At 44.9% G+C, this 115,343-nt stretch carries 113 protein-coding genes, 8 pseudogenes and 1 other annotated feature (1 of these 122 cut by a window edge); of the genes and pseudogenes, 106 read left to right on the forward strand and 15 right to left on the reverse strand.

What is annotated here, in order from left to right; translation table 11 throughout:
- The 6 genes and pseudogenes from C0Q44_RS26005 to C0Q44_RS26030 all read left to right on the forward strand — a co-directional run.
- Positions 1-469, forward strand: a pseudogene (locus tag C0Q44_RS26005) (NUDIX hydrolase) (it extends 334 nt beyond the left edge of the window).
- Between the two features lie 63 nt (positions 470-532).
- On the forward strand, positions 533-1,090 hold the full coding sequence (locus C0Q44_RS26010; protein ID WP_105410072.1) for a cysteine hydrolase family protein: 558 nt from the start codon (positions 533-535) through the stop codon (positions 1,088-1,090).
- 184 nt (positions 1,091-1,274) lie between these two features.
- The gene (locus C0Q44_RS26015; RefSeq protein ID WP_105410073.1) at positions 1,275-2,729 is read left to right on the forward strand and encodes a nicotinate phosphoribosyltransferase; all 1,455 of its coding nucleotides are present in this window, start codon (positions 1,275-1,277) and stop codon (positions 2,727-2,729) included.
- Between the two features lie 321 nt (positions 2,730-3,050).
- The gene (locus tag C0Q44_RS26020; RefSeq protein ID WP_105410074.1) at positions 3,051-3,698 is read left to right on the forward strand and encodes a hypothetical protein; all 648 of its coding nucleotides are present in this window, start codon (positions 3,051-3,053) and stop codon (positions 3,696-3,698) included.
- Positions 3,699-3,818: 120 nt separating this feature from the next.
- Complete coding sequence (locus C0Q44_RS26025) at positions 3,819-4,838, forward strand: oxidoreductase (RefSeq protein WP_105410075.1); 1,020 nt, start codon at positions 3,819-3,821, stop codon at positions 4,836-4,838.
- 74 nt (positions 4,839-4,912) lie between these two features.
- Entirely contained in the window at positions 4,913-5,467 is a 555-nt protein-coding gene (locus C0Q44_RS26030; protein WP_105410076.1) for a hypothetical protein, read from the forward strand.
- Positions 5,468-5,534: 67 nt separating this feature from the next.
- Here the strand turns inward: C0Q44_RS26030 and C0Q44_RS26035 are convergent.
- A pseudogene (locus C0Q44_RS26035) lies at positions 5,535-6,052 on the reverse strand (MogA/MoaB family molybdenum cofactor biosynthesis protein).
- Between the two features lie 162 nt (positions 6,053-6,214).
- Here C0Q44_RS26035 and C0Q44_RS26040 point away from each other — a divergent pair.
- The 5 genes and pseudogenes from C0Q44_RS26040 (at position 6,215) to C0Q44_RS26060 (ending at position 11,375) form a co-directional block, all read left to right on the forward strand.
- Positions 6,215-7,327, forward strand: coding sequence for a CobW family GTP-binding protein (locus C0Q44_RS26040; protein WP_105410077.1), 1,113 nt, complete (start codon positions 6,215-6,217; stop codon positions 7,325-7,327).
- Positions 7,328-7,394: 67 nt separating this feature from the next.
- Positions 7,395-7,733 (forward strand): four-helix bundle copper-binding protein, encoded by a 339-nt coding sequence (locus C0Q44_RS26045; protein WP_105410078.1) that lies wholly within the window; start codon positions 7,395-7,397, stop codon positions 7,731-7,733.
- A 251-nt stretch (positions 7,734-7,984) separates the two neighbouring features.
- Positions 7,985-8,278: a binding site (T-box leader), on the forward strand.
- A 65-nt stretch (positions 8,279-8,343) separates the two neighbouring features.
- Positions 8,344-10,073: pseudogene (gene argS / locus C0Q44_RS26050) on the forward strand (arginine--tRNA ligase).
- A gap of 133 nt (positions 10,074-10,206) precedes the next feature.
- Positions 10,207-10,752 carry a hypothetical protein gene (locus C0Q44_RS26055; RefSeq protein WP_105410203.1) on the forward strand — a complete coding sequence of 182 codons (546 nt, stop codon included), beginning with the start codon at positions 10,207-10,209 and terminating at the stop codon, positions 10,750-10,752.
- Entirely contained in the window at positions 10,749-11,375 is a 627-nt protein-coding gene (locus tag C0Q44_RS26060) for a YdcF family protein (RefSeq protein WP_105410079.1), read from the forward strand. Before C0Q44_RS26055 ends, C0Q44_RS26060 begins: the two co-directional genes overlap by 4 nt.
- A gap of 198 nt (positions 11,376-11,573) precedes the next feature.
- Here C0Q44_RS26060 and C0Q44_RS26065 read toward each other — a convergent pair whose 3' ends face one another.
- Complete coding sequence (locus C0Q44_RS26065) at positions 11,574-13,655, reverse strand: ABC transporter ATP-binding protein (RefSeq protein ID WP_105410080.1); 2,082 nt, start codon at positions 13,653-13,655, stop codon at positions 11,574-11,576.
- A 12-nt stretch (positions 13,656-13,667) separates the two neighbouring features.
- Positions 13,668-15,412: pseudogene (locus C0Q44_RS26070) on the reverse strand (ABC transporter ATP-binding protein).
- 483 nt (positions 15,413-15,895) lie between these two features.
- On the opposite strand from C0Q44_RS26070, the gene C0Q44_RS26075 reads away from it, so the two are divergent.
- Together C0Q44_RS26075 and C0Q44_RS26080 are read left to right on the forward strand one after the other, a co-directional pair.
- Positions 15,896-16,192 carry a HesB/YadR/YfhF family protein gene (locus C0Q44_RS26075; protein ID WP_105410081.1) on the forward strand — a complete coding sequence of 99 codons (297 nt, stop codon included), beginning with the start codon at positions 15,896-15,898 and terminating at the stop codon, positions 16,190-16,192.
- Positions 16,193-16,267: 75 nt separating this feature from the next.
- Positions 16,268-16,717 carry an NUDIX domain-containing protein gene (locus C0Q44_RS26080; RefSeq protein ID WP_105410082.1) on the forward strand — a complete coding sequence of 150 codons (450 nt, stop codon included), beginning with the start codon at positions 16,268-16,270 and terminating at the stop codon, positions 16,715-16,717.
- Positions 16,718-16,829: 112 nt separating this feature from the next.
- Here C0Q44_RS26080 and C0Q44_RS26085 read toward each other — a convergent pair whose 3' ends face one another.
- The 3 genes from C0Q44_RS26085 to C0Q44_RS26095 form a co-directional block, all read right to left on the reverse strand.
- A complete protein-coding gene (locus tag C0Q44_RS26085; protein ID WP_105410083.1) occupies positions 16,830-17,342 on the reverse strand; it encodes an ADP-heptose synthase in 513 nt (170 codons plus the stop codon).
- Positions 17,343-17,749: 407 nt separating this feature from the next.
- Positions 17,750-18,193, reverse strand: a complete 444-nt coding sequence (locus C0Q44_RS26090) for a DUF441 domain-containing protein (RefSeq protein ID WP_105410204.1) — start codon at positions 18,191-18,193, stop codon at positions 17,750-17,752.
- Between the two features lie 5 nt (positions 18,194-18,198).
- A complete protein-coding gene (locus C0Q44_RS26095; protein WP_105410084.1) occupies positions 18,199-19,197 on the reverse strand; it encodes a YpdA family putative bacillithiol disulfide reductase in 999 nt (332 codons plus the stop codon).
- A 178-nt stretch (positions 19,198-19,375) separates the two neighbouring features.
- Between C0Q44_RS26095 and C0Q44_RS26100 the strand changes: the two genes are divergently transcribed.
- The 6 genes from C0Q44_RS26100 (at position 19,376) to C0Q44_RS30405 (ending at position 22,989) form a co-directional block, all read left to right on the forward strand.
- Complete coding sequence (locus C0Q44_RS26100) at positions 19,376-19,969, forward strand: DUF2087 domain-containing protein (RefSeq protein ID WP_105410085.1); 594 nt, start codon at positions 19,376-19,378, stop codon at positions 19,967-19,969.
- Positions 19,970-20,450: 481 nt separating this feature from the next.
- Positions 20,451-21,560, forward strand: a complete 1,110-nt coding sequence (gene rsgA / locus C0Q44_RS26105) for a ribosome small subunit-dependent GTPase A (RefSeq protein WP_105410086.1) — start codon at positions 20,451-20,453, stop codon at positions 21,558-21,560.
- A 56-nt stretch (positions 21,561-21,616) separates the two neighbouring features.
- Positions 21,617-21,955, forward strand: coding sequence for a L,D-transpeptidase (locus C0Q44_RS26110; RefSeq protein ID WP_105410087.1), 339 nt, complete (start codon positions 21,617-21,619; stop codon positions 21,953-21,955).
- A gap of 172 nt (positions 21,956-22,127) precedes the next feature.
- Positions 22,128-22,556 (forward strand): GNAT family N-acetyltransferase, encoded by a 429-nt coding sequence (locus C0Q44_RS26115; protein WP_181151176.1) that lies wholly within the window; start codon positions 22,128-22,130, stop codon positions 22,554-22,556.
- 69 nt (positions 22,557-22,625) lie between these two features.
- Complete coding sequence (locus C0Q44_RS26120; protein WP_105410089.1) at positions 22,626-22,832, forward strand: hypothetical protein; 207 nt, start codon at positions 22,626-22,628, stop codon at positions 22,830-22,832.
- Between the two features lie 4 nt (positions 22,833-22,836).
- A complete protein-coding gene (locus C0Q44_RS30405; RefSeq protein ID WP_181151177.1) occupies positions 22,837-22,989 on the forward strand; it encodes a hypothetical protein in 153 nt (50 codons plus the stop codon).
- A gap of 130 nt (positions 22,990-23,119) precedes the next feature.
- Here the strand turns inward: C0Q44_RS30405 and C0Q44_RS31305 are convergent, their stop codons facing one another.
- Positions 23,120-23,359 carry a hypothetical protein gene (locus C0Q44_RS31305; RefSeq protein ID WP_105410090.1) on the reverse strand — a complete coding sequence of 80 codons (240 nt, stop codon included), beginning with the start codon at positions 23,357-23,359 and terminating at the stop codon, positions 23,120-23,122.
- A gap of 419 nt (positions 23,360-23,778) precedes the next feature.
- Here C0Q44_RS31305 and C0Q44_RS26130 point away from each other — a divergent pair.
- The 11 genes and pseudogenes from C0Q44_RS26130 (at position 23,779) to C0Q44_RS26180 (ending at position 38,573) form a co-directional block, all read left to right on the forward strand.
- Positions 23,779-24,098: pseudogene (locus C0Q44_RS26130) on the forward strand (hypothetical protein).
- Between the two features lie 52 nt (positions 24,099-24,150).
- A pseudogene (gene essC, locus C0Q44_RS26135) lies at positions 24,151-28,151 on the forward strand (type VII secretion protein EssC).
- Between the two features lie 16 nt (positions 28,152-28,167).
- Positions 28,168-28,998: a hypothetical protein gene (locus C0Q44_RS26140; RefSeq protein WP_105410091.1), complete on the forward strand. Its 831-nt coding sequence runs from the start codon at positions 28,168-28,170 to the stop codon at positions 28,996-28,998.
- Positions 28,999-29,004: 6 nt separating this feature from the next.
- Positions 29,005-29,553: a WXG100 family type VII secretion target gene (locus C0Q44_RS26145; RefSeq protein WP_105410092.1), complete on the forward strand. Its 549-nt coding sequence runs from the start codon at positions 29,005-29,007 to the stop codon at positions 29,551-29,553.
- 185 nt (positions 29,554-29,738) lie between these two features.
- Entirely contained in the window at positions 29,739-30,014 is a 276-nt protein-coding gene (locus tag C0Q44_RS26150; RefSeq protein WP_017689071.1) for a WXG100 family type VII secretion target, read from the forward strand.
- Between the two features lie 158 nt (positions 30,015-30,172).
- The gene (locus C0Q44_RS26155) at positions 30,173-32,251 is read left to right on the forward strand and encodes a protein kinase family protein (RefSeq protein WP_105410093.1); all 2,079 of its coding nucleotides are present in this window, start codon (positions 30,173-30,175) and stop codon (positions 32,249-32,251) included.
- A 255-nt stretch (positions 32,252-32,506) separates the two neighbouring features.
- The gene (locus C0Q44_RS26160) at positions 32,507-33,259 is read left to right on the forward strand and encodes a vWA domain-containing protein (protein ID WP_105410094.1); all 753 of its coding nucleotides are present in this window, start codon (positions 32,507-32,509) and stop codon (positions 33,257-33,259) included.
- A 10-nt stretch (positions 33,260-33,269) separates the two neighbouring features.
- Positions 33,270-34,112: a hypothetical protein gene (locus C0Q44_RS26165; protein ID WP_105410095.1), complete on the forward strand. Its 843-nt coding sequence runs from the start codon at positions 33,270-33,272 to the stop codon at positions 34,110-34,112.
- Positions 34,113-34,301: 189 nt separating this feature from the next.
- Positions 34,302-35,108 carry an SDR family oxidoreductase gene (locus C0Q44_RS26170; protein ID WP_105410096.1) on the forward strand — a complete coding sequence of 269 codons (807 nt, stop codon included), beginning with the start codon at positions 34,302-34,304 and terminating at the stop codon, positions 35,106-35,108.
- A 144-nt stretch (positions 35,109-35,252) separates the two neighbouring features.
- Positions 35,253-37,771 (forward strand): annotated as a pseudogene (gene hrpB, locus C0Q44_RS26175) (ATP-dependent helicase HrpB).
- A 199-nt stretch (positions 37,772-37,970) separates the two neighbouring features.
- Positions 37,971-38,573, forward strand: coding sequence for a general stress protein (locus C0Q44_RS26180; RefSeq protein ID WP_105410097.1), 603 nt, complete (start codon positions 37,971-37,973; stop codon positions 38,571-38,573).
- 177 nt (positions 38,574-38,750) lie between these two features.
- On the opposite strand, the gene C0Q44_RS26185 is transcribed toward C0Q44_RS26180, so the two are convergent.
- Entirely contained in the window at positions 38,751-39,152 is a 402-nt protein-coding gene (locus C0Q44_RS26185; protein ID WP_105410098.1) for a YidH family protein, read from the reverse strand.
- Positions 39,153-39,214: 62 nt separating this feature from the next.
- Between C0Q44_RS26185 and C0Q44_RS26190 the strand changes: the two genes are divergently transcribed.
- From C0Q44_RS26190 to C0Q44_RS26220, 7 genes are all read left to right on the forward strand, one after another.
- Positions 39,215-40,363 carry an acyltransferase gene (locus tag C0Q44_RS26190; RefSeq protein WP_105410099.1) on the forward strand — a complete coding sequence of 383 codons (1,149 nt, stop codon included), beginning with the start codon at positions 39,215-39,217 and terminating at the stop codon, positions 40,361-40,363.
- A gap of 348 nt (positions 40,364-40,711) precedes the next feature.
- Positions 40,712-41,086: a replication termination protein gene (locus C0Q44_RS26195; protein WP_105410100.1), complete on the forward strand. Its 375-nt coding sequence runs from the start codon at positions 40,712-40,714 to the stop codon at positions 41,084-41,086.
- 2 nt (positions 41,087-41,088) lie between these two features.
- Positions 41,089-42,096 (forward strand): Gfo/Idh/MocA family protein, encoded by a 1,008-nt coding sequence (locus C0Q44_RS26200; RefSeq protein WP_105410101.1) that lies wholly within the window; start codon positions 41,089-41,091, stop codon positions 42,094-42,096.
- Between the two features lie 269 nt (positions 42,097-42,365).
- On the forward strand, positions 42,366-42,806 hold the full coding sequence (locus C0Q44_RS26205; RefSeq protein ID WP_105410102.1) for a ribonuclease: 441 nt from the start codon (positions 42,366-42,368) through the stop codon (positions 42,804-42,806).
- A 14-nt stretch (positions 42,807-42,820) separates the two neighbouring features.
- Complete coding sequence (locus tag C0Q44_RS26210) at positions 42,821-43,096, forward strand: barstar family protein (protein ID WP_105410103.1); 276 nt, start codon at positions 42,821-42,823, stop codon at positions 43,094-43,096.
- Between the two features lie 255 nt (positions 43,097-43,351).
- Positions 43,352-44,641 carry an MFS transporter gene (locus tag C0Q44_RS26215; RefSeq protein ID WP_105410104.1) on the forward strand — a complete coding sequence of 430 codons (1,290 nt, stop codon included), beginning with the start codon at positions 43,352-43,354 and terminating at the stop codon, positions 44,639-44,641.
- 134 nt (positions 44,642-44,775) lie between these two features.
- On the forward strand, positions 44,776-45,468 hold the full coding sequence (locus C0Q44_RS26220; protein WP_105410105.1) for an ArsR/SmtB family transcription factor: 693 nt from the start codon (positions 44,776-44,778) through the stop codon (positions 45,466-45,468).
- A 190-nt stretch (positions 45,469-45,658) separates the two neighbouring features.
- Here C0Q44_RS26220 and C0Q44_RS26225 read toward each other — a convergent pair whose 3' ends face one another.
- Entirely contained in the window at positions 45,659-46,225 is a 567-nt protein-coding gene (locus C0Q44_RS26225; RefSeq protein WP_105410106.1) for a TraR/DksA C4-type zinc finger protein, read from the reverse strand.
- A 201-nt stretch (positions 46,226-46,426) separates the two neighbouring features.
- On the opposite strand from C0Q44_RS26225, the gene C0Q44_RS26230 reads away from it, so the two are divergent.
- The 9 genes and pseudogenes from C0Q44_RS26230 (at position 46,427) to C0Q44_RS26270 (ending at position 54,324) form a co-directional block, all read left to right on the forward strand.
- Positions 46,427-46,804, forward strand: a complete 378-nt coding sequence (locus C0Q44_RS26230; RefSeq protein ID WP_105410107.1) for a DivIVA domain-containing protein — start codon at positions 46,427-46,429, stop codon at positions 46,802-46,804.
- Between the two features lie 110 nt (positions 46,805-46,914).
- On the forward strand, positions 46,915-47,349 hold the full coding sequence (locus C0Q44_RS26235) for an Rrf2 family transcriptional regulator (RefSeq protein ID WP_105410108.1): 435 nt from the start codon (positions 46,915-46,917) through the stop codon (positions 47,347-47,349).
- A gap of 37 nt (positions 47,350-47,386) precedes the next feature.
- Positions 47,387-47,884, forward strand: coding sequence for a metallophosphoesterase family protein (locus C0Q44_RS26240; protein WP_105410109.1), 498 nt, complete (start codon positions 47,387-47,389; stop codon positions 47,882-47,884).
- Positions 47,885-48,193: 309 nt separating this feature from the next.
- On the forward strand, positions 48,194-49,108 hold the full coding sequence (locus C0Q44_RS26245; RefSeq protein WP_105410205.1) for a sugar phosphate isomerase/epimerase family protein: 915 nt from the start codon (positions 48,194-48,196) through the stop codon (positions 49,106-49,108).
- Positions 49,105-50,275, forward strand: a pseudogene (locus C0Q44_RS26250) (Gfo/Idh/MocA family protein). Before C0Q44_RS26245 ends, C0Q44_RS26250 begins: the two are co-directional and overlap by 4 nt.
- 91 nt (positions 50,276-50,366) lie before the next feature.
- A complete protein-coding gene (locus C0Q44_RS26255) occupies positions 50,367-51,464 on the forward strand; it encodes a Gfo/Idh/MocA family protein (protein WP_105410110.1) in 1,098 nt (365 codons plus the stop codon).
- Positions 51,465-52,094: 630 nt separating this feature from the next.
- Entirely contained in the window at positions 52,095-52,685 is a 591-nt protein-coding gene (locus C0Q44_RS26260; RefSeq protein WP_181151179.1) for a hypothetical protein, read from the forward strand.
- A 35-nt stretch (positions 52,686-52,720) separates the two neighbouring features.
- Positions 52,721-52,984 (forward strand): TIGR02391 family protein, encoded by a 264-nt coding sequence (locus C0Q44_RS31930; protein ID WP_374955159.1) that lies wholly within the window; start codon positions 52,721-52,723, stop codon positions 52,982-52,984.
- A gap of 350 nt (positions 52,985-53,334) precedes the next feature.
- Positions 53,335-54,324, forward strand: coding sequence for a hypothetical protein (locus C0Q44_RS26270; protein WP_105410113.1), 990 nt, complete (start codon positions 53,335-53,337; stop codon positions 54,322-54,324).
- Between the two features lie 242 nt (positions 54,325-54,566).
- On the opposite strand, the gene C0Q44_RS26280 is transcribed toward C0Q44_RS26270, so the two are convergent.
- The gene (locus C0Q44_RS26280; protein WP_105410115.1) at positions 54,567-54,854 is read right to left on the reverse strand and encodes a hypothetical protein; all 288 of its coding nucleotides are present in this window, start codon (positions 54,852-54,854) and stop codon (positions 54,567-54,569) included.
- Between the two features lie 132 nt (positions 54,855-54,986).
- Here C0Q44_RS26280 and C0Q44_RS26285 point away from each other — a divergent pair, with 132 nt between their 5' ends.
- The 21 genes from C0Q44_RS26285 to C0Q44_RS26375 all read left to right on the forward strand — a co-directional run bounded on the left by C0Q44_RS26285 (position 54,987) and on the right by C0Q44_RS26375 (position 69,282).
- Positions 54,987-55,229 (forward strand): helix-turn-helix domain-containing protein, encoded by a 243-nt coding sequence (locus C0Q44_RS26285; protein WP_105410116.1) that lies wholly within the window; start codon positions 54,987-54,989, stop codon positions 55,227-55,229.
- Between the two features lie 133 nt (positions 55,230-55,362).
- Complete coding sequence (locus C0Q44_RS26290) at positions 55,363-56,028, forward strand: hypothetical protein (protein WP_105410117.1); 666 nt, start codon at positions 55,363-55,365, stop codon at positions 56,026-56,028.
- Between the two features lie 126 nt (positions 56,029-56,154).
- Positions 56,155-57,000 carry a DUF2971 domain-containing protein gene (locus tag C0Q44_RS26295; RefSeq protein WP_105410118.1) on the forward strand — a complete coding sequence of 282 codons (846 nt, stop codon included), beginning with the start codon at positions 56,155-56,157 and terminating at the stop codon, positions 56,998-57,000.
- Positions 57,001-57,270: 270 nt separating this feature from the next.
- The gene (locus C0Q44_RS26300) at positions 57,271-57,717 is read left to right on the forward strand and encodes a GNAT family N-acetyltransferase (protein ID WP_105410119.1); all 447 of its coding nucleotides are present in this window, start codon (positions 57,271-57,273) and stop codon (positions 57,715-57,717) included.
- 248 nt (positions 57,718-57,965) lie between these two features.
- Positions 57,966-58,433, forward strand: coding sequence for a GNAT family N-acetyltransferase (locus C0Q44_RS26305; protein ID WP_105410120.1), 468 nt, complete (start codon positions 57,966-57,968; stop codon positions 58,431-58,433).
- Positions 58,434-58,829: 396 nt separating this feature from the next.
- Positions 58,830-59,552, forward strand: coding sequence for a GNAT family N-acetyltransferase (locus tag C0Q44_RS26310; protein ID WP_258166561.1), 723 nt, complete (start codon positions 58,830-58,832; stop codon positions 59,550-59,552).
- Positions 59,504-59,698, forward strand: a complete 195-nt coding sequence (locus C0Q44_RS31310; RefSeq protein WP_258166573.1) for a GNAT family N-acetyltransferase — start codon at positions 59,504-59,506, stop codon at positions 59,696-59,698. Before C0Q44_RS26310 ends, C0Q44_RS31310 begins: the two co-directional genes overlap by 49 nt.
- Before the next feature lie 444 nt (positions 59,699-60,142).
- Complete coding sequence (locus C0Q44_RS31315; RefSeq protein ID WP_258166562.1) at positions 60,143-60,271, forward strand: hypothetical protein; 129 nt, start codon at positions 60,143-60,145, stop codon at positions 60,269-60,271.
- Positions 60,272-60,676: 405 nt separating this feature from the next.
- Positions 60,677-61,330, forward strand: a complete 654-nt coding sequence (locus C0Q44_RS26315; RefSeq protein WP_105410121.1) for a lysozyme inhibitor LprI family protein — start codon at positions 60,677-60,679, stop codon at positions 61,328-61,330.
- A gap of 245 nt (positions 61,331-61,575) precedes the next feature.
- Positions 61,576-61,968, forward strand: coding sequence for a DUF6979 family protein (locus C0Q44_RS26320; protein WP_105410122.1), 393 nt, complete (start codon positions 61,576-61,578; stop codon positions 61,966-61,968).
- Positions 61,969-62,157: 189 nt separating this feature from the next.
- Positions 62,158-62,784 (forward strand): Type 1 glutamine amidotransferase-like domain-containing protein, encoded by a 627-nt coding sequence (locus C0Q44_RS26325; protein ID WP_105410123.1) that lies wholly within the window; start codon positions 62,158-62,160, stop codon positions 62,782-62,784.
- Positions 62,785-62,874: 90 nt separating this feature from the next.
- A complete protein-coding gene (locus C0Q44_RS26330; protein ID WP_105410124.1) occupies positions 62,875-63,078 on the forward strand; it encodes a DUF6547 family protein in 204 nt (67 codons plus the stop codon).
- 71 nt (positions 63,079-63,149) lie between these two features.
- Positions 63,150-63,905: a class I SAM-dependent methyltransferase gene (locus C0Q44_RS26335; protein WP_105410125.1), complete on the forward strand. Its 756-nt coding sequence runs from the start codon at positions 63,150-63,152 to the stop codon at positions 63,903-63,905.
- Between the two features lie 48 nt (positions 63,906-63,953).
- A complete protein-coding gene (locus C0Q44_RS26340) occupies positions 63,954-64,721 on the forward strand; it encodes a nucleotidyltransferase domain-containing protein (protein WP_105410126.1) in 768 nt (255 codons plus the stop codon).
- 468 nt (positions 64,722-65,189) lie between these two features.
- Positions 65,190-65,402: a helix-turn-helix domain-containing protein gene (locus C0Q44_RS26350; RefSeq protein ID WP_105410128.1), complete on the forward strand. Its 213-nt coding sequence runs from the start codon at positions 65,190-65,192 to the stop codon at positions 65,400-65,402.
- Between the two features lie 193 nt (positions 65,403-65,595).
- A complete protein-coding gene (locus tag C0Q44_RS26355; protein ID WP_105410129.1) occupies positions 65,596-65,823 on the forward strand; it encodes a hypothetical protein in 228 nt (75 codons plus the stop codon).
- A gap of 43 nt (positions 65,824-65,866) precedes the next feature.
- Positions 65,867-66,691 (forward strand): methyltransferase domain-containing protein, encoded by an 825-nt coding sequence (locus C0Q44_RS26360; RefSeq protein WP_105410130.1) that lies wholly within the window; start codon positions 65,867-65,869, stop codon positions 66,689-66,691.
- Positions 66,692-66,781: 90 nt separating this feature from the next.
- Complete coding sequence (locus C0Q44_RS26365; RefSeq protein ID WP_105410131.1) at positions 66,782-67,720, forward strand: hypothetical protein; 939 nt, start codon at positions 66,782-66,784, stop codon at positions 67,718-67,720.
- A 181-nt stretch (positions 67,721-67,901) separates the two neighbouring features.
- Positions 67,902-68,348, forward strand: coding sequence for a GNAT family N-acetyltransferase (locus tag C0Q44_RS26370; protein ID WP_105410132.1), 447 nt, complete (start codon positions 67,902-67,904; stop codon positions 68,346-68,348).
- Between the two features lie 45 nt (positions 68,349-68,393).
- Entirely contained in the window at positions 68,394-68,549 is a 156-nt protein-coding gene (locus C0Q44_RS30410) for a hypothetical protein (protein WP_181151180.1), read from the forward strand.
- Between the two features lie 208 nt (positions 68,550-68,757).
- Complete coding sequence (locus tag C0Q44_RS26375; protein WP_105410133.1) at positions 68,758-69,282, forward strand: GNAT family N-acetyltransferase; 525 nt, start codon at positions 68,758-68,760, stop codon at positions 69,280-69,282.
- Positions 69,283-69,414: 132 nt separating this feature from the next.
- On the opposite strand, the gene C0Q44_RS26380 is transcribed toward C0Q44_RS26375, so the two are convergent.
- From C0Q44_RS26380 to C0Q44_RS26390, 3 genes are read right to left on the reverse strand one after another with little or no spacing between them, the layout of a single operon-like run.
- Positions 69,415-70,380, reverse strand: a complete 966-nt coding sequence (locus C0Q44_RS26380; protein WP_105410134.1) for a sugar ABC transporter substrate-binding protein — start codon at positions 70,378-70,380, stop codon at positions 69,415-69,417.
- Complete coding sequence (locus tag C0Q44_RS26385; RefSeq protein ID WP_105410135.1) at positions 70,373-71,971, reverse strand: response regulator; 1,599 nt, start codon at positions 71,969-71,971, stop codon at positions 70,373-70,375. The genes C0Q44_RS26380 and C0Q44_RS26385 overlap by 8 nt, the downstream gene beginning before the upstream one ends.
- Entirely contained in the window at positions 71,968-73,779 is a 1,812-nt protein-coding gene (locus C0Q44_RS26390) for a cache domain-containing sensor histidine kinase (protein WP_105410136.1), read from the reverse strand. The genes C0Q44_RS26385 and C0Q44_RS26390 overlap by 4 nt, the downstream gene beginning before the upstream one ends.
- A gap of 247 nt (positions 73,780-74,026) precedes the next feature.
- Here C0Q44_RS26390 and C0Q44_RS26395 point away from each other — a divergent pair, with 247 nt between their 5' ends.
- From C0Q44_RS26395 to C0Q44_RS31935, 26 genes are all read left to right on the forward strand, one after another.
- Positions 74,027-75,049, forward strand: coding sequence for an ABC transporter substrate-binding protein (locus tag C0Q44_RS26395; protein ID WP_105410137.1), 1,023 nt, complete (start codon positions 74,027-74,029; stop codon positions 75,047-75,049).
- Between the two features lie 83 nt (positions 75,050-75,132).
- Positions 75,133-76,650 carry a sugar ABC transporter ATP-binding protein gene (locus tag C0Q44_RS26400; protein ID WP_105410138.1) on the forward strand — a complete coding sequence of 506 codons (1,518 nt, stop codon included), beginning with the start codon at positions 75,133-75,135 and terminating at the stop codon, positions 76,648-76,650.
- Between the two features lie 4 nt (positions 76,651-76,654).
- On the forward strand, positions 76,655-77,698 hold the full coding sequence (locus C0Q44_RS26405) for an ABC transporter permease (protein ID WP_105410139.1): 1,044 nt from the start codon (positions 76,655-76,657) through the stop codon (positions 77,696-77,698).
- A complete protein-coding gene (gene yjfF, locus C0Q44_RS26410; protein WP_105410140.1) occupies positions 77,688-78,662 on the forward strand; it encodes a galactofuranose ABC transporter, permease protein YjfF in 975 nt (324 codons plus the stop codon). Before C0Q44_RS26405 ends, yjfF begins: the two co-directional genes overlap by 11 nt.
- Positions 78,663-78,711: 49 nt before the next feature.
- Positions 78,712-79,749: an ABC transporter substrate-binding protein gene (locus C0Q44_RS26415; RefSeq protein WP_258166563.1), complete on the forward strand. Its 1,038-nt coding sequence runs from the start codon at positions 78,712-78,714 to the stop codon at positions 79,747-79,749.
- Positions 79,750-80,035: 286 nt separating this feature from the next.
- On the forward strand, positions 80,036-81,100 hold the full coding sequence (locus C0Q44_RS26420; RefSeq protein WP_105410142.1) for a polysaccharide deacetylase family protein: 1,065 nt from the start codon (positions 80,036-80,038) through the stop codon (positions 81,098-81,100).
- A gap of 192 nt (positions 81,101-81,292) precedes the next feature.
- Positions 81,293-81,691 carry a tunicamycin resistance protein gene (locus tag C0Q44_RS26425; RefSeq protein ID WP_105410143.1) on the forward strand — a complete coding sequence of 133 codons (399 nt, stop codon included), beginning with the start codon at positions 81,293-81,295 and terminating at the stop codon, positions 81,689-81,691.
- 205 nt (positions 81,692-81,896) lie between these two features.
- Positions 81,897-82,382 carry a GNAT family N-acetyltransferase gene (locus tag C0Q44_RS26430; RefSeq protein ID WP_258166564.1) on the forward strand — a complete coding sequence of 162 codons (486 nt, stop codon included), beginning with the start codon at positions 81,897-81,899 and terminating at the stop codon, positions 82,380-82,382.
- A gap of 12 nt (positions 82,383-82,394) precedes the next feature.
- A complete protein-coding gene (locus tag C0Q44_RS26435) occupies positions 82,395-82,925 on the forward strand; it encodes a P-loop nucleotide/nucleoside kinase family protein (RefSeq protein WP_105410145.1) in 531 nt (176 codons plus the stop codon).
- A gap of 49 nt (positions 82,926-82,974) precedes the next feature.
- Positions 82,975-83,442 carry a DUF2691 family protein gene (locus C0Q44_RS26440; RefSeq protein ID WP_105410146.1) on the forward strand — a complete coding sequence of 156 codons (468 nt, stop codon included), beginning with the start codon at positions 82,975-82,977 and terminating at the stop codon, positions 83,440-83,442.
- A gap of 277 nt (positions 83,443-83,719) precedes the next feature.
- The gene (locus C0Q44_RS26445; RefSeq protein ID WP_105410147.1) at positions 83,720-84,205 is read left to right on the forward strand and encodes a GNAT family N-acetyltransferase; all 486 of its coding nucleotides are present in this window, start codon (positions 83,720-83,722) and stop codon (positions 84,203-84,205) included.
- Positions 84,206-84,291: 86 nt separating this feature from the next.
- Complete coding sequence (locus tag C0Q44_RS26450; protein WP_219845202.1) at positions 84,292-84,759, forward strand: NUDIX hydrolase; 468 nt, start codon at positions 84,292-84,294, stop codon at positions 84,757-84,759.
- A gap of 28 nt (positions 84,760-84,787) precedes the next feature.
- A complete protein-coding gene (locus C0Q44_RS26455; protein ID WP_258166574.1) occupies positions 84,788-85,342 on the forward strand; it encodes a GNAT family N-acetyltransferase in 555 nt (184 codons plus the stop codon).
- Between the two features lie 116 nt (positions 85,343-85,458).
- Positions 85,459-86,505, forward strand: coding sequence for an alpha/beta fold hydrolase (locus C0Q44_RS26460; protein WP_374955153.1), 1,047 nt, complete (start codon positions 85,459-85,461; stop codon positions 86,503-86,505).
- A 26-nt stretch (positions 86,506-86,531) separates the two neighbouring features.
- Positions 86,532-86,948 (forward strand): hypothetical protein, encoded by a 417-nt coding sequence (locus tag C0Q44_RS26465; protein ID WP_105410149.1) that lies wholly within the window; start codon positions 86,532-86,534, stop codon positions 86,946-86,948.
- 207 nt (positions 86,949-87,155) lie between these two features.
- Complete coding sequence (locus C0Q44_RS26470) at positions 87,156-88,343, forward strand: glycoside hydrolase family 5 protein (protein WP_105410150.1); 1,188 nt, start codon at positions 87,156-87,158, stop codon at positions 88,341-88,343.
- 206 nt (positions 88,344-88,549) lie between these two features.
- A complete protein-coding gene (locus C0Q44_RS26475) occupies positions 88,550-89,089 on the forward strand; it encodes a GNAT family N-acetyltransferase (protein ID WP_105410151.1) in 540 nt (179 codons plus the stop codon).
- Between the two features lie 172 nt (positions 89,090-89,261).
- On the forward strand, positions 89,262-89,537 hold the full coding sequence (locus C0Q44_RS26480) for a hypothetical protein (protein ID WP_105410152.1): 276 nt from the start codon (positions 89,262-89,264) through the stop codon (positions 89,535-89,537).
- Between the two features lie 12 nt (positions 89,538-89,549).
- Positions 89,550-90,350 carry a phosphotransferase gene (locus C0Q44_RS26485; protein ID WP_258166565.1) on the forward strand — a complete coding sequence of 267 codons (801 nt, stop codon included), beginning with the start codon at positions 89,550-89,552 and terminating at the stop codon, positions 90,348-90,350.
- A 236-nt stretch (positions 90,351-90,586) separates the two neighbouring features.
- Positions 90,587-91,468 (forward strand): AraC family transcriptional regulator, encoded by an 882-nt coding sequence (locus tag C0Q44_RS26490; RefSeq protein WP_105410154.1) that lies wholly within the window; start codon positions 90,587-90,589, stop codon positions 91,466-91,468.
- 22 nt (positions 91,469-91,490) lie between these two features.
- Positions 91,491-92,762 carry an ABC transporter substrate-binding protein gene (locus tag C0Q44_RS26495; RefSeq protein WP_105410155.1) on the forward strand — a complete coding sequence of 424 codons (1,272 nt, stop codon included), beginning with the start codon at positions 91,491-91,493 and terminating at the stop codon, positions 92,760-92,762.
- Positions 92,763-92,853: 91 nt separating this feature from the next.
- A complete protein-coding gene (locus C0Q44_RS26500; RefSeq protein ID WP_105410156.1) occupies positions 92,854-93,759 on the forward strand; it encodes a carbohydrate ABC transporter permease in 906 nt (301 codons plus the stop codon).
- Positions 93,759-94,583, forward strand: coding sequence for a carbohydrate ABC transporter permease (locus C0Q44_RS26505; RefSeq protein ID WP_017688979.1), 825 nt, complete (start codon positions 93,759-93,761; stop codon positions 94,581-94,583). Before C0Q44_RS26500 ends, C0Q44_RS26505 begins: the two co-directional genes overlap by 1 nt.
- A gap of 5 nt (positions 94,584-94,588) precedes the next feature.
- Positions 94,589-97,144 carry a hypothetical protein gene (locus C0Q44_RS26510; RefSeq protein WP_105410157.1) on the forward strand — a complete coding sequence of 852 codons (2,556 nt, stop codon included), beginning with the start codon at positions 94,589-94,591 and terminating at the stop codon, positions 97,142-97,144.
- Positions 97,145-97,179: 35 nt separating this feature from the next.
- Positions 97,180-98,250 (forward strand): beta-galactosidase BglB, encoded by a 1,071-nt coding sequence (gene bglB, locus C0Q44_RS26515; protein ID WP_105410158.1) that lies wholly within the window; start codon positions 97,180-97,182, stop codon positions 98,248-98,250.
- Between the two features lie 212 nt (positions 98,251-98,462).
- Positions 98,463-98,594 carry a DUF1648 domain-containing protein gene (locus C0Q44_RS31935; protein WP_374955160.1) on the forward strand — a complete coding sequence of 44 codons (132 nt, stop codon included), beginning with the start codon at positions 98,463-98,465 and terminating at the stop codon, positions 98,592-98,594.
- Between the two features lie 364 nt (positions 98,595-98,958).
- Here the strand turns inward: C0Q44_RS31935 and C0Q44_RS26530 are convergent, their stop codons facing one another.
- Complete coding sequence (locus C0Q44_RS26530; protein ID WP_105410161.1) at positions 98,959-101,235, reverse strand: FAD-dependent oxidoreductase; 2,277 nt, start codon at positions 101,233-101,235, stop codon at positions 98,959-98,961.
- 198 nt (positions 101,236-101,433) lie between these two features.
- Between C0Q44_RS26530 and C0Q44_RS26535 the strand changes: the two genes are divergently transcribed.
- From C0Q44_RS26535 to C0Q44_RS26595, 13 genes are all read left to right on the forward strand, one after another.
- Positions 101,434-102,201 (forward strand): helix-turn-helix domain-containing protein, encoded by a 768-nt coding sequence (locus tag C0Q44_RS26535; protein ID WP_181151181.1) that lies wholly within the window; start codon positions 101,434-101,436, stop codon positions 102,199-102,201.
- A gap of 160 nt (positions 102,202-102,361) precedes the next feature.
- The gene (locus C0Q44_RS26540) at positions 102,362-104,182 is read left to right on the forward strand and encodes a sensor histidine kinase (protein ID WP_105410163.1); all 1,821 of its coding nucleotides are present in this window, start codon (positions 102,362-102,364) and stop codon (positions 104,180-104,182) included.
- A 23-nt stretch (positions 104,183-104,205) separates the two neighbouring features.
- A complete protein-coding gene (locus tag C0Q44_RS26545) occupies positions 104,206-105,066 on the forward strand; it encodes a response regulator transcription factor (protein WP_105410164.1) in 861 nt (286 codons plus the stop codon).
- 198 nt (positions 105,067-105,264) lie between these two features.
- A complete protein-coding gene (locus C0Q44_RS26550; RefSeq protein ID WP_105410165.1) occupies positions 105,265-106,581 on the forward strand; it encodes an ABC transporter substrate-binding protein in 1,317 nt (438 codons plus the stop codon).
- A 290-nt stretch (positions 106,582-106,871) separates the two neighbouring features.
- Positions 106,872-107,753 (forward strand): carbohydrate ABC transporter permease, encoded by an 882-nt coding sequence (locus tag C0Q44_RS26555; protein WP_105410166.1) that lies wholly within the window; start codon positions 106,872-106,874, stop codon positions 107,751-107,753.
- Between the two features lie 70 nt (positions 107,754-107,823).
- Positions 107,824-108,654 carry a carbohydrate ABC transporter permease gene (locus tag C0Q44_RS26560; protein WP_105410208.1) on the forward strand — a complete coding sequence of 277 codons (831 nt, stop codon included), beginning with the start codon at positions 107,824-107,826 and terminating at the stop codon, positions 108,652-108,654.
- A gap of 266 nt (positions 108,655-108,920) precedes the next feature.
- Entirely contained in the window at positions 108,921-109,304 is a 384-nt protein-coding gene (locus C0Q44_RS26565; protein ID WP_146113516.1) for a hypothetical protein, read from the forward strand.
- A 138-nt stretch (positions 109,305-109,442) separates the two neighbouring features.
- On the forward strand, positions 109,443-109,991 hold the full coding sequence (locus tag C0Q44_RS26570; RefSeq protein ID WP_105410168.1) for a glutathione peroxidase: 549 nt from the start codon (positions 109,443-109,445) through the stop codon (positions 109,989-109,991).
- 72 nt (positions 109,992-110,063) lie between these two features.
- Positions 110,064-110,921: an AraC family transcriptional regulator gene (locus C0Q44_RS26575; protein ID WP_105410169.1), complete on the forward strand. Its 858-nt coding sequence runs from the start codon at positions 110,064-110,066 to the stop codon at positions 110,919-110,921.
- A 133-nt stretch (positions 110,922-111,054) separates the two neighbouring features.
- On the forward strand, positions 111,055-111,306 hold the full coding sequence (locus C0Q44_RS26580) for a hypothetical protein (RefSeq protein WP_105410170.1): 252 nt from the start codon (positions 111,055-111,057) through the stop codon (positions 111,304-111,306).
- Between the two features lie 159 nt (positions 111,307-111,465).
- Positions 111,466-112,065, forward strand: coding sequence for a nitroreductase family protein (locus C0Q44_RS26585; RefSeq protein WP_105410171.1), 600 nt, complete (start codon positions 111,466-111,468; stop codon positions 112,063-112,065).
- Positions 112,066-112,158: 93 nt separating this feature from the next.
- Complete coding sequence (locus tag C0Q44_RS26590) at positions 112,159-113,790, forward strand: S-layer homology domain-containing protein (protein ID WP_258166566.1); 1,632 nt, start codon at positions 112,159-112,161, stop codon at positions 113,788-113,790.
- A gap of 229 nt (positions 113,791-114,019) precedes the next feature.
- On the forward strand, positions 114,020-114,931 hold the full coding sequence (locus tag C0Q44_RS26595; RefSeq protein ID WP_105410172.1) for an NAD(P)/FAD-dependent oxidoreductase: 912 nt from the start codon (positions 114,020-114,022) through the stop codon (positions 114,929-114,931).
- A gap of 123 nt (positions 114,932-115,054) precedes the next feature.
- Here the strand turns inward: C0Q44_RS26595 and C0Q44_RS26600 are convergent, their stop codons facing one another.
- Positions 115,055-115,264, reverse strand: a complete 210-nt coding sequence (locus C0Q44_RS26600; protein ID WP_105410173.1) for a hypothetical protein — start codon at positions 115,262-115,264, stop codon at positions 115,055-115,057.
- Positions 115,265-115,343: the final 79 nt, after the last annotated feature.

Raw genomic sequence — 115,343 nt, forward strand, 5'->3', positions numbered from 1 at the left:
TCAGCCTGGTCGTGATCCAAGGGGTTGGATTATCTCTCATGCATTTTTCGCACTTGTGGAAGAATGGATGCTGGAGCACCGTCAAGCCGCAGATGATGCGGAGGACGTTGGATTGTTTACCATTCAGGAAGCATTGCAAGAGCTGGAGCTGGCCTTTGATCACAGAACGATTATTGAAGATGCCTATCGACGTATTCAACAGCAGATGCTGGAAACGACCATTGCGCGTCAGTTCCTGCCACGTGATTTTACGTTAAGTGAATTATATCAGGTCATTCAAAGTGTTGTACCGGATTTCGAAGAACCCAATTTCATTCGGAAAATTACGTCTACCCGCAGTCGCAAAGGCATTGTGGAAGAAGTACGGGATGAAGAGGGAAATCTAATGAGTTCCAACCAGTACTCACAGCGTCCTGCGCAGCTCTATCGGTTTACAGAACTTGTACCTCGTCTATCCATCTACACGTAATGTGCAGCGAGCCATCTGGATTGAATCAGGATCAACCCATTCTGAGCCAAGGGAGTGTTGACGATGAAAGCACTGATTGTCATTGATTTTACAAATGATTTCGTGACTGGTTCTTTGCCTGTAGGTCAGCCGGCAGTAGAGATCGCAGAGACGATCGCAGCTGTAACGGAAGCTTACTGTAATAACAAACATGAAGTGATCATGGCTGTGGATCTCCATGAGGAGAATGACCCGTATCATCCGGAGACCGCACTTTTTCCACCTCATAACATCAGGGGCACAGAGGGAAGACAGTTGTATGGTCGTCTTGCCCAAGTGATGGAAGAACGGAAAGCCAACATTCGCTGGATGGATAAGACAAGGTACAGCGCATTCAGTGGCACTAATCTGGAACTCCGACTACGTGAACGTGGCATTACAGATATTGCACTCATTGGGGTATGTACGGATATTTGTGTATTACATACTGCAGTGGATGCTTACAACAAAGGATTTCATATTACGGTATATAAAGATGCCGTAGCCAGCTTTAATCCGGCAGGACATGATTGGGCACTTGGACATTTTCGTTCCAGCCTTGGTGCCCAGGTGGTTAAGGCAAGTGAAACTGTCTTGTCATAACTATACGTAATCCGGTCTTGCTAACTAAGGTTAGGATACGACTGAATATGGTGAATAGGATTACACGGGAGACTTGTTAGTTATCACGGATGAACAGAATCATGAAGAATAAGTCCCCCTATGTTAACCCGTGTCCTCAGATCAGATCTGCGGGCACGAGCGGAAGTCAGAGAGGATGAGACAAATGCAGACGACTAGCCTGGCTTTACATACGGATAAATATCAGATTAATATGATGTACGCCCATTGGGTGAACGGTACTCACAAACGAAAGGCGGTATTTGAAGCGTATTTCCGTAAGCTCCCATTTGGCAACGGATATGCGGTATTTGCCGGATTGGAACGTATTGTGAGTTATATCAGCCACCTTCGGTTTACCATGGACGACATCAAATTTTTATCCAAACAAGAGGAAAATTACGATCCGGTCTTTCTGGAAGAACTGCTCCAGTTTTCGTTTCACGGGACAATTCATTCCATGAAGGAAGGGGCAATTGTTTTCCCTGACGAACCGCTCATTCGGGTAGAAGGCTCCATTATGGAGACACAATTGGTGGAGACAGCGATACTTAACTTCATGAACTATCAGACGTTGATTGCAACCAAGGCTTCGCGGATCAAACAGGTAGCACAGCAGGATACGTTGCTCGAATTCGGTACACGGCGTGCACAGGAAGCAGATGCGGCCATTTGGGGCGCACGTGCCTCGTATGTGGCAGGATTCCATGCAACGTCCAATATGCTGGCCGGAGAGCGCTTCGGAATTCCTACTGCAGGTACACATGCCCATTCCTGGGTGCAGAGCTTTATGAGCGAGCAGGAGGCGTTTGACGTATATGCGAAAGTGTTGCCTGATCAGGTGACACTGCTGGTGGATACCTTTGATACGCTTAATAGCGGAGTTCCCCATGCCATCAAGACAGCAAAATGGTTGGAAAGCCAAGGGAAAAAGATGAAAGGGATTCGTCTGGATAGCGGTGACCTCGCTTACTTGTCCATTCAGGCCCGTCAGATGTTGGACGAGGCAGGACTGGATTATGTGAAGATCGTAGCGTCCAATGATCTGGATGAGAATACAATTTTCGACCTGAAGGCTCAAGGAGCGCGAATTAATACATGGGGTGTCGGCACACAGCTGATTACCGCTTCTGACCAGCCATCTTTGGGTGGGGTATACAAATTGGTTGAGCGTGAAGTCGATGGTGAGATGCAACCTACGATTAAAATCTCTGCCAATCCTGAAAAAGTGTCCACACCTGGTAAAAAGGAAGTGTTCCGGATCATTGATCCGAAGCATGGCAAAGCGATTGCAGATTATATCTGCTATCCGGGAGAAGAACAGCCGCTCCAGGGTGGGCCGCTCAAGCTGTTCAACCCGCTACACCCGTATCTGAAAAAGACTGTTACCCGCTACGAAGCGGTAAACATGCTCGAACCGATCTTTGTGAACGGGCGCAAAGTATATGAACTGCCTAGTCTGGATGAGATACGTGCGTACCACCGGGAACAGATGAATCTCTTCTGGCCTGAATATCAGCGGAAGCTCAACCCGGAGATCTACCGTGTGAATATCAGCCCGGCAGCCTGGAATATGAAACAGAAGCTCATTGCTGAACATGTGAAGTCCACAGAAGAATGATCCACACATAATGATGCTAGAGAGGCATAACCAGTAAACAATACTGGCTTATGCCTTTTTGATATGACCCAGACCATGTACCAGTGATGTATGAAACATCATGGACAGACAACCCATGTAGCAGGCTATACTTGAATTTGGCTTGTGTAGGCTTAGGGAAATGAAGTCATTATTTCTCGGGAAAGCGCAGGAGACGTCAAATCCCGCATTTATCCGCGTGTTGCTTCGACATATTAGGGTAACCCCAACTGAAGTGGTTGAGTCTTGAGCATTGTTTCAATCATAGACCGGTCGGGGATGAAATTAAAAGGAGGTGCAAACATGAGATGGATAATAGGATTGATCTGGCTCTCTTTTATAACGTATGCATTGTTGTTCGCACCGGGACTGTCACCTGGAGGTGACCCCATATTCAAAGAACTGGTTACCATGCAAAGCAAAGAGCCATGGTTACTTACTGTATTTTCGTGGCTAGGTATTTTTCCAGCAGTCTATGCCTGTATGCTGCTAAGAACATCTGCGAAAGAGCGAAGTGCACGTGTGCGAGCTTGGCCCTTTGTTTTGCTGTCTTTCGGTTTGGGTGCGTTTGCCCTGCTTCCCTACTATGCATGGTCATCATCCAAGAATAGAGGCTCGGGTTACGAGCGCCTGCATTTTGGTCGTCAGCGTGAGTCAGGATTTGGACGAATAGCAGCCAACAAGCTGACACATATCATTTTATTACTACTGACGCTGGGGACAGCATTTTACGCAGTAACTCAAGGCCATCCGGACGTATTTATGGAAGCGTTCAAGCAATCTTCTTTTGTGCATATCATGACGATTGATTTCATCATCCTGACCTTACTTTCCATAGTTGCGATATTCAGGGATGCTGAAGCGAGTCGACGTTCACCAGTTTGGGTAGCCGCAGGGATTGTCCCCATTGTGGGTCCATTAATATATCTGTTGACGCTTAGGAGAGACTGAGCTTGAGCGTAAGCATACTTGAGATTAGAAAGTCAGAATTAAAGATAGAAATGAAGATGAATGCGAATAATTAATTCCATTAAATGAAAAATATATAAGTTTTAAGAAGGAGTGAGTTAGATGAAAAACCAATTCAACGCATATGTTGTCCGTCAAGAAGAGCAAGGCGGCGTGAAAGCAGCTGTAGAGCAACTGAAGAAAGAAGACCTGCCGAGTGGAGATGTAACGGTACAGGTACAGTATTCCAGCGTCAATTATAAAGACGGACTCGCTACAACTGAGAAGGGCGGTGTTGTTCGTGAATACCCGATGATACCGGGAATCGATCTTGCAGGAACGGTAGAGGAATCTGTAAGTGGACGTTTTGCTCCAGGGGATCGGGTGATTAGTACAGGATTTGAACCAGGTGTTTCCCATTATGGCGGGTACAGCGAGTATGCTCGTCTGCGCAGCGAATGGTTGGTGCCCCTACCACCGGGTCTAAGTGAGAAAGAAGCTATGGCAATTGGGACGGCTGGATTTACCGCTGCACTTTCGGTAGATGCTCTGTTACAGGCTGGAGTGACGCCGGAGATGGGCAAGATTCTGGTTACGGGTGCTACGGGTGGTGTTGGCAGTATGGCGGTTGCGATTTTGGCTAAGCTTGGCTTCAAAGTAACAGCCAGCACAGGCAAGATGGACCAGGAGGAGCAATTACTCCGAAACTTGGGAGCCTCAGAAGTTATTTCTCGTGAAGAAGCCGATGCACCAGCCAAAGGTGTCATGGGGAAACAGTTATGGGCGGGGATTGTTGATCCGACAGCAGGTCCGGCACTCGCGGAACGATTGAAACAGATTCAATATGGAGGCGCGATTGCGGTATCCGGATTAACTGGAGGGACTGCTTTTGAGTCTACGGTATTTCCATTTATTTTGCGTGGTATCCAGCTCATTGGTATAGATTCCGTTTATTGTCCAATGGAGCGACGGGAACGGTTATGGAAACTGCTCGGCGGAGAATGGAAACCGGAACGCGCCCTTGAACTGGGTATTCGGGAGATTTCATTGGACCAATTGCCACATACTTTGGAGACGATACTCCAAGGTCGTGCAGTGGGGCGTACCGTGGTCAATACAAAGACAGATCTGCCTGCCGAATAAGATTCTTTGCGCCTAGACATGCTAATTCTACCTGATTGGGTCACGATGCACGTGGCTGGAAAGGAAGGATTAGCATGGGGGTTGGTAGAAAAGGGTGGAATCTGAAAGGTAGAACAATCAAGTTGGTATGTGTAGGTGGAGTGATGATCGTGGTTCTCTGGTCTCTGGTGGCTTGTTCGGCTTCTTCCTTGGAGCAGGAGCGGAAGGTCTACACACGGGAAGCAACAGATGAAGGAAATATGCGTGCACAGAGTCAGGGACACGGATTGAACGGTGCATTGGTCAGTGAACTTAGGGAGGGATTTGCTGCAAGGGGCATTAAGCTGATGAATAACATGTCTGCCGACGATGGTCAGGGTGGAATTTCTTATATGTATTTGTTGAATGGAAGTGGCAGGCATATCGTGAAAGTCCACATTTTCAGTGATGCCGATACCCGGGCTGCACGCATGGAAGAGATGTACAGTGAGCGTAGCGATGAGGCTGTCCTAGAGAATGCACTTGGCCGAACAACGATTCGTAGCAAAGGATACGTCTCATTAGTCTATTCCGCTTCCGGTGGAGAGAAGGACCAATACGAACAGGATGTTATGCAGGTGTTCCAGCAAGTGCTTGAACAACTAAAGTAGGAGAGGTGCGAACCCTCCGATCTGTACTCTACAGTTGAAAATAAAACCCGAAAACCCGTCTGATCATTCAGACGGGTTTGTATATTTCGCGCATGACATGCCGCAGCTCAGGCAAAATAATTCGTTCCATAGCCAGTTTCACGGCTCCACGGGAGCCTGGCATGGAGAAGACGGCGGTTCGCCCAATCGTTCCGGCGACAGCTCTGCTCAGAATGGCAGCGGAACCGATATCTTGGGTATAACTGAGGAAGCGGAATATCTCACCGAAACCCGGCAATTCTTTGTCGAGCAGCGAAGACACTGCTTCGTAGGTTGTATCTCGGGGGCAATCCCTGTTCCGCCGCTAAGCAGGACGGCTTCAATATCATCGCGAACCGCTGCATCCTGCAGAATGCTTTGAATTCGTTCCGTTTCATCTGGTGTAATGATGTATTCAACAATTGGATAACCGGCTTCATTCAGAAGCTGGTGCATAAGCTGGCCACTGGTATCTGTATCTTTGGTGCGCGTGTCTGACACCGTAACAATCATGCAAGATACCGTGTCTGGAGCTTCCTGACGATGTTGTTCCACTGAATTGGTCATGATACTTCCTCCTTTTATCCACATGTCCTCATAGCATAGAACATTCGTCAGGATCAGGCAATGTACCGGGGAAGAGCTTGAACAACGAATACGGGATGGTGTACACTCGCTAGATATAGATAGACTAGGTTACAAGAAGGACAATTAGAGAGGTGTTTAAGAATGAACAAAACGATTTCAAAAGAACAATCCATACCTGTATATATACTGTCAGGTTTTTTGGGAAGTGGCAAAACGACATTGCTCGTTCAGTTAATTGAACATTGGCAACGGCAGGGGTTACGTCCCGCGGTGGTCATGAATGAATTGGGAGAAGTCAATCTGGATGGACAGATTGTTGATTCTACTGTCCCGATGACGGAAATGTTAGGTGGATGCATCTGTTGTACCGTACGTGGAGACTTGGGATTACAACTTGCTGATCTTGTCCAGGAGGAATCTCCGGATGTCATCATCATTGAAGCAACCGGCGCAGCAAACCCGATGGAAATTCTGGATGCGGTAACGGAAACTTCACTTTACATGCGATTGGAACTGAAAAGTCTTATTACCGTTGTGGATGCAGCGCATCTATCCGGTCTCTATCAGGAGCAGAAGGGGCAGACCTTCAAGCTGATGCAAGAGCAGATTCGTTGTGCGTCTGTGCTTCTCCTGAACAAAACGGATCGTGTGAGTGAGCAGGAGCTTCAGGATCTGGAACAACTTTTGGCCAAATGGAATGGCTTCGCACCTGTTATTCCTACAGTCAAATGTGAGGTGGAGATGGATCTGATGCTTGCCAGCGGGGGCGATGTACACGTTCGAGAATCACCTTCCGAAGGTGATAAGCTAGTTCCCGAAGAGCATCATGTACATACGGAGGCCTGTGGAACACATGGATGCAGTCATGGTCATGAGCAACACACGGTCCAAGGAGATTCTGCTGACCTCGATCACAGCCATGTCCATAATCACGGTCTTCAGCAATCCACGCCTCATGCATCGCATGAACACGTTATGGTGTATACACATTATTTCAGTCATCCGGTGAATAGCGAAGCTTTTGAACAGTTTGTATCCGATTTGCCGCGGGATGTGTATCGAGCGAAAGGGATTTTATCGTTTAGCGACACGGCGAGCCGATTCTGGTTCCAGTACGCCTACCGTGAATCGGATTACATGAAGATCACACCTCAGGGGGATGTGGCCAATGTGGCTGTGTTCATCGGCGAACATTTTGACCAATCTGTCATTCGTAACCAATTACTGGAATTGGAAGCGATAAAACCGGATTAATGATTCAAATTTCCTCCGTACTGGGTACTAAGAAGCATAGCAAACTTTGCCTGGGAGGTCACTTGAAATGACACAACAACAAATTCAACAATGTATCGATGCTTGCCTGGAAAGCATGAATGCATGTAACGTATGTTACATATCGAGTCTGAAAGAATATGATCTTGCGATGCTGCGTGATTGCATTCGCTTGAATCGGGAATGTGCGGAGATCTGCAACTTTGCTGCACAAGCCATGACACGTGGAAGTGATTTCATTGCAGAAATCTGCGAGCTGTGTGTAAAAGCGTGTGAAGCTTGTGCCGCAGAGTGTGGCAAACACCAGCATAATCACTGCCAAGCTTGCGCAGAAGCTTGCCGCAAATGTGCAGAAGCGTGCCGGATGATGGCAGCAGTAGTGGCGTAAATATCACTCCTTTGGATCGGAAATGAAAAGAATCGATAATCATGTTGGTTCCCTCATGGAATGTAGCGTAAGCTAGGCATCTGAGACGATGTGCCTATACGTTTTTTCCAGAGGGGATTTTTCATGTTTTCATGTTTTTAAGTCTGTTTGCCAGCGAATGTCTTCATGTCCGCTTAAACACACAGGTTGCCAAGTCAGACCATGGTCTGTATAATGATGGCAATGAATCGAAACGAAGAACATCAATGAGAAGAACATCAATGATCGGGAGAGTAGCCAGATCCATACATGACAGCGAGCCGGGGCAGGTGGAAGCCGGTATGACATGACCTGAGTGAACCGCACCCGTGAGATGGTTGTCCGAAAAGATGTGCGCATCCCGATTGTGGATGTAAGATCTGTCTGAGGATAATCCGGCTGCGACCGTTATACGCATCGAGCGGAGCAGATTCCCATTGGCATGCATGTTAGTTAGTGTACACCACAAGCATCTGTTCACCTAGAGTGGTACCGCGGGAACTGTGAATTCAGCTCTCGTCTCTTATATAGAGACGAGAGCTTTTTTGTATTTATTTTCTGCCAGAATGAACGATGATAAGGAGTGTTCGACATGTTGATGAAGCAGGCTGCGGCCTATATTATCCCTTTAACCGGATTGGATGAAAAAGAGGTTCTGAGATTACTGGAAGTTCCACCACAGGCGGAGATGGGAGATGTAGCATTCCCCTGTTTTGCATTGGCCAAATCCTTGAAGAAAGCACCTGCCGTAATTGCGACGGATGTCGCAGCTGAGTTACAGAACGCAGGAGTTGAAGCTGCTTCCGCTGGGCCTTATGTCAATATCCGTTTCAATCGGGAAGAGTTGGCACCAAAACTGCTTAAAGAACTGGGAGATGCAGCGTTCGGTAAGCTTCAGCTTGGTCTCGGTTCGCGTGTCGTGATTGATATGTCTTCCCCTAACATCGCCAAACCCTTCGGAATTGGACATTTGCGTTCGACTGTGATCGGTGCAGCACTGTATCGGTTATATAACGAAGCCGGTTATACGTCCGAAAGTGTGAATCATCTGGGGACTGGGGAACCCAGTTCGGCAAGCAGATCGCAGCCTACAAACGGTGGGGAAACGATGAAGCGTTGCAGGCAGATCCCATCCGTACTTCTCTGGAACTATATGTGCGCTTCCACGATGAGGCGGAGAGTGATCCTTCGCTGGAGATCGAGGCACGTGACTGGTTCCGCAAGCTGGAGCAAGGGGATGAAGAAGCACACCGGTTATGGGCGTTCTTCGTGGAAGTGAGCATGAAGGAATTCAACCGGATGTATGAACGATTGAATGTTCAGTTCGACCACACGCTGGGGGAGAGCTTCTACAATGACAAGATGGGCGCGGTGGTTGAAGAGCTCAAGGCTAAGGGATTACTCGAAGAGAGTGATGGTGCACTCATGGTACGTCTGGAAGAAGAGAACATGCCCCCATGTCTGATTATCAAACAGGACGGAACAACGATTTACCCCACGCGGGATTTGGCTACAGCGGTCTACCGTCATGAGGTGATGAAGGCAGATCGATTGTTATACGTGGTCGGAGGAGAACAGAAGCTTCATTTCCGTCAGGTATTTGCGGTTCTGTCCCGGATGGGATATGAGTGGTCTGCGAATTGTGAGCATATTCCGTTTGGGTTAATGCGTTTTGAAGGAAGGAAAATGTCAACACGCCGTGGTAAAGTTGTCTTTTTGCAGGAAGTACTGGATGAAGCGGTTGCCCGTGCATTGCAGATAATACAGCAGAAAAACCCGAGCTTGGAGAACCCCGAGAAAGTGGCCGAGGCTGTTGGTGTAGGCGCCATTGTCTTCGGTGACCTGCGCAATAATCGGTTGAATGATGTGGATTTCTCCCTGGAGGATGCGGTGAGCTTTGAAGGAGAGACTGGCCCATATGTGCAATATACGCATGCCCGAATTCGAAGTGTACTTGCCAAGGCCGAAGAGGCAATACGTATGGAAAATGTAAATCATCTGGTTACTTCTGGCCTTGCGGATGGTAAGAGTGATTCAGTGAGCATTCCATTTAGTATCGGAGATGCCTCATGGGCATTGCTGAAAATTCTCGGAGATTATCCCGAGGTTCTGGAAAAAGCAATTCAACGCAATGAGCCTTCGGTCATTGCCAAATATACGATTGATGTCGCCCAAGCGTTCAACCGCTTCTATCACGCCGAGCGAATTGCCGATGCAACCTCTGATGCAAGGTCCTTCCGGGTGGCATTAGCCGAACGGACTGCTGAGCGTCTATCCTACAGTTTATACTTGCTTGGTATTCAGGCTCCGGAACGGATGTAATACCAGTGAACTGGAGAAGGTATCTGCGAAGTTAGAAGCTGCGTTTCCCGATAACTTGAATGTTGCTCTCCGTTTGGTTACGATAGAGGAACATCGAATGCACAACATTGTACGGTTGAAGGGGCGCTCGCATATGCAAAATACAAACATCCAGAATGGTGACATGCTGGACAGCGAACACTCCAGGGAATTGTTTGCCTATTACGGATTGGCCGTGTACTACGGGCAGGCGCTCGAACAGCAGCTGGTCAATCTGATTTTATTAATGAAATTGTCTCAGGGAAAGGCAGTGTCCGAAGAAGATCTGGAAGATCTGTACGAACGAAAGATGAGCAGTTCACTTGGGCAACTCATTCATGAGGTCCGCCATCATTTTACGTTCTCCGAAGAAGAGACCCGCCAATTAAATGAATTGTGGCAGCAACGTAACCGCATCGTACATCACTACTTCAAGGAACGAATCCATGAAACATTCAGTCCGGAAGGACGATCACGCATGATCAAGGAACTGGAGGATTTCAAAAACCGTGCGCAGGAGCTGGAGATCCGTCTTCAGCAATATACGGGTGCCTGGATTGCAGAGCTTGGTCTGGATGCCGAATCGGCGGCAGCTCTGCAAACGCTGGAGCGAATGCATGCCGAGAGCATGCAAGCACGGGCATTGGAAGAGGATGAATGAGAAGCAAACGCAATAAGAAACGCTGGATTATCATCACGATCTTGGTCGCTTTATGGATGGGGAGCACATGGGCTGGGGTTACGGCTGGACTTATCTTGGCCTACACGGATGAGGATTCGTCCAGAAAGTCGGATGCAGCGATCATTCTGGGTGCAGCCGTGGAGCGGGATAACCCTTCACCTGTGTTCCGCGAACGTATCGAACACGCGATAGAATTATACCGCCAGGATATAGTTCAAAACCTGCTGTTCACAGGCGGATCGGCTCGTGCTGAAGATCCTGCAGAAGCTGAGGTTGGACGGGATTATGCGATTGCACATGGCGTAGATCCTGGGGATATTCGCATAGAGACCGAATCTCGAATCACCGAGGAGAATCTGGTCCATTCGATTCAGACAGGTGAGCAGGCCGGCTATCATACGTATACGATCGTGAGTGATCCATTACATATGAAACGAGCCATGAAGCTGGCTAAGGGACTGGGTATGGACGCTGTACCATCTCCGACACGAACGACGGCTTATCAGACTTGGCGCAGCAAGTCTCCTTTTCTCGCAAGAGAGACTGTGATGTATATGGGATATACAATCAAAGGATGGATAGACAATCCGCAACAGCCGTAAGGCTTGGTGTGGGTTGTCTTTTTCTATAGGAAGAAACATAGAAAAATAAAAGATGAAAGATACTCTCAACAAATGGATTCACTGCGGATAAGCACTTAAAAAACGCACTGCACAACAACAATAAGGTTGCCGCACAGCGCGTTTTTAATGATCAAGTCAGGCCTAGCCGACTTTCTAAAATATCTACTTTCTAAATTACTATGCATTTCCTCCCGCAAAGGAAGCTGAAGTTCGAATGCTCTCGTCCGAAGGACTCTCGATACTTGCAGCCTGAGCACCTTGTTGAAGCTGGTACATCTGATAATAGCGGCCTTTCAGTTCCATCAGTTCATCATGTGCCCCCTGCTCAACAATACGTCCGCGATGCAGGACGAGGATCTGATCTGCCGAACGAATGGTAGATAGGCGGTGAGCGATGATGAATGTGGTACGTCCTTTTTTGAGGACTTCGAGCGCAGCTTGAATTAATGCTTCCGTTTCGGTATCAATGTTGGCAGTAGCCTCATCCAGAATAAGGATGGCTGGATCGAAGGCCAGTGCGCGGGCAAAGGAAATTAATTGACGCTGACCGGCAGACAAAGTGCTTCCTTTTTCAACGACCGGTTCGTCGAACCCTTGCGGCAGATGAGCCAGTATACGTTCTGCACCTACATCACGCAATGCTTGTTCAATCCGTGCACGGGAAATCTTCTCATCCCCGAGACTGACGTTGGAGGCAATCGTGCCTGTGAACAGATACGGGTCTTGTAATACAATTCCCATATGCTCCCGTATCCACTGTTTAGGCAGATCCTTGACGTTCTGACCGTCGATCGTAATTTTTCCTTTTTGTGGATCATAGAAGCGAAACAGCAGGTTGATGATCGAACTTTTACCAGAACCGGTGTGACCGACCAGAGCCACCGTCTGGCCTTGTGATGCTTTAAACGAAATGTTGTTGAGCACGTAATCTTTTTTATAAGCAAAGGATACATCGTCAAATACGACATTTCCCTTGTATCTTGGCATGGAGCCATCGGTTACGGGTTCTCCCTTTTCGTCCATCAGCTCAAAGACACGACCAGCCGATACGAGAGAAGAGTCCAGGTTGGCGAGCTGATTCACCATGCCGGTAATCGGCTGGAACAAGCGGCCCAGGACATCGACGAATGCATACAGAACCCCCAGTGAGATTATACTTGTGCCATCCAGCACACTGGAACCGAAGTACCACAGGACAACCGCAAAGGCGATGTTCCGCAATACATTAACCAGGTTGTGTGAGGTGAAAGCGTTCAGGTTGAGCATTTTGTTCTGGTGTTTCATGTAATCGTCATTCAAGTCTTCGAATTCCTGCTTGGTTTGTTTCTGATGGCGGAATACGCGGATAATGGACATTCCCTGAATGGACTCGTTAATGATCGCATTGATCTCACTCAGCCGTGATCGAATGATCGTATTGTAGCGAGTGGCGAATTTGCGGTAAAGTACAATCCACGTAATAAGCATCGGCACGACGAATAATGAGATCAGGCCGAGGCGGAAATCGAGCAGGAAGAGAGCGACATAGACACCCATGATGGTAATGATGCCCGAGAAAAAGTTCGAGAGAACAGCAACGAACAGATCCTTAACGGCTTCTGTATCGTTCGTGACCCGAGATACAACTTTACCGGCAGGCAGGTTATCAAAAAAGTGTACCGGCAATCGCTGAATATGGGCATACACATCGTTGCGAAGTCTTTGAATGACCTTGTTGGCAGAGGATTGCAGCCAGTAGGTCTTACCAAACTCCATAATGACCGAGATCACCAGAAAGATCATGTAGTACACGATCAATTGATAGATGCTGGGCATCTCCGGTTTGTAGAAAGCAAACAGTTCACCAGCGGCCAGAGGCACTGCAGCATATTGGCCAGTCACTTCACCAGCGCGTGTAACCGTCAAGGTTCCATCCGCATAGGTGCGATCTCCGTCAGGTGCACTTACCGGTTCGTTTACAAAATAAAAACTTCTCCCGGCTTGCAACACCCGAACTTCGGAACCTTTGGTTTCATCCGATTCAAATAATCCTTCGCGCTTGTAGTTCTTTCCATTGTAGACCGCTGCTTCGTCTGACGCTGTTGTCTCATAGAAAGGCTGCTCGATCGCGAGCAAATGATTGTCGATCATGGATTTGGCGATGAACGGACCGGCGAGTTCGGCCGCAACACCAATCGTAAGCATAATTAATGCAGCTATAAATGTTCCTTTGGCTTTCAAGGCGTAATGTAGCAGCCTTTGGCCTGTATTAGACTTCAATGAGTTGACCTCCTACGTGGACAGGTTGGACTCTACCTGTTGCCGTTCATATTGTTCACGGTACCAGCCATTCATGGCGAGCAGTTCCTGGTGAGTACCTTCTTCTGTAATTTTCCCGTGCTCGAGTACGATGATTCGGTCTGCGTGTTCAATAGCGGACAGGCGATGAGTCGAGATCAGTGTAGTTTTGCCCGAGCGTTTGCTGCGTATATTTTCAATGATTTTGGCTTCGGTGCGTGCATCGACTGCGGACAAGGCATCATCCAGGATCAGAATATCCGGATCGGAGATAAATGCGCGTGCCAGTGATACCCGTTGTTTCTGTCCACCGGACAGAGCGATCCCTTTTTCACCCACGAGTGTATCCAGCCCATCGGATAAGGTTCCAAGATCCCCGTCAAAAGCGGCGGTACGAATGGCATCCATAATGACTTCATCACTGGCACCAGGTTTACCGAACTGGATGTTCTGACGAACCGATTTGGAGAACAGGACTTGTTCCTGTGGAACGTATCCAATCCAGCTATGCAATTCATCTTTGGCGATATCCTGAATAGGATGGCCCGAGATGCTTAATGTACCCGATCCGGCAGGGTATTCGTGCAGCAATTGTTTGAGCAGGGTGGACTTGCCGCTACCTGTGCGACCTACAATACCCAGTGTCTGGCCGCGTCGCAGTGAGAAGCTGACATGACTGAGATTATCGATTGTGGAACTAGGGTAACGGAAAGTGACATCCTGCATCGCGATCTCTTCCGGATTCGTAATATGAGCAGGTTGCTCGCTATCTTTTACGGCAGGTTCTACCGATAACGTTTCGTTGACCCGATCAAGAGAAGCGCTACCACGCTGCATCAGGTTAATCAGCTCACCAATGGCGAACATAGGCCAGATCATCATCCCCAGGTACATATTGAACGATACGAGATCCCCAGGGTGATTTCATTGTGAAACACAAGATATATACCGTAAGCAAGCGCGATCACATAACTGAGCCCAACAAAGAGGCGGATCGTAGGTTCGAATAAAGCATCCATTTTGGCTACGGCCAGGTTTTTGCGGTAGACATCTTCCGTCACATCGGCGAAGCGTTTCTCGTCCAGACGTTCCTGAACATAGGCACGCACAACACGAATACCGGCAATCGATTCAAGCACCTGGTCATTCATATCCCCGAATGCATCCTGTGCCAGGGTGTAACGTTGATGTACAGCTTTACCATAGATCATCATGGCAATGGCGATAAAAGGTAAAGGCAGGATTGCAGCCAGAGTCAATTTCCAACTGACCAGAAAACCCATAGCGAACAATACAGTGGCCAGGAAGGCCGTAGAGTCGGTTAACGTCAGCATGCCGAAGCCTGCTGTGGTGGCAATGGAACGAAGATCATTGGTGGCGCGAGCCATCAAATCACCCGTTCTGTTTTTCTCAAAAAAGGGCGGAGTCATTCGGAGCAAGTGGTCCATGAAGCGTGAACGCAGCAACCGTTCGACCAAGTTGGCACCACCGAACAGTTTGTGCATCCATACGTAGGTGACCAGATAGATAATGACGACCGTTCCTAGAATAAGTAAGATGTAACGGGTAAGTGAGGCGCCGGTAATGGAACCGCGCACAATTTCGTCGATGGCATTGCCAAGAAGACGGGGAGGCAGCAGTTCGGCAACGCCTACCAGAATAAGCAAAATGACACCAACCAGGTATCGTTTGCGTTCCAGCCGGAAGAACCAGGCCAGGTTTTTAAGTACTGAGAACAAGTGTTATCCCTTCCTTTCAATGTCCGCAAAATGCAGATTCCGTTCATGTATGCCAAAATGTACCCACAAAAAAAGACATACCGCACGCAGGCGGTATGTCTTCATATAATCATACGGCAGCATGGCTCCGAGAACAGAGCCGCCACCATACATAAGTTTCATTGTGAGTGAACACTACAGAGGTTCTCATTAAAGACTCCTGTAATGCTGACTTATGAACGGAAGAATGATTTCGGGTGTGCTCCGGTATTTAATTGTGTGCTAAATTGAACAATCATATGTTTGTTAAACACCGTAATCACCCTTTCTTTTTTGGAAATAAATACAATGTAGACCTCGTATGTTTGCATCTTAACATCGGATTTTACAATCTGTCAAACATTTTTCACAATTTATTTTGTCTTGATGTGATCACTCGGGTTTGTATTCAAGTCTTTGTAGAGATATGATGGAACATATATATACAGAAGGAGCTGACACCAAATGAGTACCATACATGTATCCGATCAAGCTGCTCGCTGGTACAAGGAAGAATTGAATTTGAACGAGGGAGACAGCATCCGATTCTTTGCCCGTTATAGCTCCGGCGGCGGTCTTCATCCTGGATTTTCGCTGGGAATAGCTGTAGAGAAGCCAAGACATCCTGCCGACAAAACCGAAGTATCGGGTATTCAATTTTTTATGGAAGATCACGATTATTGGTACCTGAAAGGGCATCAGCTGCATGTGGATATCGTTGATGAAGGTCAGGATATCGAATATCGTTATACCGAGGTCTAATCCAGGGTTTTATTCTGCAATGAAATAGATGAATCACAGGTCGCCATCGGCTTCCGAGTAGGAGGGGGATAAGCAGTGAATCTGCCAGCCCGAGATTTGGCCCAGTACATCGCAAAACGCTCTCATATTATTGTAAAAGCAGCGGTGCGGGCCGAGAACGACCAAGGTGAATTGCTGCTGATTCAGCACGCTGAGTATGGTCATTGGCGAATGCCTGCTGGAGAGATGCGTCCCGGTGAGGCTATTGAAGATGCCGCACATCGGGAACTGTGGGAAGAGACGGGTTGGACAACCGATACCATGACGCTGGAAGGTCTGTATTCGGGACCTGATCTTCGGCATCTGCATACCAGCGGAGATGAAGAGTACTATGTCATTGCTCTGTTCCGGGCACAGATCATTCAGGATCACTTGGTGGAATCTCGGGTAAATAGTGATGCAGGTCTGAAGTTCTTTGCTATGGAGTCGTTACCACCTCTGAATGATATTAGCCGAATCCTGCTAGCAAGTGAAATCGCAGAATAAACAAGCGTTGACGCAAATGACCTCAGCATCCATGGAAAGTGGATGCTGAGGTCATTTTTTTGGATACCAATTCTTGTGCCCAGTGGAGCAGTTTAGGAAATTTTTGCATGAGTTACACCTGATCCAGTGGTTCATCATCCATCGCAAAATCAAAATCATCAATATCAAATACGAGTACAGGTGATTCCGATTCAATAATACGTGCGATCAGTTCAACCTGATCCGTGAGAATTGGAACACTCAGGCGTTGAGAGGTGAGAAGCAGTTCAGTCTCAATGGGATCGAAATACTCCCCGTATTGTGCCGTATCGACTGCGTTGATAATGGCGATGGATACTTGGTCACCAAATAGAATGGAGGGACTTTTTGCCCAGGGAACAAGTAATGCTCGCTCTATTTTTTTCTTATTCAGCGGTTCCTCAAAATAAGAAATCATTTCATTGATTTTGGATTTGACATGCTGATCATCTGTCGGGTTATCCATCATGGGATCAGAACTGAACTGAAATTCATATAGCTCAAGGATGGTGGTATAAGGAACAATATATTCAACAGGCGCGGGCGGCGCGAGCAATTGACCGTAAATGGCCACCATCACGGCTTCCGTAACAAACTGACGTGACATGGTTCCTGAACCCTCCTGCGCCATTAATAGTTGTGAAATGAATCGATGAGTTCATGCAACAGCATAACCATAATAGTACGTGTTCAAATAGGACGGTTTTCAGTACCGAGAAGATGGGATGAAGCTAGAAATGGAGTAGCGGAGCGTAGGGAAAACTACGTGAGCAACCAAAATGTTTCCTTCGGAAACATACTTCGTAAGCCTCCCGCTTATTTCGGCTGAATTCCATATTCGATGCTGATGATGCCGCTAGGCATCCTTCGTAATCAAAAGCGGACTTTTTGAACAACCTCTAATGTGGATTATTCTGCTGTAGACTCGTGTACATAATTTGCATGAATAGAAGTATATCACACAACGGTGGGAAATACAGCCAACCTGCATACCATGTCAGGTCACAACCCGGATCAGGATTTGCCCAGCAGTAATGATAATATTCCAGCTGCAATCAGGGGGCCGACGGGAACACCCTTGAACAGAGCAACACCAAGGACAGTTCCAATGAGCAGCCCTGCGACGACAGTCGGTTGTGTACCCATCAACGTAGCCCCACGTCCACCCAGATAAGCCACGAGTAAACCCACGCCTATGGCGAGTAGTGATTTCCAATGCAGGAAAGACTCGCCGATGGTCTGCAGACTCATCTTGCCACTGGCTAGAGGTGCCATTACGCCAATCGTCAGAATGATGATGCCGAGCGTAAGCCCATATTTTTCAAGCCACGGGAATGCCTGATTTAGATTAAGGACTCGTAACAACAACAGAAATACCATCGCTACGGTGATCGGTGTGTTGCTGCTAATAATCCCGAGGGCCGCGAACACGAGCAGTAACAGGGAGGTCATGTCCATGGATTTCATTTCCCTTCAGTCTGTCCGCGCTGCCTGCTAACGATATGTTCCGCGATGTATCGTCCATGCCAGCGTCCGGATTCAATAAAGACTTCATTGGCATTACGCCCTGAAGCGATGACTCCGCCCACATATATACCAGGTACGCTGCTTTCCATGGTTTGTGCGTCATACACAGGCTTATCCATATCATCGGACATCTCCACACCTACAGAAGCGAGCAATTGACGATCCGGACGGAAACCGGTCATCGCCAGTACAAAGTCATTATCCAGTTCACGTGTGGAGCCATCCGCATGAACCAGACGAATCGAATCATCCAATATTTCATTCACACGGGACTCCAGATGCAATGTGATATGGCCTTTCTGCACCAGGCTCTCGAACAGGGGACGTACCCATGGTTTGATATGTTGGGACAGACCACTGCCTCGATAAACCATATCAATATGCGCCCCGACACGAACCAGTTCCATTGCTGCATCCACGGCTGAGTTGCTTCCGCCGATAATGGCGACGCGTGTACGCGTATAAGGGTGTGCTTCCCGGAAGTAATGGGTTACTTTATCTTTATCTTCTCCCGGAATGCCGAGATAGTTAGGATGGTCAAAGTAACCTGTAGCTACAACCACATGGCGCCCTTCATGCACGATGGCTTCCCCGCGTCGATTGAGCGTATGTACCTCAAACGTGCCATCATCCTTGCGTTTGATCTCACGGGCTTCCTCATAGTTATGAACACGCAAGCCAAAATGTTCGGCTACTTTGCGATAATAGGCGAGTGCTTCATAACGAAACGGTTTGTCATTGGGTGTGCTGAACGGAACGTTACCGATCTCAAGCAGCTCCGCTGTACTGAAAAACTGCATATGGGTTGGATACAGATAAATAGATTGGACGATATTGTATTTCTCAACAATCACAGCGGACAGTCCCAGCCGCTCGCATTCAATGGCAGCAGACAGACCGCATGGGCCTCCGCCGATAATAATGACATCTTCCATGTTCTTAATCCTCCTTATTTCAAGCAATATAATCCTACCGTAAATAACGGGTCAACGCCAGTTCAAGCGCGAGTTTAACTAAGGCAGGCAGTCTTGGACCCCAAGATGTTGACTTCAAGAAAAGAAAAGACTAATATCAAATTAGATATATATCTAAATGGAAGTGAGATGAACGATAATGCAGCTGGAGAAAATTGTGGCGTATCACAAAGCGTTGGCTGACCCGACACGGCTTCGCATGTTACTGCTGTTGTCTCAAGGCGAACTGCACGGTCAGGCACTTGCCGAGCGACTTAACTTATCACAGCCAACCGTAACACATCATGCATCCAAGCTGAGAGAGGCAGCACTGATTCAGGAACGACGGGAGAAAAATACAGTGTATTTCACACTTAATCCTTCGTTTATCCGCGAGAATGCGCAGGCTTCGGTTGATTTTATATTCAAGCGGGAGGAGAGTGCTGATATGAGTGATGTGAACGAAACATTAAAAGCGTCGGTGATGAGAAATTTCTTCTCCAAAGATGGACGATTGCGTCAAATTCCGGCTCAGTACAAGAAAAAGCTGATTGTACTTGGACATCTGGCCCAGCAACTTGAATTCGGTCGGAAGTACACAGAAAAAGAAATGAATGCGTTTATCCAGACGTATCATGAGGATTTTGCAACGATCCGGCGGGAGTTTATCATGCATCAGTTCATGTATCGGGCAGATGAGATCTATGAACTGAATCCAAAAGAAATGTGGACCCGCTGGGATCAGGTCAAATAAGTGAATCAGACTAGATTACAGAATTAGGCTTGACAACAGCCGAGTGGACTGTGTAACATAATGGATAATTCTACAAGAAAAGAGGCGATGTTATATGACGAACTTAATGGCAGTATACGTTAATTTGAATATGAACAGCGTCTCCGGAACGGATCAAAGCATCTGATTTTTGCGTTAGCTGGATAGCAATATCCAATGTAACGTAAAGTATTGCAGCATGCTCAGATGAAGCCACGGGTGACGAACCCGTGGCTTTTTTGCTTGCCAAAAAAAAGGGTGTTTCTGAATTGAACGTAGCGGATTGTTGTGTATTGTTACATATACCGTCCGTTACGTCTTCAAAGACGGGAATCCTTTGATTCGGCTAACTAATTATTGCCGCGGGTGTATTTATACTCGTGGTTTTTTGTTGTGATCTGGTACTGGAGATTCAAGTTCAAGCAGCTTTTCATTCAAACTTTTATGTAGTAAACAACTCATTTTGGGAGGAATTTTTATTTTAAATCATGATATTGAAAAGTACGGCTGGTCTGCAAAGTGGCAGGAGTTATGGCAACAGACGGAAGAAGATATGCAGGATAGTCAACCAGCAAGAATTATTGCGGACCATGGACATTTGCAGCGTTTGATCACAACAGAGGGCGAATGCTGGGGCAGAATTTCAGGTCGGATGCGTCACGATAGCATGGAGTCAGGTCTTATGCCAGCCATTGGAGATTGGGTAGCGGTGACGGGCAAGTCAGGTGAGGAAGCTATAATCCACCGTCTGTTGCCACGTCAAAGCCGGGTATCCAGGCAAGCAGCAGGTCCGGTAACCAAGGAACAATTAATCGCCGCAAACGTAGATACGCTCCTGATTGTTGCGGCACTCAATCATGACTTCAACCTTAGGAGGCTCGAAAGGTACGTGATGATGGCTTGGAACGGTAGCGTAAGACCGGTCATTGTTCTGAGCAAGAGCGATCTGTGCACTGATGTGGAAGAGCAGATTAATAATGTTGAGGGAATTGCCCCAGGTGTCGAAGTATTAGCTATATCCGCTGTGGAGGGTCAAGGCAAATCGTCACTGGAGAGATATCTGCAACCAGGGTTAACCATTGCGCTGACAGGTTCTTCGGGTAGTGGCAAGTCTACGCTGGTGAACTGGATGATGGGCGAAGATGTGCAGCTTACACAATCCGTCCGTGAGGGAGACAGCCGCGGAAGACATACAACAACACATCGGGAGATGTTTGTTCTACCGCAGGGAGCCATATTGATTGATACTCCGGGAATGCGTGAGCTTAATCTCTGGGATGAAGGTAATGATGGACTGTCTCAGGCATTTGGCGAGATTGAACAGCTGGCTGTCACCTGCAGGTATCTGGATTGCAGTCATACACGGGAAGAGGGTTGCGCGATCAAAGAGGCTATTGAGGATGGTTCACTGGACGAGAAGAGGCTGAGCAATTATCTGAAAATGCAGAAAGAGCTGCAGCATCAGCAACGCAAGGAAGAAGTAGCATCCAGAAGGCGTGCAGCAACAAGCAAGCCTGCAAACAGTCGCAAACCTAAGCACACCCGTAGTCCAAGAGACTGGGAAGAAGCCTGAATTCAGGCGGGCATCCACCAATATCTTGCATAAGATAGTTCAGGAGGGATGTCATTATGCCAGATTACAGGATCATTGTGGATCTGTCCGACCACATGTTATATCTTCTGGATGGCAATCAGGTAATTAAGGGGTACCCTATAGCAACAGGCAAGATGCTTACACAGACTCCGAACGGGGAGTTCACCATCGTTAACAAACAATTGAATCCAGGAGGACCATTCGGAGTATTGTGGATGGGGCTGTCTGCACCCCATTATGGTATTCATGGAACCAATGAACCTTGGTCGATTGGCAAATCGGTCTCGCACGGTTGTATACGCATGTACAACTCGGATGTGCTGGATCTGTCCTCCAAAGTATCTATAGGAACGAGAGTAACGATCCGGCCGTAGGGCCGGATTTTACTTTATTGAATTAAAATCATGGCAGTTGCGAGAGAAAGCGAGTGATAATCATGCAGATCAGACTGGCGCGTGAAGAGGATGCGAAGGGGATAGCTATGTACATACACAGAGTTGGAAAACAACATATCGAGGAATTGTACCTGACGATTTTTTGGATCATTTGACTATAGAGTCGAGGGTACTTCAATGGGAGCAGTCTATTCGCTCTGACGAAAAGGATCAGATTCTGGTGGTAGCCGAACAGAGTGATGGAAACATTGTCGGATTTGCTTGTGGGGGGAGGGAGCGAGAGGGCAAATTATCTTATGATGGAGAGTTGTATGCCATATATTTGCTGAAGGAAGCCCAACAAACGGGGATCGGTCAACAATTGGCCGAACGAGTCGTTCATCATCTGCATGCCTTGAACATGAGGAATCTGATCATCTGGGCTTTGGAGCGTAATTCAGCGTGTCGCTTCTATGAAAAGATGGGAGGGATTCCAGTCCATACGCAGTCCGTCCGCATTGGCGGTCAGGAATTGATTGAGGTTGGCTATAGTTGGGAAGATCTCAAGTCATTCGGAAACGTAGGATTGTCAGGCGTATAACATACAACATGGACAAAACAGTATATTAATGGCAAATGGGTAGAGGGCTCAGGCGAGAAGGCTTCGGGAATGGGACGCTTAGGCGGGGATTGGGCGATAGAGAAGTTCATGCGTAGCCTGTCTCCAGTCTGTGGGGATGGGCTTTTTGCACGATTTTGCGTATCCCCAAAAATCCGATTCACAGATGACCAAAAAGCTGTTTGGGGCTGTCCCTATCTGGTTATTTATGGATACACGGAGCAACTGATCCGTAAATCCAATGGCAAAGGGGCTTAAATTCATGTCCATTGACCGCTTTATTCTGAGAAAGCTGAATACCTGTCAGGAAGAACATACACGTGCCAATTTGGTTCGGCTGTTTGTCATACGTATTCGTAAAGCCGAGATTGCGATAGAACATGATGCTGCCTACGTCATAAGTAAAGTGCATTGAGTGATGAACGACATTGATCTGTTATTAGCGTATTTAACTCAAAAAGTATATAACTCAAAAAAGGAAGCTTGTCCTTAGAGACAGCTTCCTTTTTCATGGTTTGTATGGAATGCAGCTTGGCGGACTTCTCTTAATATAACGATAGAGCAAGAGAGTCATTTTCACTACGACTGTGGAGAATGGCTTCCCCATTGACAATCTCAATACTAATCAAAGAATGCAGACATTTCTGAATAGCACGTTTACCGTTGCTAATTTTGTTCTCAAGAGCACTGCTAAGCAATCTTAATGTCTTTTGCATAGGTTGTTTGTTCTCTTGATTAAAATATACAGGGATTGATTTGTTTTGAAAGGTTATTAGAGTTCTCATTTGAAATCACCTCACGAAGTTATTTCATACAGGTAATATTAAATAAGAATGCTTAAAATTACCTTAAAATCAGCTTATGAAAACATAAAGGTGGATAATGTTTGAAAAGTGTTCACAATTCAATTGTGGACGAAGGATTAAAAGTCCTGAAAAACGAAATTTAATTACCATTTAAATGGAACAAAAATGAAAAGTTTCGCATCCTCGCAATTTATAAATGGATAACTACCACAAAAGTTCTGAGTCGAATGTACGATATTTTAATATTTACGTGGGTCATATGTAACAAAATTACAGGTGACACATTGCAAACAGGGTGTTTATGTAAGAAAATAGGGTTGGAATACCGATTCATTCGCTTTATTATGATTTAATCTGACATTAGGACAATTTACATATGAGACCATGGAGGGATTTGGATGATTCTTACCGTATATTCCGGCCGGGAGGAAGGCGAATGGTTCGACATCGAGGTTCCGGACGAATGTACCATTGAACATTTGAAGACCTTGCTCGGTGTCCGCATTTTTGGACAGGCACCGGGAGATGGCATCCAGTATATCCTTGAGGCCAAATTCCCGGAAGGTCTGTGGTTCTCTCCCAGAACGCACAGCAGTTAATGGAAACGGGTCTGCGGCAAGGGAGTAGCGTACGTGTACAGCGTGCTTTTTCAACGACTTCAGAAGAAGCGCCTGTATATGGAAGGCGTTCATTGTTTCAGCAGGACAGCAACGAATAAGGCTTTTGAACGTATACATTCTATTGAACGAACTAAAGGAGGTCTTCTCTTCGTGAATGTGTTATATCAGCGTTCTCCAAGAATGACACCGGTACTGAAGGAAGAAGGGCTCGAGATCCTGAGGCCTCCAACAGAACCGAACAAACCCACGTTTTCCATGATATCCATTATCGTTCCAATCATGATGACCATGGTCAGCATCGGTTTCTACGTATATATCAATATGACCGGCAAAATGAATAACAGCAATTATATGATGTTTCAGATGATGACGGTCATGATGATGCTTACTTCGTACACCATTCCATTCTTCGTATATCTGAGCAACAAGAAGTCTTATCGTATTAAATTGGAAGAACGCAAAACCATGTATCTAGCCCAACTGGACAAACACCGGGAAGAGCTGAAGGAAGCTCAGGCGGAGCAAGTGAAGAGCTTGTACGAAATTCATGGTGATCCAGGCGTATGTCTTCAAGTGGTGAAGAACCGAAACAGTTCCTTGTGGGAACGTTCACCAGAGGACGATGATTTCATGCAGGTGCGCATAGGTACGGGAGAGATTCCATTTCGAATCAAACTACAGGTTCCGCGGATGGATGGCTACGAGAGGGACGAGTTAATTGAAGCGGCTCATGAACTTGCTACTGAGTTTCAGACGGTACCGGATGCTTCCATTACGTTGCCTTTGTTCCAATCCAAGGTTATGGGACTGGTGGGTGATCGGGAGGAAGTACTTGCTTCCCTGCGAGTCATCATCTCACAGCTGACGGTTCGGCATTCACCGGATGAGTTGAAGCTTGCGGCATTCTATGAAGAGAAGGACAATAAGGAATGGGATTGGCTCCGCTGGATGCCCCATATCTGGGATGAAGATCAGGGACAACGCTATATGGCCGACAGGCACAGCAGTGCGCATCAATTGGCGGACAGCTTGTTTTCCGTGTTGAACCGGCGTCGTAACAATAAGGAAGACCGTTACAAGAAAAGTGTGCAAACACCTTGTTACGTGGTAATCCTCTCTGATACACAACTAATAGAAGAAGAGCCATTGCTTCCACTGTTGCTTGAGTCGGCTCAGGAGATTGATGTATGCACCATTATACTGGCGAACCGCAAGGAGTCTCTCCCCATGCACTGTCAGTTGATCATGGATGCTTCCAAAGGCAAAGGTGTGTATATCAAAAAAACCGAAGATGCGGATGTGGTTCAGCAAACATACAAACCTGATGTGATCTCGAAAGAGACAGCAGAGGCATTATCCCGTTATATGTCACCCATTCGTTTGAAGCGTTCATCTGCTTCGGATATCCCGCAAGTGCTCCCGTTATTTGATATGCTCAGCACATCACGCGTGGAAGATCTGGATGTGGTTTCAAGGTGGGGGCAGACGAGGTACCCGGATACGCTGCCCGTACCCATGGGCGTAAGGGCAGGTGGTAAGAAGATTGCGATTAACCTGCATGATAAAATTGAACGTCAGGGTCACGGCCCTCATGGTCTGATTGCAGGCACAACCGGTTCAGGAAAAAGTGAGGTCATTCAGTCAATCGTTGCCTCTCTGGCCGCGGAATTCCATCCACATGATCTGGCCTTTATGTTAATTGACTATAAAGGTGGCGGTATGTCCAATACATTCGTGGATCTGCCTCACGTGGTAGGTACGATTACTAATCTGGACGGAAATCTGATTGAGCGGGCGAATGTCTCCCTTCGTGCGGAACTTGTCAGAAGGCAAAAAATATTAAATGATGCGGGAAATCTCCAGCACATTGATGAATATTACAAGATTTTGCGTTCCAGACATGAACAGCCACTTCCGCATCTGGTCATTATTATTGACGAGTTTGCTCAGTTGAAGCGGGACCAGCCGGAGTTCATGGATGAATTGATCAGTATAGCGGCGATCGGCCGGACACTGGGGGTACATCTTATCCTGGCAACCCAAAAGCCAGCTGGAGTCGTGGATGATAAAATATGGAGTAATTCCCGCTTCCGCATCTGTCTTCGCGTACAGAGTGAGGGAGACAGCCGGGACATGATCAAGATTCCGAATGCTGCCTGGATTACGAAGCCAGGTCGTGGATATTTTCAGGTGGGTAGTGATGAAGTATTTGAAGAAATGCAGTTCGCCTGGAGTGGTGCGCCTTATAACCAGCAGGAGGATGCAACAACCGTATTACCTGTTATGGAAGTGCGTCTGAACGGCAAGCGAGAACCCCTGCTAACCGGGGAGCGCAGAGCCGTTCTCAAAGGCGAAGATGTGCCGAAACAGCTTCAGGTATTCATTGACTACGTAGCCCAGTCCGCAGCCGAAGCGGGTATCCGTCGTTTGCCAGGACCATGGTTGCCTCCTCTACCAGAGACACTGGAGTGGGAAAGTCTTCAGAACTGGCAGGAAGAAGAGAATCGGGATCTGTTGCTTGATGGCGGAGCAAGTGGTCTGAAACCACTGGTCGGTTTGTTGGATGACCTGCCTAATCAGCGCCAGCAGCCGCTTGCATTGCCTGTAGATCAAGGTCATCTGGTTGTATATGGCATGCCGGGACTTGGAAAAACAACATTTGTTCAGACCATGCTGATGTCCCTGGCCCGTTCTCACCGAACCGAGCCTTGGCATGGTTACATTATTGATATGGGCCGGATGATGAAGGACTTTGCAACTCTTCCTCAGATTGGTGGCGTGATGATGGCCGAAGAGGAAGATCGGATCAAACGGTTATTCCGCTATATTCTGAAGCTATCGGCACAACGCAAAGACATCATCTCGGAGGCCGGAGTTAAAACGATTTCGGCCTACCGTCGGACGGCTCATGCGGCTGTCCCGCAGGTTCTGGTGGTGATCGATGGCTATCTTTCGTTCCGCAATGCCTATCCGGAAGAAAATGAACTTCTGGAGACGATTCTGCGTGAAGGCGGAAGTCTGGGCATTACATTCGTACTTACTGCCAATCGGGTAACGGATGTATTTGAGAAATTCAGAAGCAATATTCCGAATGCCGTTTCGTTCGAATTATCGGATCCAAGTGATTATTATTATGCCGTGGGACGACCTTCCAAGGCTCCAAACCAGCTGCCACCAGGAAGAGGTCTGGTTAAAGGGCAGGTGCCTCCATTGATGTTCCAGGCAGCATTACCTTCTTCTGGAGCAGATGAGGGCAAACGTTCATCTGCACTACGTCGCACGATAGCTGAGATTCGCCAAAGCTGGACAGGTGAAGAAGCACCGCAGATTGCTCCGCTTCCGGAAGAGGTCAAACTCAAGGATCTGCTCATTCGTACGGGTTCGTATGGTCAAGCTTGGGAACCTTCTCTAACCGTGCCTGTGGGATTGCTTACAGATGATCTGGAACCGTTCCAGCTTAATTTGCGTGAAGGTCCACATTTCATGGTAACGAGTCCGATGGAAGGTGGCAAAACGACATTTTTGCTGACTTGGATGTTGTCACTGGCGTATCACACTTCACCCGAAGATGTGCATATATACACGGTAGATATGCGTTATGGCTCAGGTGGAATGGGGGAAATCAGTAGTTTGCCCCATGTCCGTGGACATGTATCTCGTGAAGAACAGCTTGCACCTGTCATCCAACAGTTGTACGATGAAGTTCTGAAAAGAGGCGAGATATCCGGTGGACCGGAACTTGTGCTGGTCATTGATGATGCGGACACGTTGTCCAAGCAGCTCAACGATTTTAATGTAAAAGATCAATTAGGAGCGATTGTTCGTCAAGGTAGGGATCGGGGTGTTCACGTGATTCTGTCCGGTGTTCCGGCAGACTTCCCGACCTTCGGTTCTGACTGGGTAACGGACGTGAAGGCTTCCCAGAGCGGAATGCTGTTTGGGACTTTAGACCCTAACGATCTCTCGTTCTTCCGTATACCTTATTCCGAATCTGGGGTAGTACAGGTGGGCTAAAGGTACTGCCTCCAGGTCAGGGTTATTATGTAAAACGTAAATATTCCAGGGTTAAAGGTGCAGTTCCATGTGATGACAGCTGGAAAATGACCGATTGGATTTCTGAAATTCGTGACCGATGGCATGTTGTAGTTTGAGGGGAGGTGGCTCATAATGTTGACGGTTCATGATTCCAAGCAAAAGCTAGTTACGTTGCAAACAAAAGAACTATTTTTCCTGGCCGGTATTCTCGGTTCAGACCGATTACTTGGTGTGGAAGATCCATTCCGTGGTTATATGGCGGAGGATATTGCAATGGAGTGGGAGCGTGTCAAAACCTCTCTGCTGGACAAAGGATATCTGATTGAGGATCAGGACACCAATGAGCTGATCATGACACCGACCGTTTTCTCGAGGGTAGCCATTGCCGGTTTGTCCGATAGAGCTTGTTGGATTCGTTACACGATCAGCGGCAAGTCGTATGAGAGTTATATACACTGTACGGATGAGAGGGTCGTTGAAGTTTCCCGTGTGGCCGACGTACCGGATTCGTTCCGGCTCAGTGATCTGGGAAATGTTCGTGAGGCCATTGATGTTCTGATTCAAAGGATGAAATGGAGCGGCCATTCTCCTGTGGAGAAACCGGCTCTGATGTGCTCCAAGAAAAAGTTTTATGATGTCATGGATGGGCTTGAAAACAGTAGTGTACAGACGGTGGCAGATGAACTTGCACAGGAGACAAGTGATCCTGATGGGTCACTTGCGCTGGCACGCTGTCTGGTGGGCAAAGAGTCAGACGGGGAACTTCGGTTGCTTGTGTGGAATGAAGATGGGTGGAAGTCGCAGTCGGCAGCATTCGCTGCAAGTGCGGTATCCAATTGGTTGTTCCGCATGAGCACTGCCGCTTCTGATGATTGGCTTGTTGCCGCACTGACGACTAGAGAACAGTTTCACGAGATGCTGCTGGACTGGCTTAAACAGCCTGCAGGGGAAGAGGAAAGGTGATGGTAAATGCGCATTCGTGTGGAACCGGATGTGCTTCGGGCACTGAGCAGGCAGATTCAGTATGCAGCGGAGCAAATACAGCAAAAGATGACAGTGTTGGATCAGGCGATTCATTCGCTGGAGTGGGAGGTTGAATCCCGCGCAGCGGTGATGAGTGAATGGAATCACAGTAAACGACTGGGCGAGGATGCGCTTCGTCGTTTGATGGACTTGAGCGTACAGCTGGGCCGCAAAGCGTTGTTATTCCAGCAGGCAGACATGGAGTATCGTACCGTGCTGAGTCATGTTAATACAGCCTATGGTAATGCGGTCAATATGCTGAATGTTCTTCAGAATAATCCTACAGGAGAAATTATGCCTGCACATTCTGCAACTGTAGCTGTAGTATCCGATCCCCTTTCCGCAATGGCGGCCGTATATCGTGTACAGGATGCGGCTCCGCCTGATGGCTCCCCGGCTACGCTGGTTCAGGCTATGCAGCCTGAGCCTGTAGCATGGAGATTCACAGATCCTTCCTTTCGGGGAAGAAGAGGAACCGAGCCTGTGGTCTCCTGAACAAGGTGAATAAAGACGACAGCAGAAAGTGAATTTTTTTTGTAAATAGGCTGTTAGGAGAAGTTTCAAGTGCCAAAAATGGGGTAAATAGGATTAGGTCCTTCGGCTTTTGTCCGATCGATCCTGGTATAGTACAATTTGAACAAGCAGAAATTTAATTGCACAAACCAAGGAGGAATTTACCAATGGCAGGACGTATTTTAGTTACCCCAGAGCAGCTTGATCAGGTCTCCAATCAATTTAAACAAAGCGGTGAGCAAAGTCAGCAAATCGTATCTACATTGACTCAATCCATCACAAGCATGGAAGGACAATGGGAAGGTATGACCAAGCAACGCTTCTTCCAAGAGTTCCAGGAAGCCAGCAAGCAAATGCAATCTTTCGTTCAAACGCTGAACAGCATCAGCGCGGAACTTACAGCTATTGCTAACAAATTCCGTACAGCTGACCAAGCTCGTTAATCTGCTTTACATAGATCAGGCCGATTTGAAGTCTGAATTCGCTCTGAAGTATAGGCGGGTAGCAAGCTGAAGATGTACAATTACAGCAAAAACCGGGCGTTTTCACAACACCCGGTTTTTGTTGCAACTATGACACAATGACAGAGAGAGGGATAAGCATGTCTTTTCAACCAAATCCCGGGGATGAAGTGGTGATTAACGATATTGCCTATATGATTGGGCAACATCCGGCTGCACCGGGTCTGGCTTATGCCCAAGCCGGAAGGCAGGGCATTGTTTATCAGTTGTTACCCCGTAATGGTTCCATCCATGGGGCCAAAGCACTAAAAGTGTTTTTTCCCAAATTCCGTATTCCAGCTATGGTATATCAGTCTGAGCATATGGAGTCTTATAGTGAACTGCCAGGTTTGCAGGTGTGCAAGCGTGATGTGCTCACTCCGGAAAGAAACGGAGTGCTCATTGGAGAGCATCCCGATCTGTTATATGCGGTATTGATGCCATGGGTGCAGGGTCAGACCTGGTTCGACATAATCAGTGATCAAAGACAGCTGACGGTACAGGAGAGCTTGAAGCTGGCCAGAGCACTTGCCGGAACGGGTTCGGCAATGGAACAGCGTGGTCTGGCTCATTGCGATATGTCGGCACCTAATGTAATGATTCCGTTTTTTTCCGAAGTGGAGAACCTGAGGAAGACTTCTGCGGTAGAGCTCGTGGATGTCGAGCAGATGTACGGTTCCAAGATGGACCGTCCAGATGCCCTGCTTGCCGGATCACCCGGTTATGCGGCCCATAGAACAGTGCACAGTGGTTTGTGGAGTTCATATGCTGATCGCTTTGCCGGGGCGGTTATTATTGCTGAGATGTTGAGCTGGTCGGACCCGGTAATTGTAGAGAAAGCCTGGGGAGAAAGCTATTTTGACCAACATGAGATGCAAACGGTGAGTGAACGCTATTACGCGATGCGGGAGTCCCTGGAGAAACGTTGGGGTTCCAAACTATCCGAGCTGTTTATTCGTGCCTGGGAAAGTCACGATCTAAGCAGTTGCCCGACTTTTGGGGAGTGGTATGTTGTCCTTGCTGCGGTGGACGTTCACCAAGCTAATGCAGCAGTAGCTGTGACATCAGAGGAAAAAGACGCTGATCCGTCAGAAGCTGTTCATGGGAATCGGAGTAAGAGCTCAGATTCCGCAAGTGAAAAGGTGAATGCTCAAGACGGGAATGTTCATCAAACGCAACACTCGCCTGATCAGGAAGCGGTAGTGAACCGTCTTTTCCTGCAGGCGAGAGCCCTGGAGGACGAAGATAAACCGGCTGCTGCACTTGAAGTGTATCGTTCGCTGTATCATTTCATCCCTCATAACAGTGCGATGCAGATGGAAGTTGATGCTGCAATCAAGGAGCTGGATGCAAAGCTTCATCCGAAAGAGGATGTAAACCAGCCCGTAGTTGTTCCATTTTACAGATCCAAAAAGTTCATGATTTCCTCTGCTGTTCTTATTGTATTGCTGGCAGGAAGCGTGCCAACGGTCAAAATTCTCGCCGATCAGGCAGAGGTGAAGCAGAAGGAACAACAGGAAGCTACGCGACTGGCAGAGGTCAAGGCTGCGGAAGAGGCTGAAGCTGCGAAGCTGGCTGCGCTCAAACAACAGGAAGAGCAAGGGAAACAAAAGGCCGCAGATGCTGCAAAACTGGACGCAGAGGAAAAGAAAAAGCTCGCAGAAGCCAAACAAAAGGAAGCTGAAGCGAAGAAAAAAGAAGATGAACGCAAGGTATTACAGGCCAAGTATGATAAACAAGCGAAATATGAGGCTTATCTCGTGAAGCAGGAACAGCAGAAGAAAGAAGCTGCGAAGAAAGCCGCGCAGGAGAAGTTTGATAAACAGGCCAAATACGAAGCTTATCTCACCTGGAAAAAAGAGAATGATGCCATGCTTGCCAAACAGGAAGCGGAGCGTAAGGCTGCAGCTGAAGTTAAACGCCAGCAGGAGATCGCTCAGAAAGCCGCGCTCAAGAAAAAGCGTGCCCAGAATGTGGTTACGCTGATTGCTCATTATAATAAGACCTATAATGCGCAAAAAGGCAGAAAAATTGAAAACGCAGAATCGTATGCTCGTGATTTCAAAAATCTCTACAATACGGATGCGGCTTATTTCAAAGGTGTCGGTAAAGTGGCTGCTCGTATGAGTGCCATTAACAAATTCCTGAGTAACAACAACTATACGTTGCCCAATTTATAGTACATGTTCAAAAAGGACGGTTTTCAGTACCGAGAAGATGGAATAAAGCTAGAAATGGAGTAGCGGAGCGTAGGGTAAACTACGTGAGCAACTGCAATGTTTCCGAAGGAAACAACCTTCATAAGCCCACACTTATTTCGGCTGAATTTCATATTCGATGCTGAGGATGCCTGAAGGCATCCTTCGTAATCAAAAGCGGACTTTTTGAACAACTTCTTGTAAAATAACGTGAATGACGGAGGTGACTCACCCTAGATGAACTATACGATTCAAGCATCACAGCGTACACCTGCACTCATTATTTATTTAATTGATATCAGCGCCTCCATGAATATGGTTCTGGAGAATCGGCGGCGGATTGACGTCGTCTATGATGCATTAGCCCTGGCTATTCGCCAAATGGTATTTCGTTCCACGAAGGGAAATCGTCTGACTCCACGCTATCGGATAGCCATACTTGCTTACAGCGATGATGTATATGATCTGTTGAACGGAATTAAAGGTATTGACGAGATCGCTGCAGTTGGTTCTTTACCTGACCTGACTCCAAAACGATTTTCGGATTCCGCCAAGGCTTTTTTGCAGGCAGAGAAAATTCTACAGGCCGAAATTCCGAACATGCAGGACTGTCCTGCGCCGTTGGTATGCCATATGACCGATGGGGTAGCTACAGGTGAAGATCCCGAACCTATTGCCAAGAGAATCATGGGTATGAGTGTGCCAGATGGCAATGTGCTGGTCGAGAATATTTTTATATCCGATCATCTGCTGGAAGGACCCATTGCTGAACCCAGAAGGTGGAAGGGGATCTCTCCGGAAACGAATCTTCAGGATGAGCATGGGGAGAAGCTGCGCAATATGTCATCTGTCCTGCCCGAAAGTTATCGGGAAATGCTTGTTGAAGCTGATTATTTGCTTGCACCCGGTGCACTCATGATGCTGCCAGGTACCTGTGCAGAATTAGTATCGATCGGGTTCCAGATGTCCGCTGCTACGCCTGTGAGATAGGAGGGGAATCATGAGAGTGATGCGTTTGGCAACATTATCTGCTGGGGATAAGGGAGGCCATGCCAAGCAACGGCATGACCATTTTCGCTATGTGAGTGTGCAGACCGGAGAACAGCCTCTAACCCGTTATCAAGGCACATTCAAGTGCAGATATGGGTATGGCAGAGCGGCAGAGACGGTTAATCAGGGGGATACGGGGCAGGATTTTGCTGCGGTACGCATGGATGGGAATGTCTGTAATTTTGTTCTGTGTGATGGAGTAGGCATGAGTTATCTGGGTGATTTCGCAGCACGTTTCTTGGGAAACGCGTTGTTGGATTGGCTGGAAAAAGCGCAGCATCCGACGGTAGAGGCTGTGGAGCGCCTTCTTCATGAGCTGACTCTCCCCGCATCCGAACAGCTGGAAAAAATGCAGCCATTGGACAGTTCTCCTCTGTTGCTGCGTGAAGTATTGATGGAGAAGCGAAGCCGAGGAAGTCAGGCCATGTATGTATGTGGTCGAATTGAGCTCATAGGAGGAGGCCGCAAAAGTCGTGTGTGGCTTGCCTGGCAAGGAGATTCACGTATTCGCCTGTGGCGTAATGGTGAGGAACAGTCAGAACGGTTTCAGGTTCATTGCAAGACGAATGAACGTTGGTCCACACTCGAAGGCCCTGTCGGTGGTAAGCCTCATATCTACGAGACGAAAGGCTCAGCAGAAGATTCACTGCGTCTTCAATTATATAGCGATGGACTGAATGATCTGGATGCAATCCAGTCTTACGTCCCTGATGAGGACATTCAGGTACTACTGGATGCTACACATACTGGCGGTCTTGAAGATGATGCCGCTTTCATTGAATTGGAATGGTGAGTTGGCGGATATACAGTTGTGAATGAATCCGTTCTTGCCGTGATGGTGGTGATGATCAACAGTGAAAAAACTTGGTGGTGTTGATTTAAAAGACACTCTTTTTGGGTAATCTTGTGAAGAATTGACTTTAACTTAGAGCTTGAATGTACATTCTTACATAATTGCTAATTCAAAGGAGTGGAATGGATAATGACACAACATAACGGCAAGTCACGGTTCCAAGGCAAAGTAGCGATTATTACGGGAGCAGGTTCGGGGATTGGGAAGGCTACTGCCGTCAAGTTGGCTAATGAGGGAGCACAAGTTGCGCTATTTGATCTGGTGAACGATCGAATTGCGGAAACGGAAGCGGAGATTAATGCGTTGCATTCAGGGGCAGCGAGAGCGTTCGATGTTGACATTTCTGACCCGGCTCGTGTGGAAAAAGCAGTGCTGGAAACCGTGGAGTTATTCGGCGGTTTGGATATTGTTTTTGCCAACGCGGGTATTAATGGCGTATCCGCACCGATCGAGGAAATTCAGGTTGAAGATTGGCAACAGATTATTACAACGAACCTCAATGGTACATTTTTCACCGTCAAATATGCATTACCTCACCTCAAAAAACGGGGTGGCGGCAGTATTATTATCACGAGTTCCATTAATGGAAATCAGCGCTTCTCGAGCTTCGGCATGTCGGCGTATAGTACGTCCAAGGCAGGGCAGGTTGCTTTTGCCAAGATGGCGGCGCTTGAACTGGCGAAGTTCAAAATACGTGTCAACGTGATCTGTCCAGGAGCAATTGCGACCAATATTGATCAAAGTACGGTCAAAACGGATGATTTGCAGCAGATCATTATTCCGATGGAGTTCCCGGAAGGACAGCAGCCACTTGCGGACGGTCCGGGCCAGCCTGAACATGTTGCCGATCTGGTAAGCTTCCTCGCATCGTCCGAATCCAAACATATTACTGGAGCAGAGATCGTCATTGACGGTGCCGAGTCATTGCTCAGCTAAACGAGCATTCTGGATAAATTTCATTTTTGCTTAAATACTGTGTCTGCGATAGTCGTTCCTCTGGAACGGCTTTTTTTGTTATAATGCTAACATTCGAACAGGAATACTTGAGAGCGGTAGGGTACATCCATTAGGAGCGATAATATGCAGATAGAGTTACCGATACAAAAGATTATTCCCGAGTTAAGACAGTTATTTCGGGATCAGGATACAGGGGTATTAATTGCAGAGCCGGGAGCGGGGAAAACAACCGTAGTGCCGCTGGCTTTGCTGGAGGAGCCGTGGATTGCCGGACGAAAAATCATTATGCTGGAGCCCCGAAGGCTGGCCGCGCGTTCAGCTGCGTCGAGATTGGCGGCTACTTTAGGAGAAAAAGCAGGACAGACTGTAGGATATCGTGTTCGCATGGATACACGGGTAAGTCAGGCGACACGAATTGAAGTGGTTACAGAAGGGGTATTGACCCGGATGTTGCAGCAGGATCAGGGACTAGAGGACACGGCGATGATTATATTTGATGAATTCCATGAGCGACATCTGCATGGTGACTTGGGTCTGGCCCTGGCATTGGAATCACGAGCGATGTTGCGTCCGGATCTGAAACTGCTGGTCATGTCGGCTACCCTTGATCCGGTTTCTGTCTGTACATTGCTGGGAGAAGGCACAAGATCGATTCACTGTCCTGGGCGCACGTTTCCGGTGGAAACACAATATGTGCCGAGAGCGGCAGCTATGCAGCTGGAGCCATGGACGACTCAGACCGTAATCAAGGCATTGGCCGAACAGGAGGGTGATGTGCTTGTTTTTCTTCCGGGAGCAAGAGAAATACACCGAACGGAGAGAGAGTTATTGAAACGATCTCTGCCGGCACAGGTGAAAATTCATTCTCTGTATGGCAGTATGCCTGTGGAACAACAGGATGAGGCTATACGCCCGGCAGCCGAGGGCTGGCGAAAAGTTGTACTCTCTACGTCCATTGCGGAGTCCAGTCTTACACTTGCTGGAGTCAAAGTTGTGGTGGATGCAGGTTTGAGTCGAGCATCGGCCTTCTCGCCACGAACGGGCATGAGCCGTCTTGTTACCCTGCCGGTATCCAAGGCGTCAGCCGATCAGCGGCGGGGTCGTGCAGGGCGACTGGCCCCGGGTGTATGTTATCGGCTATGGAGCGAAGAGGTTCACGGGGACTGCCTGAGGCAGCTCGCCCGGAGATCGCTTCCGCGGATCTTGCGCCGTTGGCGCTGGAGCTTGCCGTCTGGGGTGTCCAGTCCCCAGCAGAGCTGCAATGGCTGGACACCCCGCCTGACGCTGCCTACGGTCAGGCACAGGCGCTGCTGCGCCAGCTGGGCGGCCTGGATGACGCAGGCCGCATCACGCCCTTCGGGCGGCGGATGAACACGCTTGGCGTGCATCCGCGACTGGCCAGCATGCTGCTCCGCGCGGCGGAGCTTGGGCTGGCCAGCTACGCCAGCATGCTGGCGGCACTGCTGCAGGAGCCTGCCGGCCTCCGCAGCAGTGGCAGTGCAGGCGCGGGCACGGACCTCCGCCCGCGCATAGAGGCGCTGCTGTCTGCGGACAGCAGCGGCATGCCGCAAGCGGCAGCGGCTGTCGCAGACGGCGCGGCCGTGCGGCGCATGCTTCAGGAGAGCCGCCAGCTGCGCTCGGCGCTCGGCCCGGCGGCCGATCCGGTGCGGCCGGATGAGGACAGCTGCGGCTTGCTGCTGTCCTTCGCTTATCCGGACCGGATCGGGCAACGCCGGGAGGACGGCCGCTATCTGCTGAGCAGCGGCCGTGGGGTAAGGCTCGCAGCGACAGAATCGCTGAGCCGTTCAGCTTATCTGGTCGCAGCCGAGGCAGACGACCAGGGCGCGGATGCGCGCATCCTGCTGGCTGCGCCATTGCAGGAGCAGACATTGCTGCAGGCGGGTCAACATCTGCTACAGAATGAAGTGCAGGTGGCTTGGGATCGCAATACCCGCAGCGTACGGGCGCACAAAAGGCTTCGGATTGGAGCTGTTGTTATCAAGGAGAGTAGTATTGCACAGCCGCCTGAAGATCAGGTGCTGGAAGCACTGCTAACCGGAATACGCATGGAAGGGCTGGATTGCCTGCCCTGGACCAAAACATCCAGACAGCTTGCAGACAGAATGCGATTCCTGCATCAACATCTATCCGACTGGCCCGACCTGATCGAAGATCATCTGACCGAGGAGTTGGCAGAACATCTTACTCCTTATCTGACAGGCATGCGATCCGCAGCCGATCTGAAGAGATTGTCGATGCATGATGTATTGCTGGGCGGACTCAGCTGGACACAACGCCAGCAGTTGGATCAGGAAGCACCGACTCATATTCAGGTACCGAGTGGTTCACGCATTCCGGTGGACTATAGCCGTCCTGAAGACCCTGCTCTGGCCGTAAGACTACAGGAGATGTTTGGACAACAGGAGACGCCGCGTATTGGAGGTGGCAGGGTTCCGGTGACCCTGCACCTGTTATCACCTGCACAGCGGCCTGTGCAGGTTACGCGGGATCTGGCCAATTTCTGGCGAGAGACCTATTTTGACGTCAAGAAAGATCTGAAAGGACGATATCCGAAGCACTATTGGCCGGATGACCCAATGGAAGCAGTCGCGACGAATCGGGCTAAACCACGAGGGCAATAGATGGACTGTTTTGTGTCTTATGCAATGATACTCTAACGTAATAATCCTCTACCTGAAGAAAATGACCGATGATCTGATGGATGTGATCGTGCCTTGGAAATGCTATTAACACATAGTAAAATGAGTTGGCAAAGTTTGAAAGAAAACAAGACGGGTAATAACATAGCGAACCACTCAATAAGCTGAGGAGGATTTCACTATGCAGAAGAAAATCGTAGGTGTGTTTAATACAGAAGGTGAGGCATCTCGGGCCATCGAAGGTCTGAAGGCGCAAGGATTCACTTCAGACGAAATCTCGGTCGTTACTCAGGATCGGGATGAGTTGAAGGCAATTCGGGAAGAAACAGGCTCCAAAGCACCTGAAGGCGTGGCCGCGGGTGCAGCTACAGGTGGGGTACTTGGTGGTGTAGCCGGTTTGCTCGCTGGTATCGGTGCACTGGCTATACCTGGCATAGGACCGATTCTGGCCGCAGGCCCTATTGCAGCAGCCTTTACCGGTGCAGCTGTAGGTGCGGGAGCAGGCGGGTTGGTCGGCGGACTTGTAGGTCTCGGTATTCCGGAAGAGGATGCCAAACAGTATGAAGAATATGTACAGAATGGTAAAATCCTGTTGCTCGTAGATTCCACGAATCGGGACACGGATGTATATGATGTGTTCAGTAGCAACAACCAGGCTACCCGGGACAGAGCTCATATTCACAGCGGAGATGTGCCTGCTGAACGCCCGGATCTGGATATGGAAGAGCGCAGATTGGAAGCCCAAAACAAAGCAGCTCGATTGGGTAACAATACCTTCCTGTAAGTCATGCCCTAATTCACTTCAATGAAAATGAAACGAACATCACTGACATGATCCCTGCAAATGGAATGACATATATGATCCACAAGATGGTCATTGGCCGGTTTCCTTTAGGGAAGCCGGCTTTTGTCCCTGTGTTGCATGCGTTTATAAGTCAGGGGACAAGGTGTTTTTAACCGATCAGGCAGGGAATAACAATACATACAGCAGAATAGCCAAAGCGAGTCCAATCACCAGTAGCAACATCGTGAGAAACCGGATTAAACCGGTCGATGCCTGAAACGTTTGCTCATTGATTTGTGTACGTTTTCGATGATAGGCAGCTGCCGAATATAAAATGATGGATATGCCGCCAATCAGAGAAGTGATGCCTGTAATAATTGCGGCAATATGTGCGAGACGATCATACGCTGAGGAATTAAAGCCGAATCCGGCAGCAAGAAAGCCGATGCCTGCCATGGCAATACCGGTGCGCACCCAGGCCAGAAAGGTGCGCTCGTTCGCCAGATGCTGTTGAACATACTGGGAGTCGATCGTGGTAGTTTCGTTGTCAGCTAAGGAAATGTGAATCACTCCGTTCATTAGATATACGGTTTCATTGTACGTTGTTTTTATTGCAAAACCAAGAAAGGACGGCTGAATGTATGCCTCGCAGAGAACGAATTACAGAAATAGAAACTTTGAGGGGAATGGCCTTTGTTGCGGTAGTTCTCCAGCATTCCATCGCGCATTACTCTGTGGTACCGGAAACAAGACTGGAGGATGGCGTGTTACTGGCAATGTTGCTGATGCTTTCCAAATTCGCAGTTCCGTTGTTCATATTCATAACAGGCATGGTGCTGTTTTATAACACGGGAGACAAGCTGCATTACGGTCAGTTTATGAGAAAAAGAGTAACGGATGTCTTTGTTCCTTATCTCATTTGGTCACTAATTTACTTTACGCTTGCTCCGAGAGGATGGAGCGGCTTCGGATGGCAGGACATCCCGGAGCTGGGCTTGAAGCTCATTACCGGTAAAACGACGTCACACTTTTGGTACATTATTATGCTTATCCAGTTCTATCTGTTATTTCCGATGTTCCTGCGGGCCATTCGTTATGTATATAACCGATACGAAGCCAAGGGACGTATGATCGCCTTGTTCATCTCTGGTGTTGTATATCTTGTGCTTGCAGATCAATTACGGAATATTGCTGCATTCATGGGGTGGCTGAATATCCCGGTGTTGACGGACGCTTTTACAACATATGCAGACCGTAATTTCCTTTATTTCTTTATTTATTTTGTGCTCGGTGCGGCAGCGGGGTTATCCGTACAGCACTGGAATGAGTGGATTCATCGTTTGCGATGGGTATACTGGACGGTGTTTATCGTACTGGGGTTGCGGTTTACTTATTTATTAATGCTGGAATTTCAGAAGCCAGAGGGAATTAAAATTACGTTCTACACGGTCAGTCTGATCCGGCCTGATATGGCACTATTTCTGATTGCCTCCATTATGGTCATGTACCAGCTGGCTGGCAAGCTGCATAACCTTAAAGCGATTCAATTGTTTGGGTGGATCGGTGGCGTATCGTATGGCGGATATTTGATGCACATGTTGATGCTGCGGTATAGCTACATTCCGGATGAACTCTTCTATGTTGCAATGGGGTGGAACCCGGTGGTCCGCATGATCATCACCTGGTTGTTGGCTCTAACATTATCCTGTGTGCTGACATGGCTCATCTCCCGTGTGAGCTGGGGCAAATGGATTGTGGGAACTGTACCGAAGTCTGCTCGCAACAAATGAATCCATCAACATGTGAAAAATTCACAAAAAACAACAAACAATGTTATTGCGAAAATGTAAGATTCATCCAGATCTATTTGAATAAAAATGAGTCGGACTCTCAACTCGATTAACGCGTTCATCATTGCACCCGTCAACTTTTTGGTAATAATTAAAATTTCATTACATGAAAAATTCACAACAATAAACCTGTTCCTGTGCTTCCTAGTTAAACGCATATTCAAACGACGGCTTTCTCACCTTTTTCGAAAATGGATAAAAGGCAGGCGAAGCGGAGAAAGATGGCAGAACCCGAACATAAGTTTTATAATACTAGATATATAGGTTCTGACAGGAGGAGGAATGAGCGTGGCTTTTATGATTGCACAGCGGGCATTTATCAAGCTATATCTAATTACAATGGTTGAACAACACAGGGGATATGGTTACGAAATGCTGGAAGAAATGAAGCAGGAATTCAAAGCCTACGGTTATGTGCCGCCCCAGAGCGAGGTATATCGGGCATTGCATGAATTGGTACAGCAAGGTGTATTTTATCGGACGAAGAAGCTGAAGGGGAATGACCCCAAGGTCGATTTTCAGGAAATTGTTCTTTATCATTTCACAGATGATGGTGCAGAGAAAGCCGAATTGTACAAAAAACAGGTCAAAACGGATCTGGATCGTTGTCTCGGCATGTTACACAAGGCAGAAGAGGACAATTACGGTACGAAAGGAAGATGAGCATGAATAGACAGTTACAGTGGGGTGTACTCGGTACATCAACCATTGCCAAGAATGCAGTCATTCCGGCGATTCAGCAGTCCGAACGTGGTGAAGTTCTGGCGATTGCCAGCCGCAGTAAGGGCAAAGCGGAAGCCCTTGCCGAAGAACTGGGTATCGCCAGGTCGTATGGCAGTTACGAGGAACTCATCGCTGATCCGGATATTGAAGCCGTCTATATTCCTTTACCTAACCATATGCACAAAGAGTGGACCATGAAGGCCGCACAGGCTGGCAAACATGTGTTGTGTGAGAAACCAGCTGCCATGAATGCAGAAGAATCGGTAGAGATGATCGAGGCATGTAATCATCATGGCGTACTTTTTGCCGAAGCGATTATGTATCGATATCATCCCAAGCACAGACGTGTGCAGGAGATCATAGCAAGTGGAGAGATTGGCACCGTCAGAGCCATCCACGGTAACTTTACTTGTAATACCGCAGAGGATAAGGAGAATGTCAGGTTCAAAAGAGAGATGGGCGGCGGATCTCTATTCGATCTTGGCGTATATCCGATCTCGGCTGCCCGGATGTACCTGGGACAGGAGCCGGAAGCGGTGACGGTACACGCGTTATTCTCGGACGAGCATGATGGAGTCGATATGATGGCATCTGGACTGGTAGAATTTCCGAATTCGGTAGCGTTAACCTTTGACTGCGGTATGTGGGCGTCGGGACGAGCGGAGATGGAGATTCTCGGGACGGAAGGGCGCATTGAACTGCCCAAAGTGTTTGGCTGGGAGAACAGTGATATTCCACCTCAGATTATCGTGCATACCGACTCGGTTAGCCGCGAGGAGCGTGTATCGGTATCTAATTCCTATGTGCTACAAGTGGAGACGTTTGCAACGGCTGCACTTGAAGGAGAGGCTTTGCCTTTCAGTCCGGAAAATACCATTCAGAACATGCGTGTCATTGATGCGTGCCTGGAATCGGCTCGAACGCGTCAACGTGTGCAGTTGATTGATTAGATCAGGTCAAGTTAGTTTAGACATACTAGAAAATGCAGACTCCATCTTCAGGGATGAGAGTCTTTTTTTCTGTATTATAATGTTATAATTATGATATTTTACAACTTAAACGTCTCAATTTGATATTTCTACCTAAATGATGTGATATAAATAGTCATGAGATGACTTGTTTACTATAATCTAGCAGAACGTACAACGAGACAGTTACAGCTTGCAGAATGCATATCGTGACAACGTTCATCTACTTTGACGATTGGGAGGCAGGATGAATGAAAAAACTACTATCGACCGCTTTACTGGCATTGTTGTTAACGTTCGTTTTCTTCACAGGTTCACAGTTCACCCCAGTTCCACAGCAGAAGGCATCTGCTGCAACATGTACCATCATCAATACGTTTACGGGTGTAGCAAACTACTTGAGCGCGAACGGAACGTTGCCATGTAACTTTATTACCAAATCACAGGCAACAGGACTCGGCTGGGTAGCGTCACAAGGAAACTTGGCTGTTGTAGCCCCTGGTAAAAGCATCGGTGGAGACACATTCGGTAACCGTGAAGGGCTTCTGCCAGCAGCGAGTGGACGTACATGGCGAGAAGCGGATATCAACTATACTTCCGGCTTCCGTAATTCGGATCGGATTGTGTATTCCAATGATGGACTCATCTACAAAACGACAGATCACTATGTATCATTTACACGTATGAAATAGAGGATGGGGCAATCATGAATATTGTGATTCTGGACGGAGAAGACTTTGCCAGTGCTGATGAACTTCATCAGCGATTAAAGGATAAACTGGATCTGCCAGATTTTTATGGCGGTAATCTTGATGCATTGTGGGATTGCCTGACGGGTACGATTGAACTTCCACTTGAGTTGAAATGGACCAATTACCGAATCAGCGAAGAACGTCTAGGGAATGAAGCAGACCGAGTACGTGATTTGATGTTGGAAGTACAGGCGGAGCAGTCCGGATTTCAATTGCGTGTTGAGAAGTAGGCAGAAAATGAAGGCAGTCTGAATACAATCAGCCCAACCTAACAGACCACATGTGGTCTGTTTTTTTTATGTTATAGGAGGCTGTTGAAAAAAATCGCTATTGATTACGAAGCATCTGAAAGAAGAGAGGGAGTTTAATTTTTACTTTTCTTATGTATCGTTAAAAATATTTTCACGGAGGTATTGATTTCTGCGAAATGTACGTTAAAATAAAATTAACATGAAAAATATTTTAACGTTAGGGAGTGGAAAGGCATGAATGATAGCACAGCCGTTGGCAAGCAAGGTATAGGGGAATTAATACGAATCAAGCCCTATATGCAATTTATGCTTAGTAAAGTTGTATCCAGATTTGGTGATTCGATTGACTCGATTGCCTACAGTTGGATGGTATACATTCTAACCGGTTCGAAAGTGTTGATGGGTACGTTGCTGGCGGTGAATTTCTTGCCCAATATCCTTCTGGGTCTGTTCGCCGGAGCTTTGGTTGATCGCATGTCTCTCAAAAAAGTGATTGTGATCACCAATACGGGTCGCGGGTTGCTCGTGGGTATTACAGCGCTGTTGTTCGGACTGGGGCAACTCGAAGTTTGGCATCTGTTTGTCATCACGATTCTGATTTCTTTGCTGGAATGCTTCACTGTTCCTGCGGAAGTATCCAGTGTGCCCAAATTGCTTCCCCAATCGATGCTGCTTTCCGGTAATGCCATGTCCTCTTCCGCAACCCGAGTAGCAGAACTGGCAGGACTTGCAGTGGCTGGCGCACTCATTGCTACAATAGGCATTGCCTGGACGATTTTGATTGATGCGGGTTTGTTTGCACTAAGTGCTTTAATGATGAGCCGAGTAGGGTACCCTGAACTTGAAAGATCTGCTAACAATGAATATAAAACATTATCTGATATGGATTCTGTTCAACCCGAAAAACGTAGTATATTCTCCGAAATGGCCGAGGCTTTTCATTTTCTCCGTAAACATGCTGTATTGTTAATTGTCTCAATTCTGTTTGCCTTCGTTAACTTCTGCCTGATGCCGTTTAATGTTCTCCGAACACCCTATGTGATTGAAACACTGCATGCAGGCGCTTGGGGATTAAGTCTGCTTAGTGGACTGATGGTAGGAGGCATGTTGCTTAGTGGCGTATGGTTGACGCAAAGGGGAGCGAATTATCGGAAAAGTGTGCTGGTCATCAGCGGCATTGTCATGTTGGGTCTCAGTTATGCGATGACGGCACTGCCGGCTTATATGACTTCCTTCCAACTACCGGTTGCAGCGGCTTTCTGTCTATTGATGGGTATGGGAATTCCGCTAGCTACGACACCATTGGCTACCTATCTTATGGAAGTTACCCCTTCCGAGATGCTGGGTAGAGTATATGCCCTTCAGAGTATGCTTGTCTTGAGTGTCGCACCACTTGGAAGTCTGGTTTCGGGAGCACTTGCAGATTGGATGAGCATGCCTGTTCTGTTTATCGTCTTCGGTATGATGCTTGCGATGTCAGCAGGTATGCTGTTATTTAGCAAAAGTTTTCGAAGTGCTCTGTGAAGTACAATCAGAAGCGATCATTTTCCGATTTTATGTATCATGTAATCTCTGACTTGCTTTGACCGAAGCCCTGACGCAGCGGTATAATAGAGTCATCGATGGGCAACAGGTACCCCGGAAATGAGGACACAGGGATGCAGCACAAAGTTCTTTCCACAATTGAAGAAATTAAAATCTACTCCGATCCGTATCGGATACAGATTATGAATATGTTTAACAAGCAGGGCAGACCATCCACAGTCAAAGAGATCGCCGATCAGATGGGTGAGGTGCCCGCCAAAGTTCACTATCATGTGAAAAAGTTGGAGAAAATTGGTCTGCTGACCATCGTTTCCACGCGTGAGATTAATGGGATTATTGCGAAATACTACGAACCGTTTACCGGAGAGATCCATCTTCGTCATGAAGATGAAGACAAGGAAAACTCACCATTGAAACAGGTGTTTCGGTCTGAAACGCTCAAATTATTAAATGAAATGTTTGAACAGAGTCGTCAGCGGTTCATGCATCAGGCGGAAAACGAAGATCGGATGTTTCTCTCGGACATCACGCTGTATGCAACCCGTGAGGAAGTAGAGCAGTTGTATAAAAACATCATAAAACTCTGTGAACCCTATACAACGAAAGAGAATCAACAAGGGGAACATGAGGTCTTTCAGTTATTCGCTGCCCTCTCTAAACCTATAGTGAAAATACCTGCTTCCAAGACAGATGCAAAAGAGAAAAAGAAAGCTACGTCCGGTAAGGCCAAATCAACTCCGAAAGCGTCCCAATCTGTTTCGAAGCCGAAGGAATCTGCATCATCTGGCAATGAGCCGGAAGAATAAACGAACGGAATATATGGTTTCAGTGCTATCGCTGGAAGCATGTAAAGGCAAACGTATGAGATTACATCTGAGAAAAACTAGAAAAGCCGCCATTGGCGGCTTTTTAATGCGTTATAAGGAAGGCTAATGGTGGAGCAGCCTAGTGAATCGAATTCAATTTGGATGCTTACCGATCTAGATTATAACGAAGTTACATGTTCTCATCATAGCCCTTCACATCACGTTTGGCTGCAGTTGCAGGGGAGTTGGATGTACCGTATTCTTCGACCGCTTCCCAGGCATCTGCATTGTCGAACTTGCCAGCGTTACGCTGTCTTCCTTCTCCAGCACCACTTGGAGGCATGGTCATTACTTCTTCTTCAACAGGCCGATCGTTGCTGATCTCCCGGTTAGGCGTGTCATCTATACAGTAAGCTGTATATGGAATAGCCTCAAGTCGTTCGAAAGGAATGTCTTCTCCGCATGTTACACAGGTTCCGTATGTACCTTGTTCGATGCGATCCAATGCGTCGTTCACTTGATGGAATTCGTCGGTTAACGTATCATCGATGGCCATATCACGGCTACGTTCAAAAGTTTCCGTACCGGCATCTGCAGGGTGATTATCGTAGGAGGACAACTCGCCCGTTGAATCTTTCAGCGATTCGACCGGAGCACCGTCTTCCATGCTGGATTCAAAATGACGCTGCAAGTTTTCACGTTGTTCCAATAGGGCTTTTTTCAGTTCCTGACGTTGATCTTTGGTTAATGTACTCATAAGGTCATGCTCCTTTCCCGTTGTGGGGTTGTAGTGTCTCCTTACCCGATTGGCATGAAAAGCAATCATTTTCGTGAGGAATAGGGCTGTATCGTTTTATATCTGACGGATTATGTGTTATAAAAAATAGAGAGAGAAAATGCCGTATGTACTTTACAGGAAAATGAATCTACGGCTTGGCTTATAATGGAGGTTGTCTATATGGATGAACATATGAAACGAAGATTGGATAAACAGAGACAATTGTTTAAACAGTTGGGTGTGCAGTTAGATGCTTTATCGATTCATGAGAAACAATTCAATTATAAACTTCGTGGTTATGACCCGGATGAGGTGGATGCTTATCTCGATCTGGTGATTAAAGATTACGAACGTTTCTATGCCAATATTGCAGACTTGATGGACAAATGGCAAGAACAGCAGTTAACGATTCGTGATCTTAAGTCGTCCGCAAAACCGGTTGAAGATCCGACCAAGATTGATCGCAAACAGCTGGACGATATTGTGAAACAACTCGAATACAGTGTGCGACAACTCAAGATCAGAGCACGTCCTGAGCCGGATCTGTTCACTGAATAATGTCGGTATGATATTAAATCAGCATTTTGCATAATTCAATCATTATCGTTTGCTGATTGGAAGGCGCTCTTTGAGAATTATGCAAAATGCTCAAATAAAGGTGGTTAATCATGAGTACTCATTTTTCGGTCAGTGTGCATTGTTTGTTGTTACTGTCTCTCAGCGCGCCTGAACGAATCACGTCTGCAGAGATTGCAGGTAGTGTGAATACCAATCCTGTCGTGGTCAGACGTATTCTGGGCGGGTTGAAAAAGGCGGAACTTGTGAACTCTTCTCCGGGAACCCGAGGATTCTACTTGGCGAAGCCATCGAGTGAAATTACATTAGCCATGATCTATCAGGCTGCCAAGGATGAAGGCCCATTGTTCCCCATTCACGGTAATTGTAATCCCGATTGCGAGGTAGGGCTGCACATTGACGGTTTGCTGACCAACCTGTACATGGTAGCTGAGTCTAAGGTGGAGCAATTTTTTGCATCCATTACACTCGAAGACATGGAACGTTCATCTTCCCAGATGGAAGTTGTTCCATCTCAGTCAGAGTAGAGCGCAGTAATACGTAAAAAGGAAGGAGGGTTGTCAGATGAAAATTATCGTTATTTCCGACACACATTTATCGCGAAAATCACGCAAGTTACCGACACTTCTTCTGGATGTACTACCGGGTGCCGATCTTATTCTTCATGCTGGTGACTGGTCGGATTGGAGTGTATACCCATTGCTCAGCGAGTACGCACCGGTTGAAGGAGTAGCGGGTAATACAGATCCGTCCGAAATCGTGGAGAAACTAGGCTATTCCCGCATTGTTGAAGCGGAGGGACTTCGTCTAGGTCTTGTACATGGTCATCAAGGGTCAAAGGGTACCGAGCAGAATGCGATTCATACCTTTGCAGGTCAGCAGGTCGATGCTGTAATCTATGGACATTCACACATCCCAGTGATGCATACGGTGGACAACATGCTCGTATTTAATCCTGGATCACCCACGGATCGGCGTTTTCAGAAGCAGTATTCATTTGGAATCATGACGATCGATCAAGGGAAGATACAGGCTGAGCACGTATTTTTTGACAAGGACTAGGTGCATATGCAGAGGTCACACGCAGGTCGAAATTAGAATCAGAATCAGTGGCTTGTCACTGGCAGGATAGATCATAGGGTTATTTTTGTAAAAGGCATCTTTGGAACAGAACCAGATTCTGTTTCAGGGATGTCTTTTTTGGTTTTGGGTCATAAAATTCTGTCAGGAAGTTATCTCTGAATGGGTAATGTGCTCTGTTCGTTATCTGTCATTCATCTGTTGGCGTTCTCCCCTATGGAGATGATCTATGGAGTGATACAATGCCTTTACACCCCAAATGAATACGTTTACATAAGGAGATGGATCATGATGAAATTGTCTGTATTCACCGTGGCTACCCCTGACTTGAATGCAGAAGAATTGGCAGTGGCCGCGGAGGCAGCGGGGATCGATGGGATGGAATGGAGATTCCGAGGAATCCCAGAAGACGCTATGTCGGAGAAGCCTTCCTATTGGAGAAATAATCGATGCTCGATCGACCCGAGTCAGTGGGAGGAACAGATTCCTGTATTCCGTGAAGCTGCGTTAAGGCAGGGCCGAAAATCGATTGCATTGGTGCCGTATCTGGGCTGCGGGGATCTTCCTGCCACGGAACAAGCATTCCAGGCTGCAACTGCGCTTGGGGCTTCCATGATGCGTGTGGGCGTTCCCGGATATGATCGCAAGACTAACTATACCGAGTTGTATCGCAAAGCAGTGCATTATCTGAATGAAGTTCAGGACATGGCCAAGCAATACAACGTTCAAGCCATAATAGAGACGCATCATCAGACCATTGCACCAACCGCATCTCTGGCGTATCGACTTGTAGAGTCACTAGACCCACAACATGTTGGTGTATTATACGACCCAGGTAATATGGTGCATGAAGGATACGAGAATCATCGGATGGGACTTGAGCTGCTTGGCCCTTATCTGGCCCATGTACATGTGAAGAATGCCGGGTGGTTTGCAGCCAAGTCCGATGATACTGATCAGCTTGGTGAGACGGAAAAGAACACAGGGAATAAGCTCAGTACAGACTGGAAATGTCACTGGACCCCTTTGACTGAAGGCATGGTGGATTGGGTGCAGATGGTTCGTGATCTGAGAGCCGTCGGTTATGACGGATATTATGGAATTGAGGACTTTAGTGGTGCCTTGGAATCCAAGGCGATGCTACAGCATTTTGCAGACGTGTTCGCGGAAATTGAGCGTCGAGTTAATGAGGAGGAACAGGCATGAGTATCGTTCGGGTAGCAGTTATTGGTATGGGGAACATGGGGCAGCACATGCCAGAACCATCGTGGCGGGAGATGTGCCTGGTGCGGAACTGGTCGCTGTATGTGATGTAAGAAGAGAAATGGAGAGCTGGGTATCCAGTCATCTGCCGGCTTCGGTCACCTATTGGCAGGATGCGGAGCAGATGATGGCTTCGGGTACGATTGATGCGGTTATTATTGCGACACCACATTATGATCATCCGGAACAGGCGATTCAGGCTTTCCAGCATGGCTTGCATGTCATGATTGAGAAGCCGGCTGGCGTGTATACGAAACAGGTTCGCAAGATGAATGAAGCGGCTGCGGCGAGCGGCAAAGTGTTCTCCATGATGTATAACCAACGGACGAATCCGCTCTATATCAAGCTTCGAGATTTGATTGCTTCAGGAGAACTGGGGAGATTCGGCGTACCAACTGGATTATTACGAATTGGTATCGTTCCCAAAGTTATTACGATTCCGGCGGTTGGCGGGCGACATGGGCAGGTGAAGGAGGCGGTGTGCTGATTAATCAGGACCCACACCAACTGGATCTGTGGCAGTGGACCATCGGCATGATGCCGGTGCGCATGCGTGCATTCTGTTCATTCGGTAAATACCGAAATATTGAAGTGGAAGATGATGTAACGGCTTATGTGGAATATGAAAATGGAGCGACAGGTGTGTTCGTTACCACAACTGGCGAAGCACCAGGTACCAATCGATTCGAGGTCAATGGAGACCGCGGCAAAATCGTGATTGAGGACGGCACGCTCACCTTCTGGCGGTTACGGGAATCTGAGCCTGAATTCAATCAGAGATTTACCGGAGGTTTCGGACAGCCGGAATGCTGGAAATGCGAGATTCCGATTACGGGTGTGGAGACAGGTCACCCGGGTCTGATTCGCAACTGGGTTGATGCGATTCGTACAGGCGCACCACTTATTGCTCCTGGTGAGGATGGTATACACGGATTAACATTGTCGAATGCGATGCTGCTGTCCACCTGGGCGGATAACTGGGTGGATCTGCCGATCGATGAGGATCTGTTCTATGAGCATTTACAGGAACGTATTGCGAGTTCAACGACGAAGAAGGACCAGGATTACAGCAGCGGTCAGCCCGCTGATCTGACCCAAACATTCAAGTGAAGTGAAATGGTTACATCAAACTGAACTTAGGGCGAGTACAAGATAACGGAACCGATAAATGGAAAATTCAACTGGAGAGGCGGAGAAGGATATGGCTAAAGACGGTATGTTTTATGCACCAAAGAGTGTGAAGAAAGAGGTAGTATGCGGTCCAGGCGAATTTGTCATTGCAGCGGTTGCATTGGATCACGGGCACATCTATGGCATGGTAGGAGCCCTGGTAGAAGCGGGCGCAACGCTCAAATGGGTATATGATCCAGACCCGGCGAAGGCGGAGGCATTCCGTAAGCAGTTTCCGCAGGTACAGGTTGCTTCTTCGGAAGCAGAAGTGCTCGCAGATGATGAGGTATTGCTGGTGGCGAGTGCAGCTATCCCCTCGGATCGTGCACCGCTTGGCATGAGAGTGCTGGCTTCGGGCAAGGATTATTTTACAGATAAAGCCCCGTTTACGACGATGGAGCAATTGAACCTTGCACGAGAAGAAGTGAAACGAACCGGCAAAAAGTACATGGTCTATTACAGCGAACGGCTACATGTCGAAAGTGCAATCTATGCAGGGCAGCTCATTGAACAGGGTGCAATTGGCAAAGTAGTGCAAGTCATGGGCACAGGCCCCCATCGCTTGAATGCCGGAGGCCGGCCGGACTGGTTCTTCAAGCATGAGCAGTATGGCGGTATTCTCTGTGACATTGGCAGTCACCAGATTGAACAATTCCTGACCTTTGCTTCATGTAGCGATGCAGAGGTGGCTTTCAGCCGGGTGAATAATTTCAATCATCCACAGTTCCCTGAACTGGAAGATTTCGGCGAAGCTTCTCTTATTGGCGATAACGGAGCATCCGGTTACTTCCGTGTAGACTGGTTCACACCGGATGGTCTGGGTACATGGGGCGATGGACGTACAGTTATATTGGGCACCGACGGTTATATCGAGCTGCGGAAGTATATTGATGTGGCGAGAGAGCCAGAAGGAGATCAGGTCTATCTGGTCAATCATGAAGGTGAGTTTAGATACAGCGTGAAGGGCAAGGTGGGTTATCCGTTCTTCGGTCAGCTCATCCGCGATTGCCTGGATCGTACCGAGACAGCGATGACACAAGAACACGCATTTAAAGCGGCAGAACTCTGCCTGATTGCACAGCATAAAGCGATGAGCGAGCGTGTGGTGTGGAGTGGCGGAGGGAAGTAATAGTTAGGTGGAGTAAAGTACAGCATAGCGTAGAAAAGTAAAGTAAATGGAGATTAGAGCAGCCCGCATGTTAACTGCGCCTACCTGGTTAGTTGTTTCTAACCAATGGGTGCGGTTCAGGGGCTGTTTTTCCTTTGTCTGTGACTTCGCAGATGGAACAAGTTGGGTTATATTAGATGTAGTACGGATATGGATGGAGGAGAGAGGGATATACGAACTTCGTGAATATGATGTTATCGGAACAGACTTGCAATAGGGTTAAAAACCATGAATAAATCAGACAAAAGGATTGAAAGATCAAAAAACAGATGAACAAAGAGATCGAACAACATGGAAGGACGAAAATGATTTTTAGAAATCAAAGTGAAATATAAAGATCAAGTAACATTAAAAAGATCAAAAGGCATTGGAGTTCCAAGGACATAAAATCGAAGAACCATGAAATTCCAAAAACACATAAAAACCGATCAAGATGAAGGAATGTTTGGTAGAACAAAGAGCAGTGTGTAGTAGATTCGAAGAAGACAAGACCGTGCGATAACATAATATTCAAGCAGCGGCTCCGATGGAGCCTTGGTCTACGGGAAGGAATTCGGAGAAGCATTTCAGCAGACAACCCCTTCGGGGTTCATGAATACAGAAACGTTATCGGAAATTGCTGTACGACTATTAATAAAATCAGCGGAGGCTAAATCTTTGTCGACATGGAATGAATTAGAGAAGCAATTCAAAGAACTAGCACCAAGTTTTCAGTTTTCAAGACTAGATATACAGTGGGGAGATTCAGGAGAGCATTTTCGAATTGCTGGAACTACAGATAGGCTCTCAGTTGAACGATTTGAAATATTAGCTCAAATAGCTGGATCAAAACTTAATAACTCAGTTTACTCTCAAGAATATCCAGAAATTATGGATGAAACTAATGCTCTATTCAGATGGTACAAAGCATTATGGAAGATTGGTAATAATCTAGAGTTTGGATTTATGGGAAATATGATGAATGATGAGGAAGAGGTTATTGGCAATATATATACAGGGACAATACAACATTTTATTAAAGCCTCAGAAGTACTATGTTTTAGATTATCTTCACTAGAAAGTATAAGTGTTCAGGAAATACCTCGGGAAAGACCGCCACATTCACTAAATACTCTCCATCCTAGAATCGTTAGAATATCAAAAGCTCTGTATATGGATGGTCATTTTCGGGGGCAATACTAGATGCATATATTGATTTAATTAACCGAGTTAAACAGATCTCAGGAAGATCAGATTTAGATGGCAGTCCATTAATGCAACAGGTATTCTCTCCGAGAAACCCACAAATAATATTATCTGACGATCAGGACGAACAACAAGGTTTTATGTGGCTATTTGCGGGAGCAGTAATGGCTATAAGGAATCCCAAAGCTCATAAGATAACTGATGTCACAGACCCACAAAGAACTTTAGAATGGTTGAGCTTTGCATCAGTTCTTCATAGAGTGTTAGATGATATAGAGAATCTGAGCAATTCATAGAGGACAGCAACATCCGATAACATCATATCCACGCATCGGAGCCTTACGGCTCCTCGGTCCGCCCTAAGAAGATTAGCAGAGGAGTGGAATCAGGCGGACACATCCGCACCAACTAACCGCATCGCGGCCGCGCTCCCGTTGGTTCGCTTAAGTCGGTGGGACGTCGTGGATAAAGGAACGTTAGGTGAAATACTAGCAAAATATATTAAGGAGGAATATCATTGAAAGAATTTCAACCTTATCAAGTATATCTTAGTAATAATAAATCGATTCAAGAATTTGAAAAACTGACGGAAATATCTTATGGGATTGCACAACAACTCCTATTTTAATATCCTAAGGATGCTCTATTGCCACTAGATAAAACTAATATTGATAAGGATCATATTTCATACAGTTCTGCAGATGTGAAGCGTACAAAAAGTGAACTGATTTGTGGATGGTTAACCTTTCATGAATACGCTTCGAAACTTGAAATTGATAATTATGAAACTTTTACTCAGAACGCTCTGAACGGAGAATATGGACCAATTGAAATTCATCCGAAGACGAGGGAAAAACTTTTAATTTGGCCGAGTGAATACTCTAGTAAGAGTAAAGAAGAATTACCTGAACCTGGAACATATAAGGTTGGAGTCAATATGGAAGTTGCCGCAAGTTCTACAATTGAACTTGATCCGAGAGATACTCAAAATTTCATCATTATACAGCAACAATTTTTAAATATAGCTCACTCACTTGGTGAGATTGAAGAAGTACAGAATAGATCAAATGAAATGCTTTATAGAAGTTGCTTCATTTTGAGATGGGTTGCTTTTGAGAGTTTCTTACGAGAATCTGTATTTGAATTATATAAAAGCAATCCTAAAAAAGTACTTTCAAATAAAATGAGAAAAAAGAATACAGTTACATATGAGGAATTACTATTAATGTCAAATGAATTTAATTCAGCAGAATTATTATTGCAAAACTTGATTGAGAAAGAAATACAACTACAAGAGAGTGAAGGTAAATCAATTCATGGATTAATAAACTTCTTGAAAGATGAATTTTTGGATAAACAAGATCCGTATGTTAGCAGTTATGTATTTAAAGGTGAAAGAAAGAAAACTCATTATAATGATTTGATGATGTTTAAAGATACAAGGAATGTATTAATGCATGACGCGGGGTATTATAGTCCAGTATTTAATTCTTTATATCCAGAAGTTCCTGTTCGAGATGGAATGGTAGTAATTACAGAAAATTTCTATTTAAAGTCTCAATTAATTATTGATTCAGTGGCTCATAAAATATCCGTATTGATTAATAAGGAATTGAAGCAAAATCATGAGGGCTAATACCTCACCTAACACCATATTCACGCATCGGGCATTCGCCCTTGGTCCGGCACGAAGTAAGAAGTGGAATCAGAGAGGCATTTCAGCAGCGGGGAAGTTGGAGCAGCCGGACACATCCGCACCGACTAAGCGCATCGCGCCCGGCGACATTCGTCGCCTTAAGTCGGTGGGACGTCGTGAATACAATAACGTTATACGACAGAATCAAAAACAATAGAAAAGAAAGAGGATCATATGATCCTCTAAATGCTAGAGTTTTGCAATTCGCTGAAGAGTTGTAGAGCGTCTTTGAAACCTTGTATGTAAATACTGCTTTCTAAGATGGATTGAAGAGAAATTTGAGCTTCTTCGTAAAGAAAAACTGTATGTTGAAGTTGATCGGGCAAAGCATCACGTAGTGTTTTAAAATATTGATCTGTCTCCGCAGAAAGCTGATTGTATTCCATATGACATTTCAGAAGCTCAGTATAGAGTAATTCTAGACGTATTCTTATAAGCGGTTCTGTTAGCGATTCTAATGTATTAATCATATAATATTCCTCCTTATAATAACTCTATAAGGTTAAATACAAGGTGAATATTTGGCTCTATAGAGTTAAAACTTCGCTTTTCATTGATGATTACTAATGTGAACGATAAGATAGAACTATGGAGGGGAAAAAATGAACGTAATCAAGTGTAATATAAGAGAACTCATGGCAGAACATCGAATAGATGATATAACAGAATTGATGGTGAGATCGGGCTTAAGTCGGAACTCAATCAACAAGTTATATAGGGAAACGGATATAGAAACAACAAAGCTGGAAACTTTATTCAAGCTATGCGATACATTTAACTGCAAATTATCAGATTTGATTGAATACGTACCTGAGAAAGATAATAATTTTGAATTTAAGAATTAAATTTCCTGAAAAATAACATTCATGCTCCGGCTCTTAAAGGAGTTGGGGCCGTTGCTCGTATTTTGGAAAGTTATTTAGCAGAAAAGTCTACAGTATCTAAAGAAATATAATAAGAAATTGTTTGTGAGGGGGCTTGGAAATCATTCAAGAATATGAATTTGATATTAATGATGATTATTTGGAATTTTATTCGTGCTTTTTGGGTGATGAAGAGCAGGCTCTATCTCTGATAAAAAGGTGCTATAAAGTCACTGAGGTTGATGTTAGGCCAAGAAGAATAGTTAATAATATAGCAAGGCTAATAACACTTGCAGATGATCAAATGAAAATCAGAGGCGGGAGATATGGTATTCAGATATTTTTTTGGATGGTATGTGTAGAAGCTATTTACAATATATCTAAGCCACTAAACCCCAAAAAGGATAAGATTACTACTATAAGAAAGTTCTTTAATGAATCTATTTTAAGAGAAGATCAGTTATTTATTTTGGATCATGTTACTCGTTCAATTGTTGATTATCGATGGAATTATACAAAGCATTTACATATGAATATTATTGCCAATATCTTTTATTTTGTCCGAAATGATTTTGTTCATGAGGGCTCTTACTCCAATTTCCACTTTAAAAGCGAGGGTTCTAGCACAACGATAATGAATTCAATTGTTTTGAAGGAATTTAAAGACGATGTATTTGAAGAAAGGACATATGATGTAACCATTACTTACAGTCAAATGAGGGACATAATTATAAGAGGTTGCATTAATTTTCTTAACAAGCATTTAAAATCATTTAAATAATTGATTGGAAAGAAATTTATTTTAACATAACACTTTACGGCAACCTTTAAGAAGTATTAAAAGCGTCTAAAATTTCCTGATAGGTTCAATTTTGTGGAGAAGTTTGGGTGAAAAGATTAAAAAGGAGTGATTAAAATCTATACCCCATTCAGAAATAACATAAGTGATCCAAATAAATATCTATATCATTACACAACTTCAAATACTGCACTTCAATACATTCTTGCAAACGCCGAATTGCGGTTTAGCCCATTGAATAAAACGAATGATCCGAAAGAATCAATAGATTGGGAGTTCAATTACAGACTCGATTCCAATAATCGAGATGCAGATTTTCCGCCAATAGCTGATTTATTTAAAGATAAACTGCAACACCACTGTAAAGTTGTTTGCTTTACTAGAGATGATCCAAAAAAATTTAACACAGGGCATTCTTTGATTATACACAGAGGATACTGTCGCCCTAGAATGTGGGCTCAGTATGCAGAAAACCATGCTGGTATTTGCTTGGTTTTTGATAAACAAAAACTGAATGATTCGATTTTAAGTCAATTAAACTTTTTGGGAGATATCTATCAAGGCTCTATTAAATATAAGGACTTTGTCGGACAATCTGATGCTTTTTCGTTGGATTGCAGCAAAATTCTTAAACTTGGCGCACAAGAATTTTTTAACTATCATACTAGAAAATACTTGAAACCTTTGATCTTTGAGAAACAAGTAGATTGGAAATCAGAACTAGAATATAGTTGGGCGCTTATAAGCGCATCGATAACTTATGAATACTTCTCTATTGAAGAAGCGATCTGTGGTGTGGTTTTGGGAGAAGACTTCCCTGTAGATAGTATTTCTGATGTTTTAAAATTCACAAAACTCTATCGAGTACCTGTGGTTCAGCTTGAATGGCGTAACGGATACCCTGCTCCCACAACCCTTGAAGGATTTATAATGGAGTCGAAAACCTTCGGCTAATATCACATACAGAGTATTGCTGGCATTTCTATATCTGAGAAAGTTAAGCGAGGGCAGACTCAAGAAGCGATTCCGTCGTATAACATAATATTCAAGCAACGGTTCTTAACAGATCCTTGGTCTGCTGGATGAATTTTGTGGAAGCGTTTCAGCAGACACATCCGACTTCGTCGGACGTCATGAATACAGGAACGTTAGACGAAATATGTGCAAGATAGAACAATTAAAAGATCATACTCAAAATAAAACAGTTTAATGGAGGTATATCTAGTGCTGATATTAGAGCGAGCAATAAAAAATGATGCACAAAAACTTAAAGAAATACAAAAGGCCAGCTTTGATGATGAATCAAAACAATTTAATGGTAATGTAGTTGGTGGACCAGTAGGATATGACTCCATAAGTTGGCAAGAAGAGATGATGCAAAACTGTGAATATTTCAAGATACTCTATAATGGAGAAATAATAGGGGGAGCAATAATAGTTATAGAAAGCAATCAAGTACATAATCTTGGAAGGATTTTTATTGATCCAAACTTTCAAAATCAAGGAATCGGTATGAAAGTAATGAAAGAAATTGAAAAAAAATTTCCGGATAGCACTAAGTGGTGGCTTGATACTCCAAACTGGAGTACCAAGAATCATCACTTTTATGTAAGATGTGGGTTTACCAAAGTTGGAGAGGAAGGTGACTTATATATTTTTGAGAAGAAATAATAGATTTTCTTATGACTTAATCAATGGAGGCACAGTCATCGTCTAACAACGTATTTACGCTATGAAGCCTAACGACTCCTTGGATTGCTAAGAAGGTAAGGAGCCAGGAAGCGGAATCAGGCAATCAACCTCTGTGAGCCTAAGTCTGGCGACCCGTTCGCGTTGCTCACTTAAGGCTCTCGGGTTCGTAAATACAAGAACGTTAGGCGAAATGCTGAAGTATAATTTTTAAAACAAAAGGAGATCAAATGCAAATTAGACTAGCTGAAAAATCAGATGTAGAATCGTTAATTCAAATGAGATTAGATTTTACAATAGAATACAATCTGAATCTTAAAATGACAAACAGACTTTATCAAGAATACTATAGTGAAATTAATGACTTTTTAATTAATGCAATAGAGTCTAATCAATGGTTTATTTGGGTAGCTGAAGTGGAAGAGAAAATAGTATCGCATATATTTTTGGAACTTATAAATAAAGTTCCACGACCAGGAAAGAAAACTAACCCATTTGTATATATGACGAATGTCTACACATTACCATCTCATAGAGGAAAAGGAATTGGTTCAAAACTTTTAGATGGTATTAAAGAATGGTCAATTAGTAATAAATATGAGTTTATAATAGTCTGGCCAAGTGATACTAGTATAGATTTTTATAAGAAAAATGAATATAAACATTGTAAAGAACCTATGGAAATGATGCTTGATTAAAGATCTTGAGTTTGAGGGGTTGACTGAACGCGCTTCGCCTAACATCATATCCACGCATTGGGCCTGTAGGCCCTCGGTCCGCGAGAAGCGATCAACAGGGAGGGGAGTGGTTTCAGCGGACACATCCGCACCGACTAACCGCATCGCGGCCGCTCCCGTTAATCGCTTAAGTCGGTGGGACGTCGTGGATACAGGAACGTTAGATGAAATCAGCGCAAAAACAAAAAAAACGAAAGCAATTCCTATCAGTCAATTCAACTAACGGGCAGGATAGTTTAATCATTTTCACGAATATAATTCATCTATGTTCCTTAAATTAATCAGCAAACCGTAAGAAAGAACGTTTCGTTTAAAAAATATGGAAAAACGTTGAACAGATGAAAGGGGGATATTTCAATGCAATTCAAGATGTATATGGATGTGCATGAGTTTTACAATGATACCTATGACGTGCTGATGCGTCATGAAGCACAAAATTTGATTCCTCTTGGCAATATCATAATTGGGCATGAAGGAAAAGACAAAACAGATTGGCGTGACCCTGTAAGTTGGCTTATGGCAACTATTTCGGATGCTAAAGGCATACAACTTACCGCAATAATGACACCGCCACACAATATTACGCTTTATGCAACAGACAACATAATTAACCCAGAAGCTATAAACTGTCTGATAGATGGGCTGAATGACCGTGAAATTCCAGGTGTGATAACCGAAAAAACCTTGGCAGAGTATTTTGCCAAAGAATATACCTTGCGCAAGGGAATAACCTATAAAACAACCATGAGCCAACGTATATATGAACTTACAGCAGTAAATCCAGACTTTCAAAAGATTGGTATCGTTCGATTGCTAGATGAAAAGGATATTCACTTTTTCCCGTACTGGGCTGAAGCATTTTATGCAGCGGGGAGTTATGGCAAAACAGAAATGTCCATCCCGCAAGATGCAGAGCCTTACCTCTACCGAATAGCATCGAAAAAACTCTATATTTTAGAGGACAAAGGGATACCCGTTGCTATGGCAGGATATACAAGGGAAATGCAGACGGCTATTGGTGTGGCATTTGTATATACCCCCCATATGAGCGCAGGAAGGGTTACGCTACTTCAATTGTGACGCAAATAAGCCAACTTGCATTGGATAAAGGGTTTACTAAGTGCGTCTTATATACGGACTTAGAAAATCCTACATCTAATAGCATCTATCGAAAAATAGGATATATGCCAATTTGTGATTCGCTCCAGCTAAAATTCGAATATTAGAATGATGTGGACCGAACTTCTACTAAAGTAGAAATAAGAGCATAGAAAATTATTTTATTCATAGATTTGATGGATCAACATCTTTAAAGTACAATGCTGATTTTGGATTATTAAGTACAAGACATTAATAATTGAATGGGATGAATTAATAGATAAAGCTTGGTTTGAAAGATAGTTAAGTAAGAAAATGTAGTAGTTCAAGGAAGTCGCCGACATTGTTATAACACTGTATTCACGCATTCGGGACATTCGGCCCTTGGTCCGACAGAGGCAGTTCATGGGAATTAGGAGCAGCCGGACAACCCTGCACTGGCTAAGTCCATCGGACTCGCGCTTACGCCAGTGAAGGTTCGTAAATACAGGAACGTTATACGACAGAACCTTAAGTACATTGAAAAGACAAGGAGACAAGAAGATGAATTCAAAACCTCAGCTTGTACTGATTTGGCTGGTGTATTAGTAAGCAATTTCTCATCAAGTTTTTGGTTTAGACTATCCGAAGGTACTAACATTTCATTTCAAGATATTAAGGAACAATTTGATGAAGTATCAATTTTGGATTTGGTTGAGTAACCGAATAGACCGGATTAATAAAGAAGAAGCACGAGAGATGTTAATAAAATCGCTGGAACCACTTCCTGCAATGGAACACTTGGCACGATGGAGTCGTATCGCTGATATCCACATATTAAGTAATTACTGCAAAGAATGGTTGTCTAGAATAGAACCGTATATAAAGAGCATCACAATATAATTTTCATCGTCTAACAACGTATTTACGCTGCGATTGACTACGCCGACCTTGGTCTGCCTGAGGCATTTCGGAGAAGTGGGTTCAGGCAGACACCCCTGCATCACCTAAGTCCGTCGGACCCGGCAGCTATGCTGACTTAAGACGATGAGGGTTCGAGAATATAAGAACGTTATGCGCCATTACCGGTAAATATTAAAGATAATATTTATTTAAGGAGATAATTTATGAAAGGTAAGATACTCTTATTATTTTTTATTACGATAATGTTTTCATCTTGTCAAAATAGTAGTCAATCGACTACTTTGAACAGCGAAACTAATTCAATAATGAATTCTGAACTGCCTCCTGATGTAGTGAGTACAGGTAATGGAACAGAATCGAAAGAAATAACTGAAGGTCGATCAGATCCTTCTAACAATGAAGTATTATCCATGAGCATTGGGAACTACGATTTGAAAGGAGAATTTTATGATGAAATGCTTCGAAATCCTATAGATCATGATTATGAAGTGGAATTCAATGAATTTCAAAATTCCAAAGAGATTATTACAACATTGGTATTGGGGGCGTTGGAAAGTAAATATATAGAGATTTGGGATAAAGAGTTGAATCAAATATATAAAAAGCTTCTTTCTAAGTTGGATAGAGAACCAAGAGAAGCACTAATGGAATCGCAGAAAGAATGGTTACAGTATCACTTACGGGAAACAAAATTTGTAGAGAAGACATTTATTAATAATGGTTACCTTGGATCACAAGGATCGGTAAGCCTAGGCACGGTTATACGGGAGAGAATTAGGGAAAGAACAATGCAATTATTTGAATATCGATATTTGCTAGATGGTGAAGTTGAGTTTGTATACCAAAATAAAAAATAGAGTTGGAATCTTGATCAAAGGTTTTTAGGCGATGCTTCGAAGACAGTAACGGCGCATAACAATGTATTCACGCTGTGGGGCTACCACCCCTTGGTCTTCAGATGTATAATCATGGAAGAACACTCAGACAACAAACGACCCAGCCTAAGATAAGAGCTATCTAAAGCTGGGTCGTTTCGTGAATACAAGAACGTTATGCGAAACAGTTTTAGAAAAAGAACAGAGTATTTTAAGGAGAGAATTGGATGAGCAAGTATAATCAAGCAGCCATTAGAGCTGTAGAATTAATACATCAAAACATTAACAATTCGCCTGGTAGAGCATGGGAAATTGCAACAGCAGAATTATTTGGTGAAGGAACTTGGGGAGCTAAAAAAGGATGTCCTAAGAATGCGTTTCTTGGCTTATGCGAAGAAGGTTATGTAAAAGGTGTGTCTACAGGAATTTATAATTCAAGAAAAAACTTAAAGAATAAAGGATATGTAATAAAAGCTTTAAGTATAGTACAGAAACAACCTGATTTATTGGACGATAAAAAGAAACTTTGGAATCAAGTGACGGAAGGGAATAGAATGTCTCATAACTATCAACTAAATGTATTGGAAGCACTTTGGAAAAGCAATTACATACAGATTTGAGAGCTAATTCAAAGCTGGAAACTGCATCGCATAACATAATATTCACGCTGCGGGCATACGCCCTGGATCCGACATTCGCCGGACTCAGCATAGCTGAGTCGTGAATACAGGAACGTTAGCAGAAATCAGGGGAATGCTTAATTAAATTATAAAGATTAGATAAACTGTTATTTAAGGACGGGGATTTCAATGAGTAGATTGTTACTAACCTCTTGTGGTTTTTATACTGAAGATATTAAAAATCAATTTTTGGAGTTTATTGATGGAGATATTTCTCAATTAAAGGTCTCAATTATTACAACAGCATCCCCTAGAAAAGAAACTAATAGATATGCACAAAGAGCATTGCAAGAGTTTAAGGACATGGGATTTCAGCATATCAATTTTGTAGATATTGAATTTGATGATCCGCAAATTCTCTTACATAGAGATGTTATATATATCAATGGTGGAAATCCATTTACATTATTGTATTACGCTAAGAAAAGTGGTGCTGATGAAATAATCAGAACACTGGCCGCACAGAATGTAATTATCGTTGGAGTAAGTGCAGGAACGTTATTACTGGGGCCGAATATTAACATTGTGGATTTCTTTACTCCACAGATGAACACAATGAATTTAACGGATTTTAAGGCATTAGGTGTAACCGACAAGCTTATTTTTCCTCACTATGATCGTGAGGACATATTTAAAGATAGTACTAATAAAACAATTGAAGAGAGAATAGTAGAATTTGAATCCAATGAGAACTGTAAGGTGACAAGGCTTAAAGATGATGAATATATCTCAATCTTAATAAACCAAGGACATTGAAGGTCGTATTCTTCGAGTCGCCCCTTTAATCCTCTCGGGTTCGTGAATACAGAAACATTACACGAAATTCCAAAAAGTGCGGAGGAAAATATGAAAGAAGACAACCATTCAATCAGTGTTCAGAACTATAAAGATTTTATTGATGGATTAGTCGAAATTCGGCCTGGAGTATTATCAAGATGGGTATTGACTACTGGGTATGTAGAAGAGAAGGAGATCCGTGGCCGGATTCGGAGAAGTAGTGACGCTTCGTATAACATTATATTCACGCTTCGGACGCTGGCGCAGCCTTAAGTCGGTGAGACGTCGTGAATACAGTAACGTTATGTGAAAGAACCTTAAATCGTAAGAAATGAGGGGGATAAATGAAAATTATAGAAGAAAAGTTCAATCGATATGGTCACCAAGATTACGACAAAGAATATATCAAATGGGGTTTCGATGATCTTGAAACCCAGATCGTCATGGCTGAAAAATTGCAAAGGCTATTCCCCGAGAATTCTACCAAAATTCTGGACATTGCATGTGGAATATCTAGGTATCATCAAGTATGGTTGGAACCAGGTTATGAGGTTATAGGTATAGACATTTCAAATACTTTCATTGAATATTCAAGGGATTACAACAGAGCTTTTGAAAAGGCAAGTTATTTTGTTTGTGATTTTAATGAGTTAAGTTTTGAAAACGAATTTGATGTAGCGATTTGGACTGATCCTGTTGGATTAACAGGGGTATCTACGAATCGAGTGTTCAACGCTTTAAAGCCAACCGGTATCTTTATCTATGAGATGTGGAATGAAAATTATTTTAAATACCATACTGATGAACGACACAATGAATGCCGCACTTGGACATATCGCGATGGAATTTATCGCTTGGTACGACACGAATATAATAGAGCGACATGTGTTTCGGAACACGAAGAGATAATATTTGACATACCCAATGATACGATGATTCATAAGACAGGATTGGGTGCAAAGAATGTAAACAGTTATTGTTATGTACAAATTATGGAGGCTGCAGGTTTTAAGAATGTGCGGTTTGTAGACTATGATGGGCAACCATTTAATACGGAAAACCAACAGATTAAACAGTTTTTTATGATTGGTGAGAAGTGAATACAACAACGTTAGCCGAAAGATATTCTTAGTTTAGGAGGAGTCTATATGATATTAGAAAAAGTTATAAATAGAATTGCCATACAAAGTGAATATAAGGATTTGGTTGATAAGTATATAGATAATATAGTTACCGAATTTAAAGGTAAGGTTCATAGCATTTATATGTGTGGCTCGATTCCAAAAGGAACTGCTAAACCTTTTAAGTCAGATGCAGACTTTACTATTGTATGTGTAAATCCCAAAGATATTGATTACGAAAGATTGTCAAATATCAAAGACAGGCTTTTGGAAGAATATCCAGTCGTAACTAAGATTGATACGACCATTTGCTCGATGGACGATGTATTAAGCAAACCGAATGAGTGGGGTTTTTGGGTTAAGATCATTTGTGTTTGCATGTATGGTGATGACGTTAGTGAAGAAGTACCACCGATAATTATTTCTCCAGAGTTCATTTTAGACTTAAATACAGAGACCAAGGAGGAAGTAGATCGTGTACATCGTTTACTTTCTAATGCTAGTGATAACACAATGAAAACTAGATATATTAAAGGTTACTCTAAGAGATTAATTCGTGCATTATACTCTTTGGTTTTAGAAGATACAGGGGTATGGGAAGATGAAATCATTAAGATGAAGGATGCCATAGTAAACTATTGCTCGATTGACGGCGCTTTAGTTGAGTATCTGTATGCTTGTTACTTGGATAGCGATGTATCTGTTGAAGAGTTTCTGGAAATTGCAGATGAAGTATATCACTATTTTGAGACCGCCTTAAATAGAATGGCTCATTCTAGAACTTCCTCTGGCTAACAACGTTTTGACGATACTGGTCACTCTGAGAAGCGATTGTCCTCTTTGGGGTCATGAATACGGGAGCTCTTAGCCTCTTATTTAGAGGATATATTTAATTCATTATGTAATTGAAGAGCATCCTTAAACCCATGTAAATAGATTTCTCTTTCTAATATTGTATGAACAGAAAGGTCTGCGTCATCGTAAAGAAATAGAGTTTTATGCATATCCTGAGGTAGAAGCTCATGTAACTGTTTGAAGTAAAGATTTCGATCGGATGAGAATTGATTATAGATAGAGTTGTTTTTGAGAAGATCGCTATATAAAGCTTCAATTCGATTACGAATCAGCGAATCAAGTAAAACTTCTAAAGAATTGTGCATAGATGATCACCGTCCATTATGTTTTATTTTACGAACAAAAATTTAACTTATTGAATATTATTTTATCATAATGAAATCAATTCAGATAATGAAGGGGTACCAGATGATAAGTTATAAACCATTTCAAAAATTATTGATTGATCGAGATATTAAGAAACAAGATTTATTAAAAATTACGGGGATTTCATCGGCAACAATGGCAAAGTTGAATACGAATGAATATGTTTCGTTAGAAGTAATTGATAAATTATGTACGGCATTAGAATGCCAGCCTGGAGATTTATTGGAGCATAGAGCAGATTCCAAACAAAGTTAAAGGAGAAAAGAAGATTCTAGTCAATCAAACAAGCACCTTCATCGCGTAATATAGTTCATGCTTCGGCTCCTCACGGAGCCTTCGTCTGCTAGACGCATTTTATGAAAACGCTTCATAATATATATTCAACTACGTTGAACGTCATGATTACAGGAAGGTTAGATAAAATAATTGTTAGTGAGAGGAGAATTAAATGCATATTAGAGGAGTAATTCTTGAGGGGTACTCAAATGCCGGGAAGACATCAGTATTAAAAGCAAATAAACGATATCAATCACAAGAAAATTCATCACATCAGCAGCTTTCGAATGATGTTCGGTGTTCACTTCTGGAGCGAATCAAAAATTCCATTGATGCTGCAGGTGGAACGATAGAGAAACAACATAAGGTTGCTCTTTTTCTAGGGAAGAAAAAGGCCTAAGGATATATTGTTTTATTATTCCAATGAAGACAGGAGAGAACATATGAGTGATCCGCGTTCAACATACAGTATCCAAACGGCAGTGTTAAGTTTACAAGAGGAATTAGAGAGGTTAAAGATGCAGGCGGTGATGGGGTGGCCTAAAGAGTTCCGAAATCTAGAATGGTATGGTTTGAAAAATGGAATGCGTGTATTGGAGGTCGGAAGCGGACCAGGTTACATTACAGAGCAATTATTGAACAGTTTGCCAGACAGCGAGCTTACCTCGCTTGAGATTGATCGTTCACTGCAAGCACAAGCCAAAGAAAGGCTGAAAGCTGTTCCTTCCAAGCGATTGCAATTTGTAGAGTCTTCCATCTACCAGATGGATCTGCCTGATGATTATTTTGATTTTGTCGTGGCAAGACTTATCTTTCTTCACTTGAACAATCCTGATGAAGCTGCACGAGAGATATATCGTGTACTTAAGCCTGGCGGCCGTCTTGCCATTATTGATGTAGATGACGGCGTTTTTGGAGCTGTGAATCCTGACGTTCCTGCTTTGCATACGGTATTAATGAAAATTTCGGATGTTGTGGCACAACACGGCGGTAATCGCTTAATTGGCAGAAGTTTGCCACGTCTCCTTTCTGAGAGCGGATACATCGATGTTGACATTGATTCTGTCCTTCAACATAGTGATCTTTTAGGCATAGAAGGCTTTAAGCAGCAGTTTAATCTTAATCGCTTTGTACATTTTGCTGAAAAAGGTGTGATCAGTTCAGAGGAGTTTGCTCAGCTGCAACAAGCCTCTGATGCGATAAATCATTCGCCGGAAGCCTATGCCATGATGAATTTCATTACAGCTTGCGGCACGAAACCCTTGTAAGAGCTGTATACGTTTGAAATAAGCTTTACTTGCTCGGTGCTCGGACACTGTCTATGACAGACTAAGCTTCCTAAGAGACGGAGGATGGGAATGAATATCGCTCAAGCTTTCCAGGAAACTGTAGTGCAAGGAGATCATCAAGGTATGATTGATTTGCTAAAAGAATATGTACAATCCAGCAAGCTATCTGTCAACGAACGAGGTTGGGTCTTCTGGAATGTTTCAGATGGTTATGCCTTGTTAAAAGAGCCGGAACTGCTTTATGCCAATCACCGGGCATTCTTCGAATGGGGGAAAGAAAACCTCGCCCCCGAGCAGTTACACTGGATCGTTTCGGATTCGACACAAGCGTTGTCATTATCTCTGGGGAACTACTTTGATCATTGGATTGATTGGTACCGATATGCTTGTGATCATGCCCCGAAGTTGGATACCAACCGAGGTGTACGATTCGAGAGCCATCGGGCTTTGGATGGTTCGCTTGGGGTTTTGGAGAGATACAGTGAGATGGACAGTGTGCTTGAAAATATGATCCAGCTCATACAAGAAGATGAGACATGGTCCAATATTCTTTTTGCCCGAATTACATATAACAAACAGCGTATGACCAGGCTTTATCATGCCGGGGACGTTGTTGGAGTCGTAGCTCTTGTGAACGAAACGATGGACTGGATTGATGAAAGCAGTTATGAAGCACTGCGCATTTCAAGAAAAAATGAAGTGGTCGGCAGCTGGGAGGGTATGAATGTCTCCAGAAATTCGCAGAGAGATATCAACATTGCATTGAACAATTTGGCCTGTATTTTCACGGATATTGAAAGGTATGAGGAAAGTGTGAAATTGTTTATGCAAGTACAGGAACGTGGTCACCATCTGAATGCATATGGTTTTTCCAAATGGATATATTCGATCTGGAAAACAAGAGGGGCTGAGGCAGTTAAAGCTGCATTAGCAGCTAATGCAGCTTGTGAAATAACTGACCTTGTCAAACATACTCCTGAACTATCAGAGATCAAAGGTTTAGCATGAGGGATTGAAGTCTCAAGAGGTTTGCACAACAACGTGAAAGGAGTGATGTGATATGAGAAAAAATTCGTATATGAGTAGAAAAAATGGAGTTGCCAGAGGTGTTTTTGTCTAGCACAGAGGACCCAAGGAAGGGTTCCGAGGGATTCCCCTGTGTATTTTTCACGAGGAGGAATTTCAAACTATGATTCATTTAAAAGGTGTGTCGGTGGATAATTGGTATGCATGTACCCAACTGAATGTAACTGAAGAACAGAAAAAAAATTTTCCCGCGCCGGTTGTATATTGGATTGCTGAATCCAAGGTCGTGACCGATTTTCGGCCCATGGCCATCTATTTCGATTCGGATCTGGTTGGTTTTGCTGTTTACTCAGATAAGCCGGATCATGAGGATAACTATTGGCTACTTGCTCTAATGGTAGATACTAAATATCAGGGCAGAGGTTATGGAAGAGAAGCGTTGAGGAAGTTAATTGATTTAATGAAAGAATCGTTAAAATGCAAACGCATCATGATTGGACATAGGCCAGAAAATAGTATTGCCGGTAATTTGTACGAATCACTTGGTTTTCACAGCGTAAGTGAGGGATTGATCGATGGCGAAGTCGTTCGGCTTTTAAGATGCAAGTAGAGCCAAAACACACGCGATTTGGATAGTAGGGGAGGTAGCATATCATTGAAGCATTTGCACATTATTTTCTCATTACTCTTTATCATGTTAGGAATTGTGATTATTACGATCTCGAAGATGATTGAAGAGGTGATTCCCAAGCTAGGGTATGCAGCATTCCAGTCAGCAGCAGCAGCAGGCAGTTATACTCCTAATGATTAACAAGTGAATTTTGAACTTAATTATTGGATCGGGGCTATATGCATTTTGGGTGGCGTCGTCTGTTTATTGACTAGAATGAATTGGCTTCAGAACTCCATTCGTGAAATGAATTTAAGAAACAAAGCGTTTGATGAAACTCATCATGATGACGATACTAGAGAACTGAAATAGGATATGATATGACATAAAAAAGAAAGGGCAGATCGACATGATTATATTCCAATACTTTGAACCGGAAGATTTTGATCAACTAATCGAATGGAGTGGCGATGAAGCGTTTCTGCTCCAGTGGGCAGGGCCTGGCTTTCATTATCCACTTTCCAAGGAACAGTTATCTGATTATTTGCATGGTGCGAATGATAAGAGCACTTCAAATAAGTTCATTTATAAAGTGATGGATGAATCGACTCAGGAGATTGTGGGCCATATTGCTCTTGGCGGTATCGATCGATATAATCGTTCAGGGCGTATCGGTAAGGTGCTTGTTGGCAAGCCATATCAGGGTAAAGGCTATGGGAAGCAAATGATCGATGAGGCACTTCGAATTGGATTTGAAGAGGAGAAGCTACACCGGATCAGCCTGGGCGTATTTGATTTTAATATCTCAGCCATTCAATGTTATGAAAAAGCGGGCTTTGTACAAGAAGGACTTATTCGTGATGCGAGAAGATATGAAGATACATTCTGGAATCTTATCGAGATGAGCATATTAGAAAATGAATGGAAAAAATAGCTTCTCAAAAGGGATCATCATACTTGAGAGTCATCTCTCTTGAGAAACACTTCGATTAACGGATGTAATAACTGCGTGTACGAAGTGGAAAGGGGATGTCCGCCTGTCATTCTGATGACAGGCGGACATCCCTTAATTACTTCCTTCCTGGTTAAGTTCAGTGATCCCCGTATCTATGAATTCCTCTACAGGCAGACCTTCACTTGCAAGGAACAAGGTCTCAATCATCTTCGCTCCCCAGACACCTTCATTCTGCGATATCACGGCGGACAATTGACCATTCAGCAGTCCATTTTCACTGGTGGGGCTGTCACCGAAAGCTATTAAATGCCGCTTTAGGCCTTTTGCTTTCCAGATCAAGGTAGAGGCAGACACCGAAACAAAATCTAGCCCTACGATCGCGTTAAAGTGAGGGTGTGCATGAATCATGTTTTCCATATCATCCATGGCTCGATCTTCGTTCCCTTGATTGTACTTCACATCCAATATTTCAATGGCTGTCTCATTGCTGATATAGTCAATAAACCCGTTAAGCCGCTGCTGTAAACCCTGCATATCCTCTAAGCCATTCTCGACAAGAATCATGCCTTGATTATTCAGCAGCTTCGTTGTCGTCATCGCGAATTGACGGCCTGTGCGATAGTTATCGGCACCCACATAAGCGGTTCGATGGCTGGATGGGGCATCTGATTCAAATGTGATTACAGGGATACCCGCAGCTTGTGCTTTATTAATAACGGGTGTTAATGCAGTAGCATCTACAGGTGAAATGGCAATTCCATCCACGTTTTGCTTGATCATGTTCTCCATGATACGGATTTGTTGTTCTGTATTGGCTTCATCAGGGGCGTTGACCGCTAACGTGATATTGTGTTTGCCAGCAGACTCCGTTGCATCCATTGTAATCATTTCATACGTTGGATACGTCATAGGGTAAATAATACCGAATGTTTTGCCCTTGGTCGATTTCTCCATGGAGGTAGTTACATGAGGTGTTATGGCCTGTTGCTTCGGATGAATGTAGATTGAACCGGATGTAATCACCATGGCGAGTAGCATCATTAATATGAGTAAGAGTACAGATTTGAATTTATTCATACAATGGCTCTTTTTTCTTATCTAATAATCTGACCTGGATTTCCTCAGACCCTTGGGTTCGGTACTCTCTTGGCGTAAAACCAGTCGTTTTCTTGAATATATTGGAAAAATAGTGAGAATCGTTGTAACCAACTTTAAAAGCAATCTCAAAGGTCTTATTGCTGGTTGTTTTCAGCAGTTCTTTGGCTTTGCCGATTCTTATTTGGGTTAAGTGTTCTGTTATGGTTTGACCGGTTTCTTGGCTGAAAATTTTGCTTAGATGACTTGGACTGATTTTGACATGTGCAGAGATCGTCTTTAACGAGACCTGTTCGTTATTATATTGGTGTGACACATATTCTTTAACCTGATCAATGACATCACTGTATTTTCCGGAAGATTCTGCTCTTCTCTGCCATAATTGATTTAATAGAGAGCATAGATATTGGACGCATTCTTCCCAGCAGGTAATCTTTTGAATCGTCTGCTGGAGGTATGTAATGTTCTCATCTGGAAGGGCACCCATTCGGAATAGCTGATTCGCCATTCGAAATGATTCCAAGGTAAGGTCGTTCAACAAATAAAAGCCATAAGATGAGGACTTCCAGTCGATGGACTGCATTGGAGTGGCAAACTCCTGCACAAAATGGTCACGCATGTTAGGAGTGCCGATTTTCAGAAATTCAAGAAACCGATTCCTGTCGAGAAAAAGGATCATTTTCTCATCAAAGTTTACCTCACGGAGCGAGGCCTTGTTCTGATGGGTGAGACGGGTAATATATTTATCTTCATCCGCTTCCAAATACGAGACATGGATACCTTGTAGACGCTCCTGAGTGCTGCCAATACCCAGAATGATGTTACAATTGAACTTATGTTCAAGTTCTAGTCGAACCTGCCCTCCAAGTTGTTCCAAATAAACGGATATGCTGTCTTCAGAACCACACTTGAGTAGAAGAACTAGCTCGGTCCGGCTTCGGATATAGGGAAGCAGCTCTACGTGGGGATCACGCGTTTCCTCCAGTACTCGAAGGATCTTGTTCGATAGTGATTCGGAATCTTGAGAATCATCTGTTCGTCGCACGTCAAAAATGACAATCGTATAGAAACGTGCAGAGAGAGGGAGAGAGAGTCGTTTGGCTGATTCAATCGCATCGGTTGTACCGATAAGACCACCACACAGATCAGCAAGCAGTTTTTCTTTCGTAATCGTTCGGCTAGTCATTCGTTGTTGTTCTTCATCTATTTTCTGGCTGACCTTATGGAGGATCTGAATGAGTTCTGTAGCGCTAATGGGCTTCAGACAGTACTCGGTAACACCAAGTCTGATTGCCTCTTGGGCATAGCTGAATTCATCATGACCGCTCATGATAATGATTTTGATATCTGGCTTCTGTGTGCGTACAATGGAGGTGAGTTCTAACCCGTTCATGAATGGCATTTTAATGTCCGTGATCAGAATATCAGGAGCCCACTCATCGATTAATGGTAATGCAAGCTCTCCATCTGATGCATCCCCGCAATAATGAAAACCTTCCTTTTCCCAATCTACGCAGTTGCGTATATTCTCTCGGATTCCGATTTCGTCATCTACAATCATGACCTTTTTCAACGGTTAACCCCCTTGCTTTTTGGGATACGAATCATAAACGTGCTACCTTCCATATACGTACTTTCCATTTCAACGCCATAGGATTGTCCGAAATAGAGCCGAATCCGGTGATGTACATTGAGCAGACCAAATCCGCCTTCCTGCTCGCCATCCAGGAGTGAACGGCTGCCTACCGGCTTTTCCAGTTCTTCACGTAATTGTGCCAGTCGATCAGCAGGCATGCCAATTCCGTTGTCTTGCACGGTGAGAATGATGCTCGTACCCTCCACATATCCCTGTATTGAGATTAATCCTTGACCGCGTTTGTTCTTAATGCCATGGTAAAGTGCGTTCTCAATTAAGGGTTGCAGCGTCATTTTTAAGATCGGATAATCCTGAAGCTCGTTGTCTACCTTAATTTCGTATTTCAGAATATCGTGATACCTCATCTGTTGAATGACCAGATAATTCCGGGCATGTTCAAGCTCGGTTTGGATGGACACCCAGTCAAATCCTTGGTTCAGACTCAAACGAAAGAACTTCGAAAGGGCTTGTACAAGTTGGATCACACTTTCTTTTTTCTCCGCTTCGGCCATCCATATAATGGATTCCAACGTGTTATATAGAAAATGAGGATTGATCTGTGCCTGTAGTGTACGTAATTCAGCTATTTTTACCTGTTCATTTTCTCTAATGCTCTTATCGATCAGCGTTTTGATCTTCTCCAGCATAATATTGAAACTCTTGCCCAAATCAGCGATTTCGTCCGACCCCGTTGGTGTGACCTTGGCCTCCAAGTAACCGTTCGCAGCTTTACGCATCTTGTTCATCAGAATCTGGATAGGAAGAATAAGTCGATTATTCAGGAAAAAATATAAAGAAATAGCAAAGAATGCGCTTAACAAAACACTGATGATGATCAGTTGCCGGATGCCATTGGCCTCTGCAATGATCTCCTGAAAAGGAGCAACCCCGATAATTTTCCATCCGGTCTGTTTCGAAGTGCTATATACGACAAACTGAGGCTTCGATCTCGCGGACAGGATGAAGCTGTCGTGCTGTGAATTTAAGGGTAGCGGTCTGATCTGATCTATAATTGCACTGGAAGCCCGGTTAGCGGTCGGCCTAAAAAGAGTGGTTCCGTGTTGATCATTAATATAGAAAAAGCCGGAATCCTTGATGGTGGTATTCTTCAAAAATTCATCAATCAGCGAATCGTTCAAATCAATCACAATAAACCCGATGACCTCATGTGTAATTCGTTCTTTGACCGTTGTGATAATTGAAAGCGCATTCTGTTTAGGGTAAGCAAACCCATCAAGTCTATTATTTTCTGCGGATGGTGCAGAATGAGGGATTCGCAGAATGGCATCCGGGTACTGTACCAGATACTGAAAATAAGGATTACGAAGCGGATTTCGTTCCAGCTTAAAAATACCTTTTCGTTCACTGATACCTTTTCCATAGAAATTAACGAACGAGATATTGAGTACCTTGTCGTATTTGTATGTCTCCCGATAGAGATTGTATGTCTGAAGGATCGCTTTGGCTTCTGGATAGGACTCCGATTGAGAGTATAAATACTGAAGTACTTGCGGATTCTTACCCAGTTCTAAAAGCCGTTCCGTATCTTCAAACATGATGTCTATGTTTCTGGCGAGTTGGTCAGCAACCAGTTGCGTAGAGGCCTTGTTATGATTGGAAACGACAGTATAAGATTTGTGGTACGAAATTAATCCAACCACGATCAATGGTACAGAAATGAGGATGATGAACATGCTGAGTAATTTAAGCCGGAGGCTTGAAGCAATCCATTGAATCAGTTTCAACGTATTTCACTCCATCTGAATTGATCCAAAATGTACCACTATTATAACATGATTTTCAATGATTAAAGAGAATCACTAAATAGTACACAATTAAACAAAGAAAGTACACATTTTTAGAATCACCCTTCTATAATTGCTAAAATATTACATAAAAAACGCATGAGATTCCATATTAGAGCAGGACGGAAGCAGTCTATAATGTGGTCACACCACAAGGTGAACTAAAAAAAGGGAGGATCACAACAACATGCGAAGCAAAAAAAAGTGGGGACTTGCGATAACATTGGCTATGGTGATGCTTGTAAGCGCGGGATGTAACAGCACCAATGGAGGAACAACTTCAAACGATACGACCTCAAAGAGCGGAAATAACAGTGCACCTGCCAGTGCTAAGACGATTACACTCGGTTTTTCCCAGGTGGGAGCGGAGAGTGGTTGGCGTTCAGCGAATACCAAATCGATTCAGGATTCAGCTAAAGAAGTGGGCTATGATTTGAAATTCTCAGACGCTCAACAGAAACAGGAGAATCAAATTAAAGCATTGCGATCCTTCATTCAGCAGAAGGTGACGGTGATCGCCTTTTCACCCGTAGTTGAATCTGGTTGGGATACTGTATTGAAGGAAGCAAAAGATGCAGGTATTCCCGTGATTTTGACGGACCGTGCTGTTGATTCCCCAGATACATCACTTTACAAGACATTTATTGGCTCCGACTTCGTGGAAGAAGGACGCAAAGCAGGTCAATGGCTCAATGACAAATACAAGGATACGCAAGAGGAAATCAATATCGTTGAGTTGCAAGGTACAACTGGCTCCGCACCAGCTAACGATCGTCAGGAAGGTTTTATGGAATTAATCGGTGCTAATACCAACCTTAAAGTCATTGCTTCGCAATCGGGCGACTTTACTCGTGCTAAAGGCAAAGAAGTCATGCAAGCCTTCCTCAAAGCACACAAAAAAATAGATGTTCTTTACGCACACAATGACGATATGGCGCTTGGTGCAATTCAAGCGATTGAAGCTGCAGGATTGAAACCAGGTGTAGATATCACGATCATTTCCGTAGATGCCGTGAAGGATGGTATGCAGGCAGCGGCTGACGGCAAAATTAACTTTATCGTAGAATGCAATCCACTACTTGGGCCTCAATTAATGGAAGCGGTTCAATCTGTAGTGGACGGGAAAGAGATCGAAGCTCGGATCGTAACGGATGAAACGACCTTTACATCAGAACAAGCCAAAGAAGCACTACCGACACGCGAATATTAAAAGCAGATTCGTATAACAACGAAAAGTCATTTTCGACTTGGCAGTCGCTAAATGACTTTTTTCATAACAAAGGAGAGGGTTATATGGCCGATCTTACACCCATTCTACAAATGACGGAGATCACCAAACGTTTTCCAGGGGTTAAGGCGCTATCCAACGTAAGTTTCCGCCTGTTTCCGGGAGAGATTCATGCCTTGATGGGTGAGAACGGAGCGGGAAAGTCAACGTTGATTAAAGTGCTGACGGGTGTTTATTCCATTGACGAAGGAACGGTGACTATGGAGAACCGTGTCCTTTCGATTTCCGGTCCGCTGGAAGCACAGAAGGCGGGCATCAGCACCGTGTATCAAGAGGTTAATCTTTGCCTTAACTTAACGGTGGCTGAGAACATTTTCATTGGGCGGGAGCCGATGAGATTTGGCAAAATTAATTGGAAGCAAATGAACAGAGATGCGGAGAGCATTCTACGCGAAAGACTAAATCTAGCCATCGATGTTAAGGTTCCTCTACAGTCGTATTCGGTTGCAATACAGCAACTAATCGCTATTGCAAGAGCACTCAGTATCTCAGCGAAAGTACTCATTCTGGATGAACCAACGTCCAGTCTCGACAAGAACGAGGTTCAGCAACTATTCCGAATTATGCACAAACTGAAGAGTGAAGGTCTCGCAATTCTTTTCGTGACCCATTTTCTCGATCAGGTGTACGAAATGTCGGATCGTCTAACGGTGCTCCGTAACGGTGAGTTGGAAGGAGAGTACATAGCAGCAGAACTTCCACGCATGGAGCTGGTGACCAAGATGATCGGCAAGGAACTCAAATTGCTCGAAGAGCTTCCGAAGGAGTCTGGCGAAACGAAGGTGGAGGCGAAGGCGGGAGATATGTTGATTACCGCTACTGGACTTGGACGCAAGGGAGCTATTGATCCGTTCGATCTGGAGATTCGCAAGGGAGAAGTCGTTGGTCTGGCTGGACTATTGGGATCGGGTCGTACCGAGATTGCTCGTCTCTTTTTTGGGGCAGATCGTCCAGACGAAGGCAAGCTAATTGTTGCGGATACAGGAAGCCCAGTCAAGTCGCCGCGTCATGCGATTGATCAGCGAATCGCATTTTGCTCCGAGAATCGTAAAACGGAAGGGATCATCGATGATTTGACCATCAGGGAGAACATTATACTGGCATTACAGGCGACACGAGGCTGGTCCAAACCCATCTCTCGTAAGAAGCAGGATGAGATTGCTGAAAAGTACATCAACCTGCTCAATATCCATCCGAAGAACCCGGAGCAGCTGATTAAAAATCTAAGCGGTGGCAATCAGCAAAAGGTGCTGCTTGCCCGGTGGTTGCTTATGAATCCGGATCTCTTGATTCTCGATGAACCTACACGTGGAATTGATATTGGTGCAAAGGCCGAAATACAGAAGCTCGTACTCTCGCTGTCGAAGCAAGGCATGAGCGTTCTGTTCATTTCCTCGGAGATGGAAGAAGTAATTCGTGTTAGCGATCGGGTATCCGTACTTCGCGACCGGAAAAAAGTGAAAGAGCTCAGCGGAGATCAGATCAATCAACAGCAAATTATGAAAGCCATGGCAGGAGGTTGAAATAATGCTGGGCAAGATGCGTAAACATCATTTGTTTTGGCCATTATGTATGCTTGGTTTACTCTTAATATTTAATTTGTTATACTCACCCGATTTTTTCTCGCTCGTTATGCGCGAAGGGAATCTGTATGGCAGTTTAATCGATATTCTCAATTTTGGAGCCCCTTTAATTCTCGTATCCATCGGCATGACGTTAGTTATCGCTACCGGAGGTATCGATTTGTCCGTAGGCTCTATAGTAGCCATCTCCGGTGCAGTCGCTTGTATGACGATCAGTAAAGGAACGGACCAGAACTCGTTGTGGTTAGTGCTTGGTGCACTTGGATTATCGATGGGTCTCTCTCTGCTATTGGGCGTATGGAATGGGGCCCTTGTATCGGTTGCCCGGATCCAGCCGATTATTGGGACTCTAATTCTGATGGTGGCGGGACGGGGTATCGCGCAATTGATCACAAGTGGACAGATCATTACCGTATCCAATGCCAAATACCAATATATCGGCGCTGGCTCGCTTGCAGCTTTGCCGTTCTCCATTTTTATTGTATTGACTGTACTGCTGATTGCATCTTTACTCACGAGAAAAACGGCACTTGGACTATTTATTGAATCGGTCGGAAGCAACGCTAATGCCAGCCGACTGGCAGGTATTCGTTCGAATACAGTGATCCTCATGGTCTATGTCTTCTGTGGTCTCTGTGCCGGAATTGCTGGACTAATTCTCAGTTCCAATGTATCCAGTGCTGACGGAAACAACGCAGGTTTGTGGTATGAACTGGATGCCATACTTGCTGTCGTTATCGGTGGAACTTCTCTCAATGGGGGTCGCTTCTATCTGATGGGTACCGTTGTTGGAGCACTCATTATCCAAACCCTAACAACGACGATTTATATGATTGGGGTACCGCCAGAAGTTACGCTGGTTGTAAAAGCCTTTGTTGTATTGGCCGTATGCCTGATTCAATCGGACTCATTCCGCAAGTCGATTGTGATCCGCCTTAAAAAGCGGAAGTTTCCAGCTGAACAGGGGGTCAACCGCCATGTCTCTTAATCGAAAGTATCTCCCGGTCTTGGTCACTTTCGGCTTGTTGGCCGTGATGTTTGCCATAGGCTCTTTCCGTTATACCGGATTTTTTTCATTGCAGGTACTGTTTAATCTCTTCATTGATAACGCCTTCTTAATTATTACGGCGATTGGGATGACCTTTGTTATTGTATCGGGAGGAATCGACCTGTCGGTGGGTTCTGTCATTGCTCTGACAACCATAATCAGTGCAAGTTTAGTAGAAAAGCAAGGCTGGTCGCCTCTCATTGTCATCCCGATGGTGCTTGTCTTAGGGGCATTATTTGGCACATTAATGGGGGCAATTATTCATTATTTTAAAATCCAGCCCTTTATCGTGACGCTAGCAGGCATGTTTCTGGCACGGGGACTATGTTATGTCATTAGTATCGATACCATTACGATCACCAACTCGTTTTACACGACAGTTGCCCAAGCGAAGATTCCGCTGCCCGGTGGCAGCTTCGTTTCGATCAATGTGATCCTTGCCCTGATCATCGTACTGCTCGCGATCTATCTTGCACACTACACCCGTTTCGGGCGCAACGTTTACGCCATTGGCGGAAGCGAACAGTCCGCAATGCTCATGGGACTGCCGGTTGCACGCACGAAAATTTTAGTGTACACATTCAGTGGCTTTTGCTCCGCGCTCGCAGGCGTAGTCTTTACGTTCTATATGTTATCTGGTTATGGATTACACGCCATGGGTCTCGAACTTGATACCATCGCGGCAGTCGTGATTGGAGGAACATTACTTACAGGTGGTGTGGGCTATGTTGCGGGAACCTTTATTGGCGTATTGATACAGGGTTCTATTCAAACTATAATTAGCTTCGAAGGCACACTTAGCTCATGGTGGACCAAGATTGTGATTGGCTTGATGTTGTTTGTGTTTATTTTGTTCCAAAGACTGCTTAGTGGGCGGCGAATATCCGCCAAATCAACACACTAAGTTGGTTGTAGAAAATAACAGGGAGGGGGATGGATTCGTGAAGAGATATATGAATTGGTTGTGCTTATTATTCCTGCTATTGCTTGCCGGTTGCACAACACATGAGTCTGATCCAGTTCCTCTTCCTGTTTCATCCAACGAAGAATCCCTCCCATCTGTTGATGACTGGATGCAATCGTCAGTACTCAAGGACACCTCCAGGAAACCCATTATCTTGGGTTTCTCCCAACTGGGCAGAGAGAGTGCCTGGCGTATGGCGAACTCTATGTCTATTCGAGATGCCGCTGCTGAATCTGGAATTTCCCTCATCATGAAAAATGCGGAACAGTCTCAGACGAAACAGTTCGAGGCTGTTCGGTCTTTCATCAAACAGAAGGTTGATGTCATTGCGATTGCACCGGTTGTGGAATCTGGCTGGGATGAACTTCTTCAGGAGGCCAAGATTGCTGGGATACCCGTGATCATCGTAGACCGGTCCGTGGATGTCAAGGATACCTCACTTTTTGTGACGACGATTGGATCGGACTTCTATGAGGAAGGTGTGAAGGCTGGTAAGTATGTGCTGGATCACATGCGACATGTTCCGGGAACGATTCGAATTGCTGAATTGCAGGGTACAAGTGGATCTACCCCTTCAATCCAGCGTGGAGAGGGCTTTAGAAGTATCATGGACACCAGAGAGGATATCATTTTCTCGCAAAGTGCTCCTGCGGATTTTACGGAAGACCAAGGGAAGCAAGTCATGAAAGATTTCCTTCAAGTTCCGGAAGAGGAAAGGCCGCAAGTTCTTTTTGCCCATAATGATGAAATGGCTTTTGGCGCCATACAGGCGATCGAAGAGGTTGGTTTGAAACCAGGGGAGGACATCGTCATTGTCTCGGTAGACGGCTCTCGTAAAGCACTGGAAATTCTGGCGAGCGGGCAGATCAACGCTGTGGTAGAATGCAACCCATTGCTTGGTCCTCAGCTCATGCAGGCGACGAAAGAGATTATTACAGGTCGTACACTTCCTAAGCGAATGGTGCCGCCGGAGGATATCTTTACACAGGAGAGTGCTAAACGAGAGATGCATAACAGGCGATTCTAGTGGGTCGTTATTCTGGCTTTCGAAATAGAGAGTGAAAATAGAACATTTTGGATAAAATTCAATTTACTTTAAATACATAGATCGTATATACTAAATTCAACTTCAACTAAAAGCTCTTATCTACGGGAAAGGACACACGTTATACCTGAACCAGTTTTTGAAAGCGCTTTTTTGAGGTCTGATCGTTGGATAAAGAGAAGGTCAAGTCTCTGAAGTATAAGAGATTTGAATGAGAGGGAGTGTACTGAGGTATTATGCTGGTACTATAATATGAGGAGGTAAATTTATGTTCAAAGAAAGGCTAGTCAAGGCCGTCATTTCTTTCGCACTTTTCAGTACATTGTTCGCCATTCCCCCGCTACCTGGGGCGAGTGCAGCAGATGCCAGTTGCCCCAATGGTTATGTAGGCCTGACCTTTGATGATGGTCCATCTGGCAATACAACAAACATGCTTAACGCGTTGAAGCAGGCGGGGTTACGGGCAACGATGTTCAATGTTGGACAAAATGCACAGAATAATCAATCTCTGGTAAGTGCACAGGTTGCCGCGGGTATGTGGATCGGGAACCATTCTTATACGCATCCCGATATGACGAAATTAAACAGTAGCCAGATGTCGTCGGAGATTACTCGGACACAGCAGACGATTCGATCGATAACGGGAACTTCACCTAAGTTGTTCCGTCCGCCTTATGGCGCGACGAATGCGACCTTGAAATCCGTTTTGAGCCAAAATGGCCTGACCGAAGTGCTCTGGAATGTAGATTCCAAAGATTGGAATGGTGCAAGTGCAGCACAGATTGTAGCATCTGTTAACACGATGAAAAATGGTGACGTCGTTTTGATGCATGATCAGTACCAGACAACACTTCAGGCCATTCCGCAGATCGCACAAAATCTGAAAAGTCGTGGCCTCTGTTCGGGCATGATCTCATCAACTACTGGTCGAGCTGTCGCGCCTGATGGTGGCACGAACAATCCTCCGAGTACTGGAACGAAAGTAGAGGCAGAGAATATGACCAAAGGCGGCCAGTACGCCGGGAATATCAGCTCACCTTTCAACGGAGTTGTCCTTTATGCCAACAACGATTTGGTTAAACACACGCAGAATTTCGCAACGAGTACTCATAATTTTTCACTTCGTGGCGCTTCGAATAATGCGAATATGGCTAGAGTTGATTTGAAGATCGGTGGTCAGACGAAGGGAACCTTTTACTTTGGCGGAAGCGCTCCGGCGGTCTATACCCTGAATAATATCAGCCATGGAACCGGGAATCAGGTGATTGAACTTGTTGTAACAGCCGATGACGGGACTTGGGATGTATATATTGATTATTTGGAAATAAATTAACAAGCTCAAGGTTGAATGAAAAATAATGTACTATGATGAAATCCCGTTGGGTTACCCCATGGGATTTCATCATGTTCTTGGCCATTTTGTCACACAAAAGTGGAAGGAAAACATTTATAATGGACGAAATAGCGGATAGGAAGAATCTGGTGTGTATTGAAACAATTTATGGAATAGGAGTGAATTGATCAAATGATCATTATGATTAATGGTGCGTTTGATTCGGGAAAAACTTCTTCAGCAGAAGCACTTCAGCCTTTAATCGCAAACAGTATGATCTACGATCCTGAAGAAATAGGTTATATGCTGAGGAAACTTCTTCCGGAGAGTTGTAGAGAGGAAAGGGAACGGACGGATGATTTTCAAGATATCGAACTATGGAAAATTCTAACCGTAAAGACGGCTAAAGAAGAGACGATTTATCATCGTTTGGCTAAACGCGGAGATGAATTTGGCGGTTGGCAGTATCAACAAACACCAAAGTGTGTTGAAGCTTTTAAGAATGAACAATTTCAAATCCGCATTGATACCGATTATCTGGAGACCAGTGAAATCATAGAACTCATATTGAAGATGGTCCTATCCAAATAATGATCATTTGTTTTTATATAGGAGGGATTTATGGTGAATTAAATCTAGACGCGGTACTCCATACATATGATTTTGAGCTTAATGAAGATGGGGAATTTTTGCTACCTGCTGATTTAGAGAACATGCGATGAGTACAGATTTCTTAGATAGACGCTGGTATTGTTGAAGAAAATGAACAGCAGGGGATGGATGGTAATTGACGACAGTGACTTTTGAAGAAGTAACCGAGCTGCACCTTCCTGAAATTAGAGTGATTTATAACTATTATGTAAGGAATACAACGATTTCGTTTCATACGGAGGAATTAGATCTTGATCAGATTAAAACCTCTGTCATGAACAAAGATACACGTTATAAAACTTACGTAATCCTTGAGAACAATCAAATGTTGGGCTATGTTCTGATCACCCAATATAAGAGTAAACAGGCATATGACATCTGTGGAGAAGTCACTATATATTTGAAGCCCGATATTTTGGGAAAAGGCTTGGGCAAACAAGCACTTTGGTTTATTGAGAAGGTTGCAAAAGAACAAGGGTTCCATACCTTAATTGCGACGATTTGCATGGAGAATACTAGAAGTAAATCATTATTCGAGAGAGATGGTTATGAACAATGTGCTCTGTTTAAAGAGATCGGATATAAATTGAATAGAAAACTGGATATTGGAAGTTTCCAAAAGATATTGTAAGGAGAATACGAAATGAGTAAAAACCTATATATTGTATCTGGACCCGCTGGAGTAGGGAAATCTACAACTTCCAAGCTGCTTGTTCAGACTTTAGATAAAAGTGCATACATCTCTGGGGATGCGGTTAGTCACTTTCCGGTTAAAGGGCGAGGTAAACCTTGGCTTGATAAGGATACACACGACTTAACGTGGAAAAATATATCTAGTCTAGTGAAAAACTTATTGGATTATAAATACGATGTAGTTTTGGACTATGTGGTCTTTCCGGAAGACATTGATGGATTAATAACAGAATTGGCAGACTATCATGTTCGCATAATCTATGTAGTATTAATGGTGGATCATCAAACCATTATTCGTAGAGACCGTCTAAGAGCAGAAGAATCTCAAATGAAAGAAAGAAGTGTAATTTTGCTGGATGAGTTTGAAAATCATCTGAATTTGAGAGCAGATAACAAGCTGTATACTCATCATTTTACAGAAGATCAACTACCTGAAATCGTAAGTGAAATTATAAATAATGAGAAATATCGATTGAAATAAATGCACGTTATTATGCTACGAATTGTAATAATGATAAGAGGGTGAACCATTGAACAGAGGCATACATTTTGAGATTCCAAATACCTATGGTCGCTTTCTTGGAGAGATTTTAAAGCCATTGGATATAGTTGATTTCGATTGGTTTATTGGTGAGGAAGAGTCTTATTTCATTGATGAAGATACGTTAGGCGATAGTCTTTTTCCAGATATGATTATCGGTATGAATGGGGAAGAATTCCAAAAGATTATTGATAACAACGAGTATTATTTAATATTTGCGAATCTAAAGGCATATCCAAAAGGAGCACAAATAACAGATGTAATGACTTATGAAGATTATATGGTGAGTGAGTGTCAGATGGTTGTTCTCGTAATTGATAGTATCTACGTCACGGTTTATTGTAAAGATCTAGAAAAAGTCGAGGAATTATATCATCATATAAATGGACTGGGATTTGAGTCTCTTGAATATTTAACGGATGAGAATGATACGAGGACAAAACTATCGGTCTGGTGATAAAGTTGCTTGGAATTAACTGCTAAGGTTGGATAGACCATCCCCTACTGTCGCAGTAGACTTATGTAATTAATCTAAGGAATCTGAGACATGCTATATCAGAATACATGATTGTGAAATGGAACCATCAATATAATATAGAAGAAGTTATATGTACAATTAACGAAAACCGTAAGACTGCAACAATCACGAAGAATAAAAAACAAGTGATACAGTTGATTGAACATCATTTGGAAGTGGTTGTTAATAAGAGTTAAAAGAACGGTAGAAGTAATCAATGATTATCGAAAGAGGAGATATAGTGGGAGATATAAACATTCAACCCGTTACACGAGAGAATTGGGAAGAGGCGCTGAAGATCTCTTTGTATGAGCACCAAATCTCATTAGTTCCGTCCGTTATTGAGGGCATCGCTTACGCCTACATAAAACCGTGGGATGAAGCATTTGTTCCTTACGTGCTTGAGATCAATGAGAAGGTATTTGGATTCTTTTATCTGAGTTATACTCCAGATAGTACAGATAATTATTGGATCGGTGGTTTTCAAATCGATAAATTCTATCAAGGTAAAGGAATGGGGAAGCGCGCTATAAGAGCCATTCTAGATTACATCACGAAACAGCATCCTTTATGTAAATTTATTTCATTAACGGTTGAACGGGATAACGAAACAGCACAAAACTTGTACAAGAGCATGTCCTTCATTAGTGAGAATAGAACCAATTCAGATGATGAAGTGATCTACAGGTTAGCAATAAAATAAGAAATTCTAATAGTTTAAAGATCACATGTGATGCAGTGGTTTAAGAATTATATATTGAAAGTGTAGTCATATACTGGAGGGATACTGTGAGCCAATGGTTTGATCTAGATGAACTTAATCCAGGGTTAATCAAATTTGCAGTTATGGTCGCTAAATACAACAATAAATTCATCATTATAAAAAATAGAAAAAGAGGAGGTTGGGAGATCCCAGGAGGCAACAAAGAAATAGGGGAAACCATTTTACATACGGCAAGTCGAGAACTCTATGAAGAGACAGGCGCAGTGCGTTTTGAATTAACACCTTATGGCGTATATGAATGGAATGGGAGCTTTGGTATGGTTTTTTATGCTGAGGTTAAATTGCTTGATAGCTTACCCGAATCGGAAATTGATGAAATAAAGCTTGTGGATGTATTACCTGAAGGGATGAACTTCGGAGATATGTTTTATCATTTCTCGGATAGATGGGATGGACTTGAGAACCATAAACTTCAGAAATACAGCATCGAAATATATCATTTGAATGAGTTACCTGTAATTAAAATAAGCTGATTTAAGTTGGAGGAACTCGGGTTTGAAAATGAAGGAGATGGCAACGACCATGATAACGTATAGAACGTTGACCCTTGATGATGTGAACCAGTTGCAGGAAATAGATCGCTCGGAACATATTGATCTCATTTATGAAATGAGAAAGAACGGATTAGTTGAGCTAGAACAAGATCATGAGTGCTCAAATTGGGATGAAAAGCTTTTGAAAGAGATTCAAACTCGATATGTCTATGAATTAGAACACGGCGGCATGGCCTATGGCGCGTTTGCTGACGATCAATTAATGGGGTTTGGAGTGCTGGCACATCACTTTAGAGGAAGAGAACGAAATCAATTACAAGTTGACTTGATGTATGTCTCACGCGGGTACAGAAGACAAGGTGTTGGAAAACGTATTCTAAACCAATTAGGTGAAGAGGCTAAGAAACGTGGCGCACAGTATCTGTATATCTCCTCCACAGAGACGAGATCGGCAGTATCCTTTTATAGAAGCCAGGGCAGCCAGATTGCAAGTGAGATTGATGAAGAACTCTATGACAAAGAGCCGAAAGATATACACATGATAAAAGAGCTGGGCACATGACAAAGGTTGGGATACTTGGTTTGCGGAGCAAATGGAGACGTATCGGTTTGGCAACCCGTTGAATTGCTGCATCCGTTACGATAAAGGAACTGTTGGTAGAATTACATATGAAACTTATGAATAAGGAGCGTTACATGCGCAAAAAAATACGTAAAACACTCAAGTACAGCATATTCAGTATAATGTTAATGATGATATTAGCTCTGATATTTCCCACATGGACACCCAAAATTAAAGGTGAGAACAGCATCAGCATGTTAGGGCAGGTCGAAATTAATGGCGAAGGACACGAAATCATGATTAGGGGTATTGATCGGACCAACCCTATCCTGATTTTTGTACATGGGGGGCCGGGATGCTCGGAGATACCTTACGTAAGAAAATATAAGAAAGAGCTGGAGCAATACTTTACTGTAGTGCATTATGATCAACGTGGGAGTGGAAAGTCCTATCATTTTTTTGAGGATTACTCGAATCTGACAACAGATGTATTAGTAGATGATTTGATAGTTTTAAGTGATTATGTATCTAAGGAGTTAAATCAAGAGAAGGTTATATTAATCGGTCATTCATTTGGTACATACATCGGGATGAAAGCTGCGGCTAAAGCACCTGCTCAATTCCATGCTTATATAGGTATTGGACAGATGGCTAATACGTTTCAGAGTGAACTGGAGAGCTTGGCGTACACGTTAGAACAAGCGAAGCAGGCTGGTAACACGGAGGACGTACAAAAACTGGAGTTAGTTCGAGACTCGATTCAGCAAGGAACGGGACTGACACCTAGAATGTTGTTGCAAAAGTATGGTGGTGCAGCCAGACTCATCAATGAGAATAGAGATTATATTACAGGATTCCTTTTTAATCCCGAATACAATGGGCTGGATATGATTCGCTTTTACTCAGCAGTTTTCGGTTCACAAGACATCTTAGTGAGGGAAGCATTGGATCAAAATTTACCCGATAGGGTTAATCATCTGGAGATTCCTACTTATTTTGTGATGGGTAAATATGATTATATGACCACTGCGAATGCAGCACGTGATTATTTTGATGTATTTGATGCACCGATCAAAGACTTCGTAGTATTCGACGAGTCAGCGCATTACCCACAGTTTGAGGAGAAAGAGAAATTCGTAAAGTGGTTGAATGAGCTGTTTTAAGATGCATAGAGAGGAGCCAAATCATATTGTTAAGTGAATTCATCGAGCTTGAAGAAGAGAGTGATGAGAGTTATCGGTGTTACATTCTGCAAAATACAGTGCAAATATTTAAACATTCCATACAGAATGAGGATTTAAGCGACGTCCGAATATATGTGTCCACAAATACACCGTTAGATTCAATGGTTAATAAAATAGCAGACTACATCAAGTGGTTTTCAACTTGTGAGACTGTCTTTCGAAAATATTATGAGAATGAACTTCATGAAAAGGTACATCAGAATTGGTTTAATGAGATTGAAGTCTATCGTGTGGATATCACATTTAACAGTATAACCGACTACGGCGCAACAATATCTTGCGGAGATCATATTTTGCGCGATCACATCATGATTATTGATTTTGATAGAGAACAAATCCAAGCAATCCACTTAAACGGATAGATGGATTATTTTGTAGTAAATAGTCACAAAAAACAATAAAGATATCGCTTTATTTTCCATAAATGTGTTATTATGTTGGTGGTGGACGAAGAATTCATTTGTTTGATCGATAGAGAGAGGAGGCACGTATTCTCGAATCATTCAATCTGCATGGATAGATTAACTGCACTGCTTGTTAAAAATAATAGAATAAGCGGAGGTATGGTTATGTTCAAAAAATGGAAGAAATTTGGCATCAGCAGCTTGGCACTGGTATTAGTGGCTGCGGTAGCCTTTACGGGATGGAGCGCTAAAGCATCAGCAGCAGACGCTTCGCAAATAGTGTCTGAGATGGGTGCAGGATGGAATCTCGGCAATCAGCTGGAAGCAGCGGTGAACGGTACACCGAATGAGACAGCTTGGGGCAATCCTACGGTAACTCTAGAGTTAATCAAAAAGGTAAAAGCGGCAGGCTTCAAATCCATTCGTATTCCCGTTTCCTATTTGAGCAACATTGGAAGCGCTCCCAATTATACAATCAATGCGGCATGGCTGAATCGAATTCAGCAAGTCGTGGATTATGCGTACAATGAAGGTCTGTATGTGATCATCAATATTCATGGTGATGGGTATAATTCCGTACAGGGTGGATGGCTGCTCGTGAATGGTGGCAATCAGACTGCCATTAAGGAAAAATATAAGAAAGTGTGGCAGCAAATTGCCACTAAGTTTAGCAACTACAATGACCGTCTTATTTTCGAATCCATGAACGAAGTATTCGATGGCAACTATGGCAATCCGAACTCGGCGTATTATGCCAATCTGAACGCCTACAATCAGATCTTTGTGGATACAGTTCGTCAGACTGGAGGTAACAACAATGCCAGATGGTTGTTGATTCCGGGCTGGAACACCAATATTGACTTCACTGTAGGTAATTATGGTTTTGCCCTTCCAACAGATAATTTCAGATCCTTGGCAATTCCTAGCTCACAGAAGAGAATTATGATCTCGGCTCACTATTACTCTCCGTGGGATTTCGCAGGTGAGGAAAATGGCAATATCACGCAATGGGGTGCAACGGCTACGAATCCTTCCAAAAAGTCTACGTGGGGACAAGAAGATTATCTGGAATCACAGTTCAAGTCCATGTACGATAAATTTGTGACTCAAGGATATCCTGTGGTGATTGGTGAATTCGGTTCGATTGATAAAACATCGTACGATTCAACCAACAATGTATACCGCGCTGCTTACGCCAAAGCAGTTACAGCAAAAGCCAAGAAATACAAAATGGTTCCTGTATATTGGGACAACGGGCATAACGGTCAACATGGATTCGCCTTGTTTAACCGTTCGAATAATACCGTGACTCAACAAAATATCATCAATGCGATCATGCAAGGTATGCAATAATTTCCTGTCCATTTTTTATCCGTGCAAACGGCGTGTTCCCTATAAAAGGGACATGCCGTTTTTTTGTGCTAACGGGAGGTGATCTGAACAATATTTGCCAACGCATTTTACATAAGACATATACAGAATTCATTAAATGCCACACTACCTTTTATATACTTAATTTGCTTGATATCGCGAACTAAAAGGACTAGGTGGTAGACAGAATGTTAAAAAAACGTGATTTGCAGGAATGCCATTCACTGTACAGCTTAATGATGGACCCCGCAGTTTCGCCTTACGTTCGTTATCAATGCCAATCGTATGAAGAATATCTATTTCTCACTAAACAATTGATGGCCGAAGAAGAGCAAAAAAAAGTGATTTCCCGAACGATTTTGAATGAAACAGGGCAGCCTATTGGAACCATTGATCTATATCATGTTGAGCATCAATCCGGTTTTTTAGCCACATGGATTGGATCACCCTTTTTTGGAAATGGGTACAGCCAAAGAGCCAAATCAGCTTTCTTTGTTGAATTGTTTCTGGAACACGACATTGAAACGGTATTTATGAAGATACGCAAGCAAAATATAAGATCCAGAAAAGCGGTACAAAAACTGCCTTACGTGAAATTAGCCCATGATGTGTATCCTGAAGTCTATCAACGGGTTAATATGAATGAACAGATGTATGATCTGTATTATGTTGAACGGTCAGCCTTTTTCGAAAATAGTATGGATCTGCACCAAGTGGTGGCTACGTAACTTATTCAGAGAGCGTCAACAGCGGCGTCAGAGATGATGACGCTATTTCCTATGAGAAGATCGAATCGGAACACGGTTGGAAATAAATGCAGGAATATGGAATAGAGAATCGAAAGTCATTAAGAGGTAAAGCGTATGCAACAGTGTGTACGGTTAAAAAAGGAGGCGTGAAATGAACAATATCAACAAGATTTTGGGTGTAATTCTCATGCTTGGCAGTGTGTTTATTTCGACAATAGAGAGAATCTCAATACGAGTATCTGTTGCTATAGTAGAAGCAGGATATGCTTCAGGAGGGACCAACGTGCCCCAGTTCGCTCAGACGAACGAGCATCCAACAGGTATGCTCGTATACTTCATGTTCTTCGTTGGATTCATACTATTGGTCGCGGGATTCCCGGGGAGTTATAAGAAGAATCGTAATCATACTCATACCAAAGACGTGTAGCATTAGGAGGGGATGAGAGTGTCCGAACAGGAGGAAGTGTTCACAGGAGGTAATGTGAATCAGGTTATCAGAATAGGCGAGACGGTTCGCCGGCATGCCAAACCGAATCCATATGTGCATGAATTGCTTTTACATCTTGAAAAAGTTGGTTATGACCATGCTCCTCGATTTCTGGGAATAGATGAACAAGGAAGAGAAGTACTTTCTTATCTTCAAGGAGTCGTTCCAGGCAATGATTATCCCGATCTGGAAGAGTATATGTGGTCAGACGAATGTTTGATCGAAGTCGCTAAACTGTTGAGAATTTACCATGATGCGACCATTGGATTTACAACATCATCAGAATCAACGAACAGATATCCAGGCATCACTGAAGATGAGGTTGTATGTCATAACGATTTTGCGCCGTATAATGTGGTATACAAGGGCGGTCGTCCTCAAGGGATTATTGATTTTGATATGGCGAGTCCGGGGCCGCGAATGTGGGATATCGCCTATACCTTGTATACATCGGTTCCACTCGCAGAGTTCTCACCACAGTTGGATGGAAAGGGTGTTATTCCTTACTCTAGCCAGGCTCATGGAGCTGTTCGTAAAGAACGCATTACATTATTTATGATTACGTATGGACTGAGTGTGCCGACAGACTTGAAGGAATGGGTCGTATCTCGCATTCGTTTTATGTGTAAAACACTGTCTGATCGTGCGGCTGATGGAGATGTCGCTTTTATGAAGAGGGTCGAAGAGGGTCATCTATCCCATTACGAGAAAGAAGTTGTTTTTCTTGAAAAACATTGGGATGAATGGGTTTAAAATGTTAGCTAATGGACCGCGTGATAGCCTTTGGGCTACACAGCGGTTTTTTTGGTTTTCATCTTTGAATCCCTATAAATTCCTTTTAAATCATTTTCAACAATTGTGATCAACAATACAGCAATATTGTTCGGATTAGATTGAAATAACTGTGATACAATTCATTGTAAAGCGCTATCATTTCAAATTATTAAACTATATTGCTTTTTATATTCTGGGAAGGGAGATCTTTATTGATGCTAACCATACACACCCCGACGAATATGGCTTTACAAGAAAATGAAGTTTATGTGCGATCAGAAGCAGATAATTTTCAAGATGAGTGGCCTGTTCATACGCATAATGGGTATGAGATTCACTATTTTATCCAAGGAGATGCGACTTTTTTAATCGGTGACCGAATATACAAGCCGCTTCCTGGAGATATGTTTATTTTCAGAGGGGGTGTACCCCACCGAATCAATCCTTCAAGAGAAATGGTATACAAGCGAAGTTTCGTCAATTTTACCGAATTATTGCTTTTGGACATGCTTGCTGTGAGTCAATTGGAGAATCTGATGTCCATATTTCGTCATCCCAATGGATTGTTAGTGCATTGGTCCCTGGAGGAGCGTGAACACATCACAGGTATATTTAAGGGGATCAAGGAGGAGATGGATGCAGGAAATACAGGGCATAAAACAATGGTCAAATTAAGTCTTACCCAATTGCTACTGCGGATCTACCGGAAAACAACCAGTGAGCAATCCGCCGATCCTATTTTATGTTCTTCCCAGAAGCAGACAAGCGTAAGCCGGGTTCTTCATTATTTAAACCAGAACTATACGGAGAATGTTTCTTTGGATGATCTGTCCAAAACTCTCCATTTGAATAAGTACTACATCTGTCATTCTTTTAAAGAGACGACGGGATATACCATAAGCAATTATATAATACGGAAAAGAGTTGCAGAGGCCAAAAAATTATTGCTGTCAACGGATGCACAAATTTTGTCTATATCGGAGACACTAGGATTTAACACACCGGTATATTTTAGCAGGGCCTTTAAACAATATGTGGGTGTATCGCCACAGTTATTCCGTAAAAATGAATTGCTCAACGAAGCCAAAATTCATTAAACCCTTCCAAGGAGATGTTGATATGACAAAAAGAACAACGTTTAAGCTCATCACTAGCATGGTCATGGTCATGTTACTCATCGTACTGACTGCTTGCGCAAATTCAGGTACCAATGCTAATCCCAAACAAGCAACTCTGGATTTCCTGTGGTTCTCTGACGGAAAAGAAGGAGAAGTTATCAAGGAAATTATTAAAGATTATGAGCAAACGAATACAAAGGTTAAGATCAATCTCATTGAAGTAGGCTTCAAGGATATGCAAACCAAATTAAAAACGATGTTATCTGGCGGAAAGCCACCTGCTCTGAGCCGGGTTACGGATACGGGATCATTTGCTAATCAGGCGGTTGATCTTACACCCTACGTGGATAATGCTGATCAATTCAAGGATCAATTTATTGACTCACTGAAACCTTATTATGTCATTAACGACAAGCTGGTAGCTGCACCTATGGATGTCACAGCGAATGGGTTGATATATAACAAAACCTTATTTGATAAAGCGGGTGTTCAAGTACCGACCTCTCCTGATCAGGTATGGACGTGGGATGAATACACAGCTGCGTTAAAAGAGGTTATGGACAAAGGCGGAGCACGATATGGCATGGTATGGGATGTCACACCGCATAGATGGTCCACTCTTTTGTATCAGTATGGCGGAAGCATCTTAACGGAGGATGGCACTGCGGCAGCGATTAACGATGAAGCCGGCATCCGTTCCATGGAGAAGTTCAAACAACTTCATCAAGAAGGGATCATGCCCGAATCGGTATGGCTCGGAGGGGAAAATCCGAACAACCTGTTCCGTTCCGGAACGGTGGCTACTCACTGGGCCGGCAACTGGATGATCAGCAATTACAAGGATATCACCGATTTTGAATGGGGAGTCACCTATATGCCGAAAGGAACACAACGTTCTTCAGTACCAGGCGGGAAGTTTCTGATGGCTTTTAAAGGCAGCGGATATGAGCAGGAGGCGGCAGAATTTATTGAGTATTTAACGTCCAAAGAAGTGAATTCAAAATATAACCAAGAATCATTGTTTATGAGTCCGCGGAAGGACAGCTCTGTATTGAATTATGAATTCGGCAAGGAGATGTTTGAAATTTTCGCGGATGAACTGAAGAACAGTTCGCCTCTTGCAGCTAATGACTGGTCCAGACAGACGATTATATCCAAAATTTCAACGGACCTGAAAAATAATATTGTTGAGGTTTTATCCGATAAGGCAACTCCGCAGGAGGCATTGGATCGAACAGCCAAGCTGATTAACGAGGCTATTGGCAGTCAATAAACGTAAAGCGCTTTGGTTAATTCGTATACGGGGGCTTACCGATTCCTGTGAAGCCTCCCTTTCGAATAACGCATAAGGAAGGGGCAAGCAGATGAGTGAAGGACAACGGTTAAACAAAAATACGCTGGCCAAACAGAACAGGAAGCTCGTTATTGCTCCTTATCTGTTTATACTACCCAACCTCCTGATCTTTGGAACTTTTATCGTATTTCCTTCTTTATTGGGCCTCTATTATTCCTTCCATGTCTATGATGGATTGAACCCAATGAAGTTCAACGGGCTGGATAATTATATCAAAATTATAGGGGATCGGGAATTTTGGTCGACCATCGGACGAACGGGGATTTATGCAGCAATTGTTGTCCCGCTAATATATGCAGCAGCGTTAGGCATTGCTTTGCTGCTTGCGCGCGAGATTAGAATGCGCGGGTTCTTCAGGGCCGTATTTTACTGGCCGACCATGATTTCTTACATTATCGTAGGATTGACCTGGAAGTGGATTTTCGGAGATTCATTTGGCATTTTGAATCATCTGCTAACCGTGGTTGGTGTGGAACCTATCGGCTTTTTAACCTCTTCCTTTTGGGCAAATACGGCTGTAATCATCGCGACGGTATGGTCACGTGCAGGCTTTTTCATGGTCATTTTTATCGCGGGCTTGCAGGCCATACCTACGGATTACTATGAGGCTGCCCGCTTGGACGGGGCAACGGGAATAAAGGTGTTTAGATATATTACGCTCCCGCTGTTGAAGCCCACAAGCTTGCTTGTTGTTATGCTGACTCTGATTGATGCGTTCAAAGCATTCCCACTTATGTTTGCGCTTACAGGTGGTGGACCGGGCAAAGATACCACCTATATTGTTCAATATATTTATGAGATTGGTTTTAACAGGCAGGAGCTTGGCTTGGCCAGTGCCATGTCGGTGATACTGTTTATCCTTATTGGCGGATTCTCGGCACTGCAATTTCGTCTATCGAAAGGAGGGGCTGTGTGATGGTCATGAAGCCTATGGTCAAAATCTTCATCTACAGTCTGTTAAGTGTTGCCGCAGTGGTGTGGCTCCTGCCTGTCCTGTGGGTCGTGATTTCTGCTTTGAAAACGAATAGCGATCTGTACAGCTTCCCTCCCAAGCTGTGGCCGCAGCCAATCACCTTCGAGCATTTCAAGGAGGCATTCAGTAAAGGCGATTTTGGCTTGTATTTTATGAATAGTACGATCGTAACTGTAAGCTCAACGCTGCTACTGTTGCTGATTAACTCCATGGCAGGCTTTGCATTGGCGAAATATCGCTTCCGCGGAAGCGCGATCATATTAATTGCTTTTGTCTCAACACTCATGATTCCAATTGAGGTAATTATGATCCCCATATTCAAGGTGCTGAGCGCACTGGGGCTGTATAATAGCCTGCTCGCGATTATTATCCCGCCAGCAGCAACCCCAACAGGTGTGTTCCTTATGCGGCAGTATTTGCTGAGCGTACCGGACGAACTGTTGGAAGCTGCACGGATGGATGGAGCGGGCGAATGGAAAATTTACTGGAGCATCATTCTTCCCATAGCGAAGCCGATTCTTGCGGTGCTCGCGATCTTCTCCTTCATGTGGAGATGGGATGATTTTGTATGGCCGTTAATCGCTATTAGTGATCCATCGAAATATACGATTCAGCTTGCGCTCTCTAATTTTATTGGTGAATACAACGTAGATTGGGGCAGTTTGCTTGCGATGTCTGTAATCACGATGCTTCCGGTACTGATTGTTTTTATGGTATTCCAGCGATATTTTGTCAGCGGTATGATTACTTCAGGTATGAAAGGATGAGTTGAATGTCAGATATTACCCGTGATGGGACGGATACCTTGAATTATAAACCTATGAAATTAGGCCACAATCAGGTCATTAATCATTGGATGATCAGTGGCATATATACGAAGCCTGTTGCCTTTGTTCCAACAACGATGGAGGGGGATATTAATGATTGGCTTATCGATGGTTTTGCCATTCATGAGAATCCATGCAGAAAGGAATTTGTAGAACATAGGCGAACGCAGCCTGTGAAGCGATTTTTTGATCAATGGAGCGAGTTTCCAAGTCCGGGAGACAGCTTCGTTGGAGAAGAGAACGGGATGCCTTGGGCACTGTATTCTCCCTGGAATAATCCACGGGTGGAGCAATCAGGATTCTGGTTTGTCCCTACACATCTGCGCAGTTACGCGGCGACAAGGCTAATTTCTTCGACTGCTCATACCGCCTCTTTACGGATTAAGACCTATGGCAGTCTGACGTTGTGGGTGAATGGGGAAATGGTAACGGATTTTGCGCCACTCATGCGTAACAAGGAACAGGAAATCGTTATCAAAGCTGAACTTGTAGCTGGAATCAATGAGATCTATGCCTGCTGGGAGGATCTGGCTGAGCGGGATACGATGTATGCTTTTGCGGTGGAATACTTGGGAGACGAGGAATTAGTGATTTCCCTGCCTATTGCTCCTCATTTGGCGGAGCCCGTAAAATCCGCAGAGCAAGCTCTCGAACAGGCTTATTTTCCTTCGGATATCTTTAGAGGTGAGCAGATTAAGCTCAAGCTGCCGCTTCCCTTCCCGGACATCGTTAGCGAGGTTGATATTCAGTATGGCAATTTCTTTGATGGCACCGAAAATAAGACGATACACATATCCGAAAAGGAAACGGACCTGGTCCTCGCACATACCAATGAACTCGGTCATCATTACGTGTATTTCACGCTGGCTATTTCAGTTTCAAATGTAGTACTAACCAAGAAGTTTGGCTGTCAATCTTACGATACCAGCTATGATGCGGCTGCTCAGCAAGCTGCGGATCTGGAAGCCCGCAAATCCCTGGCTCTGCGATGCATCGCTGAGAAGGGCAGTCCCAATATTCATAAGGCCATCGCCATGCTAAAAACAGGAGGTAATCTGCAAGAAGCGGAGAACATTTTGCTTGATGGTGTGGAAGGCATTGAGCAACGGAAGGATTGCAGTGACTTCTATCTAGTGGGGCTGTTTCGTCTTTGGAGAGATGAACGACATAGCGGTTTGTTCAGTGAATCGTTCTGGGATCGGGTAAAAGCAAGTATACTGGGCTATCGATATTGGATTGATGAACCTGGCGATGATGTGATGTGGTTCTTCAGTGAGAACCATGCTTTGTTATTCCATACCAATGAGCTGTTAGCCGGACAGTTGTTTGGAGATGAAACGTTCAGCAACAGTGGTGAATCCGGTGAAGTACATCGTCAAAAAGCAGAGCAGAGGCTTGCCTTATGGTTTGAACGCTTTTTGGATGAAGGATTGGCAGAATGGAATTCAAGTGCATACATTCCGATTGATGCGGTTGGACTGTTGCATATCTATGAATTTGCCCATAACGAACAGCTCAGGCAGCAAGCTCAAAAGGCAATGGACCTGTTATTCTATTATATTACCGTTCAAATGCATCAGGGAGTCTTGTCTACAACGTTCGGGCGCAGCTATGAGAAGGAATTGCTGGGCAGTTATGCAGCGGGAACGACTTCAATGTGCTGGATCGCTTATGGCGTTGGTCATGTAAACAATTATTCAATAAGCAATGTTGCCTTGAGTTTATCCGATTACAGTCCTCCAACAGCGTATCAGGAACATCTGTTGCTCGGAGAGAATCAGCAATTGGTGTTCGCCAATCAACAGGGCAAGGGAGGCTACGCCAAGCTCTATCATTGTCGGACAAAGGAATACTCCTTATCCTCAATCATTCGTTTTCGTCCCGGCAAGCCAGGTTATCAGGAGCATGTCCAGCATTTATCTCTGTCACCTGAGGCGCAGATTTGGGTGAATCATCCGGCAGAAATATACAAGCATGGGGATGGTCGTCCTTGCTTCTGGGCTGGGAATGGGATACTGCCCGATGTTGTTCAGCATGAAGGGATTGCTTTGATGATGTTTGATATTCCTGCCGACCACACCTCTGACTGGACACATGCTTATTTTCCTACCCACTCCTTCACGGAATGGGTAAAGTATGAGAACTGGCATTTTGCCCGTTTGGATCAGGGGTATGCGGCCATATATGCGGCGAACGGGACGCGTATGGAGAACAACGGAGTGACGAGAGAGCGTGAGCTTATTTCCCCTGGATTGCGTAATGCCTGGATTATAAGAGCAGGAAACGAACAGCAATTCGGATCATTTGACGCTTTTATAAACCAAGTTCGTTCTGCAAGCCCGCAATTCGACAGTCAAGCTTTAACGCTCACTCTAACAGACCCAGTGTATGGTCCAATCCAATGGGGATTGAACAAGCCCTTCCATATTCAAGAAGAGGAAATCGTACACAACGGGCATGGAGTGAAGGGACAGCTGAAGTTACTGGACATGGAGCGCTGAATCATGTGCAAGAAACCAAGGGAGTGATAAGCAACATGCCGAATCAAATGGTGCTACAGGAGAGAATAAGCAAGGTATCCCAAGCGATGGAGTCTATGAAAAACACAAGCATCAATGAACAGTTTCCAATCGGACTAATCGACATACATCTATGGGAATGGCCTCAAGGTGTCGGTCTGTATGGCTTGCTTCAGCTCCATGAGACAACTAAAGATCCTAAAGTGCTGGAATTTCTCGAATCATGGTACAATGCAAGGCTGATGGAAGGATTACCGGAAAAAAATGTGAACACTTGCGCTCCGCTCCTTACTTTGATCTCATTATGCGAGCTGACCGGAAACCCGGAGTACGAACAGGTCTGTGAGGAGTGGAGCAGTTGGATCATGGATGGGCTGCTGCGAACCGGAGATGGGGCATTTCAGCACATGATCACGGGAGACGCCAATGATGGTCAAATTCTGATTGATACCCTGTTTATGACGGTGCTATTTTTGGCCAAGGCAGGGGTATACTTCAAGAAACCCGACATGGTGGAAGAAGCCAAACGACAGTTTCTTGTGCATATCAAATATCTGTATAACAAGCAAACCGGATTGTTCTATCATGGCTGGGATTTCAATGAAAATCATAACTATGGTGCTGTTCATTGGGGAAGAGGCAATGCATGGTATACGGCGGGAGTTATGGATTTCCTGAATATCATTCCGATCGAAGACGGGCTGAAGGCCTATCTGTTGGACACAGCAACCGCTCAAGTCAGAGCACTGAGTAAGCTTCAGGGTGAGGATGGCATGTGGCACACCGTGCTGGATGACCCCGAATCATACAAAGAAACATCGGCAACAGCAGCGATTGGATACGGCATTCTCAAGGGAATCCGGTATGGATACCTGGATGAATCCTATCGCCAGAATGGCTTGAAAGCGCTTGAAGCGGTGTTGAAACAAATTGATGATCACGGAGTCGTACAGCAGGTGTCCTACGGAACTCCTGTAGGGCAGGATGCTCAGTTTTATAAAGATATATCGATTAGTCCGATGGGTTATGGACAAGCACTTACGTTGTTCATCCTGATTGAGGGCTTGCGGGTTCCAGCCGCCGAATAAAATAAGGCGGACTCCTGTGGAGGATATGGGAAGATAATTTCCTGTATCCTCCTTTTGGTTGAAAGGGCACCTATTTTGTTCTATACTCCTTTGAACAGCCTCTACTAAATAGATTATTGAAGGAGTAGTGAACAAAATTGGAACTCAAAGAACGTCCAAAGATAGCAATCAAGAAAACAAGAGTAGAAATAGTGTTAGACATCACGACATTCATGTTGTTTATTATCTTTACGTTATACTTCACCCAGCAATGGATGACATTACCGAATGAGTTGCCGATACATTTTAATATGAAAGGGGAACCGGATGGGTGGGGGGGAAGTGGGTCGTTTGGATACCATTAATAATCGGACTTATATTATGGATTGGTCTATCGACTCTTGAAAAATACCCACATACATATAATTACTTGAACTTAAATTTAGACAACGCAGAGAGACAATATACAAATGCTCGTATCATGGTTAATGTAATGAAGGCCGAAATAACACTGTTTTTCATGTATATAAGTTGGATAATTATCCAATTCTCCAGTGAAAAGGAGAATGTTATGAATCATAGCTGGTTACCAATTGTAATATTTATTATTGTTCTATTTAGTTCAATTGGATTCTTTATATACAGATCATTGAAGTTGAAATAACCCTTTGAACATGTTTGAGCGTACCCCCTAGAATTCCGTGAATATACTAGGGGGTCTTCTTGCGTTCAACTCCTGCCTGTCATTGTGGGCTCCGCATATGCCCTGATCTCAATCAGTTCCGCGTACCTGCTGCCATGGGTGGCATCTATGAGTATTCTCAGTACCTGTGCGTGTACAGGCAGATCGAGAGAATGAATGACTTTTCTTTTGTGGTTTTCGGTTACGCTTACTATCCCGGTCCACTCGCCAGACGGATTCAACCATTCAACCCGGTAATCACGCACAACCTCAGGCATGACGCGGAATGGAGTCTTATGGTGATGCAGGTTGACCAAATCCTCGTTCACATCATCATTGAACGTCAAGTGAAGTTCAGCGAGCGTCAGCGGTGCATCCCATGTCAGTTGAACCCATTCTGGTTGGGCAGACTGCATCGGCTGTGACATCCATTGCTGCGGCCCGCCGAAGGGTCGGTGATAACCGTTAATCGTTTGAGCTGCTGAGTAGGCTGCGGTCATGGAGAGGGTGCGGCAGCAGAAAGGCTTGCGTGCCAACCCTTGCATGGACCATAATACAACCGGTTGATCTGTGGCATGATCCTCCAGATTCTTGGACACGTGATTTTCTTCCGTCCGAAAGAAAATCAGTATTCCACTGTGTGCTTCCGTAGAATGGTAAAGTGAGACTGCTGTATTCGCCCGGATGATGATAAAGGCATTCTGAGGTTCATCTGGACACCATTCGAGTGGAAGCTTCACCCACTGCGCGATTCCAGTCGTAAGATTGGCGGTTGTTGTGGCCTGTAGCGTATGCGGGACGTAATTTTCCTTACGCCCCGTATCCCACAGCTCTACCGCAAGCTCGGTATCGCTGGATGCATCCAGCAGCAGCTCCAGCCCGCTGAGCCGTGGATGCACGGGCAGCAGCAAGGCGGCATCCGTACCCAAAGGGTACGTCTCGCCTGGCTGCTCCAGGGCGATGCCCGTCAGCGTGCTGGAGGCCGTGGCCTCCGCATGACGGGCCAGATCCAGCTCATCGTTGCTGCGCACCCCGATGATGGAAGCGTCTTGCCGCAGCAACGTCTGCTGCAGCGTCGCAAGATGCCCCGCGTACAGCTCCCGCGGGGTCACCCCCATGGCCGCGCAGAGCGCCGCGCCCGTACCTGCGGCTTCGCCGATGACCGCGCATGTTGCCATAACGCGGGTCGTGCCGAAGGCGACATGCGAAGCGCTGATGTCGCGTCCGGCCATGAGCATATTCCGCACATTCGCGGAATATAACGAGCGGAACGGCACGTGATATACGCCGTCGGCGTGCATATGCTTCGAGCCGCTCGCTTCGGCGTACATGCCCTGCGGAGGATGCAGGTCAATCGACCAGCCGCCGAACGCAACAGCATCCGGGAACTCCCGCTGGCTGATAATATCGTTCTGGGTGAGCACATAGTCACCGGTGAAGCGGCGGTATTCCCTTTTGCCAGGCAGAGAACCAATCCACTCCAGCGTCATCTGATCGGCTTCGAATTTGCCGGAATTTTTGATATAGTCCCAGATGCCGTAGATCACCGACCACAGCTCATCGCGGATCAGCTCATTATCATGTACGGTGTCGTGTTCGCCGCCCCATTCAATCCACCAATAATGACAACCGGAATCCCCGCTACGAATGACCCGGCGAATCGGAATGCTGGTCTGTGTAATATCCTTGGCAAAAGAAGGCGGGATATAACGAACCGGTGCGCCAGCATCCTTCGTGTAGAAGAGGAGTGTGCTGCCCAGCGTAATCTGGTCGGCCACCTCTGGTGCCCATTCCTCACCATATTCGCTACGCGCTTCACGGCCGAGCGCAAACTTGGCTCCCGCCAAAAAACCAACCAATCCATCACCCGTACAATCCAGATACATGCTGCTCTCAAACTTTATTTTGCGTTCAGAACCCATCATCCACCCGGTTACGGAGGTAATGGTGCGTTCCGTTCCATCCCCTGTAGCTTCAACTTCATGAACATCCGTGTTCAGGTACAGACTGATATTCAGTTCGGCTCGAACCGCTTCCAGAATGACCAGGTCCCAGAGATAGGGATTCCCCTCCGGGTTACGATACTGATTCTCGACAAACAGTTCCCCCATGATGCCTGTCTCGCGTGCATAGCGATTGATGCCGTGGGCGGTGGCTCCGCAGACCCACACCCGGACCTCACTACTGGAATTGCCGCCGAGTACCGGGCGATTCTGTACCAGAGCAATCCGGCTGCCCAGACGTGCAGCGGCTATAGCAGCGCAGACCCCGGCGAGACCGCCGCCAATGACGGTAATGTCTGATTGAACGAGTTCAACTTTCATATCTGTCACACCTCTTTCGCTGAAATGGAAAAGCTTGATGTACTGTACCTATCTGTGATTTGCGTAGATTCATCCTGTAAAATTATTTCTGTGCACATTCATATCTATAATTTCATCGTAGTTCTAACGGTTCACTTTTCAAATACACTATATTATCATCAAGCATATACTTTATTTCATATCAAAGGCGGGTGTGTCATGAACCTCTTGAACCACATCTACTGGAAGAAAAAAGCGGAATTTGCCCTTGCAGAGGATATCTATGATGCATGGGTCATGTTCGCCGTAGAAGAAGGCGTATTTCGCTATGAGATCGGGGGGCATACAGGAGAGGCAGGATTCGCTGAACTGGTATTGTGCCCGCCCCATGTTCCTTTTCGCAGGGAGATGGTAACCCCGCTGACGTTTCATTATATTCAATTCAGTTGTAGTCCCGCAGAGGTTGCGGACTATCTGCCCCTGATGGGGAAATCGCACATTAATGATACCAAGCGTCTGGCGTCAACGTATGCCTATCTGCGTCAGGCAAGCGAGGATCATGATGAAGTCTCAGGTGAGTGGAAGGGCCATCTCATGATGGATCTGTGGCAGTTGTATCAATGGGAGCGAAGACAGAGCAGACAAATGGAACGAAAATTTACAGAGGACGCGCTGATGGCTGAAGCGGCAATATTGATCGAGGAGTGGGCAGGAGACGCAGTAAGTCTGCGTGCTCTGGCTGATCGTCTGGCGTTGAGTCCAGTCCAACTGACGCGGCGGTTCCGAGAGGCTTTTCAGGAGACGCCATCCGAATATCTGAGAACGATTCGTCTCAAAAAGGCAAAGACTTTGCTTATAGATAGCGGTCTGACCCTGACGCAGATCGCCGAAAGATGTGGATATGAGAACGGGTTTTATCTCAGCCGTGTGTTCTCTTCCGCTATGGGAATCAGTCCTTCTGAATATCGGAAACGCCACCAGGTATGAACCGTCCATTCTTGCTGGAATAGAATAGAACATATCTGTGCATATTCGCTCTTCTATAACTCATCAATATCACATAACCATGCAAAACATTCCGTTCCCGCAGAGAACGAGAAGCTGGTGCTATAATGGGTTCAATAAGGATAAGGGAGCATATCAAAGGATGAAGAAGCCAAACTGGAAGCGGTTGTTGCCACAGAGGCTCAGGTATCGGCTGTTCGGTGCGTTTGTGGTGCTCATTCTGCTGCCGTTCAGTGCCTTAAATGTTTATAACTATCAACAGATCGAATCTTTGGTTGAGCAGAAGATCAGCGAACAGAGTCATGAGCAGCTGGTGCAGATGTATCGTTCTCTGGAGGACCAGATGAGCATTGCCTTCAAAACGCTTATTTTTCTGGAACAGGATTCGGCGGTACGAAATGTGCTGACTTCGCCAGACCATCGTTCCTCGTTGGAGAACAAATCGCTTGTCGAAGAGAAATTCAAGATGATTAATAACAGTTTCTTTCTATATAATCCTTCGGTGTACTTCACGTTGCTGGATTTTGATGATAGCGTTTACACCTCGTATCTGCCCAAACAGGCACTGGCCTATGCCCCGCATCTGGAACAGTTCCGCGAGAGGTTGGGAGAGATCACCTTAACCAAGGGCGGGGCCGAACTCCCCCCACTTGAGCCTGAAGAGCTTACGTATCGCTGGGATGCCCGGGACCCGAATCCAGTGCTGCGGGAATTATCCTCCAGCCCATATCTGTTGTCGCTGTACGCGTACATGAAAGACAGCGGTGGCAAACGATACGGCTTGGCACGGATCAGTATCGATTATTCCTACTGGTTCCAGACCATGCTGAAGGATTCGCAGAGTAATCAGGAGTATTTTCTGATCACCGGCCGCGGAGAGACGATTGCCCGATCCACGAAAACCGCCATGATTTCCCCGGAGGTTACGCGTGAAATCTCTCTGCATCCGGCTGAGGCCTACCTGACCGATCCAGCCTCAAGTACACTGATTAATTATGTGTACATTGAATCACTGGATTGGTATATGGTGAATCGCATTCCATTGTCCATTCTGTTTACAGAGATATCGGAGCTGAAGCGGCGTTACTTTTTGACCTTCTTTGGTTTCACAGGCGCATTTGTGCTCATGGCCTTTATGATCTCGGCGACCTTTACACGGCCTTTGTCCCATCTCCAGAACCAGATGAAGGAAGTCGTCCGCCGAAACCTCAAGATTCGTATCCCTGAAGGCCGTAGTCGCGGTGAAGTGCTGGAACTGACCCGAACCTTTAATACGATGCTGGATGATGCCAATCAGATGATCATTAGACTGAAAGCGGAGGAACGTCAGAAGGAAGCGGTACATTTTCACATGCTCCTGGCTCAGATGAATCCGCACTTTCTTCTGAACACACTGAATACAATGAAGTGGAGTGCGATTCGCAGTGGGAATGAAGAAATCTCCGAGATGTGCGTTTCCCTCGGCAAATTGCTGGAGGTCAGCCTGAATTCACAGGTTGAGCTGGTGTATCTAAAGGATGAGATTGAACTGGTTCAAGCCTATCTTCACATCCAGCGTATCCGTTATCGGGACAGCTTCGAGGTGACCTGTGAATTCGACCATAAGCTGGAGTATGCGCTGGTGCCCAAGCTCAGCTTACAGCCATTAGTCGAGAATGCAATCCATCACGGGGTCGGGCCATTGGAGCAGCGTGGTCAGATTTGCATCCGTATCTACAGGTATGACACCGCGAAGCTGATGCTGGAGGTGGCGGATAACGGTATTGGAATGGAAGAATCCCGGCGTTTGCAGATGAGCCGGACACGTCCGGGAATCGGCCTGTCCAATCTGAGGGAACGCTTGCGGTTATTGTTCAAAGGACAAAGTGAACTTGAAGTGATGAATACCCACCCGGGGACATTAGTCAGGTTCAGCATTCCTTTTTTATTGTCGACGCCTTATGTGCAGAAGCGATCCGACTAGACGACTGGAGAGGGGAAGCTGCAATGTGGAAGGTGCTGCTTGTAGAGGATGAAGTATTCGTACGGGAGTCGGTGCGGGAGATTATTTCCTGGGAAGAACTGGGGTTCACGGTCATTGGAGAATCTGGCAATGGAACCGAAGCGCTGGCGATGATTATACAGGATGCTCCGGATCTGGTGTTAACCGATATTGTTATGCCAGGCATGGATGGTCTTGAACTGCTCAAACAGACTCGCCGGGCCGGTCTGAAAACCAAGTTCGTGATGCTCACCTGTATGGGGGAGTTTGAATATGTACGTCGTGCAATGGAATATGGGGCTTCGAATTATATTTTGAAGCTGTCGATGAGTGTTAATTCCTTGCGTGATACGTTACGTAAAGTGAGTGCGGAACTGGGAGCTTCGGCTGAAGCAATTACGGATACTGATCATCATAATCATCCTGAAGTGCCGGCTCCCACACCAATTCTCACAACGACGTCCACACCTGATCCTTCTCTTACGGTTTCTTCTGCGCTCCCGACTGAATCTGAACTGCCGTTCACAACAGTGCGTGGTCCGATGGTGACACATCCCGAGATTAGCAAGATTATGGAGTATATTGGACAAAATTATGATCAGGATATCACCGTCAAATCGATGTCCCGATATGTCATGATGGGCGAAAATTATGTAAGCGCTCTGTTCAAAAAGAAAACAGGGCATACCCTTATTCACTATTTGCATGGGATACGGATGGAGAAAGCAGCAGAATATTTGCGGGAGACGAAGCTGCCCGTACAGGAGATTGGCTACCGGGTCGGATTCGGAAGTGATAATTATTTTATCAAAATATTCAAGCGCTGGACCGGTTGTACACCTAGCCAATATCGTCACCGATCTTAACCCTGAGGATGAATAGATGAAGGTGCTGATGGAAAAGGAATAGATGAAATGTGTACATCTGGCGGCAATGAAATCACAGACAAATCCGTATTTTTGTTCAATTCGAAGCATGGATATGTATCTTATGAACACGCGTGGGTCCCTGCTACGATGTAATGGAAGGTACATTCACTTCAGATCAGGGAGGTCCTGAACCAGATGAGAACGAAAAAAGGAATAGTCACATTGATTGTAGGCGCGTTGATGCTCGGTTTGCTGGCTGGCTGTGTGGGGAAAAACGAGACAACCGGTGGAGATAACGGCGGCGGGGCGGCAGCGGGAAAAGTGAAGCTGACCATGTGGGGCGCGGTACCGCCCGAGAATGGCCCACAGGAAGTGGTGGATACCTGGAATGCAGAGCATCCGGATATTCAAGTGGAGTATGTGCGGTTTGTGAATGACGATGATGGCAACCTCAAGTTGGATACGGCGCTGTCCACCGGACAGAATGTCGATCTGTATGTCAACTACACGCTCACGAATCTCGACAAACGTATCAAAGGCGGAACAGCACTTGATCTGGGCGAGTTCACCGATTACAACATTGATGAGAAAATGGGGGAAGACGCGGCTTCGTGGAAAGTGGACGGTAAATACTACGGCATGCCGACCAAGAAAAATGCTGCCTTCTTCGCCTTAAATATGAAAGCGCTTAACCAAGCGGGATTAAGTGTTCCTACAGCGTGGACTTGGGATGAGGCTCGTGGATACGCACTTAAACTGAAGACAGCGGGCTTCAAGTACGGACTGGTTCAGCACACCGCTTCCTACGTGGACCCGCTCGATTCCGTCCTGGTCAAGAATGGTTATGTGAAGGCAGATGGCACATCCAATCTGGATGATCCCCTTGTCACGAAATGGCTGGAAACGTTGAACGGAATGATGAAGGAGGATGCAACCACACCGCCACTTGGTGAACAGTTGACTTCCAAAATGCCAGTGGAGAACATGTTCCTGGGCGGCGAGTCTGCGATGATTAACATCGGCGAATGGCTGATTCGCACGTCGAACAACATGACCGAATTCCCGCGGGATTGGAAAATCGCCTTTGCACCTGTGCCAAGACTAGCTGCACAGGAAGCGGATATGGTGAAGAGCGGTGGATTGGGTGACTTCATCGCCATTAATTCCAAGTCGAAGAACAAAGAAGCTGCTTGGGAGTTCCTGAAATGGTACGCGGATGGGGGCATGATGCCAATGGCTGCGGGTGGACGTTTACCGTCCTCCAATGTAGTGGATCAACAGACGGCGATTGACCACCTGTTAGGCGACCATGCTGATTCTTATGATAAAGAATCATTGGAGTTTGTGTTATACGGTGACAAGACACCTACGTTTGTCCGCAGTATTGCCCAGGAAGTGGTGGATCTGCGTGCACAGGAGTATGAAAAATTCTTCCTCGGCAATCAGACTGCCGAAGTCACGGTGCAGAATATGGTCAAACGCCATAATGACTGGCTGAAGCAGAATCAATAGAATGCAACTTACGTACAGACCGAGGGCCGTCCCAACTGGGGCGGTTTTTTGCGTCGTGCCTATCGTGCTGGAGTCTTCCGAGCCCCCTGTCTGTTCATAGTTATTCATTGGATAAATCTGTTCTCCCGTGGGCTGAAGTGAATAGAACGATTCCATGTGTTCTTCCCTTCCAAAAGCTACTGCCAAAATACATATATCTGTGATATCAGGTACAGGGTTATGTTCCTTAAATGTTAGAGGACATCTTGTTATGCTTAATTCCAGAACAGATATTAAGGAGTGGGGAGCATATGAACAAATCCTGGATGAAACGGCAGAGCAGGCTCGGGTATCTGTTTATTGGGCCGAATATGCTCGGGGTGCTGTTATTTTTTATCATACCGGCTGTGTATTCATTCTATCTCATGTTCACCGATTACAAATTCATGAGCCCGGAGACGAACTACGTAGGGCTGGACAATATCCGCCGTATGCTGAATGATGACCTGTTTGGGGTGGCATTACGTAACACGTTTGTGTTTCTGTTAGCGGTTCCAATATCGATGGGGCTGGCCTTTATCGTGGCTGTAGCATTGAATAAGTCTGTCTATTGGCAAAAAACACTGCGCGCGCTCTATTTCATGCCCTATATCACGAGCGGTGTAGCCATCGCATTTGTCTGGATGCTGCTGTTCCAGCCGACATCGGGACCGATTAACGGATTTCTGCGGGGCATCGGCATCACGAATCCGCCTGGTTGGCTTTCCACAACCGAGTGGTCGATGTATGCGATAGATATCATCTGGATCTGGTTTATGCTCGGGTATAACATGATCATTTATCTCGCCGCTTTGCAGGAAATCCCGGAGGAATTGGTCGAGGCAGCACGTATCGATGGGGCACGTCCATGGCAGACTGTACGCCGCGTCATTTGGCCGCTTGTGAGTCCAACTACGTTTCTGCTGCTGATTACAGGACTGATCATGACGATCAAGAACTTTGGCATCATCCAGGCGATCACGCAGGGCGGACCGGGGAACAGTACAACCGTACTGTCGCTGTTTATTTACCAGAATGCCTTCCGTTATTACGAGATGGGGTATGCAGCGGCGATTAGTTGGGCGCTCTTTGCCATCATCATGGTCTTCACGGTATTGCAGTGGCTAGGGCAAAAACGCTGGGTTCACTATTAAGGAGGGGGGGATCATGATGGAAAAGATAAATATCGCCAAACCAGGAACCCCGCGTTCGCCCAAAGTCCGCATGGAGTCTTTGACTCAGGTTCGAAGAATCCTGTTGACCCTTCTGATGTCGGGTTTCGCTCTACTGATGATTATGCCGTTCATCTGGATGATCAGCACGTCGTTCAAATCTCCAGCAGATGTCTTCACCTATCCGATCCAGTGGATTCCCTCCAGCCTGAACTGGGAACATCATATCAAGGTCTGGAGCGGAGCGGATACCTTTGCGACATATTATCTGAACTCGTTGAAAATATCGCTGATTAGCACCATTGGAGCCGTATTCCTGTCGGCTTTTGCTGCCTACGGCTTCGCGAGGGTTCAGTTTAAAGGCCGTGAGACGCTGTTTCTGATCTATCTCTCCATGATGATGGTACCGCCACAAGTGCTCTTTGTTCCTAAGTTTCTGATGTTTGAGTGGGTGGGCATCTATAATACGCATTGGGCCTTGATCCTGCCCGGAATGTTCACGATCTTTGGGGTGTTTATGCTGCGCCAGTTCTTTCTGTCTGTGCCTTCGGAAATCTCGGAAGCGGCGTTCATAGACGGTGCGGGGCACCTGCGTATATTCTTCAGGCTGATTCTGCCCTTGGCGAAGCCGGCGCTGGCTACGCTGGCGATCATCGATTTCTCTTGGCACTGGAATGATTATGAGAACGCACTCGTCTTCCTGATCGACAAAGACCTGTACACCGTGCCGCTCGGACTACAGAACTTTATTCTGGAGAACAATGTCGACTACAACGGCATGATGGCCGCTGCCACGGCAGGCATTATTCCGATGATTATTGTATTCCTGGTGGGTCAGCATTATATCATCCAAGGCGTGGCCGGAAGTGCCGTGAAGGGCTAAATCTGCTGTCACTGTGATCCCATATAATAACCCTTTTGCTGAACGAAGAGATTTTCGCGGCAGAAGGGTTTTCTGTTGAAAGGGAGAATTAATCCATGATCTGAGTTTATCCATTGGAGGCGATTCTTTATCGGGATTCATGGGACATATTTAAATGAAGGAAGAGGATGTTGTTGATGCTGAGTATAATCATATTTATTGTTTTTGTATTGTGTGGTATTTCCTCGTTCTTTCTAACCTTTTTTCCTAGTTGGATCTTTTTAAATTTGATTGGAGTAGTATTTGGAGTATTTGCACTTGGTATGGGGTTGTTTCATGGCATGAAGCAAATAATAAACATCGTAAAACGAATATCTATCAAGTGCTGTTGTGTCATTTTTGGTATCGGCTGGGTATTACTTTTTGCTTCTAAGACAGTGTCGGGTATTCAGGATATAGGTCCTTATCTCTCCAAAGATTACGAAACAATAACTGGTAAACCGAACTACATAGGGTCCATGGGCAGGAAATGGAGGGAACAATCCATCGAAATAAATCAAATGGAATTGATTAACACTCGGGATATCGCCTGGGAAAATCGAGATAAAACACTGGAAATAAAGTATCTGCCCAGAACCAAATATGTTATGAGTATTAGAGCAGTTGAGTAATCGATATGTTTTTAGATATTTCTGAGTCTAATCTGAACGATCAATATCTTCCGCAATACAATAGGGCTGACTTCGTATATAATTAACAATCATATGATTCTGTAAGACTACATAACAATCGCGAGGTGCACTAGACTTATGCCAACCATCTATGACTTTACCGTAACCAGAACCAGTGGAGAACGCTTTCCGCTCTACCAATATGAAGGAAAGCCCGTGCTAATCGTGAACACAGCGAGTAAATGTAAATATACGCATCAATTTGATGACATGCAGAAACTGTATGAAGAGTATAAGGACCAAGGGCTACAGATTATTGGATTCCCGTGCAACCAGTTTGCCGAGCAGGAGCCAGGAAGTAGTTCGGAAGCGGAATCTTTCTGCCAGATTAATTATGGTGTTCAATTTCCGATGTTCTCCAAAATGGATGTGAATGGAGAAACTGCTCACCCGCTCTACGACTTTCTGAAAAAGTCAGGGCCATTTACAGGTTTTGATGAAACTGATATACAGGCAAAACTATTGAAATTAATGGTAGCGGATAAAGCACCTCAATGGTTACATGGAGATGCGATCAAATGGAACTTCACCAAATTCTTAATTGATGCAGAGGGTCATGTGGTTAGACGTTTCGAACCTGTTGACTCCATCGACGAGATTGAGGAAAGCATTAAACAGCTTCTATAATTACACGTTCATATATCCTACAGAGGGCATAATACGAATCTTGATCCTCTCCCGAACAGGAGGTGCATGAATGTGCCAAGCTTGATGCAATTTAGCGCTTCACTAGAATATAGTTACCGTTCTACCAGCCAGTTTAGCCCGGGTAATTCAGATGGGTTCCATTCCCATCCGCACTACGAGATTTATTATTTTCATGATGGAGAGTGCACCTATATTATAGGGGACCGGGTATACAATTTGGAGCCGGGTGATCTGGTGTTGATGCATGGTTTGACGCTTCATCGGCCCCATCCAAAACCGGGCAGTACTTACGAACGAACGACCCTGCATTTCGATCCGTCAGCCATTCGCAGCAGTCTGCACCCGGACCGCATGGAAGAGGTGTTGAAGCCCTTTGAAGAACTGCGAAATTGCAGGGTGAACTTGACAGGAGATACTCGGTCCGAATTTGAAGCTCTGTTACATGAACTACATCGTTTGTCTCAAAGTCAGACGGGTTTCAGACAGGAACGCTTAAATCTTAGGATGTGTGATCTGTTGTATTTTGTAGCTGAGATCTGCCAGGGGCATGTCGAAGAACATCTTCCCTCCTCGGAGAAGGAGCGGCATGTGCAGCATATTATCCGATATGTAGACACCCATTATATGAAGGACATCGGTCTGAATGATCTTGCACTGGAATTGCATCTGTCCAAGCCATATCTGGCAGGTATGTTCAAGGAAATGACAGGTCTGACGATATTCAAATACTTGTATGACCGTCGCATTAATCAGGCGAAGCTGTTATTTCAGTTTCAGCCGGACATTACGGTAACTGAAGCAAGTCGATTGTCGGGGTTCAAGCGACTTTCCCATTTTAGCCGGATTTTCAAACAAAGTGTGGGATGTTCACCCGATCTGTATCGTACCAACTTACACCGCCAACCGTAAAATAAAGATGTAGCCAACCAGCAAACTGGTTGGCTTTTTTGTTTCTTTTCCATTCGAATCAGGATTCCTTGTGTTTAGAAAACAGGCAGAACAGGTAAAGAAAGGGTAATGAAATTAAAGGAGGCGATCATGAATGAAAGAGCGCACACCGGATCAGAATAACAGGGATACACGCCAGGAACTTACTCATGACAACCCAGAGCAATACCAGACGGAGCACGAAAGTTTGCTTGACCATTATGAAGAAGAACAGACCGTAGACCCGATTCCAATGGAAGATCTGAACATGGAGGCACAGGAAGAGAAGAATAAGGATCAGACGAAAAGTAACTCGTCTACCGAAGAGAAATACAGGGCTGATTATCGCCAAAAGGCGAGTGAATGAAGGTTAACTTCAATGGCAGATTTGAGCAAACAGGTGTCGTTTTTTTCGTTGAATATATGTTTAGTGAAAATTAATTAGTTTGTTGACTAATGTACGTTACTATATTATAGTTACTTTGTTGGTAATAAAATTAACACCATTTTGGGAGGCGAAATAAGAATGTCTACTTTTTTTGATGCGTTGAAGAACAGAAGATCTTATTATGGAATCAGCAAGGAGTCCACGATCTCGGATGCCAAGATCCAGGAAATCGTTGAAGAAGCGGTGAAATACACACCAACATCATTCAACTCACAAACTTCCCGTGCTGTAGTATTACTCGGTGAACAACATGATAAATTGTGGAATCACACCGAAGATATTTTGCGTGAAGTGGTTGGTAATGAAGAAGCTTTCAAATCCACAGCTGAAAAAATGACTGGCTTCCGCAGCGGATATGCTACGGTTCTCTTCTTTGAAGATAACAATGCGATCGCACAGCTTCAACAGAATTTTGCGGCTTATGCAGATAACTTCCCGATCTGGGCTAACCAATCGAATGGTATGTTGCAACTGGTAATCTGGACTGCTCTGGAACAAGAAGGTCTGGGTGCATCTTTGCAGCACTACAATCCGTTGATTGATGAGAAGGTTAAGCAAGAATGGAACATTCCTGAGAACTGGAGACTGATCGCTCAGATGCCATTTGGTAAACCGACGTCAGCGCCAGGGGAGAAAGAATTCCAAGCGATCGAAGAGCGTGTTAAAGTACACAAGTAAGCTTCATATTCCCAACATTTGACCACATACGGCCTCGCTTCAATTTGATACGATGATAGTTGATCGTAATCCAATGAAGCGAGGCTTTTTGATGTGAATAATAGATTAGAGAATATAGCAAACCGACGCGTGTGGAAGATTGCTATATGCGGGTTATTAACACTTGGCATGGTGGCAGGACCTAACACGGCCGTAAAGGCTGCAACAGTGCAGCAACAATTTCAGGATACCTATAACAGTTATGCCAAGGATGCCATTACACATCTGGTGGACAAAGGGATCGCAACGGGTACTTCAGAGAATACGTTTGAACCGAAGAAATCCGTTACTCGTGCAGAATTTGCAACGTTTGCTGTGAGATTGCTAGGTTTGAAGCCAGTCCAAAATAATATTAATCCATATCAAGATATCAGCATGAGTGCCTGGTACTACGGTAACGTTGCCGCCATGACCAATCTTTTTATCCTGGAAGGTAAAGGTCAGGGAACATTCCAGCCCAATGCCTCCATCACACGAGAAGAAGCGGCAACACTGCTTGTTCGCATGTTAAAACAGCAGCCTGTCGTGACTGGACTGTTATCTTCAACCTATTCTGACGCAGCGGATATCTCGGACTGGGCACGCCCTTATGTGCAGACGGTCTATCAGCTTGGACTGATGCGGGGTAGCGAGGGATTGTTTCGACCGCATGACCAGGTAACACGAGAAGAAGCGGCAGTCATGCTCAACGCCATTGTACAAAAGAAAACCTGGTCCGAACAGTTACAACGTGCAGATGAACTCGGCGTTCAGCTCGGCTGGCAATATAATTCCTCTACGGCAGAATTCAAGCAACAGGTGCAGCAGTCCGAAGTGAATACGCTCGTCCCACGCTGGTTTTTTCTTAACAGTAGCATGAAAGTAACCGATCACGCCGACCCGGCATTAATCTCCTGGGCTTCCGCTACAGACAGGCAGTTATGGCCATTGCTTGGTAATCGCTCGGATTCCGCCATAACACATCAGATGTTGTCCAGCCAAGCGAACAGAGCAGCAGTGATCTCACAGGTAGCGGCCTACGTCCAAACCTATAAGCTGGGTGGAATTAACGTGGATTTTGAAAATGTCGACCCTGCGGATCGTGAAGGATTAACGGCATTCGTCACTTCCCTGACAGCCGCGTTGCATGCACTGGGTGCTGTTGTATCCGTGGATGTATCGCCAGACCTGGGTACGGATTGGACGGATGCATTCGATTATGCCAGACTGGGTGCTGTATCGGATTATATGGTACTGATGGGGTATGAAGAGAATTGGAATGGTGATCCCAAGGCAGGATCAGTGGCTTCCTATCCCTGGGTAGAAAAGGCGCTGGATACGTTGCTGACCGAGGTGGTACGTGCCAAAATCATTCTGGCTCTGCCGTTGTATACACGGGACTGGTCCTCTGTGGACCCAGCAGCTTTATCCTGGGACATTACATTGGCAGAACAAGGAATACGTGCGCGTGCTGCGGGCTCTGTGAGACGTTGGGATGCGAACCTGGTTCAGTATATTATCGGGTACAACAGTAACGGTACACCCCGATATATATGGGCAGAAGATAGTCGCTCTTTATCGGCTAAAGTATTGATGAGTGAGCAACGGCAGATTGCCGGATTGGCATACTGGTATATGGGCGGAGAAACCGCAGATGTATGGAACGCCATTTCTAATGCTTCGCGATTTGAATCCTATAACTTCTAGATTGTCCTCACCGCAGTATTGATTTCATGCGAACAGCTATAATAACTCGATCTTGCACTGATCCAAACGCACCGTGATTCATACGGATGGTTTGGGTCTATTTGTTTTGGTACAAGATAAAGGATATGAGGAACAGTTTAAGCCTGACTGAGCGGTTTAATGTATAAAAGGACAAATAGTTCAAATAAATAGATCAAGAGATCAATGGAAGTACAGGAGGAGAAGGAGCATGCGAGAGGTTGATTGCATTATCGTGGGTGGAGGGCTCGCAGGGCTTCAGGCAGCCATCCAGCTTGGGCGTTATTCGTCTCATCAAGTGTTAGTGATCGACGCAGGAGAAGGCAGATCTACGCTGTGTCGAACGTATCATAATATTCTGGGGTTCCCCGATGGGGTATCTGGTGAAGAACTCCGAGCCAGGGGGAGAATGCAAGCTGAGATAACTGGTGTTTCCTTTGAGCAGGAACGCATCGTTGAGGCCGGACGTCAAGGGGAACAGATTCGGCTAATCGGTTCTTCCGGCTCTGAATATAAGGCCAATACTGTATTGCTGGCAACGGGTCTCTCGGATCGTGTACCGGATATTAAGGGATTGACCCCAACACTTGGTCGCACAGTCTATGTCTGTCCCGATTGCGATGGATATGAGATAGAGAATAAGCGCACGATACTGCTGGGAGCTGGTGAAGCCGGTGCTCATATGGCGATGATTTTAATTGCACGCACGAACGAACTGTTATACATCAATCATGAGCAGACTCCCATATCTGCAGAGCTTCATCGCAGCATGAAAGAGGCGGGAGTCCGTTATCTGGAAGCGGCTGTGCAGGAAGTGCAGCAGATCGAAGACGGACACATTACGGGTGTTCTGACCGAAGATGGACAGATTTTTGAGTCGGAGCGAGGGTTTATCGCTTTTGGAGGCAATCGGGTGCACTATGAATTGGCGGAGCAACTTGGGGCTGTAATCGCAGATAATAAGCATGTTGAAGCCGATCCGCGGAGTTTACAGGCAGCGAGTAATGTATGGATTGCCGGGGATCTGGGTCTGCATGCCGAACAGGCTACCGTCGCCATGGGGGAAGGGTCGATTGCCGCGATCTGGATTCATAAGGCGCTACAGCAGATGGAGAAACATTAAGTGTTAAGTTTAAATCCAGAATGCAGATGAACTGCTCAGGTAACTTTAGTAGGTAACCGAAAAGTCCTCCCAAGCCTATAAAAGGCAGGAGGACTTTTGGAGTTGTCATCTTCAGAGCAACCATTACTTATCCGATGAATCGGATGAATGATCGGAAGAGGTCTTGTTCTTGTCATGATGAGAGAAATCCTTGCGAATGTTGTCCACGATATCACCAACCACATCTTCAATCATGTCGGTTGGACCTGGATTTTTCTTGTCGGGATGGATCACGGTATTTACACCGGGTTCAAGCTCTTCATTTGTTTTGTCAGGTTTGGCTTGGTCACTCATGGCAATTCCTCCTTGTCCATAATGTGTAAGGTGCTCCTTAACTTATCCAAACACCTTCTCGTCTATGTAAACGATTAAC

The sequence above is a fragment of the Paenibacillus sp. PCH8 genome (genome assembly GCF_002968835.1).
GTDB lineage: Bacteria > Bacillota > Bacilli > Paenibacillales > Paenibacillaceae > Paenibacillus.

Coding starts and splice junctions, on each gene's coding strand:
- C0Q44_RS26240 (WP_105410109.1), top strand. CDS start 47,387: ATGAAAATTATCGTTATTTCCGACACACATTTATCGCGAAAATCACGC.
- yjfF (WP_105410140.1), top strand. CDS start 77,688: ATGTCTCTTAATCGAAAGTATCTCCCGGTCTTGGTCACTTTCGGCTTG.
- C0Q44_RS26540 (WP_105410163.1), top strand. CDS start 102,362: ATGAAGAAGCCAAACTGGAAGCGGTTGTTGCCACAGAGGCTCAGGTAT.
- C0Q44_RS26235 (WP_105410108.1), top strand. CDS start 46,915: ATGAGTACTCATTTTTCGGTCAGTGTGCATTGTTTGTTGTTACTGTCT.
- C0Q44_RS26040 (WP_105410077.1), top strand. CDS start 6,215: ATGAACAAAACGATTTCAAAAGAACAATCCATACCTGTATATATACTG.
- C0Q44_RS26100 (WP_105410085.1), top strand. CDS start 19,376: ATGCAGCTGGAGAAAATTGTGGCGTATCACAAAGCGTTGGCTGACCCG.
- C0Q44_RS26210 (WP_105410103.1), top strand. CDS start 42,821: ATGAATATTGTGATTCTGGACGGAGAAGACTTTGCCAGTGCTGATGAA.
- C0Q44_RS26305 (WP_105410120.1), top strand. CDS start 57,966: ATGCAAATTAGACTAGCTGAAAAATCAGATGTAGAATCGTTAATTCAA.
- C0Q44_RS26090 (WP_105410204.1), bottom strand. CDS start 18,193: ATGGACATGACCTCCCTGTTACTGCTCGTGTTCGCGGCCCTCGGGATT.
- C0Q44_RS26060 (WP_105410079.1), top strand. CDS start 10,749: ATGAGAAGCAAACGCAATAAGAAACGCTGGATTATCATCACGATCTTG.
- C0Q44_RS26455 (WP_258166574.1), top strand. CDS start 84,788: ATGAAGGAGATGGCAACGACCATGATAACGTATAGAACGTTGACCCTT.
- C0Q44_RS26595 (WP_105410172.1), top strand. CDS start 114,020: ATGCGAGAGGTTGATTGCATTATCGTGGGTGGAGGGCTCGCAGGGCTT.
- C0Q44_RS26205 (WP_105410102.1), top strand. CDS start 42,366: ATGAAAAAACTACTATCGACCGCTTTACTGGCATTGTTGTTAACGTTC.
- C0Q44_RS26055 (WP_105410203.1), top strand. CDS start 10,207: ATGCAAAATACAAACATCCAGAATGGTGACATGCTGGACAGCGAACAC.
- C0Q44_RS26310 (WP_258166561.1), top strand. CDS start 58,830: ATGCAATTCAAGATGTATATGGATGTGCATGAGTTTTACAATGATACC.
- C0Q44_RS26095 (WP_105410084.1), bottom strand. CDS start 19,197: ATGGAAGATGTCATTATTATCGGCGGAGGCCCATGCGGTCTGTCTGCT.
- C0Q44_RS26160 (WP_105410094.1), top strand. CDS start 32,507: ATGAACTATACGATTCAAGCATCACAGCGTACACCTGCACTCATTATT.
- C0Q44_RS26185 (WP_105410098.1), bottom strand. CDS start 39,152: ATGAACGGAGTGATTCACATTTCCTTAGCTGACAACGAAACTACCACG.
- C0Q44_RS26020 (WP_105410074.1), top strand. CDS start 3,051: ATGAGATGGATAATAGGATTGATCTGGCTCTCTTTTATAACGTATGCA.
- C0Q44_RS26140 (WP_105410091.1), top strand. CDS start 28,168: ATGTTGACGGTTCATGATTCCAAGCAAAAGCTAGTTACGTTGCAAACA.
- C0Q44_RS26320 (WP_105410122.1), top strand. CDS start 61,576: ATGAGCAAGTATAATCAAGCAGCCATTAGAGCTGTAGAATTAATACAT.
- C0Q44_RS26170 (WP_105410096.1), top strand. CDS start 34,302: ATGACACAACATAACGGCAAGTCACGGTTCCAAGGCAAAGTAGCGATT.
- C0Q44_RS26280 (WP_105410115.1), bottom strand. CDS start 54,854: ATGATTAATACATTAGAATCGCTAACAGAACCGCTTATAAGAATACGT.
- C0Q44_RS26480 (WP_105410152.1), top strand. CDS start 89,262: ATGAACAATATCAACAAGATTTTGGGTGTAATTCTCATGCTTGGCAGT.
- C0Q44_RS31305 (WP_105410090.1), bottom strand. CDS start 23,359: ATGAGAACTCTAATAACCTTTCAAAACAAATCAATCCCTGTATATTTT.
- C0Q44_RS26220 (WP_105410105.1), top strand. CDS start 44,776: ATGCAGCACAAAGTTCTTTCCACAATTGAAGAAATTAAAATCTACTCC.
- C0Q44_RS26530 (WP_105410161.1), bottom strand. CDS start 101,235: ATGAAAGTTGAACTCGTTCAATCAGACATTACCGTCATTGGCGGCGGT.
- bglB (WP_105410158.1), top strand. CDS start 97,180: ATGCCGAATCAAATGGTGCTACAGGAGAGAATAAGCAAGGTATCCCAA.
- C0Q44_RS26485 (WP_258166565.1), top strand. CDS start 89,550: ATGAGAGTGTCCGAACAGGAGGAAGTGTTCACAGGAGGTAATGTGAAT.
- C0Q44_RS26420 (WP_105410142.1), top strand. CDS start 80,036: ATGTTCAAAGAAAGGCTAGTCAAGGCCGTCATTTCTTTCGCACTTTTC.
- C0Q44_RS26045 (WP_105410078.1), top strand. CDS start 7,395: ATGACACAACAACAAATTCAACAATGTATCGATGCTTGCCTGGAAAGC.
- C0Q44_RS26400 (WP_105410138.1), top strand. CDS start 75,133: ATGGCCGATCTTACACCCATTCTACAAATGACGGAGATCACCAAACGT.
- C0Q44_RS26225 (WP_105410106.1), bottom strand. CDS start 46,225: ATGAGTACATTAACCAAAGATCAACGTCAGGAACTGAAAAAAGCCCTA.
- C0Q44_RS26490 (WP_105410154.1), top strand. CDS start 90,587: ATGCTAACCATACACACCCCGACGAATATGGCTTTACAAGAAAATGAA.
- C0Q44_RS26505 (WP_017688979.1), top strand. CDS start 93,759: ATGGTCATGAAGCCTATGGTCAAAATCTTCATCTACAGTCTGTTAAGT.
- C0Q44_RS26375 (WP_105410133.1), top strand. CDS start 68,758: ATGATTATATTCCAATACTTTGAACCGGAAGATTTTGATCAACTAATC.
- C0Q44_RS26355 (WP_105410129.1), top strand. CDS start 65,596: ATGCATATTAGAGGAGTAATTCTTGAGGGGTACTCAAATGCCGGGAAG.
- C0Q44_RS26245 (WP_105410205.1), top strand. CDS start 48,194: ATGAAATTGTCTGTATTCACCGTGGCTACCCCTGACTTGAATGCAGAA.
- C0Q44_RS26155 (WP_105410093.1), top strand. CDS start 30,173: ATGTCTTTTCAACCAAATCCCGGGGATGAAGTGGTGATTAACGATATT.
- C0Q44_RS26445 (WP_105410147.1), top strand. CDS start 83,720: ATGATTATCGAAAGAGGAGATATAGTGGGAGATATAAACATTCAACCC.
- C0Q44_RS26550 (WP_105410165.1), top strand. CDS start 105,265: ATGAGAACGAAAAAAGGAATAGTCACATTGATTGTAGGCGCGTTGATG.
- C0Q44_RS26180 (WP_105410097.1), top strand. CDS start 37,971: ATGCAGAAGAAAATCGTAGGTGTGTTTAATACAGAAGGTGAGGCATCT.
- C0Q44_RS26460 (WP_374955153.1), top strand. CDS start 85,459: ATGAATAAGGAGCGTTACATGCGCAAAAAAATACGTAAAACACTCAAG.
- C0Q44_RS26230 (WP_105410107.1), top strand. CDS start 46,427: ATGGATGAACATATGAAACGAAGATTGGATAAACAGAGACAATTGTTT.
- C0Q44_RS26585 (WP_105410171.1), top strand. CDS start 111,466: ATGTCTACTTTTTTTGATGCGTTGAAGAACAGAAGATCTTATTATGGA.
- C0Q44_RS26580 (WP_105410170.1), top strand. CDS start 111,055: ATGAAAGAGCGCACACCGGATCAGAATAACAGGGATACACGCCAGGAA.
- C0Q44_RS26030 (WP_105410076.1), top strand. CDS start 4,913: ATGGGGGTTGGTAGAAAAGGGTGGAATCTGAAAGGTAGAACAATCAAG.
- C0Q44_RS26015 (WP_105410073.1), top strand. CDS start 1,275: ATGCAGACGACTAGCCTGGCTTTACATACGGATAAATATCAGATTAAT.
- C0Q44_RS26570 (WP_105410168.1), top strand. CDS start 109,443: ATGCCAACCATCTATGACTTTACCGTAACCAGAACCAGTGGAGAACGC.
- C0Q44_RS26145 (WP_105410092.1), top strand. CDS start 29,005: ATGCGCATTCGTGTGGAACCGGATGTGCTTCGGGCACTGAGCAGGCAG.
- C0Q44_RS26495 (WP_105410155.1), top strand. CDS start 91,491: ATGACAAAAAGAACAACGTTTAAGCTCATCACTAGCATGGTCATGGTC.
- C0Q44_RS26150 (WP_017689071.1), top strand. CDS start 29,739: ATGGCAGGACGTATTTTAGTTACCCCAGAGCAGCTTGATCAGGTCTCC.
- C0Q44_RS26315 (WP_105410121.1), top strand. CDS start 60,677: ATGAAAGGTAAGATACTCTTATTATTTTTTATTACGATAATGTTTTCA.
- C0Q44_RS26395 (WP_105410137.1), top strand. CDS start 74,027: ATGCGAAGCAAAAAAAAGTGGGGACTTGCGATAACATTGGCTATGGTG.
- C0Q44_RS26405 (WP_105410139.1), top strand. CDS start 76,655: ATGCTGGGCAAGATGCGTAAACATCATTTGTTTTGGCCATTATGTATG.
- C0Q44_RS26260 (WP_181151179.1), top strand. CDS start 52,095: ATGAATACAGAAACGTTATCGGAAATTGCTGTACGACTATTAATAAAA.
- C0Q44_RS26285 (WP_105410116.1), top strand. CDS start 54,987: ATGAACGTAATCAAGTGTAATATAAGAGAACTCATGGCAGAACATCGA.
- C0Q44_RS26475 (WP_105410151.1), top strand. CDS start 88,550: ATGTTAAAAAAACGTGATTTGCAGGAATGCCATTCACTGTACAGCTTA.
- C0Q44_RS26340 (WP_105410126.1), top strand. CDS start 63,954: ATGATATTAGAAAAAGTTATAAATAGAATTGCCATACAAAGTGAATAT.
- C0Q44_RS30405 (WP_181151177.1), top strand. CDS start 22,837: ATGTCCATTGACCGCTTTATTCTGAGAAAGCTGAATACCTGTCAGGAA.
- C0Q44_RS26415 (WP_258166563.1), top strand. CDS start 78,712: ATGAATTGGTTGTGCTTATTATTCCTGCTATTGCTTGCCGGTTGCACA.
- C0Q44_RS26010 (WP_105410072.1), top strand. CDS start 533: ATGAAAGCACTGATTGTCATTGATTTTACAAATGATTTCGTGACTGGT.
- C0Q44_RS26555 (WP_105410166.1), top strand. CDS start 106,872: ATGAACAAATCCTGGATGAAACGGCAGAGCAGGCTCGGGTATCTGTTT.
- C0Q44_RS26425 (WP_105410143.1), top strand. CDS start 81,293: ATGATCATTATGATTAATGGTGCGTTTGATTCGGGAAAAACTTCTTCA.
- C0Q44_RS26500 (WP_105410156.1), top strand. CDS start 92,854: ATGAGTGAAGGACAACGGTTAAACAAAAATACGCTGGCCAAACAGAAC.
- C0Q44_RS31935 (WP_374955160.1), top strand. CDS start 98,463: ATGTTGTTTATTATCTTTACGTTATACTTCACCCAGCAATGGATGACA.
- C0Q44_RS26535 (WP_181151181.1), top strand. CDS start 101,434: ATGAACCTCTTGAACCACATCTACTGGAAGAAAAAAGCGGAATTTGCC.
- C0Q44_RS26365 (WP_105410131.1), top strand. CDS start 66,782: ATGAATATCGCTCAAGCTTTCCAGGAAACTGTAGTGCAAGGAGATCAT.
- C0Q44_RS26380 (WP_105410134.1), bottom strand. CDS start 70,380: ATGAATAAATTCAAATCTGTACTCTTACTCATATTAATGATGCTACTC.
- C0Q44_RS26350 (WP_105410128.1), top strand. CDS start 65,190: ATGATAAGTTATAAACCATTTCAAAAATTATTGATTGATCGAGATATT.
- C0Q44_RS26200 (WP_105410101.1), top strand. CDS start 41,089: ATGAATAGACAGTTACAGTGGGGTGTACTCGGTACATCAACCATTGCC.
- C0Q44_RS26545 (WP_105410164.1), top strand. CDS start 104,206: ATGTGGAAGGTGCTGCTTGTAGAGGATGAAGTATTCGTACGGGAGTCG.
- C0Q44_RS26255 (WP_105410110.1), top strand. CDS start 50,367: ATGGCTAAAGACGGTATGTTTTATGCACCAAAGAGTGTGAAGAAAGAG.
- C0Q44_RS26075 (WP_105410081.1), top strand. CDS start 15,896: ATGAGTACCATACATGTATCCGATCAAGCTGCTCGCTGGTACAAGGAA.
- C0Q44_RS26190 (WP_105410099.1), top strand. CDS start 39,215: ATGCCTCGCAGAGAACGAATTACAGAAATAGAAACTTTGAGGGGAATG.
- C0Q44_RS26025 (WP_105410075.1), top strand. CDS start 3,819: ATGAAAAACCAATTCAACGCATATGTTGTCCGTCAAGAAGAGCAAGGC.
- C0Q44_RS26560 (WP_105410208.1), top strand. CDS start 107,824: ATGGAGTCTTTGACTCAGGTTCGAAGAATCCTGTTGACCCTTCTGATG.
- C0Q44_RS26335 (WP_105410125.1), top strand. CDS start 63,150: ATGAAAATTATAGAAGAAAAGTTCAATCGATATGGTCACCAAGATTAC.
- C0Q44_RS26600 (WP_105410173.1), bottom strand. CDS start 115,264: ATGAGTGACCAAGCCAAACCTGACAAAACAAATGAAGAGCTTGAACCC.
- C0Q44_RS26215 (WP_105410104.1), top strand. CDS start 43,352: ATGAATGATAGCACAGCCGTTGGCAAGCAAGGTATAGGGGAATTAATA.
- C0Q44_RS26435 (WP_105410145.1), top strand. CDS start 82,395: ATGAGTAAAAACCTATATATTGTATCTGGACCCGCTGGAGTAGGGAAA.
- C0Q44_RS26360 (WP_105410130.1), top strand. CDS start 65,867: ATGAGTGATCCGCGTTCAACATACAGTATCCAAACGGCAGTGTTAAGT.
- C0Q44_RS26470 (WP_105410150.1), top strand. CDS start 87,156: ATGTTCAAAAAATGGAAGAAATTTGGCATCAGCAGCTTGGCACTGGTA.
- C0Q44_RS26120 (WP_105410089.1), top strand. CDS start 22,626: ATGGGACGCTTAGGCGGGGATTGGGCGATAGAGAAGTTCATGCGTAGC.
- C0Q44_RS26370 (WP_105410132.1), top strand. CDS start 67,902: ATGATTCATTTAAAAGGTGTGTCGGTGGATAATTGGTATGCATGTACC.
- C0Q44_RS26330 (WP_105410124.1), top strand. CDS start 62,875: ATGAAAGAAGACAACCATTCAATCAGTGTTCAGAACTATAAAGATTTT.
- C0Q44_RS26325 (WP_105410123.1), top strand. CDS start 62,158: ATGAGTAGATTGTTACTAACCTCTTGTGGTTTTTATACTGAAGATATT.
- C0Q44_RS26165 (WP_105410095.1), top strand. CDS start 33,270: ATGAGAGTGATGCGTTTGGCAACATTATCTGCTGGGGATAAGGGAGGC.
- C0Q44_RS26510 (WP_105410157.1), top strand. CDS start 94,589: ATGTCAGATATTACCCGTGATGGGACGGATACCTTGAATTATAAACCT.
- C0Q44_RS26085 (WP_105410083.1), bottom strand. CDS start 17,342: ATGTCACGTCAGTTTGTTACGGAAGCCGTGATGGTGGCCATTTACGGT.
- C0Q44_RS26110 (WP_105410087.1), top strand. CDS start 21,617: ATGCCAGATTACAGGATCATTGTGGATCTGTCCGACCACATGTTATAT.